The organism is Weizmannia sp. FSL W8-1119, assembly GCF_038008605.1.
GTDB lineage: Bacteria > Bacillota > Bacilli > Bacillales > Bacillaceae_C > Weizmannia > Weizmannia coagulans.
This window is the reverse complement of sequence record NZ_JBBOZL010000001.1, coordinates 1435645-1549042: the sequence shown is the minus strand read 5'-3', so window position 1 is coordinate 1549042 and position 113398 is coordinate 1435645. Positions and strand designations below refer to the sequence as shown.

General features: G+C 48.2%; 118 protein-coding genes, 1 other RNA gene, 2 pseudogenes and 1 riboswitch (2 of these 122 running past the window's edge). Of the genes and pseudogenes, 76 read left to right on the top strand and 45 right to left on the bottom strand.

Going from position 1 to position 113398, the window contains the following annotated elements; translation table 11 throughout:
* The 8 genes from NSQ19_RS07485 to NSQ19_RS07450 all read left to right on the top strand — a co-directional run.
* Nucleotides 1-178 carry the 3' portion of a CotD family spore coat protein gene (locus NSQ19_RS07485; RefSeq protein WP_017553027.1) on the top strand. Its footprint begins 74 nt before the window's first position, so only the last 178 of its 252 coding nucleotides appear in the window; the start codon falls outside the window, past its left edge; it ends in the stop codon at nt 176-178.
* Between the two features lie 65 nt (nt 179-243).
* Nucleotides 244-795, top strand: a complete 552-nt coding sequence (locus NSQ19_RS07480) for a DUF1273 domain-containing protein (RefSeq protein WP_013859463.1) — start codon at nt 244-246, stop codon at nt 793-795.
* A 79-nt stretch (nt 796-874) separates the two neighbouring features.
* Nucleotides 875-1177, top strand: a complete 303-nt coding sequence (gpsB, locus tag NSQ19_RS07475; protein ID WP_019720918.1) for a cell division regulator GpsB — start codon at nt 875-877, stop codon at nt 1175-1177.
* Between the two features lie 183 nt (nt 1178-1360).
* Nucleotides 1361-1751: RNase P RNA component class B (rnpB, locus tag NSQ19_RS07470), an RNA gene on the top strand.
* 155 nt (nt 1752-1906) lie between these two features.
* Nucleotides 1907-3052 (top strand): THUMP domain-containing class I SAM-dependent RNA methyltransferase, encoded by a 1146-nt coding sequence (locus NSQ19_RS07465; RefSeq protein ID WP_340702653.1) that lies wholly within the window; start codon nt 1907-1909, stop codon nt 3050-3052.
* An 81-nt stretch (nt 3053-3133) separates the two neighbouring features.
* Nucleotides 3134-4654, top strand: coding sequence for a carboxypeptidase M32 (locus NSQ19_RS07460; protein WP_340702652.1), 1521 nt, complete (start codon nt 3134-3136; stop codon nt 4652-4654).
* Between the two features lie 294 nt (nt 4655-4948).
* A riboswitch (purine riboswitch) is annotated at nt 4949-5050 on the top strand.
* A gap of 153 nt (nt 5051-5203) precedes the next feature.
* Nucleotides 5204-5791 (top strand): xanthine phosphoribosyltransferase, encoded by a 588-nt coding sequence (locus NSQ19_RS07455; protein WP_340702651.1) that lies wholly within the window; start codon nt 5204-5206, stop codon nt 5789-5791.
* The gene (locus tag NSQ19_RS07450) at nt 5788-7101 is read left to right on the top strand and encodes a nucleobase:cation symporter-2 family protein (protein ID WP_340702650.1); all 1314 of its coding nucleotides are present in this window, start codon (nt 5788-5790) and stop codon (nt 7099-7101) included. Before NSQ19_RS07455 ends, NSQ19_RS07450 begins: the two co-directional genes overlap by 4 nt.
* A gap of 46 nt (nt 7102-7147) precedes the next feature.
* On the opposite strand, the gene NSQ19_RS07445 is transcribed toward NSQ19_RS07450, so the two are convergent.
* Complete coding sequence (locus NSQ19_RS07445) at nt 7148-7987, bottom strand: SPFH domain-containing protein (RefSeq protein WP_029141304.1); 840 nt, start codon at nt 7985-7987, stop codon at nt 7148-7150.
* A 121-nt stretch (nt 7988-8108) separates the two neighbouring features.
* Nucleotides 8109-8312 (bottom strand): methionine aminopeptidase, encoded by a 204-nt coding sequence (locus NSQ19_RS07440; protein WP_340702649.1) that lies wholly within the window; start codon nt 8310-8312, stop codon nt 8109-8111.
* Between the two features lie 165 nt (nt 8313-8477).
* Between NSQ19_RS07440 and NSQ19_RS07435 the strand changes: the two genes are divergently transcribed.
* From NSQ19_RS07435 to glnA, 3 genes are all read left to right on the top strand, one after another.
* Nucleotides 8478-12077, top strand: coding sequence for a dynamin family protein (locus NSQ19_RS07435; protein ID WP_340702648.1), 3600 nt, complete (start codon nt 8478-8480; stop codon nt 12075-12077).
* 92 nt (nt 12078-12169) lie between these two features.
* Complete coding sequence (locus NSQ19_RS07430) at nt 12170-12559, top strand: MerR family transcriptional regulator (RefSeq protein WP_014098211.1); 390 nt, start codon at nt 12170-12172, stop codon at nt 12557-12559.
* A gap of 69 nt (nt 12560-12628) precedes the next feature.
* Nucleotides 12629-13966, top strand: a complete 1338-nt coding sequence (gene glnA, locus NSQ19_RS07425) for a type I glutamate--ammonia ligase (protein WP_340702647.1) — start codon at nt 12629-12631, stop codon at nt 13964-13966.
* 218 nt (nt 13967-14184) lie between these two features.
* Here the strand turns inward: glnA and lexA are convergent, their stop codons facing one another.
* A complete protein-coding gene (gene lexA, locus NSQ19_RS07420; protein WP_014098213.1) occupies nt 14185-14805 on the bottom strand; it encodes a transcriptional repressor LexA in 621 nt (206 codons plus the stop codon).
* Between the two features lie 206 nt (nt 14806-15011).
* Here lexA and yneA point away from each other — a divergent pair, with 206 nt between their 5' ends.
* The 9 genes from yneA (at nt 15012) to NSQ19_RS07375 (ending at nt 21393) form a co-directional block, all read left to right on the top strand.
* Entirely contained in the window at nt 15012-15350 is a 339-nt protein-coding gene (yneA, locus tag NSQ19_RS07415; RefSeq protein WP_029141483.1) for a cell division suppressor protein YneA, read from the top strand.
* Entirely contained in the window at nt 15347-16000 is a 654-nt protein-coding gene (locus tag NSQ19_RS07410; protein ID WP_013859450.1) for a YneB family resolvase-like protein, read from the top strand. Before yneA ends, NSQ19_RS07410 begins: the two co-directional genes overlap by 4 nt.
* 91 nt (nt 16001-16091) lie before the next feature.
* A complete protein-coding gene (locus NSQ19_RS07405) occupies nt 16092-16325 on the top strand; it encodes a DUF896 domain-containing protein (protein ID WP_013859449.1) in 234 nt (77 codons plus the stop codon).
* Nucleotides 16326-16442: 117 nt separating this feature from the next.
* Complete coding sequence (gene tkt / locus NSQ19_RS07400) at nt 16443-18449, top strand: transketolase (protein ID WP_118497690.1); 2007 nt, start codon at nt 16443-16445, stop codon at nt 18447-18449.
* Nucleotides 18450-18734: 285 nt separating this feature from the next.
* Nucleotides 18735-19172 (top strand): sporulation inhibitor of replication protein SirA, encoded by a 438-nt coding sequence (gene sirA / locus NSQ19_RS07395; protein WP_340702646.1) that lies wholly within the window; start codon nt 18735-18737, stop codon nt 19170-19172.
* Between the two features lie 67 nt (nt 19173-19239).
* On the top strand, nt 19240-19458 hold the full coding sequence (locus NSQ19_RS07390; RefSeq protein ID WP_013859446.1) for a YneF family protein: 219 nt from the start codon (nt 19240-19242) through the stop codon (nt 19456-19458).
* 199 nt (nt 19459-19657) lie between these two features.
* Nucleotides 19658-20365: a cytochrome c biogenesis CcdA family protein gene (locus NSQ19_RS07385; protein WP_118497688.1), complete on the top strand. Its 708-nt coding sequence runs from the start codon at nt 19658-19660 to the stop codon at nt 20363-20365.
* A gap of 46 nt (nt 20366-20411) precedes the next feature.
* Nucleotides 20412-20771, top strand: a complete 360-nt coding sequence (locus NSQ19_RS07380) for a response regulator (RefSeq protein WP_013859444.1) — start codon at nt 20412-20414, stop codon at nt 20769-20771.
* Between the two features lie 142 nt (nt 20772-20913).
* Nucleotides 20914-21393: a CcdC family protein gene (locus tag NSQ19_RS07375; RefSeq protein WP_013859443.1), complete on the top strand. Its 480-nt coding sequence runs from the start codon at nt 20914-20916 to the stop codon at nt 21391-21393.
* Nucleotides 21394-21431: 38 nt separating this feature from the next.
* On the opposite strand, the gene NSQ19_RS07370 is transcribed toward NSQ19_RS07375, so the two are convergent.
* Both NSQ19_RS07370 and NSQ19_RS07365 read right to left on the bottom strand, forming a co-directional pair.
* Nucleotides 21432-21884 carry a DUF2621 domain-containing protein gene (locus tag NSQ19_RS07370; RefSeq protein ID WP_013859442.1) on the bottom strand — a complete coding sequence of 151 codons (453 nt, stop codon included), beginning with the start codon at nt 21882-21884 and terminating at the stop codon, nt 21432-21434.
* A gap of 234 nt (nt 21885-22118) precedes the next feature.
* Nucleotides 22119-22703 carry a lysophospholipid acyltransferase family protein gene (locus NSQ19_RS07365; RefSeq protein WP_019720379.1) on the bottom strand — a complete coding sequence of 195 codons (585 nt, stop codon included), beginning with the start codon at nt 22701-22703 and terminating at the stop codon, nt 22119-22121.
* Between the two features lie 190 nt (nt 22704-22893).
* Here NSQ19_RS07365 and dacB point away from each other — a divergent pair, with 190 nt between their 5' ends.
* The 7 genes and pseudogenes from dacB to NSQ19_RS07330 form a co-directional block, all read left to right on the top strand.
* Nucleotides 22894-24381 (top strand): D-alanyl-D-alanine carboxypeptidase/D-alanyl-D-alanine endopeptidase, encoded by a 1488-nt coding sequence (gene dacB, locus NSQ19_RS07360; RefSeq protein ID WP_340702645.1) that lies wholly within the window; start codon nt 22894-22896, stop codon nt 24379-24381.
* On the top strand, nt 24378-25292 hold the full coding sequence (locus tag NSQ19_RS07355) for a S66 peptidase family protein (RefSeq protein ID WP_340702644.1): 915 nt from the start codon (nt 24378-24380) through the stop codon (nt 25290-25292). The genes dacB and NSQ19_RS07355 overlap by 4 nt, the downstream gene beginning before the upstream one ends.
* A gap of 216 nt (nt 25293-25508) precedes the next feature.
* A complete protein-coding gene (locus NSQ19_RS07350; RefSeq protein WP_235962324.1) occupies nt 25509-25844 on the top strand; it encodes a hypothetical protein in 336 nt (111 codons plus the stop codon).
* Between the two features lie 174 nt (nt 25845-26018).
* Nucleotides 26019-26219: a cold-shock protein gene (locus NSQ19_RS07345; protein WP_013859436.1), complete on the top strand. Its 201-nt coding sequence runs from the start codon at nt 26019-26021 to the stop codon at nt 26217-26219.
* Nucleotides 26220-26398: 179 nt separating this feature from the next.
* On the top strand, nt 26399-26866 hold the full coding sequence (locus tag NSQ19_RS07340; protein ID WP_019720375.1) for a hypothetical protein: 468 nt from the start codon (nt 26399-26401) through the stop codon (nt 26864-26866).
* Between the two features lie 202 nt (nt 26867-27068).
* Nucleotides 27069-27467: an IS200/IS605 family transposase gene (tnpA, locus tag NSQ19_RS07335; RefSeq protein ID WP_041818598.1), complete on the top strand. Its 399-nt coding sequence runs from the start codon at nt 27069-27071 to the stop codon at nt 27465-27467.
* Nucleotides 27468-27478: 11 nt separating this feature from the next.
* Nucleotides 27479-28396 (top strand): annotated as a pseudogene (locus NSQ19_RS07330) (RNA-guided endonuclease TnpB family protein); the annotation flags it as partial.
* Nucleotides 28397-28611: 215 nt separating this feature from the next.
* On the opposite strand, the gene NSQ19_RS07325 reads toward NSQ19_RS07330, so the two are convergent.
* Nucleotides 28612-29774, bottom strand: a protein-coding gene (locus NSQ19_RS07325; RefSeq protein ID WP_445684486.1) for an IS3 family transposase whose coding sequence is annotated in 2 segments (ribosomal slippage) — nt 28612-29531 and nt 29531-29774 — 1164 coding nt in all. Because the reading frame shifts where the segments join, the coding sequence is not laid out codon by codon here.
* A gap of 41 nt (nt 29775-29815) precedes the next feature.
* Between NSQ19_RS07325 and NSQ19_RS07320 the strand changes: the two are divergent.
* Nucleotides 29816-30046 (top strand): annotated as a pseudogene (locus NSQ19_RS07320) (zinc ribbon domain-containing protein); the annotation flags it as partial.
* Nucleotides 30047-30135: 89 nt separating this feature from the next.
* Here NSQ19_RS07320 and NSQ19_RS07315 read toward each other — a convergent pair.
* A complete protein-coding gene (locus NSQ19_RS07315; RefSeq protein ID WP_019721370.1) occupies nt 30136-30393 on the bottom strand; it encodes a manganese catalase family protein in 258 nt (85 codons plus the stop codon).
* A gap of 145 nt (nt 30394-30538) precedes the next feature.
* On the opposite strand from NSQ19_RS07315, the gene NSQ19_RS07310 reads away from it, so the two are divergent.
* The 16 genes from NSQ19_RS07310 to def all read left to right on the top strand — a co-directional run bounded on the left by NSQ19_RS07310 (nt 30539) and on the right by def (nt 48849).
* Nucleotides 30539-31000 (top strand): hypothetical protein, encoded by a 462-nt coding sequence (locus tag NSQ19_RS07310; RefSeq protein ID WP_133536348.1) that lies wholly within the window; start codon nt 30539-30541, stop codon nt 30998-31000.
* A gap of 15 nt (nt 31001-31015) precedes the next feature.
* A complete protein-coding gene (locus NSQ19_RS07305; RefSeq protein ID WP_019721368.1) occupies nt 31016-31342 on the top strand; it encodes a hypothetical protein in 327 nt (108 codons plus the stop codon).
* 165 nt (nt 31343-31507) lie between these two features.
* Nucleotides 31508-32545, top strand: coding sequence for an N-acetyl-gamma-glutamyl-phosphate reductase (argC, locus tag NSQ19_RS07300; RefSeq protein WP_133536350.1), 1038 nt, complete (start codon nt 31508-31510; stop codon nt 32543-32545).
* A gap of 39 nt (nt 32546-32584) precedes the next feature.
* Complete coding sequence (gene argJ, locus NSQ19_RS07295; RefSeq protein ID WP_019721366.1) at nt 32585-33826, top strand: bifunctional glutamate N-acetyltransferase/amino-acid acetyltransferase ArgJ; 1242 nt, start codon at nt 32585-32587, stop codon at nt 33824-33826.
* A 64-nt stretch (nt 33827-33890) separates the two neighbouring features.
* Nucleotides 33891-34679 (top strand): acetylglutamate kinase, encoded by a 789-nt coding sequence (gene argB / locus NSQ19_RS07290; RefSeq protein WP_019721365.1) that lies wholly within the window; start codon nt 33891-33893, stop codon nt 34677-34679.
* A complete protein-coding gene (locus NSQ19_RS07285; protein ID WP_340702642.1) occupies nt 34672-35868 on the top strand; it encodes an acetylornithine transaminase in 1197 nt (398 codons plus the stop codon). Before argB ends, NSQ19_RS07285 begins: the two co-directional genes overlap by 8 nt.
* Before the next feature lie 30 nt (nt 35869-35898).
* Nucleotides 35899-36975, top strand: a complete 1077-nt coding sequence (locus NSQ19_RS07280; protein WP_029141474.1) for a carbamoyl phosphate synthase small subunit — start codon at nt 35899-35901, stop codon at nt 36973-36975.
* A complete protein-coding gene (carB, locus tag NSQ19_RS07275) occupies nt 36962-40165 on the top strand; it encodes a carbamoyl-phosphate synthase (glutamine-hydrolyzing) large subunit (protein WP_285958142.1) in 3204 nt (1067 codons plus the stop codon). Before NSQ19_RS07280 ends, carB begins: the two co-directional genes overlap by 14 nt.
* A 17-nt stretch (nt 40166-40182) precedes the next feature.
* Complete coding sequence (gene argF / locus NSQ19_RS07270; protein ID WP_328014346.1) at nt 40183-41133, top strand: ornithine carbamoyltransferase; 951 nt, start codon at nt 40183-40185, stop codon at nt 41131-41133.
* Nucleotides 41134-41206: 73 nt separating this feature from the next.
* A complete protein-coding gene (locus tag NSQ19_RS07265) occupies nt 41207-42421 on the top strand; it encodes an argininosuccinate synthase (protein ID WP_014098237.1) in 1215 nt (404 codons plus the stop codon).
* 186 nt (nt 42422-42607) lie between these two features.
* Nucleotides 42608-43990 carry an argininosuccinate lyase gene (gene argH / locus NSQ19_RS07260; RefSeq protein WP_340702641.1) on the top strand — a complete coding sequence of 461 codons (1383 nt, stop codon included), beginning with the start codon at nt 42608-42610 and terminating at the stop codon, nt 43988-43990.
* Nucleotides 43991-44238: 248 nt separating this feature from the next.
* Entirely contained in the window at nt 44239-45423 is a 1185-nt protein-coding gene (locus NSQ19_RS07255; protein WP_340702640.1) for an LL-diaminopimelate aminotransferase, read from the top strand.
* A 207-nt stretch (nt 45424-45630) separates the two neighbouring features.
* Complete coding sequence (locus NSQ19_RS07250; protein ID WP_026104754.1) at nt 45631-45858, top strand: FeoA family protein; 228 nt, start codon at nt 45631-45633, stop codon at nt 45856-45858.
* Nucleotides 45858-47852, top strand: a complete 1995-nt coding sequence (gene feoB / locus NSQ19_RS07245) for a ferrous iron transport protein B (protein ID WP_328014125.1) — start codon at nt 45858-45860, stop codon at nt 47850-47852. The genes NSQ19_RS07250 and feoB overlap by 1 nt, the downstream gene beginning before the upstream one ends.
* 17 nt (nt 47853-47869) lie before the next feature.
* Entirely contained in the window at nt 47870-48049 is a 180-nt protein-coding gene (locus NSQ19_RS07240; RefSeq protein WP_340702639.1) for a FeoB-associated Cys-rich membrane protein, read from the top strand.
* Nucleotides 48050-48267: 218 nt separating this feature from the next.
* A complete protein-coding gene (def, locus tag NSQ19_RS07235) occupies nt 48268-48849 on the top strand; it encodes a peptide deformylase (protein WP_013859417.1) in 582 nt (193 codons plus the stop codon).
* Between the two features lie 44 nt (nt 48850-48893).
* Here def and NSQ19_RS07230 read toward each other — a convergent pair whose 3' ends face one another.
* Nucleotides 48894-49214: a MerR family transcriptional regulator gene (locus NSQ19_RS07230; RefSeq protein ID WP_041819081.1), complete on the bottom strand. Its 321-nt coding sequence runs from the start codon at nt 49212-49214 to the stop codon at nt 48894-48896.
* Nucleotides 49215-49575: 361 nt separating this feature from the next.
* Here NSQ19_RS07230 and NSQ19_RS07225 point away from each other — a divergent pair, with 361 nt between their 5' ends.
* The 3 genes from NSQ19_RS07225 to NSQ19_RS07215 all read left to right on the top strand — a co-directional run bounded on the left by NSQ19_RS07225 (nt 49576) and on the right by NSQ19_RS07215 (nt 52459).
* Nucleotides 49576-50271, top strand: a complete 696-nt coding sequence (locus tag NSQ19_RS07225) for a C39 family peptidase (protein WP_133536370.1) — start codon at nt 49576-49578, stop codon at nt 50269-50271.
* 261 nt (nt 50272-50532) lie between these two features.
* Nucleotides 50533-51219, top strand: a complete 687-nt coding sequence (gene rpiA, locus NSQ19_RS07220; RefSeq protein ID WP_019721356.1) for a ribose-5-phosphate isomerase RpiA — start codon at nt 50533-50535, stop codon at nt 51217-51219.
* Between the two features lie 52 nt (nt 51220-51271).
* Nucleotides 51272-52459, top strand: coding sequence for a DHH family phosphoesterase (locus NSQ19_RS07215; RefSeq protein ID WP_340702638.1), 1188 nt, complete (start codon nt 51272-51274; stop codon nt 52457-52459).
* Nucleotides 52460-52617: 158 nt separating this feature from the next.
* On the opposite strand, the gene NSQ19_RS07210 is transcribed toward NSQ19_RS07215, so the two are convergent.
* Both NSQ19_RS07210 and NSQ19_RS07205 read right to left on the bottom strand, forming a co-directional pair.
* Nucleotides 52618-53799 (bottom strand): NAD(P)/FAD-dependent oxidoreductase, encoded by a 1182-nt coding sequence (locus NSQ19_RS07210; protein WP_340702637.1) that lies wholly within the window; start codon nt 53797-53799, stop codon nt 52618-52620.
* Between the two features lie 34 nt (nt 53800-53833).
* Entirely contained in the window at nt 53834-54283 is a 450-nt protein-coding gene (locus NSQ19_RS07205; protein ID WP_013859411.1) for a DUF1641 domain-containing protein, read from the bottom strand.
* Between the two features lie 578 nt (nt 54284-54861).
* Between NSQ19_RS07205 and proB the strand changes: the two genes are divergently transcribed.
* Both proB and NSQ19_RS07195 read left to right on the top strand, forming a co-directional pair.
* On the top strand, nt 54862-55956 hold the full coding sequence (proB, locus tag NSQ19_RS07200) for a glutamate 5-kinase (protein WP_029142589.1): 1095 nt from the start codon (nt 54862-54864) through the stop codon (nt 55954-55956).
* Nucleotides 55957-57204, top strand: a complete 1248-nt coding sequence (locus NSQ19_RS07195; protein WP_029142588.1) for a glutamate-5-semialdehyde dehydrogenase — start codon at nt 55957-55959, stop codon at nt 57202-57204. It abuts the gene before it with no gap.
* Nucleotides 57205-57267: 63 nt separating this feature from the next.
* On the opposite strand, the gene NSQ19_RS07190 is transcribed toward NSQ19_RS07195, so the two are convergent.
* The 3 genes from NSQ19_RS07190 to NSQ19_RS07180 are packed head-to-tail and all read right to left on the bottom strand — an operon-like array spanning nt 57268 to nt 59256.
* Entirely contained in the window at nt 57268-58332 is a 1065-nt protein-coding gene (locus NSQ19_RS07190; protein ID WP_017550431.1) for a permease, read from the bottom strand.
* Nucleotides 58320-58544: a hypothetical protein gene (locus tag NSQ19_RS07185; protein ID WP_340702636.1), complete on the bottom strand. Its 225-nt coding sequence runs from the start codon at nt 58542-58544 to the stop codon at nt 58320-58322. Before NSQ19_RS07185 ends, NSQ19_RS07190 begins: the two co-directional genes overlap by 13 nt.
* On the bottom strand, nt 58537-59256 hold the full coding sequence (locus NSQ19_RS07180; protein WP_061566391.1) for a metallophosphoesterase family protein: 720 nt from the start codon (nt 59254-59256) through the stop codon (nt 58537-58539). Before NSQ19_RS07180 ends, NSQ19_RS07185 begins: the two co-directional genes overlap by 8 nt.
* A gap of 202 nt (nt 59257-59458) precedes the next feature.
* Between NSQ19_RS07180 and selD the strand changes: the two genes are divergently transcribed.
* Nucleotides 59459-60508, top strand: a complete 1050-nt coding sequence (selD, locus tag NSQ19_RS07175; RefSeq protein WP_017550428.1) for a selenide, water dikinase SelD — start codon at nt 59459-59461, stop codon at nt 60506-60508.
* Between the two features lie 34 nt (nt 60509-60542).
* The gene (gene mnmH / locus NSQ19_RS07170) at nt 60543-61589 is read left to right on the top strand and encodes a tRNA 2-selenouridine(34) synthase MnmH (protein ID WP_340702635.1); all 1047 of its coding nucleotides are present in this window, start codon (nt 60543-60545) and stop codon (nt 61587-61589) included.
* An 83-nt stretch (nt 61590-61672) separates the two neighbouring features.
* Here mnmH and NSQ19_RS07165 read toward each other — a convergent pair whose 3' ends face one another.
* Together NSQ19_RS07165 and NSQ19_RS07160 are read right to left on the bottom strand one after the other, a co-directional pair.
* A complete protein-coding gene (locus NSQ19_RS07165; RefSeq protein ID WP_258921549.1) occupies nt 61673-62083 on the bottom strand; it encodes a hypothetical protein in 411 nt (136 codons plus the stop codon).
* A 102-nt stretch (nt 62084-62185) separates the two neighbouring features.
* A complete protein-coding gene (locus tag NSQ19_RS07160; RefSeq protein ID WP_445684489.1) occupies nt 62186-62551 on the bottom strand; it encodes an FAD-binding oxidoreductase in 366 nt (121 codons plus the stop codon).
* 182 nt (nt 62552-62733) lie between these two features.
* Here NSQ19_RS07160 and fabG point away from each other — a divergent pair, with 182 nt between their 5' ends.
* Genes fabG through NSQ19_RS07145 form a run of 3 tightly spaced genes read left to right on the top strand, consistent with a single transcriptional unit; the run spans nt 62734 to nt 64361 of the window.
* Nucleotides 62734-63495, top strand: coding sequence for a 3-oxoacyl-ACP reductase FabG (fabG, locus tag NSQ19_RS07155; RefSeq protein ID WP_340702634.1), 762 nt, complete (start codon nt 62734-62736; stop codon nt 63493-63495).
* A 15-nt stretch (nt 63496-63510) separates the two neighbouring features.
* Nucleotides 63511-63960, top strand: a complete 450-nt coding sequence (locus NSQ19_RS07150) for a MaoC family dehydratase N-terminal domain-containing protein (protein WP_013859401.1) — start codon at nt 63511-63513, stop codon at nt 63958-63960.
* On the top strand, nt 63957-64361 hold the full coding sequence (locus NSQ19_RS07145) for a MaoC/PaaZ C-terminal domain-containing protein (RefSeq protein WP_340702633.1): 405 nt from the start codon (nt 63957-63959) through the stop codon (nt 64359-64361). The genes NSQ19_RS07150 and NSQ19_RS07145 overlap by 4 nt, the downstream gene beginning before the upstream one ends.
* 35 nt (nt 64362-64396) lie before the next feature.
* Here the strand turns inward: NSQ19_RS07145 and gndA are convergent, their stop codons facing one another.
* Complete coding sequence (gene gndA, locus NSQ19_RS07140) at nt 64397-65809, bottom strand: NADP-dependent phosphogluconate dehydrogenase (RefSeq protein WP_340702632.1); 1413 nt, start codon at nt 65807-65809, stop codon at nt 64397-64399.
* A gap of 288 nt (nt 65810-66097) precedes the next feature.
* Between gndA and NSQ19_RS07135 the strand changes: the two genes are divergently transcribed.
* From NSQ19_RS07135 to murB, 3 genes are all read left to right on the top strand, one after another.
* Nucleotides 66098-66343: a DUF1450 domain-containing protein gene (locus tag NSQ19_RS07135; RefSeq protein WP_013859398.1), complete on the top strand. Its 246-nt coding sequence runs from the start codon at nt 66098-66100 to the stop codon at nt 66341-66343.
* A gap of 71 nt (nt 66344-66414) precedes the next feature.
* The gene (locus NSQ19_RS07130) at nt 66415-66930 is read left to right on the top strand and encodes a DUF1189 family protein (RefSeq protein ID WP_061566394.1); all 516 of its coding nucleotides are present in this window, start codon (nt 66415-66417) and stop codon (nt 66928-66930) included.
* On the top strand, nt 66923-67834 hold the full coding sequence (gene murB / locus NSQ19_RS07125) for a UDP-N-acetylmuramate dehydrogenase (RefSeq protein WP_017554294.1): 912 nt from the start codon (nt 66923-66925) through the stop codon (nt 67832-67834). Before NSQ19_RS07130 ends, murB begins: the two co-directional genes overlap by 8 nt.
* A 44-nt stretch (nt 67835-67878) precedes the next feature.
* On the opposite strand, the gene NSQ19_RS07120 is transcribed toward murB, so the two are convergent.
* A complete protein-coding gene (locus NSQ19_RS07120) occupies nt 67879-68217 on the bottom strand; it encodes a hypothetical protein (RefSeq protein ID WP_013859395.1) in 339 nt (112 codons plus the stop codon).
* Nucleotides 68218-68385: 168 nt separating this feature from the next.
* On the opposite strand from NSQ19_RS07120, the gene NSQ19_RS07115 reads away from it, so the two are divergent.
* The 4 genes from NSQ19_RS07115 (at nt 68386) to NSQ19_RS07100 (ending at nt 71447) form a co-directional block, all read left to right on the top strand.
* A complete protein-coding gene (locus NSQ19_RS07115; protein ID WP_328014260.1) occupies nt 68386-69324 on the top strand; it encodes an ABC transporter ATP-binding protein in 939 nt (312 codons plus the stop codon).
* Nucleotides 69321-70268 carry an ABC transporter permease gene (locus NSQ19_RS07110; protein WP_315958382.1) on the top strand — a complete coding sequence of 316 codons (948 nt, stop codon included), beginning with the start codon at nt 69321-69323 and terminating at the stop codon, nt 70266-70268. Before NSQ19_RS07115 ends, NSQ19_RS07110 begins: the two co-directional genes overlap by 4 nt.
* A 184-nt stretch (nt 70269-70452) precedes the next feature.
* A complete protein-coding gene (locus NSQ19_RS07105) occupies nt 70453-70917 on the top strand; it encodes a VanZ family protein (RefSeq protein ID WP_013859392.1) in 465 nt (154 codons plus the stop codon).
* Between the two features lie 80 nt (nt 70918-70997).
* Entirely contained in the window at nt 70998-71447 is a 450-nt protein-coding gene (locus tag NSQ19_RS07100) for a Dps family protein (RefSeq protein WP_340702631.1), read from the top strand.
* Nucleotides 71448-71526: 79 nt separating this feature from the next.
* Here NSQ19_RS07100 and NSQ19_RS07095 read toward each other — a convergent pair whose 3' ends face one another.
* Nucleotides 71527-72819, bottom strand: a complete 1293-nt coding sequence (locus tag NSQ19_RS07095) for an Nramp family divalent metal transporter (protein ID WP_340702630.1) — start codon at nt 72817-72819, stop codon at nt 71527-71529.
* A gap of 312 nt (nt 72820-73131) precedes the next feature.
* Between NSQ19_RS07095 and NSQ19_RS07090 the strand changes: the two genes are divergently transcribed.
* The 3 genes from NSQ19_RS07090 to NSQ19_RS07080 all read left to right on the top strand — a co-directional run bounded on the left by NSQ19_RS07090 (nt 73132) and on the right by NSQ19_RS07080 (nt 75019).
* Nucleotides 73132-73758 (top strand): NUDIX hydrolase, encoded by a 627-nt coding sequence (locus tag NSQ19_RS07090; protein ID WP_061575454.1) that lies wholly within the window; start codon nt 73132-73134, stop codon nt 73756-73758.
* Between the two features lie 220 nt (nt 73759-73978).
* Nucleotides 73979-74479: a GNAT family N-acetyltransferase gene (locus NSQ19_RS07085; protein WP_081110485.1), complete on the top strand. Its 501-nt coding sequence runs from the start codon at nt 73979-73981 to the stop codon at nt 74477-74479.
* Nucleotides 74480-74512: 33 nt separating this feature from the next.
* Nucleotides 74513-75019 carry a DsbA family oxidoreductase gene (locus tag NSQ19_RS07080; RefSeq protein ID WP_265115297.1) on the top strand — a complete coding sequence of 169 codons (507 nt, stop codon included), beginning with the start codon at nt 74513-74515 and terminating at the stop codon, nt 75017-75019.
* 233 nt (nt 75020-75252) lie between these two features.
* Here NSQ19_RS07080 and NSQ19_RS07075 read toward each other — a convergent pair whose 3' ends face one another.
* Nucleotides 75253-75405 carry a YpzG family protein gene (locus NSQ19_RS07075; RefSeq protein ID WP_017554300.1) on the bottom strand — a complete coding sequence of 51 codons (153 nt, stop codon included), beginning with the start codon at nt 75403-75405 and terminating at the stop codon, nt 75253-75255.
* A 726-nt stretch (nt 75406-76131) separates the two neighbouring features.
* Between NSQ19_RS07075 and NSQ19_RS07070 the strand changes: the two genes are divergently transcribed.
* The 8 genes from NSQ19_RS07070 to NSQ19_RS07035 all read left to right on the top strand — a co-directional run bounded on the left by NSQ19_RS07070 (nt 76132) and on the right by NSQ19_RS07035 (nt 85025).
* On the top strand, nt 76132-77127 hold the full coding sequence (locus tag NSQ19_RS07070; protein ID WP_061575462.1) for a glycoside hydrolase family 15 protein: 996 nt from the start codon (nt 76132-76134) through the stop codon (nt 77125-77127).
* 232 nt (nt 77128-77359) lie between these two features.
* Nucleotides 77360-79300 carry a 1,4-alpha-glucan branching protein GlgB gene (glgB, locus tag NSQ19_RS07065; RefSeq protein WP_265115299.1) on the top strand — a complete coding sequence of 647 codons (1941 nt, stop codon included), beginning with the start codon at nt 77360-77362 and terminating at the stop codon, nt 79298-79300.
* Complete coding sequence (locus tag NSQ19_RS07060) at nt 79300-80457, top strand: glucose-1-phosphate adenylyltransferase (protein ID WP_340702629.1); 1158 nt, start codon at nt 79300-79302, stop codon at nt 80455-80457. The genes glgB and NSQ19_RS07060 overlap by 1 nt, the downstream gene beginning before the upstream one ends.
* Nucleotides 80458-80473: 16 nt before the next feature.
* Nucleotides 80474-81583 carry a glucose-1-phosphate adenylyltransferase subunit GlgD gene (gene glgD / locus NSQ19_RS07055; RefSeq protein ID WP_340702628.1) on the top strand — a complete coding sequence of 370 codons (1110 nt, stop codon included), beginning with the start codon at nt 80474-80476 and terminating at the stop codon, nt 81581-81583.
* 13 nt (nt 81584-81596) lie between these two features.
* On the top strand, nt 81597-83024 hold the full coding sequence (glgA, locus tag NSQ19_RS07050; RefSeq protein WP_340702627.1) for a glycogen synthase GlgA: 1428 nt from the start codon (nt 81597-81599) through the stop codon (nt 83022-83024).
* A gap of 362 nt (nt 83025-83386) precedes the next feature.
* Nucleotides 83387-83602 (top strand): NAD(P)-binding domain-containing protein, encoded by a 216-nt coding sequence (locus tag NSQ19_RS07045; RefSeq protein ID WP_019721326.1) that lies wholly within the window; start codon nt 83387-83389, stop codon nt 83600-83602.
* A gap of 23 nt (nt 83603-83625) precedes the next feature.
* Nucleotides 83626-84381: an exodeoxyribonuclease III gene (locus NSQ19_RS07040; protein WP_019721325.1), complete on the top strand. Its 756-nt coding sequence runs from the start codon at nt 83626-83628 to the stop codon at nt 84379-84381.
* 215 nt (nt 84382-84596) lie between these two features.
* Nucleotides 84597-85025 carry a cell wall hydrolase gene (locus NSQ19_RS07035; protein WP_237349297.1) on the top strand — a complete coding sequence of 143 codons (429 nt, stop codon included), beginning with the start codon at nt 84597-84599 and terminating at the stop codon, nt 85023-85025.
* Here NSQ19_RS07035 and NSQ19_RS07030 read toward each other — a convergent pair.
* The 3 genes from NSQ19_RS07030 to NSQ19_RS15765 all read right to left on the bottom strand — a co-directional run bounded on the left by NSQ19_RS07030 (nt 85022) and on the right by NSQ19_RS15765 (nt 88102).
* On the bottom strand, nt 85022-86212 hold the full coding sequence (locus NSQ19_RS07030) for an MFS transporter (protein ID WP_340702626.1): 1191 nt from the start codon (nt 86210-86212) through the stop codon (nt 85022-85024). The two genes, NSQ19_RS07035 and NSQ19_RS07030, sit on opposite strands and share 4 nt — an antisense overlap.
* A gap of 310 nt (nt 86213-86522) precedes the next feature.
* On the bottom strand, nt 86523-87269 hold the full coding sequence (locus tag NSQ19_RS07025) for an SDR family NAD(P)-dependent oxidoreductase (RefSeq protein ID WP_029143041.1): 747 nt from the start codon (nt 87267-87269) through the stop codon (nt 86523-86525).
* A gap of 677 nt (nt 87270-87946) precedes the next feature.
* Complete coding sequence (locus NSQ19_RS15765; protein ID WP_445684488.1) at nt 87947-88102, bottom strand: helix-turn-helix domain-containing protein; 156 nt, start codon at nt 88100-88102, stop codon at nt 87947-87949.
* A gap of 215 nt (nt 88103-88317) precedes the next feature.
* Between NSQ19_RS15765 and NSQ19_RS07015 the strand changes: the two genes are divergently transcribed.
* Complete coding sequence (locus NSQ19_RS07015; RefSeq protein ID WP_019721319.1) at nt 88318-88536, top strand: hypothetical protein; 219 nt, start codon at nt 88318-88320, stop codon at nt 88534-88536.
* Nucleotides 88537-88572: 36 nt separating this feature from the next.
* Here NSQ19_RS07015 and NSQ19_RS07010 read toward each other — a convergent pair whose 3' ends face one another.
* The 7 genes from NSQ19_RS07010 to NSQ19_RS06980 all read right to left on the bottom strand — a co-directional run bounded on the left by NSQ19_RS07010 (nt 88573) and on the right by NSQ19_RS06980 (nt 92518).
* Nucleotides 88573-88857 (bottom strand): cation:proton antiporter regulatory subunit, encoded by a 285-nt coding sequence (locus NSQ19_RS07010; RefSeq protein ID WP_340703175.1) that lies wholly within the window; start codon nt 88855-88857, stop codon nt 88573-88575.
* Nucleotides 88740-89264: a potassium channel family protein gene (locus NSQ19_RS07005; protein WP_340702624.1), complete on the bottom strand. Its 525-nt coding sequence runs from the start codon at nt 89262-89264 to the stop codon at nt 88740-88742. Before NSQ19_RS07005 ends, NSQ19_RS07010 begins: the two co-directional genes overlap by 118 nt.
* A gap of 38 nt (nt 89265-89302) precedes the next feature.
* Nucleotides 89303-89554 (bottom strand): ion channel, encoded by a 252-nt coding sequence (locus NSQ19_RS07000; RefSeq protein ID WP_340702623.1) that lies wholly within the window; start codon nt 89552-89554, stop codon nt 89303-89305.
* A 293-nt stretch (nt 89555-89847) separates the two neighbouring features.
* Nucleotides 89848-90831, bottom strand: a complete 984-nt coding sequence (locus NSQ19_RS06995) for an L-lactate dehydrogenase (protein WP_029143048.1) — start codon at nt 90829-90831, stop codon at nt 89848-89850.
* A 135-nt stretch (nt 90832-90966) separates the two neighbouring features.
* A complete protein-coding gene (locus tag NSQ19_RS06990; RefSeq protein ID WP_017550395.1) occupies nt 90967-91434 on the bottom strand; it encodes an aminodeoxychorismate lyase in 468 nt (155 codons plus the stop codon).
* A complete protein-coding gene (locus tag NSQ19_RS06985; RefSeq protein WP_340702622.1) occupies nt 91427-91810 on the bottom strand; it encodes a hypothetical protein in 384 nt (127 codons plus the stop codon). The genes NSQ19_RS06990 and NSQ19_RS06985 overlap by 8 nt, the downstream gene beginning before the upstream one ends.
* 147 nt (nt 91811-91957) lie before the next feature.
* A complete protein-coding gene (locus NSQ19_RS06980; protein WP_340703174.1) occupies nt 91958-92518 on the bottom strand; it encodes a DUF420 domain-containing protein in 561 nt (186 codons plus the stop codon).
* A 156-nt stretch (nt 92519-92674) separates the two neighbouring features.
* On the opposite strand from NSQ19_RS06980, the gene NSQ19_RS06975 reads away from it, so the two are divergent.
* Nucleotides 92675-93469, top strand: coding sequence for an HAD family hydrolase (locus NSQ19_RS06975; protein WP_340703173.1), 795 nt, complete (start codon nt 92675-92677; stop codon nt 93467-93469).
* A gap of 52 nt (nt 93470-93521) precedes the next feature.
* Here the strand turns inward: NSQ19_RS06975 and NSQ19_RS06970 are convergent, their stop codons facing one another.
* From NSQ19_RS06970 to NSQ19_RS06950, 5 genes are all read right to left on the bottom strand, one after another.
* Nucleotides 93522-93899 carry a helix-turn-helix transcriptional regulator gene (locus tag NSQ19_RS06970; RefSeq protein ID WP_017550391.1) on the bottom strand — a complete coding sequence of 126 codons (378 nt, stop codon included), beginning with the start codon at nt 93897-93899 and terminating at the stop codon, nt 93522-93524.
* Nucleotides 93900-94296: 397 nt separating this feature from the next.
* Nucleotides 94297-95805 (bottom strand): class I adenylate-forming enzyme family protein, encoded by a 1509-nt coding sequence (locus tag NSQ19_RS06965; protein WP_340702621.1) that lies wholly within the window; start codon nt 95803-95805, stop codon nt 94297-94299.
* 100 nt (nt 95806-95905) lie between these two features.
* Complete coding sequence (locus NSQ19_RS06960) at nt 95906-97057, bottom strand: thiolase family protein (RefSeq protein WP_029142634.1); 1152 nt, start codon at nt 97055-97057, stop codon at nt 95906-95908.
* 249 nt (nt 97058-97306) lie between these two features.
* On the bottom strand, nt 97307-98062 hold the full coding sequence (locus tag NSQ19_RS06955) for a 3-hydroxyacyl-CoA dehydrogenase (RefSeq protein WP_013859368.1): 756 nt from the start codon (nt 98060-98062) through the stop codon (nt 97307-97309).
* A 97-nt stretch (nt 98063-98159) separates the two neighbouring features.
* Entirely contained in the window at nt 98160-98339 is a 180-nt protein-coding gene (locus tag NSQ19_RS06950; protein WP_013859367.1) for an H-type small acid-soluble spore protein, read from the bottom strand.
* 126 nt (nt 98340-98465) lie between these two features.
* Between NSQ19_RS06950 and NSQ19_RS06945 the strand changes: the two genes are divergently transcribed.
* A complete protein-coding gene (locus NSQ19_RS06945; protein ID WP_029142635.1) occupies nt 98466-99032 on the top strand; it encodes an O-acetyl-ADP-ribose deacetylase in 567 nt (188 codons plus the stop codon).
* 152 nt (nt 99033-99184) lie between these two features.
* Here NSQ19_RS06945 and NSQ19_RS06940 read toward each other — a convergent pair whose 3' ends face one another.
* The 10 genes from NSQ19_RS06940 to NSQ19_RS06895 form a co-directional block, all read right to left on the bottom strand.
* Complete coding sequence (locus tag NSQ19_RS06940; protein WP_013859365.1) at nt 99185-99523, bottom strand: SCP2 sterol-binding domain-containing protein; 339 nt, start codon at nt 99521-99523, stop codon at nt 99185-99187.
* A 245-nt stretch (nt 99524-99768) separates the two neighbouring features.
* A complete protein-coding gene (locus NSQ19_RS06935; protein WP_340702620.1) occupies nt 99769-100746 on the bottom strand; it encodes an MBL fold metallo-hydrolase in 978 nt (325 codons plus the stop codon).
* A gap of 125 nt (nt 100747-100871) precedes the next feature.
* The gene (locus tag NSQ19_RS06930) at nt 100872-101927 is read right to left on the bottom strand and encodes a mechanosensitive ion channel family protein (protein WP_340702619.1); all 1056 of its coding nucleotides are present in this window, start codon (nt 101925-101927) and stop codon (nt 100872-100874) included.
* Nucleotides 101928-101987: 60 nt separating this feature from the next.
* On the bottom strand, nt 101988-103820 hold the full coding sequence (locus NSQ19_RS06925) for a sigma-54-dependent Fis family transcriptional regulator (protein ID WP_340702618.1): 1833 nt from the start codon (nt 103818-103820) through the stop codon (nt 101988-101990).
* A gap of 148 nt (nt 103821-103968) precedes the next feature.
* Entirely contained in the window at nt 103969-105348 is a 1380-nt protein-coding gene (gene lpdA / locus NSQ19_RS06920; RefSeq protein WP_340702617.1) for a dihydrolipoyl dehydrogenase, read from the bottom strand.
* 16 nt (nt 105349-105364) lie between these two features.
* Nucleotides 105365-106573 carry a dihydrolipoamide acetyltransferase family protein gene (locus tag NSQ19_RS06915; protein WP_029142641.1) on the bottom strand — a complete coding sequence of 403 codons (1209 nt, stop codon included), beginning with the start codon at nt 106571-106573 and terminating at the stop codon, nt 105365-105367.
* A gap of 26 nt (nt 106574-106599) precedes the next feature.
* Entirely contained in the window at nt 106600-107628 is a 1029-nt protein-coding gene (locus NSQ19_RS06910) for an alpha-ketoacid dehydrogenase subunit beta (protein WP_029142642.1), read from the bottom strand.
* A gap of 25 nt (nt 107629-107653) precedes the next feature.
* The gene (locus NSQ19_RS06905) at nt 107654-108646 is read right to left on the bottom strand and encodes a thiamine pyrophosphate-dependent dehydrogenase E1 component subunit alpha (protein ID WP_013859358.1); all 993 of its coding nucleotides are present in this window, start codon (nt 108644-108646) and stop codon (nt 107654-107656) included.
* Between the two features lie 159 nt (nt 108647-108805).
* Complete coding sequence (locus NSQ19_RS06900) at nt 108806-109792, bottom strand: DMT family transporter (RefSeq protein WP_013859357.1); 987 nt, start codon at nt 109790-109792, stop codon at nt 108806-108808.
* Nucleotides 109793-109853: 61 nt separating this feature from the next.
* Complete coding sequence (locus tag NSQ19_RS06895; RefSeq protein ID WP_258921570.1) at nt 109854-111233, bottom strand: dipeptidase; 1380 nt, start codon at nt 111231-111233, stop codon at nt 109854-109856.
* A gap of 411 nt (nt 111234-111644) precedes the next feature.
* Between NSQ19_RS06895 and NSQ19_RS06890 the strand changes: the two genes are divergently transcribed.
* Nucleotides 111645-112868: an IS110 family transposase gene (locus NSQ19_RS06890; RefSeq protein WP_237349286.1), complete on the top strand. Its 1224-nt coding sequence runs from the start codon at nt 111645-111647 to the stop codon at nt 112866-112868.
* Between the two features lie 272 nt (nt 112869-113140).
* Here the strand turns inward: NSQ19_RS06890 and NSQ19_RS06885 are convergent, their stop codons facing one another.
* On the bottom strand, nt 113141-113398 hold the 3' portion of the coding sequence (locus NSQ19_RS06885; RefSeq protein ID WP_019721303.1) for a MerR family transcriptional regulator. Its footprint extends 486 nt past the window's final position; 258 of the gene's 744 nt are visible here — the last part of the coding sequence; its start codon lies off the right edge, out of view; its stop codon occupies nt 113141-113143.

Genomic DNA, 113398 nt, shown 5'->3' with positions numbered 1-113398 from the left:
CGTCCAGGATGTCATCGTGCCGCATGTTTTCCCGACGCATACAACCCATGTGAATCACCATGTATTTCATCAGCAAAACTACTTTCCGCACACGGAATCGTATGTCAATCAAACCGATCCGGGAACGGTCTGCAACTTTTTTGATCCAGTCAGGCCGCACGGGCCGAAGTGCTGCTGACAAATGGACGGCAAGGGCAATCCTTGCCGTCCTGCTTTTAGGAAAACAAAAAGGAGCGTAAAGCATTGGGAAAAGTTGTCGCCATTACAGGCTATAAACCGTATGAACTGGGGATATTCGGGACGGACCACCCGGGTATTCGCTATATTCAAACGGCAATCAGAAGACGGTTGCTGGAATTGCTCGATGAAGGGTACGAATGGGTCCTTATTTCCGGGCAGCAGGGCACCGAACTTTGGGCCGCTGAAACCGTTTTTGATCTGCAAGCGGAATATCCGGAACTGAAACTCGCTGTGTTAATGCCTTTTGAAGGGCAGGAAGAAAAGTGGAAAGACGAACAAAAAGAATACTACGAAATGGTGCTTTCCCAAGCCGATTTTGTTGCCGCCATCTCGAAAAGGCCGTACGAAAGCCCGCAGCAGTTCCGCAATAAAAACCGGATTTTCTTACATAAAAGCGACTGCCTGATGATTGTGTATGATGAAGAACGCGAAGGGTCCCCGAAATATTTGTTCGAAGCTGCAAAAAAGTTCAGCGAATCGCATTCGTATGACATCCGCATCATTGACTTTTACGATTTACAGGCAATAATAGAAGAAGAACAGACAGATTTTTAGGCAGCTGTGGTACAGTTGACAAATAAAAAGGTTTTTGAAAAAATGAAATTATGTCTGGGAGATGTAAGGTGGTGCAAACATGTTATCGGATCAAATTAAATTGACGGCGAAAGACATTTTGGAAAAAGAGTTTAAAACGGCTGTCAGAGGCTACCGGCAGGAAGAAGTAGACAAATTTCTGGATCTGATCATAAAAGATTATGAAACGTTTAATCAGACGATTGAGGAGCTCCAGCAGGAAAACCTCCGGCTCAAAAAGCAGGCGGAAGAACTGACAAAACGGCAGCCTGTACAGCAAATGACCGGGACAACGAATTTCGATATTTTAAAACGGCTGTCCAATCTTGAAAAACATGTTTTCGGCAACAAATTAAATGAATAGCCAGCTCAAAAAATGTGTGAAATTTTTCTGCGGAAAGGGCCCGGGGAAGCGGCATAAATAAACAGACCATCGCTTGCCCGAACCCGGTATGGCAATACAGGGGGAAGAAATTGACACATCCGTTAAAAATTACAGCTTGCAAGTCCCGGTTTCTTTTTATATAATAGATAAGCGTTGTGAATAACGTTCGGGTAATCGCTGCAGCCTGGAAACGGCTGTTGAGGAAAGTCCATGCTCGCACGGTGCTGAGATGCCCGTAGTGTTTGTGCCTGGCGAATTCATAAGCCAGGGCAGCCTTGGTTCAAGGCTGACGGCAGGGAAAACGCCTAAACCTTCAGGCAATGGCGGAGTACCCTTGAAAGTGCCACAGTGACGGAGCTTTACGGGAAACCGTAAAGGTGGAACGAGGTAAACCCCGCAAGCGAGCAACTCAAATCATGGTAGAGGCACTCTTTCTGAGGAAATGAACGAGGAAAGAGACAAGCGTATTGCTTGTAGATAGATGATTACCGCCTTCGTACGAGATGGCGCCACATCGTTTGCAGTACAAAGGTACAGAACATGGCTTACAGAACGTTATTCTGGCTGAATCGAAAGAATCGGGCCGGCGCTGCGGTATTTAGATATACAGCAGGCGCCCGGCCTTTTTTATACATAATTTTTTAAAACGGGGTTATCCGGTACTGAATGCCGCACAATAAGAAATATAAGATGAGAGATGGTGGGAAAATGTCTGGCTTTCAATTGATCGCGACAAGCGCAATGGGGATTGAGGCGCTTGTTGCAAAAGAAGTGCGTGCACTCGGCTACGACTGTACGGTCGAAAACGGGAAAATTGAATTTGTCGGGGATGAATCGGCGATTGCCCGTGCCAATCTCTGGCTGAGATGCGCGGACCGCGTGAAAATCAAAGCTGCCGAATTTAAGGCGGAAACTTTCGACGAACTGTTTGAAGGGACAAAAGCGGTTCCCTGGGAGGATTATCTGCCGAGCGATGCCGAGTTTCCCGTCACCGGAAAATCGGTCAAGTCAAAGCTGTTCAGCGTCCCGGACTGCCAGGGAATTGTCAAAAAAGCAATCGTTGAACGGCTGAAGTCCCGTTATAAAGGAACGAGCTGGTTTGAGGAAAACGGCCCGCTTTTTAAAATAGAAGTGGCGTTATTGAAAGACGTGGCCACCATTACGATCGATACAAGCGGGGCCGGGCTGCATAAACGCGGCTACCGCGCGGCGCAAGGGCCGGCGCCGATCAAAGAAACGCTTGCCGCTGCGCTTATCCGGCTGACAAACTGGCATCCGGACCGGCCGTTTCGCGATCCGTTTTCCGGTTCCGGCACAATTCCGATCGAAGCTGCGCTCATCGGGCAAAATATTGCACCGGGTTTTAACCGCGATTTTCTATGCGAAACATGGCCGTGGATGAGTGAAGCCGTCTTTGAAAAAGCGCGCGAAGAAGCGGAAGATCTCGCCCGGTACGACCAGCCGCTTGACATCACCGGTTCGGATATCGACCCCGGGATGGTTGACATCGCCCGGCAAAACGCCAATGAGGCAGGGCTTGGCGGCATCGTCACGTTTAAACAGATGCAGGTGGCCGATTTTACGGCGCAGGAAGCATACGGCACGATTGTGGGCAATCCGCCGTACGGCGAGAGAATCGGCGAACGGGCGGAAGTGGAAAACATGTACAGGGAGATGGGCCGTGCATTTGCCAGGCTTGACACGTGGTCGGTTTATATTTTGACTGCAGACGAACAGTTTGAACGCGCATACGGCAAAAAAGCGACGAAAAAAAGAAAGCTTTACAACGGGCCGATCAAAACCGATCTGTATCAGTTTTGGGGGCCGCGCCCGCCGCGGAAAACGGAAACGTAAGCAAACGGAATGGTTATCGTTTGTGAGATGCGTGAAACATGGTAAGATGGACGTGCAAGTGATTTGACGGGAGGTATAGTGATGGGAACAGAGCCGATTGAAAAACTGGAGCAGGACTTTTTGGCGTATGTCAAAAAAATCAAAGCTTATGAAGAAGCACTTGCCCTTATATACTGGGATTTGCGGACCGGCGCGCCGAAAAAAGGCGTCGGGCAGCGTGCGGAAGTGATCGGCATTTTATCGGGCGAAGTCTTTGACATGCAAACTTCAAAAGAAATGGCTGAATTTTTGGAGAAGCTTTTGCCGCATCAGCAGCAATTGTCGGAACGGACAGCTGGTACATTGGAAGAATGCCGGAAAACATACGAACGAAGCAAAAAAATCCCGCCTAACGAATACCAGGCTTATACGGTGCTCGTCTCGAAAGCGGAGAATGTTTGGGAAGAAGCAAAGGAAAAGGCAGACTTTTCCTTGTTCCAGCCATATCTCGAACAAATCGTGGAATTTAAAAAGAAATTTGTCCGCTACTGGGGGTACGAAGGCCATCCGTATAATCCCCTGCTCGATCTGTATGAACCGGGCATGACAGTTGATGTGCTCGACCGTGTGTTCAAACAAGTGAAGGATGCGATTGTGCCGCTTGTCCAGAAAATCAGGATGTCGGAAGAAAAACCGGATACGGCATTCCTTTTTCACCCGTTCCCGAAAGAAAAGCAAAAAGCGTTTACGCTTGAAATACTCAAGCAGATGGGCTTTGACTTTGAGGCGGGGCGGCTGGATGAAACGGTGCATCCGTTTGCAACCGGCATCAACCAGGGGGATGTGCGGATAACGACACGTTATAATGAAAACGACTGGCGTGTCGATGTGTTCGGCGTCATGCATGAAGGCGGGCACGCTTTGTATGAGCAGCATATTTCAAAAGACCTGTCGGGTACACCGCTTGCAGAAGGCGCGTCAATGGGGATACACGAATCACAGTCCCTGTTTTTTGAAAACATCATCGGCCGTTCTTTTCCGTTCTGGAAGAAAAATTATTCGCTTTTGAAACAATTTGCATCCGGGCAGTTTGATGATGTGCCGCTTGAAACATTTTATCGTGCAGTGAACGAGGCGAAACCGTCCCTGATCCGAATTGAAGCCGATATGCTGACGTATCCGCTTCATATTATGGTGCGGTATGAAATTGAAAAAGCGCTTCTCAATGATGAAATCGAAGTCGGGGAACTCCCGGAAATCTGGAATGCGAAATATGAGGACTATCTTGGCATCCGGCCGGAACATGACGGGGAAGGCGTACTCCAGGATGTGCATTGGGCCGGCGGGGATTTCGGCTATTTTCCGTCTTATGCGCTCGGCCTGATGTACGCCGCCCAGTTCAAACATGCGATGTTAAAATCGCTGCCGGATTTTGACAAGCTTGTGGAATCGGGCAATCTGGAGCCAATCCGGAAATGGCTCTCGGCGCATGTCCACCGGTTCGGCAAATTGAAAAAACCTGCCGATATTTTGCGCGATGCCACCGGCGAAGCGCTCAACCCGAAATACTTGATTGATTACTTAACCGAAAAATATACCGATGTTTACCGGATCAAAGATTAAGATAAAACTTCCGGCTAACAAATAAAGTGCGCAAGCCGCCGGTTTCAGAAAGAATACCGGAAACTTGCGTATGCCGCTTATCCGGTGTTCGTACCCTAACAGGCAATTGATTGAACGATGAAAAAAACGGCGGATATTCCGGTTATTCTATCCGTGTTGCCTGCTGGCTTGCCTGTAAAATTCCCGCCGGACGTTGCCTGCATTTTGCCAAACGCGAACAAAAAGAAAGATGGAAAATCCGCCGTTCGGAAATTTCGTCTTTACATGACGGAAAGATACCATTATACTTTTATTATAAAACTGAACGCATTCACTCATATAATCGCGGGAATATGGCCCGCAAGTTTCTACCAGGCTGCCGTAAACGGCCTGACTATGGGTGGGCAATGGGAACGTGGCAGATGGTTCCTTTTCCTTTTTGCACATGAAAAAGCTCAAAGGCGTTGCTTACTCCATTTTTTGTGGGTGCAGCGGCCTTTGGGCTTTTTTTCTAAAGGCCGCATGTTTCAATCAAGACAAATGCAGCGAAGGCAAAGAGGAGGAAAAACATTGAAAGCTTTACAAGAAAAAATCAGAAAAGACGGCATCGTGCTTTCAGACCAGGTGCTGAAAGTGGACGCTTTTTTAAATCACCAGGTCGACCCTGTCCTCATGAAACAGATCGGGGAAACATTTGCCGGGCTGTTTAAGCAGGATGGCGTAACCAAAATTTTGACGCTCGAATCTTCCGGCATTTCGCCCGCATTAATGGCAGCACTGGAATTAAACGTTCCGATGATTTTTGCCCGGAAAAGAAAACCATTCACGCAGGACGCGGACGTATATGAAGCTTCCGTCCATTCATTTACAAAACAAACAACCCATACCATTTCCGTTTCGCGCGCTTTTTTAAATCAGGGTGACCGGGTGCTTGTCATTGATGATTTTCTCGCAAACGGCCAGGCGGCTGAAGGCCTGATTGATATTATCGACCAGGCAGGGGCGGAACTTTGCGGTATCGGCATTGTGATTGAAAAAGCATTCCAGCCGGGCGGAAAAAGGCTGCGCGAACGCGGAATCCGCGTGGAGTCGCTCGCATCGATCCGGTCGCTTGAAAACGGCACGGTCAGCTTTCAAGAGGAGGCGTATGCGAAATGAAACCGGGAAAAACCAAAATGACCGTACTGGCGATCCAGCACGTTTTGGCGATGTATGCGGGCGCAGTCATTGTGCCGATTATTACCGGCAGTTCCCTGGGGATGAACAGCAGGCAGCTGACGTACCTCGTTTCCATTGATATTTTCATGTCCGGCCTTGCGACACTGCTGCAAATTTGGAAAAACCGGTTTTTCGGTATCGGGCTTCCAATTATGCTCGGCTGCACATTTACCGCGGTCGGGCCGATGATCGCAATCGGCAAGCAGTACGGCGTTTCAGCTGTGTACGGCGCCATTCTCGTATCAGGGCTGTTTGTCATTTTGATCAGCAAATTTTTCAGCAAGCTGGCCCGCTTTTTCCCGCCGGTTGTGACCGGGTCGGTTGTCACGATTATCGGCGTGACGCTCATCCCGGTTGCCATGAAAGATATGGCGGGCGGAGACGGGAGCAAAGATTTCGGCTCCCTGGCCAATATCGCCCTTTCATTCGGCACTTTGCTCATCATTGTCCTCTTGCAGCGGTTTGCAAAAGGGTTTATCCGTTCGATCTCGATTTTAATCGGGCTGGCACTCGGCACCGTGGCGGCTGCACTGCTCGGAAAGGTCAGCTTTGCCCCGGTTGCGGAAGCCTCATGGGTGCATATCGTGCAGCCGTTTTATTTCGGCGCGCCGACTTTTGAGTGGAGCGCTTGTATCACGATGATCCTTGTGGCGCTCGTCAGTCTTGTGGAATCTTCCGGCGTCTACTTCGCTTTAAGCGGGATCACCAAACAGCCGCTCCATGAAGATGACCTTGCGAGGGGCTACCGGGCTGAAGGCCTTGCCGTCATGCTTGGCGGATTATTTAATGCTTTCCCGTACACCGCTTTTTCTCAAAACGTCGGCCTTATCCAGCTGTCTGGCGTGAAATCGAAAAACGTGATGGCGCTTGCCGGAACCTTTTTGCTCCTTTTCGGGCTGATTCCGAAATTAGGCGCCCTGACGACGATCATTCCGTCTTCCGTACTCGGCGGGGCGATGATTGCGATGTTCGGGATGGTCATTGCGTCAGGCATAAAAATGCTGAGCAAAGTCGATTTTGCCAATAACGAAAACTTGTTTATCATTGCCTGTTCAATCGGCATCGGCCTTGGCGTCACGGTGGTGCCGGATATTTTCAAGGGTTTGCCGCCGAATATCCAGCTTCTTACGCAAAGCGGCATTGTCGCAGGCAGTGTGACGGCCATTGTGCTCAATCTTTTTTTCCATATCCTTCCGAATAAACAGGAGGCAAAAGCAAAAGTAAAAAAAGTCGGGACACAGGCATCCTGACCGGATGAAAAAAGCTGGGCCGGATTCCGGTCCAGCTTTTTTCGGATTAATTTAAATTGCCGGTATTGATGACCGGCTGTGCGGCCCGGTCGGATACAATCGAAACCATCAGATTGTTGATCATAACCATCTTCCGCTCTTCATCCAGTTCAAAGCCGTCTTTTTCCAATTGCGCAATCGCCATCTGTGCCATGCCGACTGCCCCCTCCACGATTTTTTTCCGGGCGGCAAGAATGGCGGAAGCCTGCTGGCGCTGCAGCATGACGCTGGCAATTTCTGTAGAGTAGGCAAGGTGCGTGAGGCGCGCTTCCATAATTTCCACGCCGGCAACATCAAGGCGCGGCTGGAGTTCCTCTTTTAAATGCTTGGAAACTTCCTCCCCGTTTCCGCGCAGCGAAATCCCTTCTGCCTCCGCGCTGTCATAAGGGTATTTTGTGGCGACATGGCGGAGCGCCGTTTCGCTTTGGATCTCAACAAATTCCTCGTAGTCCTCCACATTAAACACGGCTTTCGCAGCATCGACCACACGGAATACGATCACTGCGGCAATTTCAATCGGATTTCCGTCCACGTCATTCACTTTTAATTTGGCGCTGTTAAAATTCCTTACCCGCAACGAAACGCGCCGCCTTACACTGAGCGGAACCGTTACGTAAAAGCCGCTTTCCCGGATGGCGCCTATATAGCGGCCGAAAAAAGTGACAACCAACGCCTGGTTCGGCTGGATTACACAAATTCCCGAGACAAGCAGGACGCTTATGGCAAGCAGGACAATACCGGCAAAAAAATTGACGGCAAAAAGGAAAAACAAACCTAGAACAGCGAAAACGGCAATCGCTAAAATACCGAGAAAACCGTTTATGTGCCAGGCTTTCTTTTCGGACATCTCTTCCCCACCTCTTTTATTTTCTCTTCACTTCATCATAACATGCCGGCATATTGCCGTCACGCTGAGGGAGAGAAATCCCGTGCATTTTAGCAAAGCAAAAGCCGCCAAAGTGTAGCGGCTACTGCCGGTTTGACTGCCATTCCTGAAAGGAGCCCGTTCCGTTGCATCCGGAACAGTCAAACGGATAAGCGTATTCGTATGCGGCCGGCATGATAAAACCGCGCCCGCCGCAATCCGGGCAATTGTTTTGTTCCTGCATCGCGGACAAGTATTTTTCGCGTCGTGCGGACTGCCAGGCAGAAGGGGAACGGAATAATCCCATCTGCTTTCACCTCCTGATACAGCCATATGATGGGTTTCTTTCCGGAAAATTATCCGCGGCCCGCGGTATTCGCCCGGGCAAGGAGAAAAATGAGTTTAATATAGTATGAATACGATGAAAAATTCGTTAAAATAGAGCTATCAACACACAATGGGGAGTAAAGTGATGGCCAAACTACAGGAAAAAAGCAAAAACACAACACAGATTTTAAGCTTAATTGAACATTTCCGGCAAAACGGGGATGAACAAAGGGTGGAAAAAGCGAAAAACCTGCTGAAAAAAGTCCGCCGCGAAGATTTCCATATCGCGTTTTGCGGGCATTTTTCAGCCGGCAAGTCCACCATGATTAACGCACTTCTAGGCAGCCGTGTCCTTCCGTCAAGCCCGATTCCGACGAGCGCCAATCTCGTCAAAATTGAAAAGGGGACGGAAGACTGCGCCATTGTTTATGAAAAAGGGGAAGCCCCTTTGATTTTTCACGCGCCGTATGATTTTGAAGTTGTCAAAGATTATTGTAAAAAGGGGCATGTCCAGGAAATTGAAATCACAAAGCCTGATTCCAATTTGCCGGCGGGATTGACGGTGATGGATACGCCGGGTGTCGATTCAACCGACGATGCGCACCGGATTGCCACGGAATCGGCGATTTATATGGCGGACCTTGTCTTTTATGTAATGGATTACAACCATGTCCAGTCGGAACTGAATTTTACCTTTACAAAAGAACTGCTCGATCACGGGCTTGAACTTTATTTAATTATTAACCAGATTGACAAGCACCGGAATGAAGAGCTGCCGTTTTCCGCATTCCGGCGGGGGGTTGAAAATGCATTTGCATCCTGGCATGTCCGGCCGGGTGGCATTTTTTACACCTCTTTAAAAGACCCGGATCATCCCGATAATGAATTCGGCCGGCTGAAAGCGCTCATTGACCGCGCCGTTTCCGAAAAATCCGCCCGGCTGGAACGGTCTGTTGAAGCATCCTTAAGCGTGCTGGAAAAAGAACATGCCGACTGGCTTGAAGCACAGTACGCGCCGCAAAAAGCAGCATATGGGGAAGTGCTTGCAAAATACCCAGGAACCGGGAAAGCGGAAGCATATGAAGAGGAACAAGAGTGGCTTGAAAAAGAACGGGTGCTTCTTGCCCGAATTGAAAATTGGGAGGAAGAAACGCGGCAAAAGCTTCAAACACTTCTGGACGGCGCCTATTTAATGCCGTTTGAAACGAGAGAGAAAGCAAAAGCGTATCTTGAAAGCATGCAAAAAGATTTCCAGGCCGGCGGTTTTTTTGCGAAGAAGAAAAAAACCGAAGAAGCAAGAAAACAGCGGCTCCATGATTTCTATGCCGCCCTGAAAGCCAATGTTGAGGCACAAATCGACTGGCATCTCCGCCCGCTGGCGCAAGAAGCTTTAAAAACGCTCCATCTCGCTGGCGCGCAAATGCTGGAACAACAGGCCGGCATGCTTAAAGCAGATTTCAGCGAAGCAATGCTTGCCGCCCAGGTAAAAGAGGGCGCCCGGCTGACAGGCGACTACATCCTCCATTATTGCGAAAATGTCTCGGACGAAATAAAACGTTCCGCCCGCCAGGCTTGGGACGATTGGAAAGCGCCCGTCCTGAAGCAGGCTGCCTTGGAAACGGAGGAACAGCTTAAAATGGCCCGGAAAAAGGCCGGGCAGGCAAAAGAACTGGCAGAGGCTTACAGGCATCTTGAAAAAATAGAAAGGCAGCTTGTCGAAAAACGGGCTGAACTGGAAGCACCTGCCGCACATCCGGAACAGCTGCTGGCTGGAATAGAGAAAGAATGGGCGGATGAAAAGGCGCATTACCGGGTGTACCGGGGGGAAAAGGATGCAAAACAGCCGGAAGAAACCGGCAAGGCTACAGAAACCTCCGCCCCGGCAGAAAAACAAGCCGGCACATTGCCGCTTGAAACCGCGCTTGCCAAAATGGAGCAGGCGATTACGCTGCTAAAAGATCAGCACGGTTTTAAACGGTATACCGAAACGCTCAGTACAAAAAGCAGGCGCCTGAAAAACCGCCGCTATACTGTTGCGCTGTTCGGCGCGTTTAGCGCGGGAAAATCGTCTTTTGCAAACGCGCTTGCCGGCGAAAAAGTGCTGCCGGTTTCACCGAATCCGACAACAGCGGCCATTTGCCGGATCTGCCCGCCTGATGCGGCACATCCGCATAAAACGGCAGCCGTCCAGCTGAAAACAGAGGCTCAGATGCTGGAAGACGTAAACAAGTCGCTCGCTGTTTTCGGGCTCAGCTGCCGTTCTTTCGGGGAAGCACTTGAAAAAATTGAAACGTTGCACGCGAAAGAAACGGGAAAAGCAAACGAAAAAGTCCATTTATCTTTTTTGCGTGCCTTTGCGAAAGGCTTCCCTGATTTCAACGGGCGGGCCGGACAGAAATTGAATGCCGGAATGGAAGCGTTCCGCCGGTTTGTTGCCGATGAAACCCAGTCTTGTTTTGTTGAATCCATTGATTTGTTTTATGATTGCCCGTTCACAAGGCTTGGCATTACGCTGGTCGATACGCCCGGAGCCGACTCGATCAATGCCCGTCATACCGGCGTGGCATTTGAATATATTAAAGACTCGGATGCGGTTTTCTTCGTCACATACTATAACCATGCCTTCGCGCGCGCAGACAGGGAATTTCTCATCCAGCTCGGGCGGGTAAAAGAAGCATTTGAACTGGATAAGATGTTTTTTATTGTCAATGCGATTGATCTTGCCTCGTCCGGTGAAGAATATAAAGAAGTGATGGACTATGTCAGGGGGCAGCTGCTCCATTTTGGCATCCGCAACCCGCGCCTGTATGGTGTATCAAGCCTGCTTGCGCTTTCAGGCAGGCGGAAGGAAGCGAAAATGGCCGAATTTGAAGCCGGGTTCCGCCAATTTCTCGACCATGATTTGCTGAATATGGTGCTTCAGTCCGCACAAAAAGAGCTGGAACGCGGCCTCGAAATGGTGGATGCCGTGATCCGCGATGCCAATGAATCAATTGAAACAAAGAAAGCGAAACGGGAACTCCTCCGGAAACGGCGGGAAGAGGCAGAAGCCATTTTGAAAAATACAAAGCTGGCGTTCTTCACAGACAGCGTTATGCAGGAGCAGAAGGAGCTGCTCTATTACGTGAAACAGCGTGTTTTTTACCGCTTCGCCGACTTTTTCAAGGAAGCTTTTAATCCGGCAACGGTAAAGGCAGCGAAAGATTTGCCGGGCGCCCTTCAGGAGCTTGCAGAACTCGTCGGTTATGATTTTGCGCAGGAGATGCGGGCGACAAATGTGAGGCTTGAAGCCCATTGCCGGAATTTATTCGCCTCCCAAAGCGCGGAATGGAACAGGGAGATAAAACGTTTGCTTCCTGATTTGTCCGTCAGTACGTTTGAAGCGGGCGCACACGCTACGCCTGATTTTCCTGCGGCTTTTTCGGAGACGGATTTGAAACCGTTCGAAAAGGCATTCCGCCATTTTAAAAATGCGCGCACTTTTTTTGAAAAAGGGGGAAAATCAGGCATGCAGGAAGAACTGCAGGCGATGTTTGAACCGCTTGCGCAGCAGTATCTTGACGTGCAGGGAGAAAAGCTTGCCGGTTCGTTCCGCTCATGGCTGGAGGAAGAGTTTACGAAAATGCAGTCGGAAGCTTTGCTCGATATTGCCGAACAGTTCGATGCCCGTCTTGAAGCCCTTAGAAAGAGCGTGGACGTGGCAGAATGGATGGAAATCCGCGAAAAACTCGTTTTGCCTTCCTGAGGATAAAAAATGATGTGAGAAAATATAACATTTTGTTGACAAAAAAACTCACATGGAATATAGTAAAAATATAAAGAAAAGGAGCGTATAACATGGGTCGAAAAGAAATCCGCCGTTCGATGCCGCTTTTGCCGATCGGAACCGTTATGAAGCTAACAGATTTATCGGCCCGGCAGATCCGCTATTATGAAGAACACGAGCTGATTACACCGGCAAGAACGGAAGGCAATCGCCGCCTTTATTCTTTAAATGATGTCGACCGGCTTCTTGATATTAAAGATTTGCTGGATCAGGGGATCAATATTGCAGGCATCAAAAAAATCTTATTGATGAACGACCGCCGCGGAACCGGGCCGGTACTCGTCAAAAATCATGTAACGGATGAAGAAATCCGCAAACGGCTTCGCCAGGAACTGCTGCAGGCCGGCCGTTTTCAAAGACCGAGCCAGCGGTTGTCCGATGCGCCCCGGTTTTTCCATTAACATTGTTGAAAAGCTAGTTTTATAGCTTAGATATATACTTTTTATTGCCTAAAGGGAGGAATACTGTTCATGCCTAAGTTTACACGTGAAGATATTTTGAAGAATGCCGAAGAACAAAATGTGAAATTCATCCGCTTGCAGTTCACGGATATTTTGGGGACGATTAAAAACGTGGAAATCCCGCTCAGCCAGCTTGAAAAAGCGCTCGACAATAAAATCATGTTCGACGGCTCTTCGATTGAAGGGTTTGTCCGGATTGAAGAATCGGATATGTATCTGTATCCGGACTATGATACATGGGTCATTTTCCCGTGGACCGCTGAGAAAGGGAAAGTCGCCCGTCTGATTTGCGATATTTATAATCCGGACGGCACCCCGTTTGAAGGTGATCCGCGGAATAATTTGAAACGGGTATTGAAAGAAATGGAAGAACTTGGCTTCACGAGTTTTAATCTTGGGCCTGAACCGGAATTCTTCCTCTTCAAGCTGAATGAAAAAAATGAACCGACACTGGAGCTGAACGACAACGGCGGCTATTTTGACCTGGCGCCGACGGACCTTGGCGAAAACTGCCGGCGCGACATCGTATTGGAACTCGAGGAAATGGGCTTTGAAATTGAAGCGTCCCACCATGAAGTTGCACCCGGCCAGCACGAAATTGATTTTAAATATGCGGATGCAGTCAGGGCATGCGACAATATCCAGACCTTTAAACTGGTGGTCAAGACAATTGCACGCAAACATGGCCTGCATGCGACGTTTATGCCGAAACCGTTGTTTGGCGTGAACGGTTCCGGGATGCACACCAATCTTTCGCTTTTTAAAGGAAAAGAAAATGCATTCTATGACCCGAACGATGCAGAACTGCAGCTGAGCGATACGGCATACCAGTTCATTGCCGGCATCATAAAGCATGCGCCGAACTTTACGGCTGTCACGAATCCGACGGTGAACTCCTATAAACGGCTTGTGCCGGGTTATGAAGCGCCTTGTTATGTTGCCTGGTCCGCTCGCAACCGCAGCCCGCTCATGCGGATTCCGGCTTCCCGCGGTTTAAGCACGCGCGTTGAGGTGCGCAGCGTTGACCCGTCTGCCAATCCGTATCTCGCGCTCGCCGTCCTGTTAAAAGCAGGGCTTGACGGCATCGCGAACAAATTGCAGGCGCCGGAACCGGTCGACCGCAACATCTATGTCATGACGAAAGAAGAAAGAGAAGAAGCCGGCATTGTCGACCTCCCGGGCACACTGCTGCAGGCGCTGGAAAACTTAAAATCGGATGATGTAATGGTAGACGCCCTTGGCGATCACATTCTCGAACACTTCCTTGAAGCTAAGGAAATTGAATGGGATATGTTCCGCACACAAGTCCACCAATGGGAACGCGACCAGTATATCGAAATGTATTAAGCAAGAAACCCCTTGAAGCGTAAGGCTTTGAGGGGTTTTTGTTTATCGGGCATTTTTGCGTCGAACGCCCAGAAAAACAAAATGCCCATTAATTGCCCCGATTTTTCCTTCGAAAATAGATTGGAAGCCCAGAAATCCTCAAGTGTCACAGGCATTTTTGCCATCAAACTCGCATATGCTCTATTAAAAAAGAAGCAGCCGAAACTGCTTCTTTTTGATCAGTGCACCATTTGCCTGTACAGCCCGATGACAACGCCGAGAATGGTGACGTTTTTCAATATGATCGGTTCCATTGTCTGGTTTTCAGGTTGCAGCCGGAAGTAGTCTTTTTCCTTGAAAAATCTTTTTACTGTCGCTTCATTTTCATCTGTCATAGCGACCACGATATCTCCGTTGTTTGCCGTCTGCTGGGAGCGGACAATCACATAATCGCCGTTTAAAATCCCGGCATCCACCATGCTGTCCCCTTCAATTTCCAGCATGTAGACGGACTCGTCAGACGGGACAAGATGTTCCGGAAGCGGAAAATACTCTTCAATATTTTCTACAGCGGTAATCGGTATGCCTGCTGTTACTTTTCCGACAACAGGCACATTGACAACATTTTGGGCCGGTATTTCTTCATCATGGTCCAAAATTTCAATCGCTCTCGGCTTTGTAGGGTCGCGCCTGATCAGCCCTTTGCTTTCAAGCCTTGCGAGATGGCCATGGACAGTTGAACTGGAAGCAAGCCCGACTGCCTGGCCGATTTCCCGCACGGAAGGGGGATAGCCTTTTGTTTTGACTTCATGCTTGATGAAATCAAGTATCGCCTGTTGCCGTTTTGATAGTTTTGCCATTATTTCCACCTCGTCGCAGTTTTGTTTGGCACCCGCGCTGCGTACGGGGACGCAAACGGGAGGAATGCCATTATTTGCTATTATTATATCACATTGCAGAAGATAAAACAAACGTAAGTTCGAAAAAATGTTGACGAAAAACAGGCGTTCGTTTTATAATAGAACTGGTGATTGGACGAACGAATATTCGCGGGAGGAAGATGGAGATGTCACGATTATGGAAAAAGTATAACTATGTTATGATTTTAGCAGGGGTTGCGCTTGTTTTCGGATTTTTCATGATTGGAAGTCTGCGGGATCCATCCCCACACTATATCAAAATCAGCGTTACAGAGGGCGAGACGCTTTGGAATATCGCCGGTCAGTATGCAGAACAGGGCAAAATGTCGAGGGAAGCATTTATCAGCTGGGTTGAGCGCCATAATGGGATTAACGGCAACATGATCAAAGCCGGCGAAAAAATTGTCATTCCGGTAGAAAAAAATGAAATCAGGGATGATAAAAGGGAACTTGCGATGAAATCACAATGGGAGACGAAAAAATGAAAGTTGTTTTATATTGCAGAGTAAGCACGGAAAAAGAAAGCCAGGAAACTTCTTTGGCGAGGCAGCGGGAAGAGCTGGAGAAGCTTTCGGATTCCCGCGGTTTTCAAGTGGCCGGGGTGATCTGCGACCGGGCAAGCGGCTACGACCTGGACAGGCCCGGCATCCTTGAACTTCTTGATATCATTGGAAATGAAAAGGTTGACGCCGTACTGGTGCAGGATGAAACACGGATTGGAAGAGGAAATGCAAAAATTGCACTGCTCCATTTTTTATATAAAAAAGGGGTCAAAGTATATTGTTATGCACAAAACGGTGAACTCGAACTTTCGGAATCCGATTCAATGGTGTTGAAAATTGTCAGCATGGTTGAAGAGTACCAGCGAAAGCTGCATAACTTAAAAATCAAAAGGGGGATGGAACGCGCTGTCAGAAACGGCTACCGCCCGGAGAAAAATTTAAAAGGAAAGCGGAATCCGGACGGCAGGGAGAGGAAGGAAGTGCCGGTTGAAGAAATTATCCGCCTGCGGGACAACGGCCTGACTTTTCAGGAGATTGCTGCGACAATGCGCGGTTTTGGCTATCAAGTTTCAAAAGCAACCGTCCACCGGCGTTACAGGGAATATATGGAGGAAACGGGGCATGATCAATAGTACAAAAACCGGTTTCGCCGGTGCGCTTTCTTTGCAGGCGGGCCTATATTTTAGTAAGATGGCATCAATCACGGATTAAAGGAGAGAAAATATGCTTTCAAAGGAAAAAATGGCAAGAATAAACGAATTGGCGAAAAAAGCGAAAACCGGCGGCCTGACAGGTGAGGAAGCAAAAGAACAGTCAAAGTTGCGAAGCGAGTATTTGCAGGCGTTCCGCTCTTCATTCAGAAAAACGATTGAAAATGTCCGTGTGCTTGACCCCGAAGGCCAGGACGTTACCCCGGAAAAAATAAAGCAAATCCAAACAAAAAGAAAGCTGCACTAAAGGGGCGCCATCCTGCTTCTTTCTTACAAAATCCATACAAAATGGTAAAAGAGTTGTGTTATGGGTTTCACTTGCCTTAATATAAAATTGTAACCCATGAAGAAAGGATGTTAGCAGATGTTTGATAAAACGGACGAACTGGCAGTCACAACAATCCGGACTTTGTCCATTGACGCCATTGAAAAAGCAAAATCCGGCCATCCGGGGCTTCCGATGGGGGCTGCGCCAATGGCATACACCCTCTGGACAAGATTTATGAACCAAAACCCGGAAAACCCGCACTGGTTTAACCGGGACCGTTTCGTATTATCCGCAGGGCATGGTTCCATGCTGCTTTATAGCCTGCTCCATTTATCCGGCTATGCATTAAGCATGGATGATATTAAAAATTTCCGGCAATACGGCAGCAAAACCCCGGGGCATCCGGAATACGGGCATACGGAAGGCGTGGAAGCAACGACCGGTCCGCTCGGGCAGGGGATTGCCATGTCAGTCGGGATGGCGATGGCAGAACGGCATCTGGCGGCTGTATACAACAAAGAAAATTTCCCCGTCATTGACCATTATACATATGCTTTATGCGGAGACGGCGACTTAATGGAAGGTGTATCTGCCGAAGCTGCTTCCTTGGCGGGACATTTAAAATTGGGACGCCTCATTGTATTGTACGATTCCAATGACATTTCCCTTGACGGCGAGTTAAACAAGGCCTTTTCCGAAAGTGTTGCCGACCGGTTTAAAGCATACGGCTGGCAGTATTTGCGGGTTGAAGACGGGAATGATATGGCACAGGTCGCAAAAGCGATCGAGGAAGCAAAGGCGGATACAAGCCGGCCGACACTCATCGAAGTGAAAACGATCATCGGTTACGGTTCCCCGAACAAATCCGGGAAATCGGCTGCCCACGGCGCCCCGCTCGGAGAAGATGAACTGAAACTGACGAAAGAAGCGTATAAATGGACGTTTGAAGAAGACTTCTATGTTCCGGATGAAGTTTACGCCCGGTTCCGTGAATTGGTTGTAGAAAACGGCGTGAAAAAGGAACAAGAGTGGGCGTCCCTGTTTGAGGCTTATGAAAAACAATACCCGCAGCTTGCGGCTGAACTAAAACAGGCGATAAAAGGCGGGCTTCCGGATGGATGGGACAAGGACATTCCGGTCTATGAAGAAGGCAAAACCCTTGCCAGCCGTGCGGCAAGCGGGGAAGTGCTAAATGCCATATCCAAACATTTGCCGTCTTTGTTCGGTGGATCTGCCGACCTTGCCGGATCCAACAATACGCGGTTGAAAGAAGACAAGGACTATATGCCGGATGCCTATGAAGGGCGCAATATCTGGTTTGGTGTCCGCGAATTTGCGATGGGCGCAGCCATGAACGGCATGGCGCTTCATGGCGGTGTGCATGTATACGGCGGCACGTTCTTTGTTTTCTCGGATTATTTGCGTCCTGCCATCCGCCTGGCCGCGCTTATGGGCCTCCCGGTAACATACGTCTTTACGCATGACAGTATCGCAGTCGGGGAAGACGGGCCGACGCATGAACCGGTTGAACAGCTTCCTTCTTTAAGAGCGATGCCGGGCTTGTCGGTCATCCGCCCCGCGGACGGCAATGAAACGGCGGCTGCCTGGCGGCTGGCCCTGTCATCTGAAAACCATCCGACTGCGCTTGTTTTGACGCGCCAAGGGCTGCCAACCTTGAAAGGGACGGCTGAAAAAGCGCTGGAAGGCGTTTCAAAAGGCGCCTATGTCGTGTCCCCTGCACAAAAGGAAATGGCTGACGTTCTCCTTCTTGCCAGCGGGTCGGAAGTCCATCTGGCTGTGCTCGCGCAGCAGCAATTGGCGGAACAAAAGATTGATGCTGCTGTTGTCAGCATGCCGTCATGGGACCGTTTTGAACAGCAAAGCAAAGAATACAAAGAATCCGTATTGCCGGCACAGGTGAAAAAACGCCTTTCCATTGAAATGGCTTCACCATTCGGCTGGGAAAGGTATACCGGCGATGAAGGCGATATTTTGTCGGTTGATACGTTTGGCGCAAGCGGAAACGGCAATACCGTTGTGGAAAAATACGGATTTACCGTTGAAAATGTTGTGGCACGTGTAAAAAAATTATTGGGCATGTAATCGTTCCGGGCCTGCTTTTGCGGTATTCGCAAAAGCAGGCTCATTTTTATGAAGGAAGGGTATAAGAATAGGGGGCTTGAAGTACCGGAGCTGAGTTGAATTAGCTTCTCCCTTGGACGCAACCGATTTTGCAGCAACGCTTTGATACATTTACGCTTATTTTCCTGTATGTACGTGTAATCGAATGTTCCACAGTAATTTTTTAAATTTTGTTACAACAAACGACAACTTTTTTGGGGCCCGTCCATTATAGTGAAGGTAACAAAGTTGCGGGAGTGAGATCATATGCGATCCTATTCTATCTACCTGATAAAAGAGGAGTTTGCACAATATTATTACGGCAGGGAACGAATGTTTTTTAACCTTTTTCACCAGTATGCGCACGTTTCCGGAAGTTTGAAAAATGTCCTCAGCAGACAGATCCATTATATTACAAAGCAGATTCCGCTCTTGCCTGTCCATCATGTCTTGCAGCCGTTATTTTCTGACACCATTAACATGACGAAAACCGGCGCTTGCCAACTTCTTTCAAAAAAAGAGGAGCAGGTGCTGGAAGTGACCATAGAAGAAAGAATGCTCCGCCTGAACGTATCCGGTAGTTATGATACAGAAACCGCCGTTTTTGAAATTCTGAGGAACTTCAAAGGAAATCTGCTTGCAATCGATTACGACCATAAACGATACGGCTGGATAAAACCGGTTAAAGAAAGAAAATTCGTGTGAGAAGAAAACAAGTATTGTATAATTCAAATGGATTTAGTACACTGTATGTGAGTGAAGGAGGTATATTATGATTTGGGTGTTCGTTCTTGTAGCCCTTATTGCTCTTTTGGCAGGCGCAGCAATCGGGTTTTTCATCGCCCGTAAATATATGATGAATTACCTGAAGAAAAATCCGCCGATTAATGAACAAATGCTGAGAATGATGATGATGCAAATGGGTATGAAGCCGTCTCAGAAGAAAATCAATCAAATGATGAATGCCATGAACAAACAAATGAAATCTTAAGCTGGATGACCGGCTTTTGTGGTATATCCATCACCATTGTTAAGCTTCTCACGATTCTGTAAACCACTTTTTCTGCCAATTTCCTGCACAGAAAAGGTGGTTTTTGATTTCATGTTCCATTTTTATGCTTTCGTGATGTTTTTTCTCTTTCAATCTGTTTATGTTAAAATGAAAATGAGCCGGGATGGGGAGTGAACCGATGGCTGATGTAACAGTATGGCTGTCTTTCGGGGCAGGTTTCATGAGCTTTATATCGCCTTGCTGTCTGCCGCTTTACCCTGCTTTTGTTTCTTATATAACAGGCGCTTCTGTTAGCCGGTTAAAAAGCGGGGGCGGCATGCGGGAGTGGAAAAGTATCCTGCATACCGTTTGGTTCCTCGCAGGATTTTCCACAGTTTTTATTGCATTGGGGTTTGGTGCTTCCTGGATCGGGAGTTTTTTTATCCGTTACCAGGATGCCATCCGGCAGCTCGGTGCAGTCGCGCTCATTTTTTTTGGGCTGCTTGCTGCGGGCATTTTTCAGCCGGGGATCTTTATGAAAGTGTACCGAATCGATGTAAAAAAGCAGCCGGTCGGATTCTTGGGTTCTTTTCTCGTCGGGCTTGTGTTTGCTGCCGGCTGGACGCCTTGCACCGGGCCGATTCTTGCCTCGGTATTGGCGATGGCAGTGGCCCATCCGGCTTCTGCGTCCGTCTATATGGCTGCATATGTGTTCGGCTTCTCCATCCCTTTTTTTGTCCTTGCTTTTTTTATCGGACGATTGGGGTGGATGCAAAAATATAGCGTGAAACTATTAAAATGGAGCGGTGTTGTGATGATATTCGCCGGAATCCTGTTCTTTTTTGACTGGATGCCTGTCATTTCCGGTTATATGAGTGCGCTGTTCGGGGGATTCCAGGGATTTTAATCCGGGTTGCATTTTAACGGATCAATGAGGAGGAGAAATTCGATCGATGGCAAATGTGTTGATTGTGGATGATGCAAAATTTATGAGGATGACTTTGGCGAAAATGCTGGAAAACGGCGGCCATACCGTTGTGGGCGAAGCGGAGAACGGGCAGCGGGCGATTGAATTATACCGTGAAGTCAGGCCGGATGTCGTTACGATGGACATTACCATGCCGGAGATGACCGGCATTGAAGCTGTGAAAAAGATCGTGCGCGAATTCCCGGACGCAAAAATTATTATTTGCTCCGCGCTTGGCCAGCAAAAACTGGTCGTCGAAGCAATAGAATCCGGCGCAAAGGATTTTATCGTCAAGCCTTTTGATGAAACGCGTGTTTTAGAAGCGGTTGAACGCGTTTTGAACTGACAGGCGCCGCAAAAAAAAGAGAGGCAGGCATTCCGGCTGGACATCAACCCCGCTTTTATGGTTGAATATTAGCATAGGAAACTTATATTTACCGTAGCTATATTTATTTTGTTAAAAATCTGTTACTAAAGAGGGTTGAGACATGGAAGGCATTGTCATCTCGTTCATTGTTGCGATTTTGATGGGGTCTTTGGTCATTTTTGTCCGTTTAAAAGGGCAGAACAAGCCCGTTTCCACAAAAAAAATATTGTTGCCGCCGGTCTTTATGAGTACCGGGGCATTGATGTTTGTCGTCCCGTATTTTCGCGTGACGCCTGCCGAAGTATTGGAAGCCTTTGTGGTCGGAATGTTTTTTTCCATATTTTTAATTAAAACTTCCCGTTTCGAAGTCCGTGACGGAAATGTATATTTAAAACGGTCGAAAGCTTTTCCGTTTATTCTGATCGGGCTCCTTCTCATCCGGTTGCTGATGAAGGTGGTACTCAGCTCCTCGATTCAAATCGGGCAGCTCAGCGGCATGTTTTTTCTGCTCGCATTCGGCATGATTCTGCCGTGGCGCGTCGCCATGTATATTCAGTACAGGCGGCTCATACAGGAACTGGATGAAGGGGTCCGTGCTTGAAAAACATCATTCGCTTTTACCGAATGATGTTTTTTCATTTACCGGGCCGATTTTGTTTTTTCCTGCGCAAACAAATGCTCGTAGCGGCTGTCATCGATGTCCAGCTGCTTTAATTTTTTTCGGAGGAATTTATGGTCCCTTCTTGGCGTGGCGAGGATATAGCCCTGAATGATATTGTCCAGTGTCATTTTCTTTGCATTTTTGGAAAGCGCCACATCCCCGATTTTTGCCGCGATTTTTTTCCTGGCCACATCGCGGAACAATTCCGGGACAGGGCTTACTAGTTCTTCAAGCAGTTCTCTGTACTCCGGCGTCCAGAGGTGCCGCGTTTTAAGGATTGTCTCTTCCTGCTGGTCAAGTATCGATTTTCCGTCTTCTTTCGGAAGCCTTTTCAAAAATTTTCGGAACATAAAATAGCCGCCAACTGAAAAGAGAAAAACCAGACAGAGGATCCATATTAAAATAAAAGCAGAAAACCAACCGCTTAGCATGACGCTCTCCTCCTTGGCAAGTACTTCCTTTTATTATAAGAAAAGATGGACTGTTTTTTCAATTAAAAAAGGAAAAACCCTTCCGCCGGCGGGCAGGGGCACTGAAAAAGTGATGTTTTATTTTTACGAGAGATCGGATGCAAAAAAACGGTGAGACACTTTGAATGTGGTGCCTCGCCGTTTTTTGTTTTCTTTTGGACTTTTTCATCTGCCTCCGGAAAGTGGAAAAGATTTTTACTGTTTTTTCAGCGTTTCAAAAGTGTCTTGCAGCAGAACAATCGTTTTTTCGATTTCTTCTTTTGTTCCTTTTTTTCCGTCTGCCAGCCTGATCGGGTCGCCAAAGCGCACACGTTTTGGCTTTCTCGCAATGACTTCTTTCAATGTTTTCGGCCCTTCGTAAATAGCCGGGACAAGCGGAACATTTGCTTTTAAAGCTATCGTCACGGCACCGCGTTTTAAAGAAACATGTTCGCTTTTGCGTGTTCCGGAAGGGAAAATGCCGACGACTTTCCCTTCTTTTAAAAGTTTCATTGGAATTTTAATCGAGCTCGGGCCCGGATTTTCACGATTGACTGGAAAAGCGTGCAACTTCGTGAACAGCCATTTTAGCCATTTTTTAGAAAAAAGTTCCTGTTTCGCCATATAATGAATTTGGACAGGCCAGATGGCAATCGCCAGGTAAATAATGTCCAGCCATGTTTGGTGGGTACAAACGACCACAAACGGAGCCGCAGGGATTTTCTCTTTGTTTTCTTTTTTGATTTTGCCGCCAAGCAGCCACAAAATGACGGTAACAACGTAATAGCCAAACCGGTACATGATTACACCCCCACAAGCATTTTATACTATACAGGCATGCTTGTTCTACTAATTTGGAAAAAAATATTTAAAAACGCGAAATGAATCATTGGAAAAAAGAAGATCGCAGCCAAAACAGCGTTTACGGAAAGATTAAAAAGAAGAAGGAATATGATAAAGCAAGGCAGAATTTCATACGGAGGGAAATGTATTGCATAAAAGATGGGTTGTGATATGGACGATGGCATTCCTATTTATTCAGGGAACCGGGCCCTGTGCAGCAGGGGACAGGGAAGGCCGCGGAAAAAAAGAAACAGACGCAAAAATTGCCGGCATTTTGCAGGCCGCCCCTTTAAAAGGCGGGATTGTTGCGATCAGCGTCCGTTCGGCTGATACCGGGGAACTGCTCTACGAACAAAATGGCAGCACGCTATTGCGCCCTGCGTCCAATATGAAACTGCTGACCGCGGCCGCCGCGCTTGAAACACTCGGGGGAAATGCCCGTTTTAAAACGGGCGTGTACCGCACGGGCGCGATCGAAAACGGTACGCTTTACGGTGATATATACATACAAGGGGGAGGAGATCCTGCTTTATTAAAATCCGATTTAGCGGACTGGGCGGCTGAATTAAAGAAACAGGGGATCCGGCGTATTCAGGGGGACCTGGTCGGGGATGATTCGCGCTATGACGATATTCGGTATTCACTTGACTTGCCGTGGAGCGATGAGCAGGAATATTACGGGGCACAAATTTCGGCTTTAACGTTATCGCCTGACCGCGATTATGATGCAGGGACGGCCATTTTTGAAGTCGCCCCGGCAAAAAAACCCGGCATGAAAGCGCGGATCAAAATGGTTCCGGAAAGCGGGATGGTTAAACTGGACAACCATGTCCGAACCGTGCCGGATGGCAAGCAGGGAGAGGACGATATCGTCATCAGCCGGGCACACGGCGGGAATACGTTTACGGCAAGCGGGACGATTACTGCCGATTCAGCCGCAGTCCGGCAATGGAAAGCGGTCTGGGACCCGGCGACATGGGTGCTGTCTGTTTTCAAAAAAACTTTAGAGGAAAACGGGATCACCGTGCAAGGTACGATCAAAACGGGCAGGGTGAAGGATGCGGCAGTTCCGGTTCTTTTTTCCCAATCGCCACCTTTATCAAGCATCATGGCGCCGTTTTTAAAATTCAGCAATAACACCATCGCCGAAATGCTTGTAAAAGAAATGGGGAAAACGGAAAAAGGGGAAGGAAGCTGGGAAAAAGGGCTTGAAGTAATCCGCGGCGTTGCAAGAAACTTTGGCGTCGATCCTGACCTGATGATGCTCCGCGACGGTTCGGGCATATCCCACGCCGATTTGGTCCGGGCAAATGATTTGACGGCGCTTTTATACCGGATACAGGAAAAAGACTGGTTTCCGTGCTTTTTCGATGCGCTGCCCGTTGCAGGGGCTGAAAACAGGCTGGAAGGCGGAACCCTCAGAAACCGGTTTAAGGGGACGGCCGCTGCAGGACGGGTTTTTGCCAAAACAGGGTCGATTACAGGCGTCAGCACACTTTCCGGCTATATGCAGGCAACATCCGGGAAAAAGCTGATTTTTTCTATTTTGATCAATAATGTACTGGATGAAGAAGCAGTACATCAAGCGGAAGAGCAAATCGTACTGCAATTCATCAACCAGGGGGGAGAAGGATGAGAAAAGGAAAACGGCTGCAGGCCGGGGATACGATCGGGCTGGTCGCGCCTGCAAGCCCGGTTTCAATCGAAAGGATTCAGACTGCAATTGCCATATTGCGGCGGCTCGGTTTCCGGGTAAAAACCGGAGAAAGTGCGGGAAAAGTTTATGGCGGGTATATGGCCGGCACGCCGCTTGAACGGGCGGCCGATCTTCATGCGATGTTTGCAGACGATGACGTGCGGGCGATTCTTTGTTTGCGTGGCGGATACGGGGCGACGCAAATTTTGCCGTATCTGGACCTTGAATGGATCCGGGAGAATCCAAAATTATTCATCGGTTACAGCGATATTACAGCCTTGCATATTGCTTTCCAGCAAAAATGCGGCCTCGCCACGATCCATGGCCCGATGGCGGCTGTCGAATTTATCAAAGAAGATGATCTTTCGGTACAATCATTGCTGCAGCTGGCGTCAACCGGTGTTCCTGCCGGCAGTTACACGGGGGAGGCGTGGAGTGAAGGGGCCGTGACAGCACCGCTTACAGGCGGGAATCTGTCATTGATTTGCGCACTGATGGGAACGCCGTTTGAAATTGATACAAGCGGGAAAATTCTTTTTCTTGAAGAAGTGCATGAAGAACCTTATGCGATCGACCGGATGCTGACCCAGCTTCAGCTTTCCGGAAAACTGGATGACGCCTCCGGGTTTGTGCTCGGCCAATGGACGGACTGTGAGCCGGAAGCATATGCGGATGGCTTTACGGCACAGGAAGTCCTGGAAAAATTTTTTTGCGGGATCGGCAAGCCGGTGCTTGCCGGCATACAATCCGGGCACGGCACTCCGAATCTGGCGCTTCCGCTCGGCATCTCGGTCACACTGGATACGGCCGGCCAACGCTTGCATTTTTGCGAAACCATTGTCGCTGAATAAGCTTATTGCATGATTGTTTCTCATATATATAACCGCATGTTTATTGCCCTTACGGTATGCCCGAAAGCAGGCCGACCTGGCAAGGGGTTTACAATGCAGACGCACATCCGGGCCGTTTAAACCGGCGCCTGTTTTCCCGCTTGCAGGCGGATGCACAAACGATGCGCTTCCAACTGCCATATTGTAAAAGCAGCAATGGATAAAGGAGTGACAAATTTGGCAGATTCCAGTCAGTATTATGGCGGCTATCCGTGCCGTATGGGCATCATCACCATTATGGCGGATACGGCGGTTATTCGTACGGCCATTCGCACGGTTACCCATACGGACATCACCACCATTACCATTCCGGGCATTACGGCCACGGCGGCTACGGGAATTTTCCGGGCCACGGATACAGGGAAGAAAAATAAAATGCTTGACCGGAAAAGATGCCTGCAAGCAGGCATCTTTTCCCCATTTTTGCAGCGTAATTTTTTCAGGCGGATGGATCCGGCAGCCATGAAGGTTTCAATCCGGAAAAAATCATGGCATTTAGTGGAGAAAAAATAAAATGAAGAAAAAAATAATCAATTCGTCTTGACTCCCCATACATAATCTGCTATTATAATAAAGAATTATTTTTGTTCGGTATGGTAAGGAAGGAAAAAGTTTTAAAACTGACCCCCTGAAATCACTTGAGCAAGGATAGTAATTTTGTGTTCAAACACATTAGGAGGAAACAAAATGGAACAAGGTAAAGTAAAATGGTTTAATTCGGAAAAAGGCTACGGTTTTATCGAACGCGAAGGCGGAAGCGATGTATTTGTTCACTTCTCAGCGATTCAGGGCGAAGGTTTTAAAACTTTGGAAGAAGGCCAATCCGTATCTTTTGATATTGAAGAAGGCAACCGCGGACCACAAGCTGCGAACGTTTCGAAATTATAAAAAACAGGCCTTTATGGCCTGTTTTTTTTTTTTTTTTTGTCCTGGGGATCCAGGTTTAGGCATCCCTTTGCCCGGAACGGATAAAAAGCCCTTTCATCCGGCCACTTCGGATGCCGGAAAAAATAGATACATATTGCAATCGCGATCTTTCATAAATATATGATAAGAGCAATGCCAATATGGATAAAGGAGACAGGGGAATTTTGCAAATCAGAGAAATGGCAACGGAATTACTAAAAAACGCCGGGTGCACCGCCCATTTGAAAATAAAGAAACAGTTCCCAGGCGGGCGTCTCGTTGGCGGCAAATATCATCCGCACACCCATACGATTACGCTGTATACAGAGACAATCCGGCGGCAATGCGAGCTATTGTTTGGGAGCTGCAAATGGTTTATGTCTTACACTACGATTGTGCTTGCACATGAAATCGGCCATGCGATGGATGAAAATCTGCCTGCATTGTCCGCCGCCTTTGAAGAGTCCGGGCGTTTGCCGGAAAAGCAAGCACTGGCGCTTACGATTGAACAAAATGCGTGGGATTTTGCCGGCCGGCTGGTTCCCGCGCATCTTAGGCCGCTTTTTCAAAAAATCATGGATGAGTCGCTATCTGCTTACCGCCAGCCGGTGATGGCGGGTGCGCATTAAGAAAAAGCAAAAAACCGGGAGAAGGCTTGCCTTCTCCCGGTTTTTTGCTTTATTTAACGGCTTTCCGAAAGAAGTCTCCCATCCTCAAGGAATGTGAAGGTGCGAATAGCACCAATGAGTAGGTGGGAGATGAATTTCGGTTGGCTTTAGCCAAAGGTTTTGATATAATCAGTCTTAGATGGAATAGAGGTTTGATATATCAATGAAATTAGATAGTAATAATCATTCAGTATTCTTACTGCATTATCACCTTGTATTGGTTGTAAAATACCGTAGACAAGTGTTCGATAGTGAAATATCTGATTTTGCAAAAGATATGTTCGCTGAGATTGGAAGTAAATACAATATTTCTTTAGTGGAATGGAATCATGATAAAGACCATATCCACATCTTATTCAAAGCAAATCCTAACTCTGAACTATCAAAGTTCATCAACGCCTATAAGAGTGCAAGTTCTCGACTGATAAAAAGAGACTTTCCACATATAAGAAAAAAACTATGGAAAGAAATGTTTTGGTCAAGAAGTTTCTGCCTACTTACAACAGGCGACGCTCCAATAGATACCATCAAAAAATATATTGAAAATCAAGGTCAAAAGTGAGGTGAATTGATATGGCCAAGCAAAACAAAGCTTTCAAGTTTCGTTTGTTACCAAACAAAGAACAATCCGCATTATTAGCTAAGACATTTGGTTGTGTTCGCTTTGTCTACAATAAGATGTTAGCTGAACGCAAAGAAACGTATGAAAAGTTCAAGGATGATAAAGAATTGCTTAAAAAGCAAAAGTTTCCGACCCCTGCAAAATATAAAAGTGAATTTCCATTCCTAAAAGAAGTGGATTCTTTAGCTTTGGCAAATGCACAAATGAACTTACAGACTGCTTATAAGAATTTCTTTGAAGGAAATGCGGATTTTCCAAAGTTCAAAAATCGTAAAGCAAAACAATCCTATACAACTAATATGGTCAACGGAAATATTAAGCTAGAAAATGGTCATATCAAACTGCCAAAAATCAAAAAGCCAATAAAAATGAAACAGCATAGAGAGATACCTGCTGATTATAAAATCAAATCTTGCACTATTTCTAAAACAAAGACAGGCAAGTACTACATTTCAATTTTGACAGAATATGAGAAAGATATTCGTCCAGTTAACATACAGAAAGTTGTTGGTTTGGATTTTGCTATGGATGGTCTATATGTCGAGAGTGAACAGGGTAAGAAAGCCAATTACCCACGTTACTATCGGCAAGCCTTAGATAAATTAGCAAAAGCACAACGAATTCTTTCTCGAAGAAAGAAAGGTTCTGCACGTTGGAACAAGCAACGACTAGTAGTGGCTAAGTTACATGAGAAAGTGGCGAACCAACGCATGAATTTTCTTCATCATAAGTCAAAAGAATTAGCTTCTAACTTTGATGCTGTCGTGATTGAGGACTTGAACATGAAAGGGATGTCTCAAGCCCTTCACTTTGGGAAAAGCGTTCATGATAACGGCTGGGGGATGTTCACTACTTTCTTAGCGTATAAGTGGATTTAAGTCAATATTTTGGACACCAATAAGTGAAATTTAATTTTGATCTCATGCCATATTTTTCATGACTGCTGGTCGCTTGACATGGAGCCTCTGCGGGCGTGGTGTTATGCGAAGGGCGAAAGGGGCAATGATTTCTTTCGCATGGCAAACAAGCCTACCACGCCCCGCCACTCCATGTAAAGCGGATGCTTGTAAAATTGTGAAGAGCACTACGCTGCCCCTTTGATACTGTCTTCTGTTTCTTGTGGCGTCATATAGCCCAGGCAGCTATGAATCCGTTTCCGATTGTACCAGCCTTCTATAAATTCGAATAAGGCTCTTCTGGCAGCTTGAAAGTTCAAATAGTTGATTCTATAGATCTCTTCCTTTTTCAGAATTGCATGGAAAGACTCAATGCAGGCGTTATCGTATGGGCAACCTTTTTTACTGAAGGAGTGTTTGAACTGCTTCTTTTCCATGTATTCTGCAAATTTCTCGCTTGTATACTGGGATCCCAAATCAGAATGCAAGATCAATCCCGGACCTGGACGTTGTGCCTGATAAGCGTTTTCTACTGCCTTTAAAGCCAGTTCAGTCGTCATGTGGCGGTCAAAAGCGTAACCGACAATCTTTCTGGAATGTAAATCCATTACGGAAGCCAGGTAGCACCAACCGTCTCTCAAAGTATGAATGTACGTAATATCCGTAACCCATTTCTCGTTGATGGTTGTCGTTGAGAAGTCCTGGTTCAGCAGGTTATCGTGTTCTTCCATCTTGCCCTTATTGGAATGGGGACGGTACTTTTTTCTGATAATGGAATAAATGCCTGCAGCCTTCATCAAACGCTGAACCCGTTTCAGGCTGACTTTGAGCCCTTCTTTTTCAAGCATATGGCGGATCTTCGGCGCTCCGTACCTCTGCTTGCTTTCCGTATGGATTTTTCGTATTCTGTCTGTCAACTCCCGGTTTTCCCGTTTTGTTTTTGACTCTTTTTTTTGTTTGGATTGATAGTAGGTACTTCTCGGCACGCCAAGGACCGTACACATGGTTTTAAGGTCATAATGGTGTTTGGCTCTTATCTCGTCAATCATGGATATAACAGTGGTTTGATCTACTTCTTTGCGAATATGGCCATAGCTTTTTTTAAGATTTCGTTTTCCTCTTTCAGCCGGTGCAATTCTTTTTGCAGGTTCAGAAATTCTTCCGGGGTAAAAGAGCTCCCGTCATCCAGCTTAACCGGTTTTTGTTTTCTGATCCATTTGTAGATTGTCGTTTCAGACAGGCCATATTCGCTGCAGATCTGTTTTACTGGTGTTCCAGTTTGATAAAGCTCAACCACCATTTCCTTAAATTCAGCATGATAACTTTTACGTTTTTCGCTTGTGTTACCCATATCAGGACACATCCCTTCGTTAATATTATATTTCACTAAAGGGTGTCCATGAAACTATACTAGCATCAAAGCTAAAAGAACAGGGGAAACAACTTGTGAAAATTGATAAGTGGTTTCCCTCCACTAAGAAGTGTTCTTGTTGTGGTGCAGAAAAACCTGTGAAACTATCTGAACGCACCTACCGTTGTTCGTGCGGTTATGTGGCAGATCGCGACTATAATTCAGCAATCAATATCAAAAATGAAGGTATACGCTTATTAGCGTTATCATAAGTAACAAAACTCTTGGAACAAGAGGGTTAGCTCGGTCAGTTTTCGTTGGCTAGTAAAAGCAACGATAAGTCGAGAAGCCCCCACTTCAATTAGACCGCAAGGTCAATAAGTGGTGGGTAGTTCACCGGTTGGCAGTGTCCCTTGCACATAGGGCGGTGCGGTTGTTGCCCGACACGGTCACTGGATGCAAAAGGTTCGACGAATTTAAATTCGCCTTTTCCATCCATGCTTTCGCTACTCGCCCATCTCCCTTTGGCACTTTCTTTGCCTTCCGAATGATTGATAAAAAGATGGCAAAATTCTTCGGGTTCCTGATCAGGCGGGTATGTGCTCGGTACGACAAACATCTGCTCCTACTCCCGTACCAGTTTTGCCTTGCAATTTTGTCTACCCGCGGGTTAACAGGTTAAACATTCCGGCTTCAGTGTTTAAGAACGGGGCAAAAAGGCAATATAAAAAGAAATCTGATTTACATACAAAGGGGAACTTACGATGCAAAATACCGTTGCGAAAACAGAAGACAATTATTTTGAAAAAAATAAATCGAAAGTGGACATTCACGTGTTCGACAAGGAAGGCTCCCGCCCGTTTGCAAACTTCCCTTTTTCCAGCCGGAAAGTGTATGAATTTTTCGATTATACGCTGCGTACACCGCTCGAAAAAACAGATGCTTTCTATGAAATCTTAAAAATGCCGTTTGCATGTGAGATTTGGATTTTGCCGGTAACCGAAAAATCCTCCAATTTTATGCGGGAAATTCAAGAACCGAAAACCGCTGCTTTGTTTTCCTTTTTGGCGAAAGTAAAAGACACCATTCAGCGCGACCGCACCTTTATTGTCACAGATCAAAGCCATGCAGCGGCATTGGCTGAAGAAATGGAAAAGCTCGGCTTTACGATGACGGAACCCGGCCCGGCGGAACTGGAAAAACTCGTCATTTCTTTCGGAAATTGACATGGGGACACGCGTATGCATTTAATTGGAATTTTTGCCGGACCCGGGGAAGCAGCAGAAGCCGTTTTACAGCATCATAGAGAAAATGGGCGCATTACTGTCATTGCCAACAATGATGCGGCCATCCGTGAAGTCGGCCGTGAAGCCGGAAAAGGCGTAAACGGAATATGCCTTCATACGGATGTGGATCTCATGGACGAACTGAAAGCACTGGTCAAAAGAGAAACATATCCGGAAAAAATATTGGAAAAGATCCTTGAACTCGGAATTCCGCTTGAAATTGCCACCCGGTATGTCGGTGCGGCGGCAAACGGAAAAATCGTCGTATTGGCAAACGAATAATCTTTCCTTGCGGACAAAAAAGATCAAGCCCTGCCAAATGCAGGCCTTGATCTTTTTTTGTTATTCGTGAAAATGAAAAGTTTCTATTTTTTTATATTTTTAGCCTTGTATAATCATGCATATTGAATTATAATAATGCACATACATAACAATAGGGAGATGAAAATGTTGAAAATAGGGATTGTCGGGGCAAACGGATACAGCGGCGTGGAACTTGTCAGACTTCTTGCCCGCCATCCCCGCGCACAACTGGAAATGTTGATATCGCATCGCACAAAAGGCACGATGCTGACCGCACACTACCCGCATTTCCAGCACATCACCGAAGCCGAACTGGAAGACATGGTTCCGGATGAAATCGCAGGCAGGGTGGAACTATTGTTTTTCGCAACGCCGTCCGGGGTAGCAAAAAACTGGGTACCGCGCTTTGTTGAAAAAGGTTTAAAGTGCATCGACCTGTCCGGGGATTTCAGACTGGGCGGGGAAGCGTACAGGCAATGGTATAAACGCGAACCCGCCCCGCAAAAAGAGCTGGACAAAGCAATCTACGGCCTTGCTGAAATGAATGCGGACAGGATAAAAGAAGCGCAATTGATCGCCAATCCCGGCTGCTTTCCGACCGCAGCGCTTTTAGGGCTTCTCCCGGCTGTTCAAGAGGAGCTTATTGACACTTCCTTTATTGTGATTGACGGCAAAACCGGTGTTTCCGGCGCGGGAAGAAACCCTTCCCTCAGCAACTTATTTACTGAAGTAAATGAAAATACCGGCGCGTACAAAGTCGGCAGCCACCAGCATACACCGGAAATCGAGCGGTTCATCAAGGAGTTTGCCGGAAGGGAAGCGAAAATTTCGTTTACGCCCCATCTCATTCCGATGACAAGGGGGATTCTTTGCACGATATACGCGCCTTTAACAAAAAAAGTCACCACTGAAGATGTCCGCCAATATTATAGGAAAGTGTATAAAGGCCGGAAATTTATCCGGATCAGGCCGGCCGGTTCTTTTCCATCTACAAAGGAAGTATACGCCTCAAATTACTGTGATATAGGCGTCCATGCGGATGAACGGACGGGAAGGCTCGTGGTCATTTCTGCCATTGACAATCTTGTAAAAGGTGCAAGCGGGCAGGCAGTCCAAAATATGAATCTGCTTTTCGGGCTGGAAGAAGATACAGGGCTCAAGTCTATTCCGGTTTATCCATAAGGCAATCTTAAACATACCGTTTATATATGGAGGATGGCAATGAATCAATTATATGAGAAAGAAAGTACTGCATTTTTTACCAAAACGGACGGAAACATCTCGAGCCCGGCTGGATTTTTTGCCGGCGGGCTCCATTGCGGCATTAAAAGAAAACGCCCGGACCTTGGGTGGCTTTACTCCGCTGTCCCGGCACAAGCGGCTGCGGTCTATACGACGAATCAGTTTCAGGCAGCGCCCATCCAGGTCACAAAGGAAAGCATTGTGGAAAGCGGGAAGCTGTCCGGCATCATTGTGAATTCGGGAAATGCAAACTCCTTTACAGGCAGTGAAGGCCTCCGCCACGCCCGCCTGATGCGGAAATGGTTCGCCGCCCAAATCGGCGTAAACGAAAACCAGGTCGGCGTTGCCTCAACAGGTGTCATTGGTGAGTTTTTGCCGGTTGAAAAAATTGAAACCGGCATCCGCCGTATCGATAAAGGAGAGGGGGCGTCCCATCCAGACCTTTTTGAAAAAGCGATACTCACGACGGACACCTTTCAAAAACGCGCCTGCGCAACACTTGAAATTGGCGGGAAAACGGTCACCGTTGCCGGCTGCGCCAAAGGATCGGGGATGATCCATCCAAACATGGCAACGATGCTCGCTTTTATGACGACAGATGCCAAAGTGGAGGCGGCTGCATTGCAAAACCTGCTGAAACAAACGGTCGATGAAACGTTCAATATGATCACGGTGGACGGCGACACAAGCACAAATGACATGGTGATTGTGATGGCAAACGGGCTGGCCGGAAATGATACGCTTTCATACGCACACCCGGATTGGAAAAAATTTGCAGAAAGCTTTGCCTATATTGCCCGGGAACTTGCCAAACAAATTGCAAGGGACGGGGAAGGCGCGACGAAACTGGTTGAAGTCTGTGTAACCGGGGCTGAAACGGAAAAAGAGGCGCAAGCAGCCGCAAAAACCGTTATCGGCTCAAATTTGGTAAAAGCCGCTATCTTTGGCGCCGATGCGAACTGGGGAAGGATTATCAATGCGATCGGATACAGCGGCGTCCAAGTGGATGAACAGGCGCTTTCTGTCCGTATCGGCGGGATTTCCGTAGTCGAAAAAGGCATGCCGGCTTCCTATTCCGAAGACGAGGCACATGCCTATTTAAAGGAAAATGACAAAATCTGTATGGCCATCGACCTCGGGGCCGGAACTTGCCAGGGTACGGCGTGGGGATGCGACCTGACCTATGATTATGTGAAAATCAATGCCACTTACCGTTCATAATGTTGGTGCACACATTTTTGCATAATTATACAAGATAATAACTATTTATAAGGGGTGGGCCAAATTGGCATACGTTGTCATCAAGTGCGGCGGCAGCATCCTCCATCAGCTGCCGGATGCATTTTTTGAAAATCTGGTGCAAATCAAAGCGCGATTCGGGCTTGATCCTGTTATCGTCCACGGCGGTGGGCCGGCGATCTCGGCCATGCTGGAAAAAATGCAGATCAAGTCGCAATTCAAAAACGGGATGCGTGTCACAACCGAGCCGGTGTTAAACGTCGTCGAGATGGTGCTTTCCGGTTCCATCAACAAATGGATTACGCGCCGGCTCTCACAGGCGGGGGCCAAAGCGGTCGGCATCAGCGGAACCGACTCAGGTCTTTTAACAGCCAGAAAGATTGAGGCACCTAATCTCGGGTATGTCGGGGAAATCGAATCGGTAAATGAACAGGTGCTGCATGCTTTATTGCGGCAGCAGTTTATCCCGGTCATTTCCCCGGTTGCGGCGGATAAAAACGGCCAGCGCTTGAATGTCAATGCTGATTTGGCGGCAGCCGCGGTTGCCCGAAAAATGAACGCGCGTGTTTGGATGGTGACGGATGTCCCCGGGGTCATGATGGAAGGGAAAGTGCTCCCTTATCTTACCCCCGGGCAGGTTGACGGGCTCATCCAAAAGCAAGTCATTACTGGCGGCATGATTCCAAAAGTCCGGGCAGCAGTGGAATGCATCCGGTCCGGCGTAAAAGAAGTGGTGATTGTGGACGGGACAGAAGAAGACAGCCTCCTGTTTTTGGCAGGCGGCGGAAAAACCGGGACGAAATTTACAGGGAACGGGGTTTTGATCGATGGATAAGATGGCGCAAACGGTACAGAAACAAGCACTTATGCAGACGTACAGCCGGACGCCGGTAAAGTTTGTAAAAGGAAAAGGCAGTTATGTATGGGATGAAAACGGAGAAAAATATTTGGATTTTACTTCGGGCATTGCCGTTTGCAATCTCGGCCATGTCCCCGAAAAAGTAAAAAACAAAGTGGCCGGCCAGCTAGACCGAATCTGGCATACTTCCAATCTGTTTGAGATCGGGCCGCAGGAAGAGCTGGCTGAAAAACTGGCAGCTTTAAGCGCATTTGACCAGGCGTTTTTTGCAAACAGCGGCGCGGAAGCCAATGAAGCGGCGATCAAACTGGCCCGCCTCGATGCAAAAAAACGCGGCAAATCGGGGCCCATCGTCACCTTTAAGCATTCGTTCCATGGTCGGACACTCGGGACATTGTCGGCAACGGCACAGGAAAAAATCCAGCATGGCTTTGAACCGCTTGTGCCGGGATTCATCTATTTGCCGTTTAACGACATTGCGGCACTCCGCGATCTCGCAAAAATAAAGCCCATTGCCGTCATGTTTGAACTGATTCAGGGGGAAGGCGGCGTCATTCCTGCAGAACAGGAATGGGTGGATGCCCTTGTCCGCGCGTGCAGGGAGAACGATTGTGCAATCATTGTGGATGAAGTGCAGACGGGCATGGGCCGGACCGGTACACTGTTTGCCTATGAACAGTACGGCTTCGAACCGGATATCATGACGCTTGCAAAAGGGCTGGGGTCTGGCATTCCGATTGGCGCCATGCTCGCGAAAGAAAAAATTGCGCAAAGCTTTACGCCCGGCACGCACGGCAGCACTTTTGGCGGCAACCCGCTATCCGCGACAGCCGGCCTGGCGACACTTGAAACGTTTGCGGAAGAGGATATCATCGAACATGTCCAAAAACAGAGCATCGATTTTTGGGCAAAACTGGAAGAGTTGAAAGCACAATTTCCTTTTATTAAAGAAATCCGCGGAAAAGGGCTGATGGCCGGCCTTGAAACGGAAATGGAAGCTGCGACAATCACCCGGGTGGCATTGACCGAGCATTTGCTTGTATTAACAGCAGGGCCGCATGTGGTCCGCCTGTTGCCGCCGCTTGTGATTACGGAAAAGGAAACGGCGCTTTTTGCCCAAAAAATGCAAACGGTTTTTGCCAAGGCAAACCAAAACGATCTTTAACCGGCAAAGAGACAAGGGAGGACAGAAAACGTGGCAAGAGGATATCTCATTCTTGAAACGGGAGAAATTTTTGAAGGCTTTTTTGCGGGAAATCCCGCTGAAACAACGGGAGAAGTGGTATTTAACACCGGCATGACGGGATATCAGGAAATGATGACCGACCCGTCGTACACCGGGCAGATCCTGGTGTTTTGTTACCCTTTAATCGGCAATTACGGCGTAAACGGCGATGATCACGAAAGCAAAAGCATCTCGGCGCGCGCGGTTGTGACCGGCGAAATATGCGCAAGCCCGAGTTTTTATAAAGTGGAAAAAACGGCCCTTTCCTTTTTGGAAAAGTCGGATGTCCCTTGCCTTTCAGGGGTGGACACGCGTGCGCTTGTAAAAACGATCCGCAAACGCGGCACTGTGCGCGGCCTTGTTTCAACGTCCCGCGATCAAAAAGTGCCATGCGGCGGCGATGAATTTTTCGTAGCCGAAGTTGCCATAAAACAACCGGAAACCTATGGAGACGGCCCTTTGCACATTGCTTTGATGGATTTCGGCTACAAAAAATCCATTCTGCAATACTTGCTTGACCGCAACTGCAAAGTGACCGTCGTACCCTTTGATTTTACGGCAAAACAAATGGCGGAACTTGCACCTGACGGCATTGTCATTTCAAACGGCCCCGGGGATCCTGCTAAACTGGCCGAGTGGCTGCCGGAAATCAAAAAAGTGAGCGCCGCTTACCCGGTGCTTGGCATTTGCCTCGGACACCAGCTATTGGCACTCGCTTACGGGGCAAAGACGAAAAAGCTGCCGTTCGGCCACAGGGGCGGCAACCACCCGGTTAAAGATTTAAAGACAGGCAAAGTGTTGATGACGGCCCAAAACCATGGCTATGTTGTCGATGAAGCATCACTTGCAGGGACGGAACTGGAACTTTCCTTTAAGAATGTGAATGACGGCACGGTTGAAGGCTGCATCCATCCGGACTTGCCGGTCTTCTCCGTCCAGTTCCACCCGGAAGCGCATCCGGGGCCGCGTGATTCCGAATACATTTTTGACCAGTTTTTACAACGAGTACAACAAAGAGCGGGAGTTTTGTCTTATGCCATTCAATAAATCGATCAAAAAAGTGCTTGTGATCGGCTCCGGCCCGATTGTCATCGGCCAGGCCGCCGAATTTGATTATGCGGGGACGCAGAGCTGCCTCGCCTTGAAAGAAGAAGGGATTGAGGTCGTGCTTGTCAACAGCAATCCGGCAACGATCATGACAGATGAAGAAATGGCCGACCGGATTTATTTTGACCCGCTGACGGTGGAGTCGATAGAACAGATTTTACAAAAAGAGCGTCCGGACGGCATTATCGGGACATTGGGCGGGCAGACCGGCCTGAATCTCGCCGTCCAGCTCTATGAAGCGGGGATTCTCGATAAGTACGGGGTACAATTGCTCGGGACGCCGGTGGAATCGATCCAGAAGGGGGAAGACCGCGAAAAATTCCGCCAGTTGATGCTTGATATCGGGGAACCGATCCCGCAGTCAAAAATTGTGGAAAATATGGAGGACGGGCTGGCGTTTGCGAAAAAAATCGGCTATCCCGTCATTATCCGCCCCGCCTATACGCTTGGCGGCTCCGGCGGGGGATTTGCGGCCAATGACAAGGAACTGCGGGAAGTGCTGCAGCGCGGCCTTGACCTGAGCCCGATCCACCAGGTGCTGCTTGAAAAAAGCATCAAAGGCTGGAAAGAAATTGAATACGAAGTCGTGCGCGATGCAAACGACACGTGCATCATTGTCTGCAATATGGAAAATATCGATCCCGTCGGGGTGCACACGGGCGACTCGATTGTGGTCGCGCCATCGCAGACTTTATCGGATGTGCAGTACCAGCTGCTCCGGGACGCTTCTTTAAAAGTGATCCGCGCGCTCGGGGTGATCGGCGGGTGCAACATCCAGTTCGCGCTCGATCCGTGTTCCGACCAGTACAATATTATTGAAGTCAATCCGCGCGTCAGCCGGTCATCCGCCCTGGCTTCGAAAGCAACCGGTTACCCGATCGCCCGCATTGCGACGAAATGCGCAATCGGCTATCATCTGGATGAAATTTTAAACCCGGTAACCGGCAACACGTTTGCCTCCTTCGAACCGGCCCTTGATTATGTTGTCGTAAAAATTCCGCGCTTTCCGTTTGACAAATTTACGGAAGCGGACCGGAAACTTGGCACGCAAATGAAGGCGACCGGCGAAGCGATGGCGATCGACCGCACATTTGAAGGGGCGCTTAACAAAGGGATCCGTTCGCTTGAACTCGGGCTTTCAGGCCTTTTCTATCCGGCGCTTGCCGAAAAACAGCCGGATGATTTGGTCCCGCTTTTGACGGAAGCGACCGATATCCGCCTGTTTGCGGTGGCGGAAGCGATGCGCAAAGGCATGGCGCTTTCTGACATTGAAAAATACACGGAAATCGACCGCTGGTTTCTTGAAAAAATAAAAAATATTGTGGATATGGAAGAAACATGCAAACAATATACGATCGATGCCATGCCGGATGCTTTGCTGCGCGCAGCTAAAAAAATGAACATCAGTGATGAGTGTCTTTCGGCATTATGCGGATGCAGCGAAAAAGCGGTGCGCGAAAAAAGAAAACAACTCGGGCTTGTGCCGGTTTATAAACTTGTCGACACCTGTGCCGCCGAGTTTGAGGCGCAAACGCCGTACTACTATTCCACCTGGGGCGGCCGGGATGAAGTGGAAGTGTCAAACCGCCCGAAAGTGCTGATCATCGGTTCCGGCCCGATCCGCATCGGGCAGGGGATTGAATTTGATTACTGCTCGGTCCATGCCGTTATGGCGCTCAAACAACTTGGCTATGAAACGATTGTCGTAAACAACAATCCGGAGACGGTCAGCACTGATTTTTCAATGGCGGATAAATTGTATTTTGACCCGCTGCGCCCGGAAGATTTGCTGCATATTATTGAAAAAGAGCAGGTGGCCGGCGTCTTCACGCAATTCGGCGGCCAGACCGCGATCAATGTCGCATCGAGCCTTGAAGCGGAAGGCGTGAAACTGTTCGGGACCACTGTGGAACAAATCGACCAGCTTGAGGATCGCAATCTTTTTTACAAGCTGCTGGATGAGCTCGGCATTCCGCATATTAAAGGGCACACCGCCTATGATGCAGAAGAACTGAAACGGGCGGCAAAAGACCTTTCGTTTCCGGTACTTGTCCGCCCGTCCTATGTTATTGGCGGGCAGTCGATGTTCATTTTTTACCATGAAGACGAACTCAACGCTTACGCCGATGCGTTGAAGTACGCAAGCGAAAAAAGCTGGCCGCTTATGATTGACCAGTATTTGCCGGGTACGGAATGCGAACTCGACTGCATTTGTGATGGGGAGAAGGTGCTCATCCCGGGCATTTTTGAACATATTGAAAAGGCGGGCGTCCACTCCGGCGACAGCATGGCCGTTTACCCGCCCCGGCACTTAGGCCCGTCTGTGCAGGAAACGCTTATCCGGTATGCTGAAAAAATCTGTTTAAAGGGCCAAATCAAAGGCATTGCCAATATCCAATTTTTAATTTATGAAGGGACCGTTTATGTGCTGGAAGTCAATCCGCGTGCTTCTAGAACCGTTCCGATTTTAAGCAAAGTCACCGGCATTCCGATGATTGATCTCGCCATTGCCGTACAACTCGGAAAAACGCTTGCGGAAAAGGGGCTCCTTGTACCGCCGGAACTTGTTGCCGTGAAGGCACCGGTATTTTCCTATACAAAGCTGAAAGATGTCGACCCTGTTTTAGGGCCTGAAATGAAATCAACCGGCGAGGTGCTCGGCCTTGCCCGGACATTCGGGGAGGCACTCGAAAAAACGCTTCTGTCCGTCCATGGCCCGGTGTTTGAGCCGCCGCTTGATGAACAATTTGTATTTTGCTCGGTGACGGATCGCGAAAAAGCAGCCGCTCTGCCGGTAATGAAAACACTGGCGGACAGAGGCTACCGGATTGCCGCAACGGAACATACGGCACGGTTCCTGGCCAAAAACGGCGTGGCTGCGGAAACAGTGGCCCTTGAGGGTGCCACCGCCTTTTTCGAACAGCAACCCGTAACCGCTGCGGTGGTCATCCCGACAAAAGGGCGGGACCAAAGAAGAGGCGGCAGCAAGCTGCGTGAAGCAGCAATGCGTTTCCATATTCCGCTGTTTACCTGTCTGGATACATTGGAAGCCATCACCCGCCACGCTACAGGGACAACGCCAAAAGTGGCTCCGCTTCACGATTTTAACCGCATAAAAGCAGAAGTTTAGCAGAAAGGAAGATACAGATGGCGACAATGGCCCGTACGAAAAAGAAAGATTTTTTAACAATCGGCGCGCTGCAGGAAGAGGAGCTGTACGATCTGCTCCAGGAAGCGGCCGTCTTAAAAAAAGCGCATAAAGAAGGGAAGGAGACCCCGTATTTAAAAGGGAAAGTGCTCGGGATGATTTTTGAAAAATCATCCACGCGCACCCGGGTTTCTTTTGAAGCCGGCATGCTCCAGCTCGGCGGCCACGCCCTTTTTCTGAGCTCGAGAGACATCCAGCTCGGGCGCGGCGAGACAATCCATGACACGGCAAAAGTGTTGTCCCGTTATGTCGACTGTCTGATGATCCGCACATTCGCGCACGAAACCATCGAATCTTTTGCGCGGCACGCAGATGTCCCCGTGATCAACGGGCTGACCGATCTGCATCATCCGACCCAGGTTTTGGCCGATTTGCTGACCATTCAGGAATATAAAGGGAAGCTTGTCGGGCTTAAAATCTGCTACCTCGGGGACGGCAATAACAATATGTGCCACTCATTGCTTGAGGGGGCGGCAAAGGCGGGCATGCATATGTCCGTCGCTGCCCCGGAAGGATATTTGCCGAATGCCGGCATTCTTGCTGGGGCTCAAAAAGAAGCTGCCCGAAAAGGGGTTTGTATTGAAATGGGCCAAAACCCGGAAGAAATGATCCGAAATGCCGATGTGGTCATCACCGATGTGTGGGCCAGCATGGGGCAGGAAGGCGAAACGAAGAAACGGCTCGAAGATTTGCAAGATTATCAGGTAAATGAATCATTATGCAAACTGGCAAAAAAAGATTTTCTTTTCCTCCACTGCCTGCCAGCCCACCGCGGCGAAGAAGTCACGGAGGCGGTCATTGACGGCCCGCATTCCGCGGTTTTTGACGAGGCGGAGAACCGGCTCCATGCCCATAAAGCCATTTTAAAAAAACTACTGGAAAATTTTTAATGAATCCGATATAATGGGTGTATAAAAATTCAACTTCAATATTATTTATACAAAGAGGCAGGGAGAGAGAAAAATGGCAAAGGAAAAAATTGTATTGGCCTACTCAGGCGGTTTGGATACATCCGTATCGATTAAATGGATTCAGGAAAAATACGGCTATGATGTCATTGCCCTTGGCATTGACGTCGGCGAAGGCAAAGATTTAAATGCGATCCGCCAGAAAGCGCTGAATGTCGGCGCAATCAAAGCGGTGATCATAGACGGGAAAGAAATGCTTGCAAAAGATTATATATTGCCGGCATTAAAGGCAAATGCGCTCTATGAAGGAAAATACCCGCTGTCTTCGGCGATCAGCCGCCCGCTTATTTCGAAGCTTTTGGTGGATGTCGCGGAACAGGAAGGCGCCGTTGCCGTGGCACACGGCTGTACCGGAAAAGGGAACGACCAGGTCCGTTTTGAAGTGTCCGTCCAGGCGCTCAACCCGAACTTGAAAGTCGTTGCGCCTGTCCGTGAATGGGGCATGACCCGCGATGAAGAAATTGCCTATGCGGAGAAAAACAATATTCCGATTCCGGTAGACTTAGATAACCCGTTTTCGATTGATGCCAATATATGGGGAAGAGCGTGCGAAGCCGGCGTCCTTGAAAATCCTTGGAACGAAGCGCCGGAAGCAGCATTCGACTGGACTGCGCCGATCGAAATGACGCCGGATGAGCCGGAATATATTGAAATTACGTTTGAAAAAGGCGTCCCGGTTGCCTTAAACGGCAAAGCGATGGGCCTCGTCCAAATGATCGAAGAGCTGAACCTGACAGCCGGCAAACATGGCATCGGCAGAATCGACCATATTGAAAACCGCCTTGTCGGGATCAAATCGCGCGAAGTATACGAAAACCCGGCTGCAGTCGTGCTGATCAATGCCCATAAAGAACTGGAATTTTTAACGCTGCCACGTGAAGTGACACAATTTAAAACAACGGTGGAACAGCAGTTGACCAAAATCATTTATGAAGGGCTCTGGTATTCGCCGTTAAAGGCCGCGCTCGATGCGTTTGTCGAGGAAACACAGAAAACGGTCACCGGCACGGTCCGCGTGAAACTGTTTAAAGGCACCCACACGGTAGTGGCAAGAAAATCCCCATACAGCCTGTATAATGAAGAACTGGCGACCTATTTGAAAGGCGATTCGTTTGACCATAATGCTGCAGTCGGCTTCATCAAACTGTGGGGGCTGCCGACAAAAGTATTTGCCGAAATCCAGGAAAACGGGAAAGTGTTAAATCAATAAGCAATTTGGCCGCTGTCTCTGATACTAAATCAGCAGCACGGCAAATTTCAAGGTTGGAACAGGCCCGTTCAAGTATTTTTCACTTGTTTGCCGAGGCGGGAGAAGTCGGAAAAATATCCGGAAGGCTGTGGCGGTTCGCCGTGCAGCCTTCATTTTTTAATCCTATTGCAGCAGGAGGAAATGACATTGTCAAAGCTATGGGGCGGACGTTTTACAAAGGAAACGAATCAGCTTGTTGAAACCTATACAGCGTCGATCGGATATGACCAGAGGCTTGCTTTTGAAGATATTGAAGGGAGCCTTGCCCATGTCCAAATGCTCGGCGAATGCGGCATTTTGCCTGAAAAAGATGTGGAACAAATCAAAGCAGGGCTTCATAAAATTGCCGAAAAAATCAAAAACGGAGAAGCGGCATTTACAGTTGAGAATGAAGATATCCATATGAATATCGAAAAAATGCTGATGGATGAAATCGGCCCTGCCGGCGGGAAGCTGCATACAGGGCGGAGCCGGAATGACCAGGTGGCGACCGATATGCACCTGTATGTCCGGAAAACGACAAAAGAAATGATTCGCCTGATTTCACTCGTCCAGGAAGCAATTGTGACGAAAGCAAAAGAAAACAAAGAAACGATGATGCCCGGTTACACCCATCTGCAACGGGCGCAGCCGGTGTTGTTTGCCCACCATCTTCTCGCTTATTTTTGGATGCTGGAGCGCGATAAAGAGAGATTTTCAGACAGCTTGAAGCGGACGGACTGGCTGCCGCTCGGTGCCGGGGCGCTCGCCGGGACGACTTTTCCGATTGACAGGGAACGGACGCGCGAACTGCTCGGATTTTCCCGCATTTACCCGAACAGCCTGGATGCTGTCAGCGACCGCGACTTTGTGCTTGAATTTTTGGCGAATGCCGCCATTCTGATGGCCCATATTTCCCGTTTGTCGGAGGAACTGGTGCTCTGGTCAAGCCAGGAATTCCAGTTTATCGAGCTCGATGATTCCTTTTGCACCGGGTCGAGCATCATGCCGCAAAAGAAAAATCCCGACGTGCCCGAACTTTTGCGCGGAAAAACGGGAAGGGTGTTTGGGAACCTCATCGGGCTTTTAACCGTTCTGAAAGGGTTGCCGCTTGCCTACAATAAAGACATGCAGGAAGATAAAGAAGGTATTTTTGATACGGCTGATACGCTTGAAGGAGCGCTTAAGCTGCTTGCGCCGATGATTGAAACGATGAAAGTGAACCGGGAGAAGATGTTCCGGGCTGTCTCGAACGATTACGCGAATGCAACCGATATTGCCGATTATTTGGCGAAAAAAGGGCTGCCGTTCCGTGAGGCGCATGCGGTGATCGGGCAGATTGTCCTCTATGGGATTCAGCACGGCAAATATTTGCTTGACTTGACACTGGATGAATATCAGTCGTTCAGCTCGCTTTTTGAAGCCGATATTTTTGAAGTGCTGAAACCGGAACATGTTGTCAAAATGCGGAACAGCGCCGGGGGAACAGGCCATGCACAAGTGGCGGCACAGCTTCAGATGGCGGAAAAACAACTCCGCACACCGGATTGAACAAGCGGCTCTTTGATACATGCAAGCGTGGCTGCGGGATCAAAAGCACAAGAAGCGGGCGTTCTTAAACAATCGCCCGGCTTTTTAACCGGGCCGGATCCTTCGCTTCCAACCTGTAACTGTATGATAACAGCTCCCGGGATGCCGGAAATTGTGGTATAATAAATGATTATAAACGAATCTTATGCTGATGCATCCTGGAACAGGCACACAAAGCCTTGAGGCCGGGAAATTGGGAGGAAAAGCTTTTGGTTGACACTGCAAGACGCATGAACCAGTTACCGACATTGATTTTTAATGAGCTTTTGGCGTACAAAAAGAAAAAAATAAAAGAAGGCAGCCGGATGATTGACTTAAGCATCGGAAGCCCGGATCAGGCGCCGCCTGCTTTTGTAATGGAAGAAATGGCCCGAAATGCAGCTGACCCGCGCCAATACGGGTATACAATTTCCGGGATCGGAGCTTTCTACGAGGCGGCGGCTCGTTATTACGAACAGTTCGGGGTGAAACTGGATCCTGAACACGAGATCATCCAGCTTGCGGGTTCCCAGGATGGCATTATCCATCTTCCACTCGTCTTTTGTAACCCCGGCGATATCATTCTCGTACCGGATCCCGGTTATACAGCCTATGAATCAGGGGTGAAACTGGCGGAAGCCGTGCCTTACCCGATGCCGCTTCTGGAAGAGAACGGTTTTATGCCGGATTTGTCAAAAATTCCGGAAGAGGTCGCGAAAAAAGCGAAAATGATGATGCTGAATTTTCCGGGCAACCCGATTCCGGTGCTTGCTGAGAAAAAATTTTTTGAAGAGGCCGTCCGGTTCGCAAAACAATATGATCTCGTCGTCGTCCACGATTTTGCCTATTGCGAACTCGTCTTTAACGGGAAAAAGCCGGTCAGTTTCCTGTCCGTCGCCGGGGCAAAAGATGTGGGGGTTGAATTTAATTCCTTATCGAAAAGCTTTAACTTGGCTGGGGCACGGATCGGTTTTCTGGCAGGGAACCGGGAAGTGATCCGGCTGTTTGCCCAAATGAAATCGCATATGGATTACGGCATTTTTGAACCGGTCCAAAGGGCGGCTGCCGCTGCTTTGGCAAACGGCAGGGAATTCGCACGCCGGAATGCTGCGCTGTATGAGAAAAGAAGGGATTTGTTTGTTTCCGGATTATCCCGGATCGGCTGGGAAATCCGCCCGTCTGATGCCACGATGTTTTTGTGGGCCAAAATCCCGGAAGGCAAAAAGTCCCTCGCTTTTACATATGAACTGATGGACAAAGCCGGCGTTGTGGTCACGCCAGGCAACGCCTTTGGCCCCCACGGCGAAGGATATGTCAGAATCGCGCTTGTACAGGATGAAGAAAGGCTCATGGAAGCTGTCCGCCGCATTGAAAAAAGCGGCGTGCATATGCCGCAAAAAGCGGGACTCCTTTAAGGGGCCCGCTTTTTGCATGTGGTGGCGGACAAGCCGGCTGTCAATGAATATTATGTGAAAAGTTTCACATAAATGTATGAAAATTTTCCGGGTTCCCTGAAAATGAGGTAGACGCCCGCGAATAAATGCGGTATGATAGGAATATAGAATGATAATCATTATCAATGAACAGACTCTATTTCTCGATCTGTCTAGGAGGGGCATACCATGGTCTTGACCGAACTGAAACCCGGAAGCAAAGGCATTATTACAGATTTATCAAGCATTGATCAAAGTATTCAAAGGCGCCTTCTTGATTTGGGTGTGCTTGAAGGCCGGGAAGTTTGTTATAAATGCGGATTGCCTTTCGGCGGGCCTTGCATGCTTGAAGTCAGCGGGCAGTGCATCGGCATCCGCAAAAAAGAAGCGATGCGGATCCACGTGGAGTGTTTATAATGCAGGTCGCTTTATTTGGAAACCCCAATACAGGAAAAACATCACTCTTTAATGAGCTTACCGGATCTTATGAATATGTTGGAAACTGGACAGGTGTCACCGTTGAAAAAAAGGTGGGCCAGCTGAAGGAAAATGCCGGGATGCTGATTGATTTGCCCGGTATTTATGCTTTGAACCCGCTTTCCAAAGATGAAGCGGTGGCATCGAGATTCTTAATTGAGGAAGACTTCACATCTGTTTTGAATATCGTGGATGCTTCCCAGCTCGCACGGAACCTGCATTTGACCATCCAATTGATGGAGTACGGAAAGCCGGTTCTGATCGGGCTGAATATGATAGATGTTGCAAAATCGCGCGGCATGAAAGTGAACGACCATTCGCTTGCAGAAGGCCTGGGCATTCCGGTCGTGCCGATTATTGCAAGGACAGGAAAAGGATGCAGGGCCATATCGGAACAGATGCAGGAAAAGGCGGTTGCACCGGATTTCCGTATTGATTACGGCGATGATTTGGAGCATGCGGCGGCCTATCTTATGGACCGGCTGCCGGATTTCCGGTCATTGGACAAACGCTGGCTAGCGCTCCAGTTTTTGGAAGGAAATGAAGTGATCCGCCAAATTCCGGCGTTTGCCAATGTAAGGGCGGAACTCGAAGATTTTTGCGCGGGCGTGGAGCGCAGGCTCCGTGCCGCCAACCCGCATACCTCCATTAAACAGGAAATGTTTAAAAAGCGGCAGCAATTTATTGACCGGCTGATTGAAACCGCTGTTGAAAAAACGGCGGCAGAAAAGAAAACGCTGACGGAGAAAATAGATGCGGTCGTCACGAATAAATACCTTGGCGTGCCGATCTTTCTCGTGATGATGTATTTGGTATTTTGCATTACATTCAACTGGCTCGGCACCCCTTTGTCGGATTGGCTTGACAAGTTTTTTTCAGGCCCGCTGACAGCCTGGATTGAAGCGGGGCTGAAAGAAGCGGGGGCAACGCCGTTTATCCGTGATCTGGTGTTAAACGGGATTGTGGCAGGGGTTGGCGGCGTTCTCGTTTTTGTGCCGCAAATTTTTGTTTTGTTTTTCTTTATCTCGGTGATTGAAGATTCCGGGTATATGGCGCGGGTAGCCATGGTCATGGACAGGGTGATGGAATCAGTCGGCCTGAACGGAAAAGCGTTTATTCCGCTGATTATCGGTTTCGGCTGCAATGTGCCCGGCGTCATGGCGGCAAGGACGATTGAACAGCCGAAAGAGCGGCTGTTAACGACGCTGTTGACCCCGCTCATGTCCTGTTCTGCCCGGCTTTCGGTCTACAGTTTGTTTGTCGCGGCTTTTTTCCGCCACCATCAGGCACTTATTGTCCTGTCGCTGTATGTGCTCGGCATTGTCGTTGCGCTTTTGCTTGCGAAAGTATTTTCGATGGTGGTGAAAACGGAAGGCTCTGTTTTTGTCATTGAACTGCCGCCGTACCGCGTGCCGAATGTGCGGAACTTGTACAGAAGCACATGGGATAAAGGGAAAGGTTTCGTCCGGAAAGCAGGGACCTTGATTTTCGGCGGCACGGTTGCAATTTGGCTCCTTTCGAATGCGGGGCCGGGCGGATTCAATGTGCCTGTCGATAAAAGTTTTATGGCGATCCTGTGCGGATGGATTGCGCCCGTCTTCAAGCCGCTCGGTTTTGGAACATGGCAGGCGGCGGCTGCACTTCTGACCGGTTTTATGGCAAAGGAAGTGGTCGTTTCAACGATGAACGTCCTCTATTTTGTTCCGGACGGCGCATCCCTGGCAGGCGTTATTTCCCATGCCTTTACGCCGCTTTCGGCCTATAGTTTTATGGTATTCATTCTTTTATACATTCCATGCCTTTCGACCGTGGCCATTATCCATAAAGAAACCGGCTCGGGGAAAGTGACGCTTTTTTCGATCGTTTATGCGCTTGTGATTGCTTATTTGATTGCTTTTCTGATTTACAATATTGGGCGGTTCATCGCTTTTTAAAACGGGGGAATGTTCCGATGTTATTCAGTATTTTGATTGGCGTTGTGATTTTTGCTTATGCGGCGTTTACGCTCATCCGTTTTGTCAAAAAAAGCAGGGAAGGGCAGTGCGCTTCCTGTGCACTGAAAGACAACTGCAATACAGCCAGCTGTTGTGCGCCGGACGCCCCATCCCGGGCCAAGGCGGCAAAAAGCTGAAAATACCGGGCCGCCCTTTAAAAGGCGTGCCCGGTTTATTTATAGGCAGGGGTTTCGTTTTGGCGGAAATCCGGCCCGGCGTTCCGTCTGTTTAGATTTTTTTGCTCCGGTATGGTAAGATTAACAATGTCCAAACAGGTATAATGGCAGCCGGCTCCGGGGCCGTCCCGTGCCGGGTAAAAAGAATTTCAGGAAAAAGGCAGATGAGGGTTCAAGCGATGAGCAAATTTAATGATGATTATATGATTACAATGGATGATATCGTCAGGGAAGGCGACCCGATTTTAAGAAAAGTGCTGGATGAAGTGAACATGCCGCCAACTGAGGAAGACAAAGCAGAACTGCGCTGCATGCTCCAGTTTTTAAAAAACAGCCAGGATCCGGAGATTGCCAGCAAATGCAATTTGCGTGCAGGCGTCGGATTGTCCGCAAATCAGATCGGCCTCAATAAAAGGATGTTTGCCGTTTATATTGCGGATGAAGACGGGGAAAAGGCGTACACGGTTTTTAATCCAAAACTGGTCAGCCATTCGGTATCGATGATCTACCTTCCGCAAGGGGAAGGCTGCCTGTCGGTTGACCGGAAAGTGGACGGTTTTGTGCCGCGTTATGAACGGATTAAAGTCAGGGCATACGATTTGGACGGGAATGAAGTGCTCATTAAATTAAAGGGCTATCCCGCGATTGTGTTTCAGCATGAGATGGACCACTTGAACGGGATTATGTTCTATGACCATATTAACAAGGACAATCCGTTCGTGCTTCCTGCAAACACGGATATCCGGAGCTTGTATGAATAAACAGCTTGCGCAAACGGCAGCCTGCACGGCTGCCGTTTGATGCATTATTCTCTTGTGCGGAAATAAGCATTCAGCTGGCCGCGAATGACTTGTTCGCGCATCGTACGTTCATTGTATTTTTTCTCTTTAATATATTCTTTGCGGATTTCCGCAGTCTGGATGCCTTCTTCGCGTTTATTGGCGATGTCCATCAGGCGTTCGACATCGGTAAACGAATATTTCCGGATGCCTCTGTTTGTCCGTTCCGGGAAAATCAATTTTCTTTCTTCATAGTAGCGGATTCTTCTTTCACTTAAGCCGGTTAGTTCACATACCGTTCCGATCGAGATGACTTTCTTTTCCAAGTATGATTCATTCGTTGCCACCTGTGCATCCTCCCTTTGTAAGGTGTTTTTATTAATATATACCAAAAAAGCCGTTAAGACCATATTTCTGTAAGAAATCCTGACAAGTATTTGCGCATTTTTCGCTGGCACGTGAGATTACATAACAGAAGTCCTTTGATGTCCATTGGGTTGTCCCAAAGCGGAGTTGAGTTCTCTCCAATTTAACCATATAATAATTCAAGACTGGTTTCTCTGCAGGAATGGCGGCTGCCCGCGGCCGGCTTTAAAGCGGGACCGGCATTTTCCCGTGCACTTACCCCGGCCGGCGGGGGTAAGTGCATACAGGAAAGAACGGAAGGCGGTGAATGATGCCGCTGTAACCGAAAGGGGAGTAGCACAGATGAAATCATCCCGGCTCATTTTTGCAGCAATCGTATTGATTGTTATGTTGCTCGCCTTAAATGAGTATCTGACCCATAAAGAATTGGCAAAAAAATCCGCGCAAAACAACGCTGCTGCCAAAAAACTGCTCGATGTGCCGCTTATCAGGCAAATGGATGCGCCCCGCCTTTACAACGGCTGCGAAGTGACAAGCCTCGCGATGCTGCTTGTCGATAACGGCTTTCATGTGACCAAAAATCAACTGGCGGAAGAAATCAAATATGTGCCGTTTACCTATAAAAACGGGCAGCACGGCAATCCGAATGCGGGTTTTGTCGGGAACATGGAGGACGGTCCCGGGTATGGCGTATACCACGGCCCTGTTTTTGAACTGGCCAAAAAATATGCCGGCACAAGAGCGGCGGATTTAACGGGGCAGCCTTTTTCAAAAATCCTGGAAAATGTCGGGGAAGGGCATGCTGTCTGGGTGGTTACTACAGCCCGGTTTCAGCCGGTTTCTGATTTCAAAACATGGGACACGCCCCAGGGCAAAATAAACATCACATACAGCGAACACAGCGTTGTCATCACGGGGTACGATACTGGCCATATTTATGTGAATGACCCGTATGGAACAAAAAATAAGCCGCTTAGCCGTAAAGTATTTGAGAAAGCGTGGAAGCAGATGGGCAGCCAGGCCATTGTGATCCGGTGAACAAAAACCTGGCGGAAAACGAGTTTCAAGAATTGTTGGATTGCCCTGTAAAGCGCTGCAGCATGCCGCCCGTGAATGCATGTTTGTATAGGGCTTGGCACTTCCGGTTATATTATCCAAAAATGGCCTTTGTACGTGCGTGTTGCGTTCAAACATTGGAAGGAAAGGCGATTTTCTTTATTTTAATTCCATGGCTGTCTGCGCTTTCCTTTATAATTCTTTAAGACTGTAATAAAATCAAAGTAAAGGCAGGTGCAGAGTATGGACGGGAAAAAGATGGCCGGGGAGAAAGCGGCAGAACTCATAGAAGATGGAATGATTGTCGGGCTTGGGACCGGCTCAACCGTTTATTACACGATAAAAAAATTAGGGGAACGGGTGCAAAGCGGCCTGCACATCACCGGGGTGCCCACCTCGCATGCGACGGCAAAACTTGCGCGCGAATGCGGCATTCCAATAGCAGACTTGAACGACACGGCGCAAATGGATGTGACCATTGACGGTGCCGACGAGGTGGACCCTTCCTTAGACGGAATTAAAGGCGGCGGCGGGGCGTTGTTGTTTGAAAAGCTGGTGGCAAAGGCGTCAAAAAGAAATATCTGGGTGGTGGATTCCCGGAAAATGGTTCAAAAACTTGGCGCTTTTCCGCTGCCGGTGGAAGTGGTCCCGTTCGGATACAAGCATTTGGTGAAAACGTTTGAGCGGGAAGGATTAAACCCTGTCCTCCGGATGAAAGAAGGCCGGCCGTATGTAACAGACGGCGGCCACTATATCGTGGATATCCGTCTCCAAACGCCTGATATCGGCGCGTTTGGAGCCTGGCTGGACAGCATAACAGGCGTTGTAGAGCACGGGCTTTTTCTCGGCATTTGCGATCTTGTTGTCATCGGGAAAGGCGGCAAGGTATATACCCGGAACCGGGCGGAGGCAAAGAACGTTACTTTGTGAAAAACATCCGTATGGGAGACCATACAGAAAATTGAATTTCGGAGGAAGATTGATGTATCGTTTATTAACGCATAATGACCTGGACGGGCTTGGCTGCGGGATTCTTGCCAGGCTTGCATTCGGCAAAGACATTGAAATCCAGTATAATTCCATATCCGGTTTAAATCCCCAGGTGGAAGCTTTTTTAAAAAAAGAACATAAAGAAGACATGCTGTGGATTACCGATTTATCGGTCAATGAAAAAAATGCGGAGCTCCTCGATGCCTATGCCGCACAGGGCGGAAAAGTGAAACTGATTGACCACCATAAAAGCGCGCTTCACTTAAATGAGCATGAATGGGCTTCTGTCCAGGTGGAGGAAGACGGCAAACAGACAAGCGCTACTTCTTTGTTTTACCGGTATCTGCAAGCGGAAGGAAAAATCAGCCCGACCGGCGCCATTGACGCGTTTGTCGAACTTGTCCGGCAAATGGATACATGGGAATGGGAACGCAACGGGAATATGCAGGCCAAAAAATTAAATGATCTTTTTTACCTGTATCCGATCGAAGAGTTTGAAGAGATTTTGCTACATAAACTTAGCGGCAGTGAAACTTTTTCATTTGATGATCTGGAAGAAAAGATCCTCGATCTGGAAGAGAAAAAAATCGAAAGGTATATCAATGGAAAGAAGCGGGAAGTCTACCAGGCCGTGATTGACGGTTATTATGCAGGTGTTATCCATGCCGAGTCGCACCATTCCGAATTGGGGAATGCCATTGCAAAAGAATACCCGCATCTCGATTATATCGCCATTTGCATGGTCGGAAAGAAACGGATCAGTTTCAGGACGATTCATGACCATATTGACGTATCGGAAATTGCCAAAAAATACGACGGGGGCGGGCATAAAAAGGCATCGGGGGCTGTGCTGACGGAAGAGGCGTTCCGGCAGTTTGTCATCGAAACGTTTAAAACGGAACCGCTTAAACGCGATTTTGCCCATAATCAGTCCAATATCAAAGGGCAGGAAGCGGGATGTTTATACCAAAACCGCAGTGGGGAACCGATCTTTATTTATAAAGACGCCCAAAAAGGCTGGGAGATCGAAGCAAGAGGCTTAAAGCAGTCTCCTTCTTTTTCCGCCTTTGAAGAAGCGGAAAAATTTGTAAAGCGCCAGTTCCAGGCGTGGCTTGCCCACGATGATGCGTATTTGGAATATATGGACAAAAAGAAAAAAAGAAGCGAAAGCGGTTTGTAAAGCTGCCCGGGTGATGCCGGGCTTTTTTTTTTCGTGCTGGGAGAGCCGGTTGCATGCAAATTTGCACGCAGGATGAAGCGCGTCCTGCACTTAGCAAGTTTGCCGGGGAAGAAAGGGGCTTAAAAAAGGCACATCCGCGTTTGGATGCGCCTTTTTCCTTAATATACAAGTGAGAACAACCCGTTGATATGGGCCAGGTAACGGATATTGCTTGCTTCCTTCATGACGGAAGCCGGGAAGCCTTTTAATTGCGTTTGGTTTTCCCCGATAAACGCAATGGCATCTTTTCTGCCGAGGCTTGCAAGCGTACCGGAGTTGACCGGCTGGAATGTTTGCATTTTCCCGCCTTTTAAATAAGCATAAAGATTATAGCCGATCAATTCGCCCATTTGCCATGACATTTGTGCTGTTGGCGGATAAGGGCGTGCGCCTTCTGATGGGAAGACAACCGCGCTGTCGCCTGCAACAAACACATCCGGGTGGGAAGTGGATTGCAAATAGGCGTTTACCGTTGCACGCCCGCGGTTTACTTCAATCCCGGAATTTGCAACGACACGGTTTCCTTGCACGCCGCCCGTCCAGATAAGCGTCTTCGTTTCGATTTTCTGGCCGTCTTTTAATTCCACGACATTGTCCTGGAATTTCGTAACAGGGATGCCTGTGAAAAATTGCACGCCGCGCGATTCCAGGCTCTTCGTTGCCCGTTCAATCAGATTTGGCGCGAAGTTCGGCAAAATGGAAGGCGCCGCTTCGACACAAATAAGCGAGATTTCGGAAGGGTCGATCGCAAATTTTTTCGACCACCCCGGAACCTTGTCCGCCAGCTCGCCAACCAGTTCAATCCCGGTCAGGCCGCCGCCGCCGACAACAAATGTGGCATCCGCTTTGTTTTTCGTTTTGGCATACTGCTCAAGGCAGGACTCGATATGGGCATGAATGCGTTTCGCATCGTCCACTGATTTTAACAGAAAGCTGTTTTCTTCAAGGCCCGGAATACCGAAGAAAGCTGTTTCGCTGCCGAGCGCCACAACGAGCACATCGTAATTCAGCTTAAAGCCGCTTCCAAGTGATACTTCTTTCGAATCAGGCGAGATTTTTGTGACTTCATCCACCTGAACGTCGACATCTTTGCCTTTAAACAGTTTTCTGAGCGGAAGCGACACACGTTTTTCAGAAACGCCGCCCGCCGCCAGACGGTGCAGTTCCGTAATAATTTGATGGTCCGGCACACGGTTTACGACTGTGATCGCTGCATCGTCTTTTGACAAATATTCACGCGCTGATAACGCAGATAACAGGCCGCCGTAACCGGCCCCTAAAATGACAATTTTTTTACTCATATGGATCCCCCGTTTTCATTAGTTCTCATTCACCTTACTGCTGTTTGCTGCGTTCTTCCGCGACTGCAAGATAAGACTGCAGAAAACGGAACAGCTTCTGGGCTTGCGGATCTTTCAGCAATCTTAACAGGCCGAACAATCCGATCGTGTCTGTGGACGTCTCGGCACGGTCCTTTGCTTCAATCGCGGTTTGGGCAAGCCCCTTTGCTTTCTCGGCAACGGGATCCAGAAAACCTTGAAATCCGCCTTTAAAATCATTGATCAGCACTTTATCTGTCATTATGGATTGCGCAAAATCATAGGTTTTGTTTAAAATTGTGACCAGTTCGGCCATTTTCGGCAGGCTTTCAACCAACACCGTCAAAGATTGCTGGATTTCCGGATCCAATAATTGATCCAGCAAATCTTTCTGTGCGACTGCCGTTTCCGGGGTTACTTCTGGTTTTTCTTCAGGATTGCCTTTTTGAGCTGAAGTTTCTGCCATCTCCTATTTCTCCTTTTCTGATGGAATTCCCACACATATGTAGATACAAAAAATATACAGGTTCCCTGATTCCCTCCCTCCTGTTTGTGAATTTCCTCCCATAATTACGCATACTAAGATTCACAAAGAAAGGTGATGAAACCTCATATATGATTAGTATATCAAATTTTCACTGTATAGGAAGTAATTTTCTTTCCAATTTCGGGGAAAATCCGCATGCAAGCTTATTTTTTGTCCCGGCTTCTCGGGTTATGCATAGCAAAATATTTTGCTTGCATTTCTTCCGGTGCTGTTGTAAGATAATTAAAAATACTGAACGTGAACGAAGGAATAGTAGGCGGATTACCCCTGCGCAAGAGAGCGGCGCCCACAGGCTGAAAGGTGCTGCAGCAGGCGGCCTGCCAAACCTGCCTTCCGGGTCCCGGAAAACCGGGCGCAAAGCTTTGCGTTATCAAAAAAGAGCGGGGCGCAAGTGTGTCGCCCAAAAAAGGTGGTACCGCGAAAAGCAAGGCCTTTTCGTCCTTTTTACAGGGACGGGAAGGCCTTTTTGTTTACCCTTTTAGAAGGAGAGAAATGCCATGGAGAAAAACAGAGTCGTAGTAAAAATCGGAAGCAGTTCTTTAACAAATGACGCGGGGGAAATTGATGAACAGAAGTTTGCCGACCATATCGGCGCCCTTGCGGCATTGCGCAGAGCCGGGCATGAGGTGGTCGTCGTTTCATCCGGCGCTGTCGCGTGCGGGTTCCGGCTGCTCGGTTACCCGGCGCGGCCCGTCACGTTAAAAGGGAAGCAGGCTGCTGCTGCCATCGGCCAGAGTGTGCTCATCCAGCGGTACAGGGAAGCGCTTGGTGGTTACGGCTTAATACCGGCGCAAATTTTGTTAACCCGGAAAGACTTTTCCACAAAAGACCGGTACCATAACGCTTATTCAACGATAACAGAGCTTTTGCGCCGCGGCGTCATCCCGGTTATCAATGAAAATGATTCCGTATCGGTCTCAGAACTCACTTTCGGCGACAATGACATGCTGTCTGCGCTCGTCAGCGGGCTTGTCCACGCCGGGTACCTCATTATTTTAACGGATGTAAACGGGCTGTACAGTACAAATCCAAAATACGACCGTTGTGCACGGCGCATTGATTTTATCGATAACATCACGCCCGAGATGATGAAAATGGCTGGAGGCGCCGGTTCGAAAGCGGGAACCGGCGGCATGCTGTCAAAGTTGAAAGCCGCAAATACAGCGGTATCCCTCGGCGTCCGGGTGTTTATCGGTACGGGAAAAGGGCGCGGTAAACTCGTCAAGATACTCGAAGGAAAAGGGGACGGCACGTATATCGGAGCCGCCCGCCCGGCTGTAAAGAGCCGGAAACAATGGATCGCGCTGTTTTCGGAAAGTGCCGGAAAAATATACATTGACCGCGGCGCGGAACAGGCTTTGCTGCAAAAAGGGAGCAGCCTGCTTCCGGCAGGCATTCAAAAAATTTCCGGAACATTCCAAAAAGGCGATGTCGTGGACGTCTACGGCGCAAAAGGGCTGCTTGGAAAAGGGGAAGTGCTTTACGGTGCGGATGAGTTGTTGCACGTGCTCATGAAGCCTGGCGGGCGGGCAGCAGAAGAAGTCATCCACCGCGATCACTGGGTGCCTTTAAACAGAAAGGGGCTGGGTTAAATGTCTGAAGCCGCAGAAAAAGGAAAAAAAGCGAAGAATATCAGCATGGCGCTTGCCAAAAAGACAACGGAAGAAAAAAACAAAGCGCTTTTGGCGGTTGCCCGTGTTTTGCTTGAGGACCGGGAAACGATCATTTCCGAAAACAAAAAAGACCTCAGGAGCGGGAGCCGGGCGGGCCTTCCGGAAAATATACTTGACAGGATGATGCTTAACGAGAAGCGGATCCATGATATGTCAGAAGCGGTCCGGCTGCTTGTGAAGTTAAAAGATCCGGTCGGGGAAACAGTCGAAGAAATCAAGAAAGAAAACGGGTTGCTGATCCTCAAAAAGAAAGTGCCGGTCGGTGTCATCGGCATGATTTACGAAGCGCGCCCGAATGTTACGGCCGATGCTGCCACGCTTGCGATCAAAACGGGCAATGCAGTCATTTTAAGGGGCAGCTCGTCTTCCATCTGCTCAAATCAGGCGCTCGTCTCTTCCATTCACCGCGCATTGGCGGAGACAGGCTTTCCTGAAGATGCCGTTCAGCTCATCGAAGATACAGGCAGGGAGGCGGCAACAGAAATGTTCCACCTGCGCGATTATCTCGATGTGCTGATCCCGAGAGGAGGGAAAAAGCTGATTGATACCGTTGTCCGCGAAGCTTCCGTGCCGGTGATTGAAACCGGGGCAGGCAATTGCCATTTATATATAGACGAAACAGCACAGCCGGAAATGGCCGTCCGGATTGCAGTCAATGCAAAAACGCAGCGCCCATCCGTCTGCAATGCCATCGAAACGCTTTTAATCCATGCGCAGTGGCTCGCCCGACACGGCGAAAAGCTGCTTAGCGCACTGGCGGAAAAAGGGGTGGAGATTTACGGGGATGAGCCGGTGCAGAAAATTTTTCCGGCTGCAAAAAAGGCGGCGGAAGAGGATTGGTATTGCGAATACCTCGCGCTTAAAATCAGCGTCAAAACGGTCGAAGATACAGATGAAGCGATCCGGCACATCAACCGTTACGGCACAAAACATTCAGAGGCGATTGTAACAGAAGACGGGGCCCGGGCGGAACATTTCATGTCCATGGTGGATGCCGCCTGTGTGTACCATAATGCGTCCACCCGTTTTACAGACGGTTTTGAGTTTGGATACGGGGCGGAAATCGGCATCAGCACCCAGAAACTGCATGCCCGCGGTCCGATGGGGCTGGATGCCTTAACCTCCACAAAATATTGGATTTACGGGAGCGGGCAAATCAGGGAATGAATACAAAACGGCGCGGACAAATGGCCGCGCCGTTTTGTTCAAATGCTCCGGGCAATCGTTTGGTTAAAAAAACATTCCACATAACCCTGCCGCAATGCCGACCACAACACAGGAGGCGGCAACAAACAGAAGGATTTGTTTTGAAAACGACCGGCCAACCATGATTAAGGAAGGAAGGCTGACGGCCGGAAGCGTCACAAGCAGTGCGCTGGCCGGGCCTGTCCCGAGCCCGAAAGCCATCATCGTCTGGACAATCGGAATTTCAGCCGCTGTCGGGATGACAAACAGCATGCCGGCAAATGCAAGCAGGATCACCGCCGTGATGCTGTTTCCGGCATGCTGGCCGAATGCCGGAAACAGCCAGAAACGGGCCGCGCTTAACACAACAACCGAGAGCAAATAAGCCGGAACAAGATACAGGATCATATTTCCGGCGGCCTTTCCCCATCTCAGGAAAAAGGACCCGTTGTTTTCTCCGGCATCCGGCCCGAACTGGCGGATGTCCACCGGTTGTTCATTTTTCACGAGCCGGCCCGCCAGCCAGCTGACCCCGAACGTCATGATAAGCCCCGCCACGATGCGGAGAAGGGTAAATTTCCATGACAAGACAAAAGCCATGAAAATCAGCGTTGCCGGATTCAACATCGGGTTGCCAATCCAAAAGGCGAGTGCCGCAGGTGTGGACGCTTGTTTTTTGCGCAGCCCGACTGCAATCGGCGCAGCACAGCATGTGCACATCATGCCGGGAATGGCGCTCGCACCGGCAATAACCGTACTTCCAAATGACGTTTTGCCGAGCACTTTAAGTAGCCACGCAGAAGGCAGGAGCACCTGCACGAGCGAACCGAGCAAAATGCCGAGCACGGCCGCTTTCCAAACAGCCTGAAAATACGCGGTCACATATTGGAAAGTGCCATCCCATGAAAATGATGCCGATTTGCCCGGATCCCCGAGAATCGATGTACCGATGGAGTGCGTATGGGCGGCAAGCAAAGATTTCTCATAGTACGGCCACCATTTTACATAAAAAAGGCCTAATCCGGCAATAACGAGAAACAAAACGGCAAGCCAGGCCGCCTTTTTTCCGGATTGCTGTTCAGGTTTTGCTGTATGATTTACAACAGCCACGGCAACAACATCTCCATTTCTATGACAGTAAAATTTATACCAATTGTTAATGATAACATAATAAGGTGAAAAAATAAATGGCGAGTGATGCCAATGGCTGTCTCTTTTTTGGCATGGGGCTGCTGCGCTTTTTTATGCTCTCCCGTGAAAAATTTCACAAAAACTTCTGCCGAAAAAAACCCCCGGTTAAAACCGGGGGCGGGTTCAATCATTTTTTGCCCGGGTTAAAATGTCGATCAGCTTGTCTTTGTTCGGGTAATCAGAAGCTTCAAATAGCCCGATCGTCTTTCGCACATCGTAGGAAACGCGGACATTGGAAACCTGGTAATCGTGATCGCCAATTTCCACCATCGCATAAGAGGCTTTGGCGATCCCGTCAAACGGCAGGCCGACACTGCCGAGATTGACAAACGTTTTGCCATCAAACGTGCGGATAAACGGCAGGTGGATGTGCGCATATAAATAAATATCCGCGTCTTCCTGCATTAACTTCTCTTTCAACTTGCTGTTTTCGCTATCCGGTGGCACATTTTCAAACAAACTGTACGGGGTGGCGTGAAATCCGTGAATTTTAATGCCGCCGTATTCGTATTTTACCTCTTCGGGAAGCTGGTGCAGCGACTCCACTGCATTTTGTTCCATCCGGGAAACCGTCCAGTCCCGCTCCCGGTTCATCATTTCATAAGCCTTTTCCGGTACTTCGTTCATGCTGACGCCCCTGTACACCCATTCATCGGCATTCCCTTTAATCACTTTCGTTTTTAAAGCCATCACCATCTCATATGCCCGTTGCGGTTCAGGACCGCGAAAGCAAAGATCACCAAGGACAAAAATTTTATCGGCCCGCTTTTGTTCAATATCTTCCAGCACGGCTTCAAGCGCATGCGCATTGCCGTGGATATCGGATATAAATGCCAGTTTCAATGCGATCACCTCAAAAATTGGTTTCCTTTATTATACCATAACGGGTTGCGGGTTTATCCCGGCCTGCCTGGTTTCACCACTGAGGCCCGTTTTCAGCGCCCTCTGCAAGCGGGCGGAGCGGAAGAAAATGCAATTTGCCGCGAAGTGGTCTATAATGGTACAAGGATCAGACATGCTTTAAGAAAGGTCAGGTTGATGCAATATGGCACAATCAGAAAAAATAAAATTGACTTCACTGACGACAAAGGGCGGATGCGGATGCAAAATCGGCCCGGCGGATTTGCAGCAGGTGATGCGGACACTGCCACCGAGAGTCCAGGATCCGAATTTGCTGGTCGGGCTCGATACGAACGATGATGCTGGCGTTTACAAGCTGACGGATGATTTGGCGATCGTGCAGACAGTCGACTTTTTTACACCGATTGTCGATGACCCTTATGCATTCGGCCAGGTGGCGGCGGCAAACGCGGTCAGTGATATTTATGCAATGGGCGGCACGCCGCTGACTGCGCTGAATATCGTTGCTTTTCCGATCCATACCCTCGACAAAGCCATTCTTGCCGATATATTAAAAGGCGCCGGTGACAAGTGCAAAGAAGCGGGGGTAACTTTAGCCGGCGGGCATTCGATTGATGACCAGGAACCCAAATTCGGGATGGCGGTGACCGGCACGATCCACCCGGCAAATATCCGCACAAATGCAGGGGCAAAGCCGGGGGACAAGCTAATTTTGACGAAACCGATCGGGGTCGGGATTTTGACCACTTCCATTAAACGGGATTTGTTAACAGAAGAAGAAATCACACGCGTGACCAATGTCATGGCTACCTTAAATAAGAAAGCGGCTGAAATTTCCCGGGATTACACCATCCATGCTTCGACCGATGTGACCGGGTTCGGGCTTTTGGGCCATGCATCCGAAATGGCGCAGGGAAGCAAGGCAGGGCTCCGTATTTACAAAGACAAAGTGCCGGTGCTGCCGCGCGTGCGTGAACTGGCGGAAGCGGGCGCTGTTCCGGGCGGCACAAAAAATAATTTTGCCCATATTGAAAATGTCGTCGACTTCCCTGAAGGTATGGACCAAATAGATAAATGGATTTTAAGTGATGCGGTCACATCAGGCGGCCTTTTGCTTTCCGTTGCCGGCGATGAAGCGGAACAGCTGCTTGAAGAACTTGTAAAATCAGGGGTGGAAGCCAGCCTGATCGGCGAGGTTGTCCCGGAACATCCCGGCCGTATCAAAGTGCAATAGTCCCATCAGGAACCATTAGAAAGGCGGGAAATATTTGTTTCAAGACATTACCATTGAAGAAGCAAGAAAACGGATGGAGAAAAAGCAGCTCACATGGGTGGATGTCCGTTCCCCTTCCGAATACCGGAACGCAACGATTCCGGGGAGCGTGAATATTCCTTTATTTAATGATGAAGAACGGGCGGAAGTGGGGACAATTTATGCCCAAGCCGGCAACCGCGCTGCGAAAGAACGCGGGCTTGAAATTTTTTCGAAAAAGTTGCCCGGTTTTATCGAGGCTTTCCGTGAAATAGAAGGGGAAAAGGCGGTATTTTGCTGGCGCGGCGGTATGCGGAGCAAAACAGCGGCAACCGTTTTGGATCTGATGGATATTCATGCCTACCGGCTCCAGGGGGGCTACCGCGCCTACCGGAAATGGGTGACAGGCCTGCTTGAAAATATGGACTTTCATCCGGTTACGTATGTGCTGGGCGGCTATACAGGCACCGGCAAAACGTATATGCTCCGGGCGCTTGCTTCGGAAGGCTATCCGGTCCTTGACCTGGAAGGCATGGCCAATCACCGCGGCAGCATTTTCGGGGATATCGGCCTCAGCTCTCATAACCAGAAAACGTTCGATGCTTTGCTGGCAGAGCGCATTTTACAATTGAAAAATGCGCCGTATGTGCTGATGGAAGCGGAAAGCAAAAGAATCGGAAAAGTAGTGGTGCCGGAATTTTTGATGGAAAACAAAGCGCGCGGTATGAAGATTATGATTGAATTGCCGGTGGAAGAACGGGTCCGCAATATTTTGGATGATTACCGGCCGTGGGAGAACAAAGAAGCGTGCATCCGTGCCTTTCAAAGCATCAAAGAACGGATTCACACGCCGGTTGCAAAAGAAATCGAGAAAGATTTACAGAAGGAACGGTACCATGAGGCCGTAAAATGGCTGCTCGAATATTATTATGATCCAAGATATGACCATTCGCTCGGAATAGAGGAGACAGAAAGGGTGAAAACGATCCGCGCCGGACATACCGATGAAGCGCTCGGCCAATTAAAAGAAATGTTAAAAACAGCCGGCCTTCCGTTGCACTGAGCAATGGCAGGCCGGCCGTTTACATGTATCGCGGCGGATTTATTTGGATAGCCTTTTGGTTTTGGCTCGCGGGCATGCCCCGGTCAGCAATGACAATCTCTGCCTGCCATGCCCGGATAATAGCCGTGCATCATTCCCGGGGCCATGCCCATTCCCGTACCCGCATACCCGGGATAACCCGGCATTTGTCCATATCCGTAACCGGTGCCTGGGTAACCCGGCCCCATCGGCATCCCCATGTGCTGGCCGTACCCCGGCATGCCGTACATGCCCGGATACATCGAAGTTGCGGGATGCTGCCCCGGATACATTTGCCCAGCCGTCGGATATTGCCCTGCCAAACCGCCTGATGCTCCCATCTGGCCCATTTGCCCCATTGAACCGTAATGCATCATATCCATATCATCATCATAATAAGGCTGGCTTCCCCCTGTAAAGCTTCCAAAATGCCCTAACCCCTGAGATTGCGGATAATTTCCATATGTTTGTTCCATCTCAACCCACTCCTTTTCGGTGTTCAACATTAGAGTATGTAGATCAGGGCGCATGGTTATAGACATTTGCCCCAAAAGGTGAAAAAAATGCGGGCAGAAGCCTTATATAAAGATTTTACCGGGGTTTAAAATATGGTTTGGGTCAAACAGGTCCTTGATTTTCTTCATTGTGCCATAAGCGGGTCCGTGTTCTTCACGCTGATATTTTGCCTTTCCAATCCCGACGCCGTGTTCGCCCGTGCAGGTGCCGCCCTTTGAAAGCGCAAATGACACAATATGTTCATTTAACGACCGGGCCTGCCGGATTTCATTTTCATTTGCCATATCGATCATTAAAATGACATGATAATTGCCGTCGCCGACATGGCCGACAATCGCTCCGTCCATGCCCATTCTGTCAAGCGTTTTGCGCGTATCTTCAATGGCTTCGGGGAGGAAATGAATATTTCTACTTCTTATAATATACAAAAAATAAAGTGTTGGCAAAACCATTGGTCAAAAAGGGGGCAAAACTTTCGGCAGCGGAAAAAAGGCAGGTGCTTGGAAGAAATGCACAAATATTTACAAAAGTAAGCGTTTGCTTTAAACTGTATACTGTGTATATGTTTAAAACAGGCGGAAAAATATAGAAAAATAAGAGGGGAGCGGTTTTGAAAAGGTTTGAAAACAGGGTTGCGATTGTTACGGGTGCAAGCAGAGGGATCGGCAAAGCGGTTGCAGCCGCCTTTGCCAAAGAAGGGGCAAAAGTCTGTCTCGTTGACATTCATGAAAAGGCATTAGAAGAAACTGTAAAGGCTTTCAAAGAAACCGGTTACGATGTATTCGGGCAGCCGGTGGATGTGGCAAACCGCACGCAGGTGGAAGCGGCGGTTTCAGCTGTGCTTGGCAGGTATGGAAAGATTGATATTCTTGTCAACAATGCTGGCGTGATCCGCGATAATCTGCTGTTTAAAATGACGGACGAAGACTGGGATACCGTCATGAATGTCCATTTGAAAGGAGCGTTCCTCTTTTCAAGGGCCGTCCAGCAAAGCATGGTCGAAAACAAATACGGAAGAATCATTAATACCTCTTCCACATCCGCGCTCGGCAACCGCGGCCAGGCAAACTATGCGGCGGCAAAAGCGGGCCTTCAGGGCTTTACAAAAACGCTGGCCATTGAACTCGGAAAGTTTGGCATTACCGCCAATGCGGTTGCGCCCGGCTTTATTGAAACCGACATGACAAAAGCGACGGCTGAGCGGCTCGGCGTTAAATTCGACGACTTTATCGCATTTAACCAATCGATGATTCCTGCCGGCCGGACAGGAAAGCCGGAAGATATTGCAAACGCGGTCCTTTTTTTTGCGATGGAAGAATCATCATTCGTAAACGGCCAGGTGCTCTATGTTGCCGGCGGGCCGAAAGCATAAAGGAGGGGCGGGCGGATGTTTGAAGAACTGATTGGAAAACGGTCAAACCCGGTCCGGAATACGATCGAAAGGGGCGCTGTCAGAAAGTTTGCCGAAGCCATCGGTGATCCGCACCCTGTTTTTACAGATCCTGCTTTTGCGGCTGAAAAAGGGCTTAAAGCCAATATCGCCCCGCCGACATTCCCGGTCACGTTTGACTACGGAAAAATAGAAGGACTGGACCTCCCGAAAGCGGGCCTGATCCACGGGGAACAAAGTTTCGAATATAAACGGCCGCTTTATGTCGGAGAAGAATTGCGCTGCTATAGGGAAATTGAAAAATACCAGGAAAGAAAAGGAAAGCTCGGGCAGATGGGTTTCCTGTTTATCAAAAGCACGGCGGAAGACAGGAATGGGGAACTCGTAATGACCGCGACGCAAACGATTATTCTCTCTGAAACGGTCCGGAAGGGGATGAAAGGATGAGCCTCCGCGCGAAAAAACCCGGGGACAGACTGGAAAGCATTACACTGCCGCCGGTTTCAAGGCTGGACTTAATCAAGTACGCCGGTGCTTCCGGCGACTTTAACCCGATCCATACGATCGATGAAGCAGCAGAAAAAGCCGGTCTGCCCGGCATGATCGCCCATGGGATGTGGACAATGGGAAGTCTTGGAAAGCTGTTCACACCGTATGTTGGCGAAGGGTTCATCGAAAAATTCAGCGTGCGTTTTGCGGGCATGGTTTTTCCAGGCGACCGCTTGACACTGTCGGCAACGCTGAAAGAAGCACAAGGCGCCCAGCAAACGTATGAAGCAGTGGCGGCCAATCAGGATGGGGCAAAAGTAATCAAGGGCGAAATTGTATGGAGATTGTACGGGGAATAAAAAAATCCCGCCAGGTGCGGCGGGATTCCCCTGAATTATAATTCAAGCCATTCCGTATGGAAGATGCCTTCTTTGTCAACACGCTGGTACGTGTGGGCACCGAAGTAGTCGCGCTGGGCCTGTATGAGATTGGCAGGCAGCACTTCCGAACGGTATGAATCATAGTAGGCAAGCGCTGCGGACAAAGCCGGCACAGGCACGCCGAAGCGGACAGCTGTCGCGATGACCTCGCGCAGCGCATCCTGGTAGCTTTCAACGATTTCCTTGAAATACGGGTCAAGGAGCAGGTTTTTCAGATTGCGGTCGCGGTCGTACGCATCTTTGATTTTTTGCAAAAATTGCGCCCGGATGATGCAGCCCCCGCGGAAAATCATCGCGATTTCGCCGTAATTCAAATCCCAGTTATATTCTTCCGAAGCGGCCCGCATTTGCGCAAATCCCTGGGCGTAAGAACAGATCTTGCTCATGTACAACGCTTTTCTGACCGCTTCAATGAACGCTTTTTTGTCTCCTGAAAAAGCGGGTTTTTCAGGCCCTTTTAGCAATTTGCTTGCCGCTTTCCGTTCTTCTTTCATGGCCGAGATAAAGCGGGCGAATACGGACTCCGTAATCAATGGCAGCGGAACGCCGAGGTCAAGCGCGCTCTGGCTCGTCCATTTGCCTGTCCCTTTTTGGCCGGCCGTGTCCAAAATGACGTCGACAAGCGGTTTGCCGGTTTCTGGGTCTTTTTTTGTAAAAATATCAGCGGTAATTTCGATTAAATAGCTGTCGAGCTCGCCTTTGTTCCAGTCGGCAAAAACTTCATGCAGTTCATTCGCGCCAAGGCCGAGGATATTTTTGAGCAGATTGTAGGACTCTGAGATGAGCTCCATATCGCCGTATTCGATGCCGTTATGAACCATTTTCACATAATGGCCGGCACCATCCGGACCGATATAGGTTGTGCACGGTTCGCCATTTACTTTAGCAGCAATGTCTTTTAAAATCGGTGCAACAAGGTCGTATGCTTCTTTTTGCCCGCCAGGCATGATCGAAGGGCCTTTCAGCGCGCCTTCTTCGCCGCCTGAGACACCGGTGCCGATAAAGTGGATGCCGAGTGCGCTTAATTCCTTGTTGCGGCGCTGTGTATCTTTAAAGAAGGTGTTGCCGCCGTCAATCAAGATATCGCCTTTGTCGAGAAACGGTTTTAACTGCTCGATCGTGGCGTCTGTTGCTTCGCCCGCTTTGACCATCAGCAGGATTTTTCGCGGTTTTTCAAGCGAATGGACGAATTCTTCCATTGTAAAATAACCGAAAATATTTTTTCCTTCCGATTCTTTTAACATTTGCTCGGTTTTTGAACGGGAACGGTTGAAGACCGAAACGGTGTAACCTTTGCTTTCGATATTCCACGCAAGGTTTTTCCCCATGACGGCCAAACCGATGACGCCGATTTGCTGTTTTTCCAATGTAGACACCTCAACATGATTAGATTGTAAAGTCTTTCCTTTGCGCGCAGGTGGCTGCAAGCAAAATGGAAGTCTTACATTATTGTACCAAATATCCCCTGTTATTATAAAGAAAAAGACAGCCCGGCCGGAAAATATTTATATTTTCCGGGAAAGAAGTGTCCGTGTATACGATTTCCGATGAACCGGGACCTCCGGGAAAGCGCGCCTGTTGGGATTTTTTAAAGCTTACAGTATAATGGATAAAGATGCCGTTTGGCGGTTTTTAAGCAAAAGGAGGAAACGGGATTGGGCATTATTTTAGTCGAAATATGTGAAGGCAGCCTGATCAACACGATTGATGTGGAAGCAGAACTTGAATCCCGGTATCCTGAAGTTGCGGTGATTTCAAATGAATGCTTAATGGCGTGCGGCTTATGCACCTACAGCCCGTTTGCGATGGTGAACGGAAAAAGGATCTTTGCCAAAACGCCTGCGGCTTGCCTTGAAAAAATCAAAGCAGCAATTGAAACGGAATTAAAGAATCTGCCGTAAATGGTTCTCGTTTCAATTTGTTTTTTATATTATAATGTGGGATGGAGCATTCGGGATAGGGGGATAGCAGGATGGAAATTTGGACTGCGTTCAAATACAGCTGTTTATTGCCGGGAAAAAGGGCTGCTTTCCGCTTGAACAGGCTTCCGATGGACAAGGCGGTTTTGTATATGGTTCTGCTTGTTCTTGCGGTTTCCTGTCTGCATATCCCTGCGCTTTTAACCAGCGGATCCGTTAGCGGCCTGAATGCCATCCAATTTGTTTTTTATTTTCTGTTCGCTTATGTGCTCATTGTCCTGTGCGGCGTATTGGCGGGCATTTCCCTGCTCGCTTGCGCCGGATACGGGCTCAGGAAGCTGTGGAAAAGAAAACTGGCCTACCAGCATTTATGGAAAATGTCATGCTTTGCCATGACGGTCCCGTTTATTTTACATACAATCATTCATGAATGGGTTACGAAAAACGGCTTTGTTTCGGCTGTATTGCTGATCGGGTATCCGCTTATTTGTTTGGCGGCGATGATCCTCCACTATCCGGAAACAAAGAGTCGGCATGTAAGCAGCAAAGAAGGAGAAGAACATGGCTGAAAAGACAATTTTACAAGACTTGCGTTCACTCATTTACCCGCGTGAAATTCTGGAAGATGAACCGTTAAGCAAATATACGTTTACAAAAACGGGGGGGAAAGCGGATATTTTGATTTTTCCCGAGACATATGAGGAAGTGCAGAAGACGGTCCGTTTTGCTTCTCTGAACGGCGTGCCGTATACGATCCTCGGCAACGGCTCCAACCTGATCATCAAAGACGGCGGCATCAGGGGGATTGTGCTGATTCTGACCAAATTAGCGAAAATATCACATACAGGCAATGACATTACAGCCCAGTGTGGTGCAGCCATTATCGATGTATCGCGCTATGCTTTAAAGCAAAATCTGACAGGGCTTGAGTTCGCCTGCGGGATACCGGGATCTGTCGGCGGTGCGCTGTATATGAATGCGGGGGCGTATGGCGGGGAGATCAAAGACGTTCTGAAAAGCGCGCTTGTCCTGACCAAAACAGGCAAGATGAAAAGGCTTGAAAAAAGCGATTTGTCCTTCCAGTACAGGAAAAGTTCCATTGCGGAGAACGGGGAGATTGCGCTTGAAGGGACGTTCAGCCTGAAGCCGGGCGACGCACAGGAGATCAAAGCCAAAATGGATGAGCTGACTTATCTCAGGGAATCCAAGCAGCCGCTTGAATATCCGTCGTGCGGCAGCGTGTTTAAAAGGCCGCCCGGCTATTTTGCAGGGAAACTGATCCAGGACAGCGGGCTCCAGGGGAAACGCATCGGCGGCGTCGAGGTTTCGACCAAGCATGCAGGATTTATGGTGAATGTTGGCGGCGGAACGGCAACGGATTATATGAATTTGATCAAGTTTGTCCAAAAAACGGTAAAGGAAAAATTCGGGGTGGACCTCGAGACAGAAGTGAAAATTATTGGGGAAGATTAAAAAACATCCCGGTTCTTTTGCGTATAAAAGAACCGGGATGTTTTTCAGCCCTTCCGGCGGATATCGGTTAACCGGTTCCCGCGGTATTTGATGTACACTTGGTCGCCAATGTTAAAATTTAAATACGTATCGCAGTCAGCCGTCAGCGTTTTGCCGTTATTAAAGGCGATCGCGCAATACGGTTTCGTTGTTGTTGGTGCCACTTTTATTTTCCGCTTCGTTTTCACACCGGTTGCAACCGGCACTTCTTTCCGGTTGGGCGTATAAAATTTATCAGTAATCTTTACGCGCTGATAGCTTACCGGGCGCTGAAAAAAGAGCAACCCTACAAGCACGGCCAGGCAGATGATGAATAAAACCAGTTTCCATTTCAGTTTTTCCATTTGTCATCCCTCTACTCCCAAAACGTCTCTATGAATATATTTATGGGGCCATTCATTAAAATATGTATATACCACAACCAAATGCTTTTTTAACCGAATCTTTCTTGAAACTTTTTAAGGCCGGTTTCGTATATTGATTAGACTAGTCTAGCAGAAAGCAGGGATGTTATGAGTGAAATTGCGCTCTCGGTCAAAGGGATTACAAAACAAATCCGCTCGCGCAAAATTGTGGACCAGGTCAGTTTTGAAGTGAAAAAAGGCGAGGTTTTCGGCCTTCTCGGTCCGAACGGCGCCGGTAAAACAACGATTATCCGGATGATTGTTTCATTGATGAAACGCACAAGCGGAGAAATCTATATTAACGGCAAAAGCCTTGATGAAGATTACAAAGGCGCTTTGAACGAAATCGGCGCGATCGTTGAAAATCCGGAGTTTTATCCCTATATGACCGGCTATCAAAATCTCGTCCACTATAAGAGAATGTCAAGGAAACCCATTTCTGAAGAGAGATTATGGGAAGTCGCAAAGCTTGTCAAACTGGAAGATGCCCTTAAACAAAAAGTCAAAACGTATTCGTTGGGAATGCGGCAGCGGCTCGGGGTCGCCCAGGCGATTTTGCACCGGCCTTCGTTATTGATCCTTGATGAGCCGACAAACGGCCTTGACCCGCAAGGCATCCGCGAATTCAGGGGCTATTTGCGGGATCTGGCGGGAAGCGGGGTATCTGTCCTCGTTTCCTCACACCTTCTTGCGGAAATGGAATTGATGTGCGACCGGTATGCCATTATCGAAAAAGGAAAACTGATCCATATTGAAACGATGGCAGAAACGACAACGGTGAAACAGGATGACCGCCGCGATATCCTGTTTGCAACGGATGACAGCGAAAGCGCGAAGCAGGCGGTAGAAAAACAGCTCCATTTTCCGGTTTCCATTGTCGATGATACGCACATTTTGGTTTCGGCAGCTTACAAAGACGCAGCCGTTATCAACGCAACATTGGTAGGAAACGGCTGCAACGTCTATGAAATTCATTTTGAAAAGAAAACGCTGGAAGACCGTTTCCTTGAACTCACGAATCATACAGCAGGGGAGGAAAATCAATGACCGCTTTAATTCGAAATGAATGGATGAAAATATTTGCCCGGAAAAGCGCATGGGTCTATATGCTCCTGATTGTAGCGTTCGTGCTGATTGCTGCACTGTTTTACAATAAGGTTTACGGCAAAGACGATCCAAACTGGCGCACGAAAATCGAGAAAGAAATCAAAGCGGATGAGGCACTCATGAAAAAGGATCCTGAACAATACGCGGACCTTGCGCCAACCATCCAAAGAAAGCAAGATTATTTGAAATACAATATCAATCCGGATGCCCATTCAAACTGGCATTTCATGAACAATGTGGTCATTCCGCTTGGTTCATTTGTCACCTTGTTCAGTGTAATCGTCGGGAGCGCCAATGTCTCATCGGAATTTGCATCCGGAACGATTAAGCAACTGATGATCCGCCCGCATGAGAGATGGAAAATTTTGCTGTCCAAATACATTGCTGTAACAGCCTACGCGGTATTACTGCTTGCTGTCCTGCTTTTAGCCGGCTATTTGATCGGCATCATTTTTCAGGGATCCGGCAGTTTCCATATGAAAATGGTCGAAAATACTTTGGATTCCAGCCAATATAAAATTAAAGAAATCGGTCCGCAGTTTTTCCTGAAATTTGCCCTTTATCTGCCGAGCCTTGTCATGGTAAGCGCGATTGCGTTCATGCTTTCGACCCTGTTCAAGAGCCAGGCGCTGGCTGTCGGGATCGGCATTTTTGCCCTGTTTATCACAAACACACTGGGCGGGATTTTTCTGTTTCTGATGGACCGGTACCATTGGCTCAAATTCCTGATCTTCCCGCATTTGGACTTGTCCGTCTATGCGTATCAGGATAAACTTACAGATGGCGTCACCTTGCCGTTTTCATTAATCACGCTGGCTGTTTATTATGCCGTTTTTATGGCCTTGACCTTTTGGTATTTTCAAAAACGCGATATTGCGTTTTGATACAGCGGGCAAATTCGGGTAAAATGGCGGCAAAGGGCCGGGTGAAGGAGGGATCTGCCAGAGCAGGTCTCTTCTTTGCTTTTTTTGGGACGGCGCACGCATCAGGCTGTACAGGCGGCGCATAGCGTGCGCACCCGCCGAATAGGATAATAATGGGGGCTTGCCCGGACCGCTGGAGGATGATATGGGAAAAAACAACCGGAAAAAAATCAATGCGGCCGTTTTGTTCGTTTTCATTGTGTATGCTGCTTATTTAATGGAACTTTTGTTTTTTATCCCGTACCGCCATGCGCCCAATTCTGCCAGCCAAAATGTTATCCCGTTTAAAACGATCCGGATGTATATCCTTTATTACCGTTACTTTCAATTTGAAGTCTGGTTTTCCAATCTGTTTGGGAATATTTTCATGTTTATGCCGTTCGGGTTTTTCCTGCCTATTCTTTTTAGGCGGCTGAGAAAGGCCTGGATAATGGGATTGCTGTCTTGCCTGGCATCGGCTTTGGCGGAAATCATTCAAGGATATTTCCATGTCGGGGGTTTTGATGTGGATGACATTTTGCTGAATACAACGGGCGGATTGTGCGGTTACGGCATATTTTTACTGGTCCGCAAGCTTGTGAAAAAAATAAAAATTGAGATTTGGCGTTAAATATGCATAAGAAAAGCCCTACGGAGATAATCTAACGGGGACCCATCAATGGCCGGCCTAAAAAAGGGGGGAAGTGTGGATTGGATGAAGAAAAACTGGTCCGGTTTTTAAACCAGGAACTTTCAAATTTTACAGTGCTTTATATCAAACTGCACCGTTACCACTGGTATATTCAGGGGAAAAACTTTTTTACGCTCCATGCTTATTTTGAAGATTTGTACCAGGCGTTTTCAAAACAAATGGATGTGCTTGCCGAAAGGATTTTGGCAATCGGGGGACGGCCGCTTGCAACCATGTCGAAATTCCTGGACCGGAAGACGCTTGTTGAAGCGAGCGCGGATAATGAAGAAGGCGAACTGCTGCAGCAATTAAGGGAGGATTTGGCACAGCTGGCAAAGGAGATCCTGGAAACGGGGATTCCGCTGGCGGAAGAAAGAAAGGACGACGCCACCGTCAATCTGCTCACCCGGTTTTTGGCCCGGTTTGACAAGGATATCTGGATGCTGGATGCGATGGCGGACAAACGGTAAATGCCCTTGTTTTCCTCAACCGGGAAGCAGCGGCAAATAAAAAAACAGCCTTTCCATTTGATGGAAGGGCTGTTTCACTTTATATAAACGTATCAATCAAAAGGAACAGGTTCAGGCATACGACGAATCCTGCCACGATCCAGGAGATGATGCTCGTTATCCGGTGGTTCACCAGTTCACCCATGATCTGTCTGTTACTCGTGAACAGAATCAGCGGGACAAGGGCAAAGATGATCCCGAATGAGAGAATGACCTGGCTTATGACAAGCGCGCTTGTCGGGTTGGTGCCCAGCATGATAATGAGAAGCGGCGGGATCATTGTGATCGCACGGCGCAAATAAAGATTGATCCGTTTGTTGATAAATCCTTGCATGACGACATCACCGGATAATGTGCCAACAGAGGAGCTGGAAAGCCCTGCAATCAAAAGGCCGAGGCCGAAAGAGATAGCCGCTGCCGGACCGATATGGGTGTAAAACTCGCGAAACGCGACATCCAGATCTTCCACGACAAGGCCGTGTTTATAAAATACACTGGACGCAATCACAAGCATGCTCATATTGATGGCCCCGGCAATCACCATGGCGATGATGATGTCGATCAATTCAAATTTGAAAATTTTTCTTTTTTCCAGCTCATTTTTCCCGACGATTCTGTTTTGCGTCAATGAAGAGTGCAAATAAATGGCATGGGGCATGACGGTGGCGCCAAGAATGCCGGCAGCCAGGACAACGCTTTGGATGCCATCGAATTTTGGCGTGACAAGCCCGCCGAGCACTTTCACCCATTCCGGTTTTGCCAGAAACGTTTGCAAAGCAAAAGCGAGCACAACAATCATCACAAGGGCGGCAATTACTGCCTCAAATGACCGGTAGCCGCGGCGTTGCAATTCGAGAATGGCAAACGATCCGGCTGCTGTAATCAATGCGGCCGGAAGCAGCGGAAGGCCGAAAATTAAATACAGGCCCAAAGACGCGCCGATAAATTCTGCCAAATCTGTTGCAATAATGACAAGCTCGCTTTGGATCCATAAAAATATCGACACCGGTTTTGAAAAACGGTCATGCGCAACTTCCGGCAGATTTTTCCCGGTTGCAATGCCGAGCTTTGCGGAAAGGGACTGGATTAAAACGGCCATTAAGTTTGAAAAGGCAATGACCCAAAGCAGCATATAGCCGTATTTCGATCCTGCCGTAATATTGGTGGCAAAATTGCCGGGATCGATATAAGCAACGCCTGCAATGAAGGCCGGGCCAAGGAAAGGTAAAATCCGTTTTAACCCTTTTACATCCCCTCGGAGCACGGCTTGTGCGCTCGTTGTATTATGGGACGTGCGGCCTGGCATTTTTTGGCTCATCGTTTTTTCACTCATTAGATGTTTCCCCCTTCTTTAACTTTAACCCCGAAACAAAAAAGTTTCCTTAGGGAAAACTTTATCTGGTACTATTATATTCAATGTTTGCGAAAAAGTAAACCTTTTGCATGCATTTTCCCCTGTATTTTTTGTGGAAAACATGCTTTTTGATCATTATGCCCGATTTATGTGCGGTTATGGCTTCTGCTCCGGGAGAGAAAGCAGGAGGGGAGAAAAATGCATCCTTTTCTTGAAAACTGTGGTATATATTAGGTATAGGGAAAACTGTTTTCACATCATGGAAACGCTAATAAAAAAGGGGGGAATCGATTGAACGAGACATTCATTATCGAAAAGTTAAAAAAGCGGGAACCGTCCGTTTTTGGGATGGACCGTTTGTCCCAGTTTGCGGTCCTGTTGCCGCTCGTTCAAAAAGGCGATGGCCTTCACGTTTTATTTGAAGTCCGGTCCCGGCAGTTAAGAAAACAGCCGGGGGAAATTTGTTTTCCGGGCGGCAGAATTGAGACGACGGATAAAAACCCGATGGAAGCCGCGATTCGGGAAACAACCGAGGAATTGGGCATTGACGCGTCTGTCATCCGGGACGTGTTCCCGCTTGACTATGTCGTTTCATCATACGGAAGGCGTGCGATCTTTCCGTTTGCAGGTTTTTTGCCGGATGCGCCTTTTCATCCGAATCCGGGCGAAGTGGAAGAAGTCTTTACGGTCCCGCTTTCACATTTCGCCAAAATAGCGCCGGAATGTTACCGGATCGAATTTAAGGTGGAGCCTGACCAGGATTTTCCTTTCCATTTAATTCAGGGCGGCAAATCATATAAATGGAATAGCCAGCAAATGGACGAGTATTTTTATTACTACGGGGAGTATGTCATTTGGGGATTAACCGCCGGTATTTTGAAAAATTTTATGGATATTTTGGGCGCAGACAAGGCTTGAACGGTGCCCGCGGCGGCTGTCCTGCTGCTCTTTTGAAAACCGGAAATGCCGACAGGATCCGGAAGCCGGGCGCCTGAATACCGGGTGTTTCCATCATGGCCTGGTGTGTAAGGCATAAAAAGCTGTTCAATTGCGGGAAATTATTATAAAATGTTGTTTATAATACAAAGCTTCCGTTGCGGAAACGGAGGTCATTTTTACAATCGAGGGAAAATGAGCGATGATACAGCATGGTCTGGTCAGAGATGCCACAGAAGAAGATCTGCAGGAGATCCTGGACATTTATAATGCCTGCATTGGCAACGGGATTATAACGGCTGACACGGTTCCGGTCACCGTAGAAGAAAGGCTGCCGTGGTTTAAAGCCCATCAGCCGGAAAGCCGGCCACTTTGGGTGTTGGAAGCAGACGGGGAGATTGCTGCCTGGATCAGTTTAAGCGATTTTTACGGAAGGCCTGCTTACCAGCCTACAGCCGAGGTAAGCATTTATGTCAGCGGAAAATGGAGAGGAAAAGGGGCCGGGAAGTACCTGCTCAGGAAAATGTTGGAAGCCTGCCCGAAGCTTGGGGTGGAAACACTGCTCGGCTTTATTTTCAGCGAAAACAAGGCCAGTTTAAAGTTATTTGCATCCTTCGGGTTTGAAACCTGGGGGCATTTGAAAGAAGTGGCTGTGCTTGACGGGCGCATGCACGATTTAATGATCACCGGCAAAAAAATTTAAAGGATTTTGAAAGGCTTAAGGAGCTATAAAGTTATGAAAATAGAATTATGGTCGGATTTTTCATCGGCGGATTCTTATCTTGCCTTTGTTAGGCTTGGCGAGGCACTGGAACAATTTGGCCACAGGGAAAGCATTCAACTGGAATTTCGCAGTTTCATGAAAAACCCCGAAAAAGAAGTACATATTGAAGGGAGCCATAAACTGCTGCACTTTGCAAAACAACACGGGAAGCAGTCGTTTATTGCCAAGGCCCTGTTTGAAACGTATGCCAGGCAGCCCTCACCAGGCAAAGGAGATTTATTACAGGCTGCCCAAATGGCCGGGCTGGATAAAGGCAAGGCTGAACAGGCCATTGTAACGGATGTTTACTTGGAGCATATCAAAAAAGACCAGGCAGAGGCAGATCTGTTGGGTGCGGATTTTGCCCCCTTTATGGTCATCAACCGGAAATATGCGATTTCGGGAGCCCGCCCGGTCGATTTCATTGTCCGGTCCATGCATGAAGCATGGCGGGAAGAAACCTATGTGGCGGCCATATAAACATGAAAAAAGCGCCCGGTCCGGGGCGCTTTTTTCCGATCTTGTGTTACGGCGGCTAAGGCTTGCACTCCACATTGTGCATTCCAAAAAGGTTGCCTTGCCGGCTTACGCAATTCAGCTCATCGCTATATCAATATAGCATGATTTTAAACGAAAAACAAGCGTTTCAGCGAATTTCCGTTTATTGCCACACCCAAAAAAGGCCGGTAATTATCCCGGCCTTTTTAGTATCCTCACCAGCGATGCGCTTTTGCATTGCTCCTCAAGATGATGGTGTTTTGTGTGACTTCCGTCTCGCCATTGACCTGGGAATTTGTATGTTTCCGCCGCGTCCAGTTGTGATGGAACAACCCCGAATGCGGATCCAGCTGGTCTTTGTAGCTCATACGATCACCTCTTGGAAGGATTTGGATACCGCTGATATTCATACCGAATATCAATTCTAGCTTGTGCAGAAAGGGCAAAATTACACATCCTGCATATTTGCATCGTCTCAAATAAAAACCAGTATCTGTAAGAAATGGAAGTTGAACAAGAAAATCCGGCTGAAAAGCAGAACGAATAAAAAGTAAAGACACAATGTGCTAAAAACACATAATCATTAGCCTATTTTTCAATCACCCCATAATTTAAATGATCCTGTTGTACATTGTGCTAATAACAAAAAATAAATAAGAATCAAGGGCACTGCAACGCCAAACCGGGGAACATGCCGCATCTAAATAATCAAATTACACTATGTGCTGATAACACAATAAAAATAAAACCAAAACAAACATTTAAGGGAATGGAACGGAAAAAACTCCGGGATGCCAGAATTTAAGCGGGCAGAAACGGGCAAAAAAATCGGGATTGATTAGGCTTTCTAAATAATCATCCAACAAATGCAGACATAATATATAAAAAACAACCGTCCAGGAAAAGAAACGGCCGGCAAATGGCAGCATCGCCGTTTGCCAAACCAGGGCTTTTCCCGCTTGAATGCATCTGCAAAAAGCAAAGATCTTCATGAAAGCGCTTTAAAACAGGGGAGTTATGTTGGAATGGTTATAAAAGGATCAGCGTCTTGCCAACACTAATGGTATGGATCAACTTTTTGGAGGTGAAGAATGATGAACATCGAGAAAGCTGTTGAGGTCATTGACCGGATGCGCCTGCCAAACGGTGCTTATACCGCCAGTTTGTCTTCCGACTACCATTATGTTTGGATCAGAGATGTCGTATATACCGTTTTGCCCTTTTTAGCCACGCCGTCCCCGTACTATGAAAAAGCATACCACGCATTGCTTGATCTGTTTATCCGTTATGAGTGGAAAATTGACATTCATACGAAGAAAAGGCCTCGGTATTTATACGAATATATTCACGCCCGCTATTCCACTGACCTCAAGGAACTCCCGCAAGAATGGGGCCATGCCCAAAATGATGCTATTGGGGCTTTTCTTTGGGGAGTAGGGGAAGGCATCCACCACGGCCAGAAAATCATCCGCAGCCAAAAAGATTTGGAGATTATCCAAAAACTGGTTGACTATCTCGAGTGCCTGGAGTATTGGCAGGCCGAAGATAACGGCATGTGGGAAGAGAATATGGAGGTGCATGCTTCAAGTGTCGGGGCATGCGTTGCCGGCTTAAAAGCAGTCAGGATGCTCGTGCATGTGAAGGATGGGCTGATTGAAAAAGGGGAAGAAACACTTTATAAACTGCTGCCGCGGGAGAGCGCAGGCAAACCGACCGACCTTGCCTTACTGTCGCTCATTTACCCTTACCGGATTGTCAGCCGCGGCATGGCGCTTCAAATACTGGAAGATGTCACCACTACGCTTGAACGGAAATATGGCGTGATCCGCTATGTCAACGACCAATACTATAACGAAGGCGCAGAAGCCGAATGGTGCTTTGGTTTTCCGTGGCTTGGTTTATGTTTCTATGAACTGGGTATGTATGATAAGGCAAATGGATATGTGGAAAAAACCAAGCGCATTATTACGGAAAATTGGGAAATCCCGGAACTTTATATCGGCGGCAAGTACGTGCCAAATGGAAATAAGCCGCTTGCCTGGTCTGTTTCTTTGGCATACCAGTTTTTCAAAACAATGGACGTCCGTTAAACAATTGAACAGTCAATTTTAAGCTGTTTTAAATCCGCAGCCCGCATATTCATTGCATGTCAAACCAATGCGGCACATTTAAAACAGCTTTTTTCTATTGGTAAACGGAATGGCGGATTTGAAAATAAAATCATTTTGTCTCCATTTCGACAAAATTAGACGGCTTTTTTTGCAGGATTCGTAAAATTCATAACGAATAGTAAAAGTATGATGAAATAGCGGAGGTGCGACATTGGAAAATTCAGTAAAAAATTCGCAACAAGTCCTGCCCACTGATTTCGAGCTTTATTTATTCCACGAAGGCACCCTTTACGAGAGCTATACTTTGTTCGGAGCACATGCCATGGAGTATGAAGGAAAAAAGGGCGTGCGGTTTGCAGTTTGGGCGCCGAATGCGCAAGCCGTTGCCGTAGCCGGCGATTTTAACGGCTGGGATGGCAGCAAACACCAAATGAAACGGCTCAAAGATTCCGGCATCTGGGTATTATTTATTCCGGATCTCGCGCCTGGTGAACTGTATAAATATGAAATTACAGGACCTTCAGGCAATACTTTTTTTAAAGCGGATCCATATGCGTTCTATTCGGAAGTACGCCCGAAAACGGCATCTGTCATTTATGATCCCGGCATGTATCAGTGGCATGATAGAAAGTGGATGAGCCATAAAGCAAAATCCGACCCATACCACGAGCCGATGCTGATTTATGAAATGCATTTCGGTTCATGGAAGAAAAAAGCCAATGGTGATTTTTACACCTACCGTGAAATGGCAGACGAACTGGTCCCATACGTTGCCGGCCATGGCTATACGCATATCGAGCTTATGCCGATGATGGAACATCCGTTTGACCGGTCATGGGGCTACCAGATTACCGGTTTCTATGCACCGACGAGCCGGTACGGGAAGCCGGAAGATTTCATGTATTTTATCGACAAATGCCATCAGAACGGCCTTGGGGTGATTTTAGACTGGGTTCCCGTCCATTTCTGCAAAGACGCCCACGGCCTTGGCCGGTTTGACGGAACACCGCTGTTCGAGCCTGCAGATCCTGACATGGCGGAACGGCCGATTTGGGGTACATACAATTTTGACTTTCAGAAACCTGAAATTTTCAGTTTTCTTATTTCCAATGCCCTTTTTTGGATGGACGTTTATCATATTGACGGCTTCCGGGTTGATGCAGTTTCTTCTCTTATTTATTTGAACCATGACAGGGGAGACGAAAAGAAATTGGCAAACCAATATGGCGGTGACGTCAATTTGGAAGCTGTCGAGTTTATCAAAAAGCTGAATGAAGCCGTTTTTAAAAAGTTTCCGCATGCCTTAATGATTGCAGAAGAAGCAACATCGTGGCCACTCGTGACAGCGCCGGTTTACGCGGGCGGGCTCGGCTTTAATTATAAATGGAACATGGGCTGGGTGCATGATGTGCTCACCTATATGCAGACACCGGAGGAAAAAAGGCCTGATGCCCACGATCTCCTCACCTTTTCCATGCACTATGCTTTTTCGGAAAACTATGTACTTCCTTTTTCGCATGATGAACTGGTTTACGGAAAAAAATCGCTGCTCAATAAAATGCCCGGGGATTTTCCACAAAAGTTTGCAAATTTACGCCTTCTTTATGCTTATTTTATGACCCATCCGGGTAAAAAATTATTATTCATGGGAAGCGAATTCGGACAGTTTGACGAGTGGAAAGACCTGACGCAGCTGGATTGGATGCTGCTGGATTTTGAAACGCACCGGACCTTCTTTCAGTTTACAAAAGCCATGAACACATTCTATCAAAACACAAGAAGCTTGTGGCGGCAGGACCATGACCCTGAAGGCTTTGAATGGATTGATCCGAATAATCGCAGGCAGAGCATCATAATTTTTATGAGAAGAGGAAAGCGGAAAGGGGATTATTGCATCGTCCTCTGCAATTTTTCAAAAAACAAATATGACAAATTCAGAATTGGCGTGCCTTCATTCGGAAAATATATTGAAATTTTCAATACGGATGATGAACAGTTCGGCGGCAGCGGTTTGTTGAACAAAAAAGCAATCCAAGTGGATAAGGAGCCTTTTCATAACCAGCCATACAGTATGGAAATCAGCATTCCCCCACTCAGTGCATTGATCTTTAAAAAGCAATCAACAAAACGGCAAAGGGGTGGCAAAAAATAATGGCAGAAAAGAAATGGATGGCAATGCTCTTAGCAGGCGGACAGGGAACAAGGCTCGGGGATTTGACATCCCAGCTGGCAAAACCGGCAGTGCCTTTTGGCGGCAAGTACAGAATTATTGATTTCTCGCTAAGCAACTGCATGCACTCGGGCATTGATACCGTCGGCGTGCTGACGCAATATGAACCCCATCTCTTAAATTCGTATGTCGGAAACGGGAAAGCGTGGGACCTGGATAAAAATTTCGGCGGTACAACCGTACTGCCGCCGTATGTAGGGAAAGACGGCGGCGAATGGTATAAGGGGACGGCCAATGCGGTTTACCAAAATATCCAGTATATTGACCACTACAATCCGGAATATGTTGTGATTCTTTCAGGCGATCATATTTATAAAATGGATTACCGGAAACTGTTAAAATCGCATGTGGAAGCAGGGGCGCAGGCGAGCATTGCCGTCATTGAAGTCCCGTGGCAGGAAGCAGGCCGCTTCGGCATTATGGTAACAAACGCGGAAGGAAGCATTGTTGAATTTGAAGAAAAACCGAAATTCCCAAAGAGCAATCTTGCCTCCATGGGCGTATATCTGTTTAATTGGAAGCATTTGCGCGAATATTTAATACAGGACGAGAAAAACAGCGCTTCCTCGCATGACTTCGGGAAAGACATTATTCCGAAAATGCTGAAGGATAAAAAGAAAATGTATGCTTATAAATTCCAAGGTTATTGGAAAGATGTCGGCACGGTCCAAAGCTTCTGGGAAGCACATATGGACCTGCTGGAAGAAAAACCGGCATTTGATCTGGATGACCCGGACTGGCGCATTTTCACCGGAGATGCGAACCATCCTCCGCAATACATTGCGCCCCAATCCAATATTAAAAACGCGCTCATCAACGAAGGCAGCTGGATTTATGGGGATGTTTTCCATTCCGTCATCTCGGATCATGTCTATATTGGCAAAAACAGCACGATCCGGGATTCCGTCATCATGCCGAGTGTCACGATCGGCAGCAATGTGACGATCGAACGCGCCATTATTGCGAGCGGCACCGTCATTGAAAACGGCAAAAAAATCACGCCTTCAAAGCCAAATGATATTCAGTTGTACAGCTGTCCGCAAAACGGAGAAGAAGCGGAAATAAAAGAAGTTTTATAAAAGGGACGGGTGAAACATGACGAACGTATTAGGAGTTATCAATTTGATCAACGAAAAGCCGATTTTAAAGGAGCTAACGAAACACCGCTGCCTTGCTTCCGTTCCGTTCGGCGCCAGATACCGCTTCATTGATTTTGCGCTTTCCAATCTCATTCATGCTGAAATTACCCAGGTTGCCGTTTTTACGAAAGACAACGGCAGATCGATCATAGACCATATTGGTTCAGGAAAGGAATGGGATTTGGACCGGTACGACGGCGGGCTGTTTATTCTGCCGCCGGTTGCCGATAATGCAAAATTGAAGGGGGATATCCAGGGCTTTTATGATCATCGCGAATTCTTTGAACGCGCCTCGGCAGACCTTGTCATCATCTCGCCGGGAAGCAACGTCAGCAAACTCGATATTTGCGAGCTGGTCGCATTCCATGAGAAAAGCCAGGCAGATATCACGGTTGTATACAGGAAATATGACGGGGAGCCGATCCAAAAACCGAACTATCATCAAGTGGTGGTAGATAAAGAGGACAACGTGCGGGACATCGAATTGTTTACCACTCCGCAAAAGGGCGACTTCGTCTGCCTGGAAACCTATGTGCTGTCAAAACTGTTGCTGATGGATCTCATCCAAACCTGTTCTGAAAACGGAGAATATGACTTTTTGCGGGATGCGATCAAAGCGAATGTCCATAAATTTAAAGTTAAGGGGTATCACCACCGCGGCAATATGATCTTTATCCACTCCATGGACAGTTACCACGCGGCAAACATGGCCATGCTCGACCCGGATACGATCCGCGCTTTCTTTTACAGCGACTGGGAAATTCTGACCAAGATCAAACATGAGCCGCCGGCAAAATACGGACAAACAGCGGACGTAAAAAATTCATTTATTGCAAACGGCTGTTTAATTGAAGGGACAGTGGAAAACAGTATTATTTTCCGCGGCGTGAAAATCAAAAAAGGGGCAGTCGTGAAAAACAGCATCATCATGCAAAAAACAGAAGTGGAAGAAGATGCGGTATTGGAAAATGTCATCGCAGACAAGCAGGTGGTCGTTACCCAGCATAAGGTGGTTGTCGGGACTCCGTCGCATCCAAAAGTATTATGCAAAAAAGAGATCATTTGATGGAGGGGACAAGATGAACGTATTATTCGCTGCTTCAGAATGCGCGCCATTTATTAAAACAGGGGGGCTGGGCGATGTTATCCAGGCATTGCCCAAAGCTTTGAAAAAAGCGGGGATCCATCCGGCAGTCATCCTGCCGAAATATGAAGATTTAAAACCCGAAGTAAAAGCGCGCCTCTCCTTTATGGGAAGCCTGACCGTGCCGGTTGGGTGGCGGAAGCAGTATTGCGGGATTGAAACATTGGAGGAAGGGGGGATCCGCTATTATTTTTTGGACAACGAGTATTATTTTAAACGGCACGGGAGTTACGGCTATTTCGATGATGGCGAACGGTTCTCCTTTTTTTCGCGTGCAGTGCTTGAATCTCTTCCTTATTTGAACGAGAAACCGGATGTCATCCATTGCCATGACTGGCAAACCGGGCCGATTCCCGTGCTGTTAAAAGCGCATTTTTCCAGCCATCCTTTCTACCAGGGCATCAAAACGATGTTTACGATTCATAATTTGCGCTACCAGGGCGTATTTCCAAAAAGTGTTCTGTCTGATCTTCTCGATTTAAGCGAATTGTATTTCCATGTGGATGGCCTTGAGTTTTATGGGAATGTCAGCTACTTAAAGGCGGGGATTGCTTATGCAGATGCCATTACAACCGTCAGCCCGACATACGCCCGGGAAATCCAGACGCCGTATTACGGGGAAAATCTTGACGGCTTTTTGCGGATGAAAAGCAACCGTTTCGAAGGCATTGTCAACGGGATTGATACGGATGCTTATAATCCCAAAACAGACGACGCGCTGTTTTTTACATATGAGGACTATCCGGGAAAATTAAAGAATAAAAAAGCCTTGCAGGAAGCTTTCCATTTGCAGCCGGATTCCGGCATTCCCGTTATATCGATGGTGACAAGGCTGGTGGAACAAAAAGGCATCGATCTGGTGCTACATGTAATACATGAGATGTTAAGTTTAAATGTCCAGTTTGTCCTTCTTGGCACAGGCGAGCATCAGTACGAGGAAGCATTCCGGCATCTTGAAAACCAGTATCCGGGCCGGGTATCCGTACATATTTATTTCGATGAAGCCCTTTCACATAAAATTTATGCGGGCAGTGACTTATTTTTAATGCCATCCAAATTTGAACCGTGCGGCATCGGGCAACTGATCGCCATGCGGTATGGCACATTGCCGCTTGTGCGTGAAACCGGCGGGCTGAAAGATACCGTAAAGCCATACAATGAATTCACAGGCGAAGGCAACGGTTTTTCGTTCGCAAACTATAACGCGCACGATATGCTTTACACAGTTGAAAGGGCCGTTTGGTTTTTCCGCTACCAGCCGAAAACATGGCAGTCGTTGTCTGAACGGGTGATGGGGCTTGATTTCAGCTGGGAGAATTCTGCAAAAGCATATATCCGGCTGTATGAAGGGATATGGCCGTAAAGAATAGGGAGCACTTATACAGAGTGGAAAAAGGCGCCTGCTTCGTACCGGCGCCTTTTTACTGATGCCCACGTTTGTTTCGCCGGCTGATGGCTTTTAAAATCGATAACTTGTCTTGGAGCGTTAACATATTCCAACTTCCGACTTTGATTTTCACTTTTCCCACCCCCCCGCATAAGGATTGGCGAACATCAATTATACTTGTATAATACCGCTTTTTTCTTCAATACAAACGCCAAATATTTATACAAAAATTGCGTATTTCTTGCCGCATTTTTTCTTTAACATTAGAATAAGAACAGAATATCCCTTTAAAGCTGATGGCTTTTAGGTGAATTTGTCTAAACATGGAGGCTTTTGTCATGAAGATAGGTTGGATTGGTTTAGGGCATATGGGATCTCCGATGGCCTGCCGCCTTTTAGATGCGCATTTCGATTTGTTTGTGTATAATCGCACAATTAAGAAAACGGAAAAACTGGCTGAAGCCGGCGCCGCCGTTTGCAAAACGCCGAAAGAAATCGCTGAAAATGCGGACGTCGCTGCGGTTTATAAAGCATTAAAACACCTGAACTTTTAAATGCAATGGAGGAGAAACCGGGGATGAAATTTGTTTCTTGGAATGTGAACGGGCTCCGCGCCTGTGTAAAAAAAGGGTTTCTTGCATTTTTTGCAGAAACCGGCGCCGACATTTTTTGCGTGCAGGAGACGAAACTGCAGGAAGGCCAGATCGCCCTTGATTTGGACGGCTATTATCAATATTGGAACTATGCCGAGCGGAAAGGGTATTCGGGCACGGCCGTTTTTACAAAAAAAGAACCGCTTTCCGTGCGCTACGGCGTCGGGGAAAATCGGACAGAACCGGAAGGCCGGATTTTGACACTCGAATATGAAGATTTTTATTTGGTCAATGTTTATACGCCGAATTCCCAGCGCGATCTTGCCCGCCTCGGTTACCGCCTCGAATGGGAAAACCGGATGCGGGCCTATTTAACGGATCTTGATAAAAAGAAGCCGGTCATTGTATGCGGCGATATGAACGTTGCCCATCAGGAAATTGATTTAAAAAATGCAAAAAGCAACATCGGCAATTCAGGGTTTACAGCGGAAGAGCGCGATAAAATGACCGGGCTGCTGAACAGCGGATTTATTGATTCGTTCCGATATTTTTATCCTGAGCGGGAAGGCGCATATACATGGTGGTCTTATATGAATAAAGTAAGGGAAAGGAATATCGGCTGGCGGATTGACTATTTTCTCGTATCCAAAAGACTTGCCGGCCGTTTAAAAGGTGCCGGCATGTATCCGGAAATAATGGGCAGTGACCACTGTCCGGTATTTTTAGAAACCAATTTTTAATTGGCAGGATCCGTTTCTGCCGATTGCCCTTTTGTGCTGTGCGCCGAAACTTAAAGCCCGGTACTCTTTCGGATTTAACAAACATCAAGCATCCGGTTTTTTCCGCCCGGGTGCTTGATTTATTTCAGGCACAGGTGGGGTTCTCTTTTGGTGTTTTGCAGCATAAGATAAAAAGCGGAACTTGTGCGCAATTTGCAAATCCAGGGAGGCTTAAAATGGCAGTCGTAAGGGCATCAAGTGCAGACATCGATTTACTGGCACGGCTTTTAAGGGCGGAAGCAGAAGGGGAGGGGCAGCTTGGCATGCTGCTTGTCGGCAATGTAGGCATAAACCGGATCAGGGCGAATTGTTCGGATTTTATCGGGATCCGGACCATTCCGCAAATGGTTTATCAGCCGCATGCTTTTGAAGCAGTGATACACGGGTATTTTTACCAGCGGGCACGGGAAAGCGAACGGCGGTTGGCCAGACGTGTGATTAACGGCGAAAGGCATTGGCCTGCCAAATACAGTTTATGGTATTTCAGGCCGCAAGGGGACTGCCCGCCCACATGGTATGACCAGCCGTTCGTTGCCCGGTATAAATTGCATTGTTTTTACGAACCGACAGCTGAAACATGCGAAAATGTATACACCACTTTTTAATTTGCGATCCTTTTTTCATTTGGCAAAAAGCAGGATATGACAGCGCCGATCATGGGCAAGAAAGATAAAATGGTAAATACTGTAGCAACCCCGAACATATCGGAAACGCCGCCCATGAAAACGGAACCGATTCCGCCGGCGCCGACCCCGAAACCAATTGACAGGCCGGAAGCAAGCGCGATATTTTTGGGCAACAGCTTTTGCATATAGATGACGCCGACAGAAAAGCTTGAAAGGACGCTGAAACCGAAACAGAGCAGATCGAGTACGGCCAGCCAGCCGCTTAAATGCGGCAACACAAGCGCAAAAGGCGTGGCAAGGAACATGGACACGACAAGCAGCCGTTTCATGCCGGCCCGGTCTGAAATAATGCCGCCAAAAAGCGTGCCCAGTGCCCCGGCGCCGACAAAGACAAAGTTCAACAGTTCGCTTGTTTCCAAACTTGCATGTTTCATGTAAAACGGAAGAAAAATAACAACCCCGACCTGGCACCAGGAACGCAAAATAATGACCAGAACAAGCAGGATGACGCCGGGAATATGGTTTTTTCCGGCGATTTCTTTTTTCCGGCGCTGGATATTTTGCACTTTGCTGTTCATCCAGCCAAGCAGGGGGGCTGTTAAAATAAGGGATAAAAGAGCAACCGGCAGCAGCCAGATCAGGCCGTGTATGCCGGTATGCACCAAAAAGAGCGGGATCATAAGCGGCCCGAAAGCCTGCCCGGCATTTCCGCCAACCTGGAATATTGCCTGTGCCAATCCTTTTTTATACCCGGACGCAAAATGGGTGCCGCGTGATGCTTCCGGATGAAAGACGCCCGACCCGAATCCGGAAAGCGCAATAAAAACCAAAAGCCATGGGAGAGATGGCGCAATGGCGGTTAGGCTCAGGCCGGCAATCGATAAGAAGACACCGAGCGAAAAAAGCCAGACCCGCGGTTTCCGGTCCGTCAGCATGCCAAAAACCGGCTGTGTTACCGATGAAGTAAAATAAGAAACCAGTACAATTAAAGTGGATTGCGTATAATTCAAATGGAGCGCATGCTTGTACATGACAACAAGGGCAGGAACCATGCCGGTTGTCACCAGGTCATTTAAAAAATGCGCACCGCTGAACGTAAACAGCGCACGGCGAAAAAAAGGGTTTTCTGCCTCTAACGGCGCTGATGTAAATGATTGACTTCCCATACATACTCCCACTTTCTCGTAATTTCTTTCAAACCGCCCCGGACAGGGACAAAGACAGACGGATCAAAAACGAGAGCTGTATGAATATTGTAACATAATTTTCCACAAAAATGACAAAATGAACCTTTTGTGTAAAGTCTATTTGCATAGCGTTTTGGATTGCCACTTTTTTCGTGCGGGCAGAGATGAAATGAACAAGAATACTCCGGTTCAAAAGGGCCTCCCCCTTTTGAACCGGAAAGGGGGGAGAAGGGGTGTACGGAAATTTTTCCAACACTTCAAGAGCAGCAAGTTTGAGCATCCAAGAAAGTTATTTGAAAGAAGCATAGCCGTCATCAAGCATGACAACGCTTCCGTTAATAGCATCTGCTTCTTCAAGCGTTAACAGATAAACCGCATTTGCGATCGTTTCCGGGCGGATCAGTTTTTTGCGCATTTGCTGTTCTGTCATTTTTTGCGTCATTCCGGCATCTTTATAAGCTTGTATAATCGGGGTATCCACACAACCCGGCGCAATGCCGACGACGCGAATGCCGTATTGTGCCAGTTCGAGCGCGGCATTTTGCGTCATCATCCGGACAGCGCCTTTTGCAGCCTGATATGGGAAAGTACCGAAATTTGCCAAATAACCGAATACGGAAGCCGTGTTGATAATGACGCCTTTTACATCCAGCTCGCGCATTTTTCTGCCTGCAGCAATGATCCCGTATGCCACGCCGTGCTGATTGATATCAATGACACGCAAGTAATCTTCTATTTTCATACTCAGGATATGCCCGAGCGTTCCGATTCCGGCGTTGTTGAACATCACGTCAATCGTCCCGTATATTTCAACTGCCTGATTGACAAGTGATTCGACTTCTTCAAATTTGGAAACATCCGTCTTGGCAAAAACAGCATCTCCGCCTTCTTGTTTGATCAATTCCACCGTTTCAAGCCCTTTTTCTTCATCAATATCGGCAACCACAACGGAATCGCCTTTACGTGCAAAAGTTAAACTTGTTTCCCGGCCAATCCCGCTGCCGGCCCCTGTAATCACTGCAACTCTGCCTGACATGATGCATGCCTCCTGATGGATATATTCATAGAAAAAGTAAGCGTTTACTTTTCTTTACAATTTTTAGTGTATCACCGCAAGAAAAGGTTTACAATAAAAGGAAAGAACAGTTCGAAAAATTGACTTACCTCAATAGACAGTTTTAAAACCATCAAAAAAGTATAAACGTTTGCAGTTACTTTGAAGAAAAAGCAGGCGTAAAATCAAACCGATGCGGAATGCTCATTAAAGCACAAAAACAGGGAAATCAGCCAGAAGAAAAATTTTAAAGCAAAAAGAGTGTGCTGGTATTGTAAGTAAAAGAATAAGCCAAAATTTAGGGCGATTCAATGAAAGAATGTGAAAAAATGTAGATGAAAATGCAATAACGCTGAGTGATGGAATAAACCCGGAACGATCAATGACCGCGACCGCATACGGATAAACCGAAATCCCGTCCTGATGAGATGAAAAGATGCAATAAAGGATTGTATTTCACAAAAAATCGTTTTTGTCTCAATGTTTAAAGTAATCTTCTTTTTTGAGATAAAATTTCATTTTACTCCTCAACTAGTTATAATATATATTATGTTAACTAACTTATTTTTTTCGTATGGGGCTTTATCCCCCTCTTATGTTAACAAATGCCGAATAGTGATGAGAGGTTCACTATCCGGCATTCATCTAATTAAAACATTCTACCTCGATACAATCCTCAACATAAATCCATTCACATCATTCTCCAGCTCTTCAAAAACAATATCTGCATGGATGGCTTCAAAAAAATGGTTGAAAACGAAACGGCTGCATCCGATTGTTTTGGCAATAGGATTTCCTGTTTTTTTGTTGGGCATATGCGGAATTTGTAGGCTTTGTTGATCAGCACGGTTTCCACCTCTTTCAGGAGGTAGAAGCGGCCAACAGTTCCTTTGGCTTGAAGAATGACGGCCATTCCCCCTCCCTTCTCTTGGCCGTCCTTCTCTGAAAAACGGTTCCCCCAACCAATCAGAACGAATGAAATCACAGTGCAATTCATATGTTTAGAAAAACGGGTTAAGGGGGGGTTCAGATGAAAACCGTACATTACTATGAAAATCAGCAACATATACTGAGCCAGCTGGTGAACAGGGTTCCAGTTTGCGGCCAGGATATCAGAATCAAAGGCAGAAATGGAAAAATAAAAGATATATTGGAAATCACAGAAAACGTTTATCGTGTGCAAGTTCAGTTCGAACCGGCTGCCAAAAAGCGGACCATTACAGTTGACAACAAAAAGAAAAGGCGCTGATGCAAAAAACTTTTCATGCAGAAGGAAGGTTCTTTTTTATCCTAACACTTTTTCAAATTTTCTTAGCTTCTCGTCCGGGCCGAAAACAATGACAATATCATTTGCCAATAATGGCTCAAAAGGTTCAGGATTGTTGATAATTTTCTCGCCCCGTTTTAACGCCAGAACCGTCACCCCGTACATTTCACGGATCCGAGAATGTTTCAGGGACCGGCCGGATAACGGTGATTGCCCGCCGACAATGATTTCTTCAACACTGTAAAAGGCGTCCTCATTTTGCAGTACATTTTCAACCAGTTCAACGCTGACCGGACGGAGCACTGACACGCAATACGATGGCCGCCAATGCTTGCCGTATTAATCACTTTATCGGCGCCCGCACTGTATAGTTTTCTCTCTGACTCGTGTTTTTCCGCGCGCGTAACGATCCATATATCCGGGTTCATTCCTTTTACCGTCAGCGTAATAAATACATTGTCCGAATCTTTTGGGAGCGCCAGCACAAGGCAGTCAGCCCGTTTGATGCCGGCAGAAATCAGGACATCGTCATCTGTTGCATCCTCGGTAATATATAATAAATTTGAAGTGTTTTCCAGTTCCTGACTGTTTTTTTCAATGACGACGAGGGGCTTCCCTTCTTTTTCCAGCTGGCTGATCACTTGTTTTCCGACCCTGCTGTATCCGCATACAATGATATGTGGATGGAGCCTATTGATTTTTGCATTCATCTTTCTCCTTTTCACCTCGCTCGTAAATTTCCCTTCAATTAAAGCGGCAGCAAATTGTGCCAGTATGTATGTAACCAGCCCGATCGCGATTGGGATAAGAATAAGCGTGAAAATTTTTCCTGTAAACGTAACCGGATACATATCCCGTACCCAATTGTTAAGATGGACACAACTGTCAGCCAAAGCGCATTAAAAAAAGACAGGTGCTCCGTCCACTCGTAACCGGCAGTGCCGATGATGATCATCAAAATAAACATCAAACCGGCAATGAGAATTTTACGGATATTCATCCTTGTTCCTCCCGTTTGGATTTCCCTATTATTGTACACGATGTATCCATAAGCACGCAGTAAAATCATTTTTTGCTGAAGGATGGGGATGCCCTCATTTTTGTTCTTTTCAGCGTTGTGGAGACAATGAAAAAGCCGCCTCGTCCATTGTTGGCCGGGCAGCTTTTTTGCTATTTTTAAAGATCGTTGAAATCACTTTATTGTAACGCATTATGCTGTCCGCGACGTAAGTGCCCGGGCGGAGACGATGCTCAACACCCTTCTTTTCTTCATGCCCTTTTACACCTTTCAGGTCAAGCCCGAATATACGATTTTCCGGTTTTTACCGATGCCATTGTATGCTGGATCGATTTTGCCGATTCGTGCAGCCAGGATGTTTCCTGTTCGTCGAGTTCAATTTCAAGCTGTTGTTCGATCCCGCCCCGGCCGATGACACTTGGTATGCTTAAAGCGACATCACCGTTATATCCGTACTGACCGTGCAAAGTGGCGGAAACCGGATAAATGCTTTTTTCATCCAGCATTACTGCTTTTGCCAATGTGACTGCAGCCTCAGCGACACCGGCATTGGTCCATCCTTTCCCATTCAGGACATCAAAAGCGGTTTTCACCACCTTTTGTCTGAACGTTTCTCTGTCCAACGGTTCTTTTCCTTTAAACACGCTATCCAGTTCTTTTTCGCGGAATCCCTGTACATTTAAACGGCTGAAAACCGGAAATGCGGTAAACCCATGCTCGCCCATCATATACCCCGTTACACTTTTCGGATCAATGCCGTAATTTTCGGCAACAATCTGGCGGAGGCGGGCCGAGTCAAGCATGGTGCCTGTTCCGAATATCCGCCCTTTCGGATAGCCAAATTCATTTTCAGCAATATAGACAATCGTATCAAGCGGATTTGTAATAAAAATGATGACAGCTTCTTTTGTATATTTCGTAATCCCTGCCATGACTTCCCGAACCACGGCGGCATTCGTCCTGGCAAGCCCTGACCGGTCCGGCATTTCGTCTTTTTCCGATGGAATTACGCTTGGCCCTGCTGCACAAATAATGACGTCCGCATCGGCGCATTCCGAGTAATCCCCTGCTTTCACGCTTGTGTTTGGCATATATGTAAGTGCTGTGGCATGCCTCCAATCGAGCGCTTCCCCGAATGCGACCCCTTCCTTTTTATCCAGTACAGCAATTTCCGAAAAAAGGCCCAGTTTCATCGCATTTGCAAGCACATACGAACCGACATGCCCGACGCCTGCAACCACCAATTTCGTCTTTCTCACTGTTGTCTCCCCTCCTTGTTTTCTTTATTTTAACATTTAAAATCATACTATTGAAGAGAAAATTTCGTAAACCGGAAATACTGCATAAAAAAAGCTGCCCGGTCCGCAGTACGGTAGGCAGCTTAAGATGCATGATTATTTTTTAAAAATGGTTGAAATCACTTTATCGTAACTCATCGTGCTGTCCACGACATAAGTGCCCGGGCGGAGATGGTTCTCAATGCCCTTCTTTTCGACGTCTTTACTGAATTTAAATGCATCATCCACGATATTTGCTTTCTCAAGCAATCTGCCGACATCAATGCTGGTCATCCCATCCGTTACCTGGAATACAACCCGGTTGACGGTTTTGGTATTTGCAGATTTTTCGGCGGATGACTTCGCATCGGCCAGATCTTTGTCATATGCAGCCTTGGTTTGAACGACATATCCTGCTTGCTCCAGTTTGTCCTTCATCTGGCTGTTGGAGAGCTTTGCAGTTTCAGCCGTATTGGTTTTTTTCGCCGTATTGTCCGCTGCTTTGCCTGTTCCGGAAAAATAAACGGCGCCTGTTACAGCCGTGGCGAGCAAAATCCCTGCGGCAAAGCTGCTCAATTTATTCATTCCCACCGGCAACCTTGCTCCTTTCGTTTTTCGCCGCCATAAACGGGGCCAAGATTTCCTCAATTTCGGCTTGCGTCACTTGTTTTTTTCCTGCAATGCTTTCAATAGAGTAGTTGCGTTTATATAAATCCAGCACTTCAAGCCTGAACTGTTTATCAAAGGCAGAAAGCTGGATACCGGCTTCTTTTTCAAGAATTTCCATTTCCAGTTCAAGCGTCTGGATGCCGTCTTTCAGATGATTGATTTCATCCATAAGTGCCAAATGCACCGTTTCCAATTCCTGCTGTTCCTCTTTCGCAAGGTTCCGCGTTTTAAAGATGGAAATGATCAGCAACACAACGGATACCGCAAATAAAATTGCTAATGTCCAGACCATCAAATATGTATCCCTCCTTCAAAAACTCTTCTTCCTGTTCTCTATTATTATACATGTCCGGCCCTTTATTTTCGATAAAAAACAAGAATTTATGACAAAAGTTACATTGAAAAACACCAACCGGGCCGGCGGTTGGTGCAGTGTTGTTTAATAATACGGCGCCATCATCAAGTAAACGATAACGCCGGTGAGGCTGACATAAAGCCAGATTGGCATCGCCCAGCGGACAATTTTTTTATGCTTTTTCACCTGCATCGTCCATCCCCACACAAGCGCGAACAAGGCAAGCGGAACAATGATGGCCGCGAGAAAACTGTGGGTAATGAGGATAAAGAAATAGATGGCCCGGATTGCCCCTTCCCCGCCGTATCTTGCCGTTTCAGGCGAAAGATAATGGAACGTCAAGTAAGAAAGCAAAAACAAAAACGTTGACGCGAAAGCAGCCAGAACAAATCCTCTGTGCACATTGATATTTTTCCGTTTAATGGCAATGAGCGCGCAGACCAGAAAAATAAACGTAAAGCTGTTAAAAACGGCGTTCAGCCTCGGCAAAATATAAATATCAAATCCTACTTTTCCCTTGTAACCGATGTTCGTAAAAAAGAGCAGTAAAATGATGATATTTACTATAAGGGAAACGGTGATAATCAGCGCCGTAAAATTCTTATCACTTTTCGGTTGGTAAGATGGACTGTTCCCTTTATTCATGTTTTCAAGCACCCCGTCATTTTTATATTCTGTAACCATATGCTTCCATGATAGCATGAAGATTGGCAGACAAACAACAATAGCGAAGTTTTTTTCACATTCATTTTTATTTGTGGTAGAGTAAAAGTGAAAAATCATACATACTGGAGCGAAATGATGGGACACTATGAAGCACTTTTTTTAGATGTGGACGGAACGATTTTGACACCGGAAGATACGATCCAGCCTTCAACAAAGCAGGCTGTGGCCAAGGCAAAAAGGTACGGAATGGAAGTCTTTCTGGCAACCGGGAGGCCGCTTCATGAAATTTCGTGGCTGATGGACGAACTGGATATTCAATCCGCAATCGGCTATAATGGCACGCTTGCTGTTTATAAAGGAAAAAACCTTTTTAAAACGGTAATGGATCCAAAAATTGTGGACAAATTTATTGCCATTGCTGAAAAGCACGGCCATGAAGTCGTTTTGTATACGGACCGGCAAAACTTTATCACTTCTTTTGATGTGCCTGAAGTGGAAAGTTTTATAAAAAAAATCCACCTTCGCCAAAACGCCCCTTTTACACCGGAAGCACATGATCAAATATTGGGCATTACGCTTGTAAATGTCCGGGGAAACGGCGCGGCATTGTATGCGGATTTGGCCGGCCTGCATTTATCCCAGGTCAACATTGACGGATTCAGGCATTGTTACGACGTCATTCTTGATAAAGTGAATAAAGGAATGGCTGTAGCCAAAACTCTTGATATCCTTGGCATTCCAAAAGAAAAAGCCGTTGCGTTCGGGGACGGCATGAACGATAAAGAAATGCTGCAGGTGGTCGGCGAAAGTTTTGCGATGGCAAACAGCAACCCCGGACTGTTTGCTTATGCAAAACACCGGACGACAAGCGTTACCGAATCCGGCATTTACCATGGTTTGGAAATGCTCGGGGTGATCGATCAAGTATAAGGGGCGTCCGTTTTAACAGTGAATTAAAAAAGCCGGAACACCCGGCTTTTTTTTATGAAAAATTATCCCGGAGCGCTTTTTGCAAAAGCTGCTCGCACCGTTCCAAATCAGCCTTGACAAGTTTTTTGTACGCTTTTGCTTTTTCCATGTCTTTAATTTTGTATACAACAACCTCTTTTCTTTTTGCTCCGTCCGGTTTTACTTTTATTTTGGTTAAAATTTGCTCCTCATCTTCCAGTTCATGAAGCGCCCGGTAGATTTCGGAATGCTGCGGCTCGAAACCGAGCGGCTTAAATTCTTTTTTCAGTTCATCCAAAAGCTGCAGCCCGTACCAGCGCCCGTTTTCAATATTGGTGATCATATAAAGTTTCAAAAAGGCGCGCTGTTTGATTAAAAAGCCGGTACTCTCCCTTTGCCGCTTTTCCGCCATGCTGCTCACCCCTTTTTCTTTCATTATAGTAAAATGTGCCGGCAGCACACAAAAAATAACGCTCGAACGTATGTTATTTTAATTGCAGGTTTTTTGTTTTATTGTGTTTTTAGCACACTGTGTATTTTGATTTGTCCCAAAACACTTTCATTTTCTATAAAATGGAAATGCGTTTTATATCCATCCGCGTATCCGGCTATTTTTTTACAGCTGGCAATAGAATGGTGAACATTTAAACAATTGGTTGAAATGAAAAATTTATTTATCTTTTAGCACATAGTGTTATTAAAACAAATTACGCAAAAAAATACCGGCGAATTGCCAGCATTCCGCTTTTCCCAAACGGCATGGGCGCCTTTTCTCAAAATGGGGATTTTTTGCTGCCGTACTGTTTGCCTTATACCCCGGAGATTTGTTTTCGCAAAACGTGTTTTAAAACTTTTCCGCTCGCATTTCGTGGAAGTGCTTGTAAAAATTCCATTTCGGCCGGCCATTTATATTTTGCAAGTTTCCCCGAACAATGGGCGAGCACTTTTTCTTCTGTCAGTGTTTCGCCTTTTTTCACGACAATATAGGCTTTTGGCACTTCCCCGTATATTTCATGCGGAATGCCGACCACTGCCGCTTCCAAAATTTCCGGCATTTCATATAGCACTTCCTCCACTTCCACCGGATAAACATTTTCTCCCCCGCGGATTAACATATCTTTTTTACGGTCAACTAAATAGAGAAAACCGGCTTCATCGAAACGGCCCAAATCCCCGCTGTAAAGCCAGCCGTTTTGCAATACCCTCCGCGTTTCTTCTTCATTTTTCAAATATCCTTTCATGACTTGCGGCCCTTTAACAATGATTTCGCCTACTTCCCCGGCGGGAACAGGTGAACCGCCCGCATCTACCACTTGAATTTCCGTTTGCGGCAATGCTTTGCCAACCGAACCGGCCTTTTCCAAAGCAAAACGGTCAATTAATGTTGAAGCGGCCGGTGCATTTTCGGTCTGCCCGTATAAATTTTGCACTTTTACTTTCGGAAAACGCGTTTTTAACTGGCGCACACGTTCATACGGCATCGGAGACGCGCCATAACAGAACAATCGCAAATAAGAAAGGTCAACTTGAGCCATTTTCGGCGTATTGAGAAGGATACTGTACATTGCCGGCACCCCGAAGAAAACAGTAACTTTTTCTTTTTCCATTGTTTCAAGCGTTTTCTCAGGGGAAAATTGTTCTTCTATGATCATGGTGCCGCCACGGTAGATGGATGGAATGCTAAAGACATGGCATGCCGCGCAATGGAATAACGGAGTTACAATATGCACGCGGTCTTCCCTGTTTAAATCCATTGCCTCAGACCAGATTTGCGCCGCTGCCCGGACATTTGCGGCAGACAGCATGACGCCTTTTGGCCTGCCGGTTGTGCCGGATGTATAAAAAACGACAGCAGTATCATCTGCCTCTATTTGGGGAGTCATAAAAGCATCAGTATTTTCTCCGGCAACAGCCCGGAATATGTCTTCCCCGCCAACCACCAGGCGGTATTGGAACTGATGGAACTCGCGCGGAATTTCATGCAGTATATGAAGCAAGCGGGAATCATAGATGAGGGCTTTTGCTTCTGAGTGCTGAAAAATATACTGCACTTCGGGCGGCGCCAATTTTGTATTGACAGGCATGGCTGTAAAACCACCCAGTTGGCAGGCATAATAGGCAATGAGCAGCGCATCGGAATTATGGAGAAAAAGGGCAATCATGTCCCCTTTGTTGTATCCCTTTTTTTGGAAAAAAGCGGCGACATTTACCGACTGCCAGTAAAATTGGGCATAAGTCGTTTTCTTTCCCCGGTAAGACGTGATGATATGGTCCGGTTGATGAATGGCATGCCATTTAAGCTGTTGCCCTACAAACATTTTTACTCCTCCTGTTCGAAAAACCCGGTTTTTCCGTTTGCCGCAGTAAAGCGCCGGCTGCGGCGGTCCTTTCCTGCCTGCAGCCGGAGACAACATGTTTTTAATCCAATCGCTCAATAATCGTCGCGTTTGCCATCCCATAACCTTCGCACATGGTTTGCAAGCCGTAACGATCGTTTGTTCGTTCCAGTTCGTGCACCATCGTTGTCATAAGCCGCGCCCCGCTTGCGCCAAGCGGATGGCCAAGCGCAATCGCACCGCCGTTCGGGTTCAGTTTTTCCGGACTGGCGCCGGTTTCTAAAAGCCAGGCAAGCGGTACGGAAGCAAATGCCTCGTTCACTTCAAATACATCTATATCATCAATCGAAAGGCCCGCCTGGTGCAGCACTTTTTCCGTAGCCGGGATCACCCCCGTCAGCATCAGTGTCGGATCGGACCCGACAACGGCCCGGGCGAGAATACGGAATCGCGGCTTCAGGCCGAGTGACTCTGCTTTTGTGCGGGACATGATTAAAACGGCAGCTGCCCCGTCGCTAATCTGGCTCGCATTGCCTGCCGTGATACGCCCGTCTTCCTGAAAAGCCGGTTTCAGCGCGGCCAATTTTTGAACCGATGTATCTGCACGCGGGCCTTCGTCTTTCACAACCGATACGGCTATGCCATCCGGCTGTTCCGCTTCAACCGGCATGATCTCCCTGTCAAAACGCCCTTCTTTTTGCGCTTGCAATGCACGCCTATGGCTTTCCAACGCATAATGGTCCATCTTTTCACGGCTGATGCCCCACTTTTCCGCAATCAAATCCGCGGACAGCCCTTGATGGATCATGTTGTATTTTGCTGTGAGTACCTTGCTAAATTGTACGCCGCTCCTGTTGGACCCGATCGGAACGCGTGACATGCTCTCAACCCCGCCTGCAATCACCACATCCATATCGCCGGAAAGAACCGCCTGGGCTGCAAAATGCACCGCCTGCTGGCTGGATCCGCACTGGCGGTCAATAGTAACACCGGGCACTTCAATCGGAAATCCGGCGATCAGCGCTGCCTGCCGCGCAATATCAGACGCCTGTTCCCCGACCTGGGAAACGCAGCCCATGATCACATCTTCCACCAAATCCGGGGATATCCCCGTTCGTTTAACCACTTCCTGCAAAACTTTCGCCGCCAGTTCTTCCGCCCGGATCCCGCTTAATAATCCGTTCCGCTTTCCAACGGGTGTCCGAACCGCCTCTACAATGACCGCTTCCCGCATCCGAATTCCCCTCACCATAAAAATTTTCCACTCCGCTTACACCCTGCGTTTTCCAAACCTGCGATTCCGTTTGTAAACCCGCATTTGCACGGGCCTTTTTGAAAAATGGTGCCCGGCCCGGACGAATGCTTTGAAAATCTTATTTATCGGCACGTTAAGCAAACGTCCAATCCGCCGGGCACGTGCGGTTTCAGATATGTTTCCCGCATCTGCCTACCGGCGGATTTTTCCAGCGCCAGCTCACACCCATTACTTCGGCTGCATCCGGATCGCACCGTCAAGGCGGATCGTTTCCCCGTTCAGCATCGGGTTCAGGACAATGCTTTGGACAAGCTGCGCATACTCCGCCGGCCGTCCGAGACGGGGAGGAAACGGCGTCATTTTGCCAAGCGCATCCCTTGCTTTTTCCGGCAAAGAAGCAAAAAGCGGCGTTTCAAATACACCCGGTGCAATCGTGACAACACGGATGCCAAGCCCGGCAAGATCCCTGGCAACCGGAAGTGTCATCCCGACAATGCCGCCTTTTGACGCGCTGTACGCCGCCTGCCCGATCTGCCCTTCAAAAGCGGCAACCGAGGCTGTATTGATGATCAGCCCTCTTTCCCCTTCCTCGTTCGGGCTGTTCTGTGCCATTTTTTCAGCGGCAAGCCGGATCACATTAAAAGTGCCAATCAGGTTCACCTCAATCACTTTCCGGAAAGAGGCAAGATCATGGGCGCCGCTTTTGCCGTATGTTTTTTTCGCCGCTCCGATGCCGGCACAATTCACCAGAATGTTAACGCTTTCAATTTGTTCCAGGGCATATTGGACACTTTTCTCGTCGGTTACATCCGTTTGGAAAAAGCGGACACGGCCTTTTAGTTCCTGCTCCAATTTTGCCCCTTTTTTCTGCTGAAGGTCAAAAACAACCGCCTCTGCGCCGCTTTCCACCAATTTTCTCACCGTTGCTTCCCCGAGTCCTGATGCCCCGCCGGTTACAATGGCTGTGCTGTTTTCCAGATTCATTTGGCCAAACCCCTCTCCCGTGAAAATCCGTTCATATCTAAAATTCTAAATGTTTGTATTTTCGCTGTCAACCGAAAAAAACCGCTCAAAAGCGGTTTTAATGTTCCAGCAAAAAGTTGACGGGAACGCTCATTTTTTTATCCGGATGGTCAAGGGTATGCACCGTTGCCGTTTCTTCCTGCCGGTCAACGTGCTCGATGTAAATCCTTTCCCCGTTCAAGGTGACCGTCACCATTTCCGGCACGTTCATAATTTCCTGCGCACGTCTTGCATCCATATCAAAACCTCCGTTTCTTTTTATAATTAAAGTATGGATAGGGGGGTATGAAACTATACCGGCATTTAAACATCCGCCTCTTCCTGTGCTAAAATAAAACAAAGAACAGAAACGGAGATGATGGGGATGAAGTCTTTTAAAATCGTGCTTGGCGATATTACAAAAGCCAAAACGGACGCCATCGTGAATGCGGCGAATACAACACTGCTTGGCGGCGGCGGAGTGGACGGGGCCATCCACAAGGCAGCAGGGCCCGGGCTCCTGGAGGAATGCCGGAAATTGAACGGATGCCCGACCGGCGAAGCAAAGATAACGAAAGGATACCGGCTCCCGGCAAAATACGTCATTCATACGCCCGGCCCCGTCTGGCAGGGAGGCGGCCATCATGAAGCCGAATTATTGGAAAACAGTTACCAAAACAGCCTGCGCCTCGCTGAATCGAAAGGGCTGCGGACGGTTGCCTTTCCTTCCATCAGCACCGGCGTTTACCATTACCCGGTGGATGCGGCTGCCCGGATCGCTGTCCGCACCATTTGCACATTCCTTGAAACTTCCGGCTCCGTCCAGGAAGTTTGGATGGTTTGCTTTGACGAACGGACAAAACAAGCGTATGAAAAAGCAGCAACAGAATGGGAAAGGATTTCACATAATGGCGAAAAATCCGGCAAAACTGTGGCGATCCTGGTGAATTGAGTCAATCAATTGCTTTTGCCAGCATGCCAGCTTTTTTTGCCCGGGCCGGCACGTGCCGGAAAAGCGGAAAAGAAGACATTTTCACAGGTGTTTCGCAGCTGCCGCCGTTTGTATGAAATCATTTTGCCCTCCTTTCGCTTCTTTTGCTTCCATCACGAAGCGTTATATGCCAACAAAACGTCCTGCAGCCGCAAAGCCAGCCCCATATCCCCTTTCAGCCGGAGTTTGCCGGTTAAAAAAGCCGTCGTGCCGTTCATTTTGCCTTGCACCAGTTTTTTAAAGTCAGCGGATGACAGAGAGAGCGTACAATTCGGATCCTCCGCTTCCCCCGCCCCGGCGTAACTGCCTTCCGGGCGCATAACGACATGGTAAGCCCCTTCTTCTTCCCCGCTTAAGTTAAACTGGTATACCGCGTTCATTCCTTGTGACCGGGAAGGATCTTTCTTCAAGGCAGCATCAATGGTTTGAAAAATTTCGTCAACGGTTTCCATGCGGTTCCTCCTTTTTGTAAAGATAGCTTTCACAACTGATTATATATTCCGAACCTTCCAAGGCCAATTCCTATATATGTAGGGAAAACGTCAGCCCGGTTTGCCGCTTGCCCTATATTTATCGCCCGCCTAAAGCCTTGCCGATACGCAAATCCGCGCATCCGGTTTCGGTTTGCCTGCTGCACGCCTGTTCCTTCGTCGCAAAAAAATCATCTGCTTCTTAAACTGAAGCAGATGCGGGCATATCAGGGTAAAAAATATAAAATTTTACCATTCTCCAGCCGGCTCGAAATTTTCCCGGCGGATTCCAGATAAAGGCATCTTGTAATCGTTGCCATAAACGGCGCAAAAAATTGCTTTAATGCGACATCGCCGTATGTATCCCGGCAGATTTGCGCCGCTGTTTTCTCCCCTTCCTGAAGCGACATGGTCATTTGCTTGAGCCTGTGCTCATGGCGCATCCGGATGCTTTCCGCCCGCGCCTTTACATCGCCGATCAGCCCGCCGTGCCCCGGAAGCGCCACTTTGGCAGGGAGGTCTTTAATCCGGTCGAGCGAATCAAAATAATCCCCAAGCGGGTTTTTGTCGTTTTCAGACCAGGCGGCAACAATGGGGGACAAGTCTTTTAACACATGGTCTCCGAGCACCAGTATTTGCTCTTTGCGATTGTAAAAACAAAAATGGTCCGGCGCATGGCCCGGCGTCCGGATCGCTTCGTAAGGATCATCCCCGAGCAGGACCTGTTCGCCATTTTTAAAAAGCCCGTCCGGTTCAAAATCATATTTCGGGATCTCCCGAGCAAAATTCCGTTTCGGCAAAGCCGGCCCGCCATGTTTTTGCAAAACCGCTTCGTATTTATCATGTGAAGCGGCAAAACGGGCCTTTGTTTCCTGCATGGCCTGAAAGCTTGCATCGGACATGAAAACAGGCACGCTGTATTTTTCTTTCAGCCATTTCGCAAGCCCGAGATGGTCGGGATGCGAATGTGTCAGCACAATTTTTTCAATGGGAAAAACCGATGCCAGCACTTTTTTCCATGTTTCCTTCGCCGTTTCATGGCAGTCCCCTGTGTCCACAATGGTGTACCCTTTTTCCCCTTTAAAAAGATAGCAATTGACCTCCCGCATGCCAAACGGAAAACGGACGACCAGTTTCCACACATTTTCCGCCACTTTCGTGAAGTCGCACGAATCCTTTTTTTCTGTAAAACTTGCCAAATCCATCCCCTCCTTCTATAAGGATAACTTTTCGGAGGGGCGGGGGCAAATTTTTTCACTTTTTTAATCATACGTATAATGCCGCCAATAAGGCAGATGACGCAAAAAGTGCCTGCTTTTTTGGGTTGGCCTCAGCTGTCCCGCAAAATCACCTGTTCGATCGGTTCTTTTGCAAATTCAATGCCGTTTTCGCGGAACAGCCGGACGATCACATGGCGCATTTCATTTTCAATCCCATCTTTCTGGCTGCCCGGCAAAAGCGGGATCTCTACAAGAAAATCAAAGCTATGGTTCCGCAGCCGGATCAGCTTTACAGATGCAGTCGTATCCGGCGCCTGACTGTGATCTGCTTCTTTCACTGTTTCAAAAGCCTGGTGCAGCAGCTTTTCCACCTTTTTTGTATCCATTCCGGAACTGACGCTGACCTGGATAGAGGCAGAGGGCTTTTCCGTCGTCCGGTTTTTAATGACCTGTTCAATAAAATATTGATTCGGGACAATCAGCGTGCCGCTTTTATCGAGCCGGACCGTCGTGGCACGGAGATTGATTTTTTCCACTCTGCCGGTTTCCTCATTGATTTCAACCGTTTCCCCGATTTCAATCGGGCGTTCAAATAAAATGATGATCCCGGATACGAAGTTTGAAGCGATGTTGCGCATGCCGAAGCCGAGCCCGATCCCGATTACGCCTAAAACCGCCCCGAGCGCGGACAGGTCAAGGCCGACCGTTGTAAAGCTGATACAAAGTGCAGCAATCATGACAGTATAATAAATGAGGCGGTTAAATGTATACCCGAGCCCGCGGTCAACGTGGTAATGGTCATAAACGGTTGAAAGCACATATTTTGTCAGAAGCTTCACAAGCCGGTGCGCGAGTGTGACAATCATTAAAGCGACAATCAGCAAAAACGGCGTGACATCAAGCCCGCCTTTGGAATAAAGCGGGTAAAACAACCACCTGTTATTGGAGAAATCAAACAGGAAAATCATCAGCACACCGTATAAACAAGCCCAGTTTGTAATCGAATAAACCGCCGGCACTACCGTTTTTTGCAGCCGGCGGTTCCTTTTGGCTGCAACCAATACCGTCCACTTCAGCAGCTTGCCGGCAACAAGCAGCACTGCCGTACCCAGCGCAAAACGAAAAAGATGAATGTCCGAGAATGCTTTCCATACTGTATCCAACAACATAACCACCCGGTTCCAAGATGATATTTTTTCTATACCCTGAAACCTAGCATTCAATCGTTACAAGCCGTATTTCCGCAGTTTCCTGTAAAATGTGCTGCGCGGAATATCCAGCATTTTCGCCGCTGCCGCCGCATTTCCTTTCGTATGTTTCAAAGCTTCCAGGATCATATCGCGCTCAATCGCTTCCCGCGGGGTCAGCGGCGCGTCCTGTTTTTCTTTGCCGCAAAGTCCGGTCTGCCCGGAAACATATTCGTCCACATACCGTTCCGCTTCTTCTTCACCGGCCAGTGCAAGCAGCCGCAAATTTTCGATCACATTCATCAGTTCGCGGATATTGCCGGGCCAATGATAATCCTGCATTTTTTTCAAAACCGCCACCGGGATTTCGAAGTCTTGATTTTTTTTCCTGCCGATATACTGAATCAAAGCAGGCAAGTCTTCTTTTCTTTCGCACAAGGCAGGAAGGCGGACGGGAAAAACATACAGGCGGTAAAACAAATCTTCACGGAACTTCCCTTCTTTCACGAGCTTCGGCAAATCCTTGTGGGTCGCGGCAATGATCCGGACGTCCACAGCCACTTCTTTTGTGGCACCGACCGGCACAACTTTTCTATCCTGCAGGACGCGGAGCAGCGCCGTTTGCATGGCAGGCGGCAGCTCGGCCACTTCGTCAAGAAATAAGGTGCCGCCATGGGCCTGCTCGAATTTTCCTTTATGGCCGCCCCGTTTTGCGCCGGTAAAAGCCCCGTCGGCATAACCGAAAAACTCGCTTTCCATTAATTCTTTCGGCACAGCCCCGCAATTGACGGCAATAAACGGGCCGTTTTTCCGGCTGCTGTTTTCATGGATGGCCCGTGCGACCAGCTCCTTTCCAGTTCCGGTCTCACCCGTGATAAAACAAGTGGTATCGGAAAGGGAAGCAATCCGGGCTTTGCGCAACGTTTCCTGAAAACTTCTGCTTATGCCGGTGACGCCGCGGAAGACGAACCTTTCTTTTGGAAGAAGGGTGACGGAAAGATTTTTATTTTCAGATAAAAGGAAACAGGTGCCGATTTTTTCCCGGCTGGAAGGCAATGGAATGGATTGGTTCACAATGGTATCCGTTTGGGAGGTCATTTCTTCAATCGTTCTGCCAAAATAATCCGGCATTTTCTTCCGAAGCGGTCGGCTTGCCGCAACGGCTTTTCCTTCTTCATCCGTAATGACGAGTAACCGGTCCCCGTACTGGTCCGAAAGTTCAACAGCTTTTTGGATGAAACGTTCATGCCGGCTTTTTGCCATGCGTACGATTTCCTGCTCTACTGTATAAGCCAGCGATGAAACCATGGCGAGCATGAAAGGGTGGGATTCGGTATACGGACATGTTAAGTCCATGACGCCAACAAGATTCCTTTGGCTGTCGTAAACCGGCGCGGCTGCACAGCTCCACTGGTGGGAGGCAACCGAAAAATGCTCAGGGCCGTTCACCATCACAGCTTCCCCCGTCTCAAGCGCAGTGCCGATCGCATTCGTGCCGACCCGCTCTTCTGTCCAGCAAACCCCTTCGACAAAATTAATTTTTTGCGCTTCAAAAATGGTTTTCCGGTTTCCTGATACGGACAGCACATGCCCGCAAGGATCAATCAGGAGCGCCATCATGCCGGCTTCCTGAAACACAGGCTCCATCTTTTTCACATGGCGTTCGGCAATATTCAAAAAATCTTTATGCCTTTCCCGGTGTGCCAATAGTTTTTCAACCGGCAGGATATGCTGCCCTTTCCGCAAATAGGGGTTCACATCCCGTTTTTTACAGCGGTACCACGATTCAGCGATTCGGTTGTTGATTCTCTCGGGATCCAATGTCCCTTCCTGCACAAACTTTTTCCACGTATTCCAATAACATACAGCCATCTTTCATCCCTCCGACTCATCATAGAAAATTGCGCATCAGGAAGAAAGTCGTGATGTTCTTTTCTATTATAATCGAATGTGGAAAGCGTTTTCAATACGTAGACAGGGCTTATGAATATTCCCGGCAGTCTGAAACTGCCGGGAATGATTATACGTGCACCGGATGGCCCTGTGCGTTTAAAACGGCTTCGTGGATGGCTTCCGAGACGGTCGGATGAGCGGCAATCAAGCGCTCAAGCAGATCAGCCGTCATTTCCCCGTTCAGCATCAATACCCCCTGCCCGACCAGTTCTGTTGCATGCGGGCCGCAAATGGACAAGCCGACTACCTCTTCGTATTCCGGTTCGATGATGACTTTTACTTTCCCGACCTGTTCCCCACTGATCATCGCTTTTCCGTTTGCCGAAAACGGAAATTCGCCGATCCGGACATCACCGTACATTTCTTTCGCCTGCTTTTCGGTAAGGCCGGTGCCGGCAATTTCCGGAAACGTATAAATGCAGCGGGGAACGGCTTTGTAATCCGCACTTGCCTCCATTCCGCATGCATTGAGCGCCGCCACTTTTCCTTCATGAAAAGCGACATGTGCAAGCTGAATGCCGCCAATACAATCGCCGCAGGCATAAATATGGGGGATGTTCGTCTGCATCTTTTCATTGACTTTTATGCCCGATTTTTCATACGCCACCCCGGCATTTTCGAGGCCGATCCCGTTGACAGACGGTTTCCGGCCGATCGAAACAAGCACGTATTCCCCGTAAATCTCGCGCGTTTCCCCTCCCTGCTCAATCAGCGCGCATTTCTTATCACGGTCCAGTTTTTTTACGGCAGCAGATGTATAAATGTCCACCCCGTCTTTTTCAAGCTGCTCTTTTAAAATATTCGCGATATCTGCATCTTCCCCCGGCAAAATATGTGCGGCCATCTCTATGATCGATACTTTTGCCCCAAGTCGGCTGTAAATGCTCGCAAACTCACATCCGATTACCCCACCGCCAATGATCACGAGCGATGGGGGCAGGCCGGGAAGAGACATGGCCTGCGTGCTGTCGATGATCCAGTTTCCGTCAAACGGCGCAAACGGGAGGGCTGCCGGTTCAGACCCTGTTGCGATGATGAACTGGTCCGCTTTTATATCAACCGTGCCGTCCAGCGTTTCTGCAAGGACAACATGGGGTGACTGGAATGCCGCTTTTCCCTGCACGATTTTGATTTTGTTTTTTTTCATTAAGTAATGGATGCCCTGCACAAGCCGGGAAACGATTTCATTTTTCCTTTCAAGCAGGGCGGGCCAGTCAATGGACACCGCTTCCTTGTTCACCCGGATCCCGAATTTGTCCGCTTCCCGGATGTCCCGGTAGCGCCCTGCACTTTCCAAAAGTGTCTTGGTCGGCATGCACCCTTCATTTAAGCATGTGCCGCCTAAGTTTGCCTGTTCAAATAAAATGACATCCGCACCCTGCTGTGCTGCTGTAATGGCAGCGACGTAGCCCGCAGGCCCGCCGCCTAAAATCCCGATGGTTTCCATCCTGATCCCTTCTTTCCTACAAAAGCATCGTAACCGGTTCTTCCAAATATTGCTTGACCGTTTGCAGGAAGGCTGCTGCCGGCGCCCCGTCGAGCACGCGGTGGTCAAACGTCAGGCTGAGCGGCAGCCGGCTCCGTTTTTCAATTTTGTCCCCGATAAAAACAGCTTCATCCGAAACGGCACCGACACCCAATATCCCGGCTTCCGGCGGGTTCAAAATAGGCGTGAAAAATTCGACGCCGCTTGCACCCAGGCTTGAAATGGTGAAAGTGGACCCTTGCATCTCATCTGCCGGAAGTTTCCCGGCTCTTGCTGCCGCTGCTTTTTCTTTGATTTCTTTTGCCAGATCGATCAGCGATTTGCTTTCGGCATGGCGGATGACCGGGACAACAAGCCCTTTTTCAACCGCCGTTGCAATGCCCAAATGGATTTCCAGGTAAGTGACGATGGTGTTATCCATAAACGCACTGTTCATTTCCGGATGGTTTTCGAGAGCAAGGATGGCAGCCCTTGCTGCAAAATCCGTGATCGTCAGTTTGCTGCCGTACCGTTTTGCAATTGTCTCTTTCACTTGCGTTTGCAGCGCCAATAGTTCCGTGACATCCGCTTTCATCGTGATCGTCAGCTGTGCAGCCGATTGCAGGCTTAAATGCATGCGTTCTGCGATCACTTTGCGCATGCCGGATACCGGTATGCGCTGCGGTTCTTCTGCCACCGCCTGGACGGGGATGTCCTGTTTGCGGCTTTCTTTTGCCGACGCAATGGCCTGTTCCACATCTTCTTTTGTAATCCTGCCCCCCGGGCCGGTCCCTATTATATCTTCCGGTTTGATGCCTGATGCTTCCGCCATTTTCCGCGCGACCGGGGAAATTTTCACGCGCGCTTTTCCCGGCTTTTTCGGGGGCGGTGCGGGATGTGCCGCCTGTATTTCTTCTTTTTGGCCTTTTTCTTCCTGCACCGGGGCTGCTGTTGCCGCCACTTCTTCATCCGGATTTCCGATATAGCAAATCACCGTTCCCGGCGGCACTCCCTTTCCTTCCGGCACATTGATTTTTAATACACTGCCGTCCGCAGGGGACTCGATTTCCATTTCTATTTTTTCTGAACTGATGCTGGCGATCGGGTCGCCTTTTTTAACGGCTTCTCCTTCTGTTTTATTCCACTGTGAAACGGTTCCTTCTTTCATTGCCATCCCAAGTTTGGGCATAATGACTTCAACCGGCATGCCAACCACTCCTTTCTATCTGTCTGTTATTGCCCGACCGGTTCTCCCAAGAGCTCTGATACCGCCTGCACAATTTTCCCGGCGGACGGCAAATACAAATCTTCAAGCGGCGGCGAGAACGGAACCGGCGTGTGCGGTGCCGTGATCCGTTTGATCGGGGCATCCAGATCATCAAATCCTTTATCGGCAACAAGCGCCGCAATATCGGTTGCCACATTGCACCGCGGGTTCGCTTCATCGACGACAACGAGCCGGTTTGTTTTTGCGACCGACTGGAGAATCGCCCCTTCATCGAGCGGCGATAAACTGCGCGGATCAATCACTTCCGCTTCAATGCCATCTTTGGCAAGCCGGTCTGCCGCTTCAAGTGCGGTCTGTACCTGTTTGCCGACCGCAACAATGGTGATGTCGCTTCCTTCACGTTTCGTGTCCGCCTTGCCGAGCGGAATCGTATAGTAATCTTCGGGCACTTCCCCTTTTATGTTGTAAAGCGTTTTATCTTCAAAAAAGATAACCGGGTCATTGTCTTCGATCGCAGCCAAAAGCAGCCCTTTCGCATCATATGGCGTTGACGGCACGGCGACTTTTAATCCCGGAATCGATGTAAACAGCGCATATAGGCTTTGCGAGTGCTGGGCCGCCGCCCGGAAACCGGCGCCGTGCATCGTCCGGACCGTCACCGGCACTTGCGCCTTTCCGCCAAACATGTACCGGAATTTCGCGCCCTGGTTAAGCACTTCGTCCAGACAGCTGCCGATAAAATCGTTGAACATGAGCTCTGCAATCGGCCGCAATCCTGTTGAAGCGGCAGCCATCGCAGCCCCCATATAGCCCGCTTCCGTAATCGGCGTATCAAGAATCCGCCCGCGGCCGAATTCCTGGACAAGGCCTTTCGTCACGCCAAGCACGCCGCCCCATGCTTCTTCATCCTGCAGATGGTCGACTTCCGCGCCGCCGGCAACGTCTTCCCCCATCAAAATCACGTTTTCATCTCTTCTCATCGCCAGTTTCATCGCTTCGTTAATGGCCTGCGAAAAAGAAATTTGTCTTCCCATTGGAAAAGCCTCCTTTTTTCATGGATTAGTAGGATACATAAACATCCTTCAAAAGTTCGGTAGGGTCCGGATACGGGCTGTCTTCGCCGAATTTCACGGCTTCTTCGATCTCCTGTTCCACTTTTTGTTCCAGGCTGTTGATGTCTGCTTCGCTGAGCAGGTTTTGTTCAAGCACAAATTTTTTAAATTGGACGATCGCATCTTTTTCATTCAGCTGCTTCGCCTTTTCTGCTTCCGCTTTATAAGTCTGGGCATCCCCTTCAAAATGTCCGTAGTTCCGGTACGTCACGCATTCGATCAGCGACGGGCCTTCCCCGTTGCGGGCGCGTTCCACCGCTTCTTTTGCCGCCTGGTACACCGCAACAATATCTTTCCCGTCGACACGGACACCCGGAATATCGTAAGCAACGGCGCGGTCGGCAATCGTTTTGCAGCTTGATGCATAATGGAATGGCGTCGCTTCCCCGTAGCCGTTATTTTCCGCCACAAAGATGACCGGAAGTTTCCATACGGCTGCCAGATTGATGCCTTCGTGAAACGTACCGTGGTTATTTGCGCCGTCCCCAAAGAAGCAAACGCTTACATTATTTGTCTTTTTATATTTCGCTGTCAATGCCGCGCCGCAAGCCAGCGGGAACCCGCCGCCGACAATCCCGTTTGCGCCGAGCATGCCTTTGTCGAGGTCGGCAATATGCATGGAACCGCCTTTTCCTTTGCACAGGCCTGTCGCTTTCCCGTAAATTTCCGCCATCATCCCTTTTAAATCGCAGCCTTTCGCGATACAGTGGCCGTGGCCGCGGTGTGTGCTTGTGATCATATCCTGGTCATCTAAGTGGGCGCAAACGCCGACCGCAACCGCTTCCTCGCCGGCATACAAGTGGACAAAACCCGGTAAAATGCCGGTCGCAAACACTTCATGCACTTTGTCTTCAAACTTGCGGATTTCAAACATTTTTTGCAACATCCACTGCGCTTTTTCCTTCGTGATCTGCAGTTCGCCCGCTTTTACTGTTTCCATTTATCCATCCTCCTTATCGTCACCTTTCACTTTGTAAATAAGCAAGAAGTGTGCCAACTGAAAACCCCGCTTTCATCCCGTTTCTTCCAGGCGGCACATAAAAAAATGAGACAAACCGGGACAGCTGTCTCATTTTGTCTCATTTTTTCCCATATTTTCTTATCCGCTGATTTCTGACTTTTTCATCCTCCATGCAGCCGGCGCAACCGTTTTTCGTGACATCAGGCTGTGCAGCACCATGCCGGCAGCAACCGTGAGGATGCCGAACCGGGACAACAGCGATGGCGCCGCAACCGGTAAAATGGCCATCTCCCCGAACAGCGCAAACAGCACTTCCAATGACTGGGTCGCTTCCACAAGCGATAATTTTTGCATGTCACCGCGGACAAGATCGGTTGCCCGGAAAAACAATACCGTGGCAATCACCCCGGAAAAGACCGCAACCACGCCTGATTGCACGATTTGGTTTCCGGACGGCGGGCCGGACGCCTTTAAACCGTACAATGACAGGATAAACCAGAACGGCAGGCTGGCAAGCGTCATGCCGAGCACACGCTGGAATGTATCGAGCCGGCCTTCGCACAATTCCATCATTTTCCGGTTGCCCAAAGGATAAGCAAAAGTCGCCACAATGACTGGAAGGACACCCAGTATCATTTCCCGGAAGCTGATCCGGCCGGCCTGCTCAAGCTGCATCATCAAAACGCCGAGCAAAATCACAAGCGACCAGCGCAAGCCGCGGAACGGGATGGGCTCCCGGATTTTTAGCAGGCCCTTTGGCGTCTCCACCGTTTTAAAAAAGAACGGGGCAAGCAGCGAACCGGATAAAATCGTGATCTGCCAGGTGGCGGCCACGAGCCATCCGGGCGCATAAGCTGCCGAAAAACATAACGGCGCATAAAAAAGAACAAAACCGGTAAAGCTCCACAATAACCACCCGGCCGGATGCTTTTTCATTTCCGCCCATAAGGCTTTAAAATTTTTCCTGGCAAGCACGATCACAAGCAAAAACGGAACCATCAAAATGTACCGGAGGGAGGCGCTCCAAATCCAGCTGCCGCCCGACAGTTCCATCGACCGGTTTAAAACAAATGTCACCGCGAAAAAGAAGGCGGCACATACCCCCAATAAGACCGGACGCAACATCTCCCACATCCTTTTTAAAGCGTTTTAAAGAAATCCCGCATGCGGGGCATTCCTCCATATCTTATGAAAGCGGCCATGTTTTGAGCTCGTTCCAATACGTGCAAATGGTCTGGATGCCTTTATCAAAATTTTCAAGATGGAAATGTTCGTTCGGCGCATGGGCATTTTCCGACGAAAGGGCAAATCCCATCAGTACGACCGGAATTTTTAAAATGCGATCAAATTCTGCGACAATCGGGATCGACCCGCCGCCCCTTGTATAAGTAACCGGCACGCCGTACACTTTTTCATACGCTTTTCCGCAAAGCTGGATGGCAGGATGCTTGCGCGGCGTGACATACGGGTAACCTTTGTCAAATTCGGTTACAGAAATGGTTACGCCTTTTGGGGCATGGGCTTCAATATGTTTTTTCACTAACGACAGAATTTCGTACGGATCCTGGTTTGGCACAAGGCGGCAGGTCACTTTCGCAAAGGCTTCAGACGGCAAAACGGTTTTCAGGCCTTCCCCGGTAAAACCGCTTTGTAAGCCGTTGATCTCAAGCGTCGGCCGGACGGATGTTCTTTCTGCGTACGAGTAGCCTTTTTCCCCGAACAATACAGGCACGCCAAGCTGCGCCTGTATTTGGCTTTCATATGCCGCCTGTTTTGCGAACGCTTCTTTTTCTTCCGGCGTGCTTGCTTCCACTTTGTCATAAAAGCCTTCCACCAAAACCCTGCCGTCCTGGCCATGGAAGGATGCCAGCAATTCAACCAGCGCAGTGGCAGCATTTTGCACCCCGCCGCCGTATTCGCCGGAATGAAGATCGCTTGATGCGCCTTTTACATAGATTTCAAGGCCGCATAAGCCGCGCAGCCCGTAGCAGATCGTCGGTTTTCCCAATTCCGGCATGCCGGTATCGGAAACGACGATCAAATCCGCTTTTAAAAGTTCCTGATGCGCTTCTGCAAATGGCGCAAGATTCGGGCTGCCGATTTCCTCTTCCCCTTCAAACAACACTTTGATATTGACAGGCAGTTCCCCTTCCGTTTCCATCAGCGCCTCGATCGCTTTGATATGCATAAACACCTGCCCTTTATCATCGCTCACGCCGCGGGCAAAAATTTTGCCATCGCGGATCTCCGGTTTGAACGGATCGCTTTTCCAGAGGTTCAGCGGGTCAACCGGCTGGACGTCGTAATGCCCGTAAATCAGGACGGTCGGCCTCCCGTCTGCGTGAAGCCAGTCGCCGTATACAACCGGGTTTCCTTTCGTTTCCATCACTGCGGTATGTTCGAGGCCTGTTTTCCCAAGCTCCGCTTTCAGCCATTCCGCTGCTTTTCTCACATCTGTTTGATGTTCGGATAAGGAACTGACACTCGGGATTTGGAGAAAATCAAACAGTTCTTTTAAATGCTGCTCATGGTGTTCCTTTAAATATTGCTGATAGGTTTGTGGCATTCCTATACCTCCTCGTATAATAAGTTTAAATCCAAAGTGGATGTCAATTTCCAGTTCATTCTGCTGCTCATTGACAAGTGAATATAAGATTTTGTATTCCGGGCGAGCCCGGAATACAAGTTCGGACTTGGACGCTTCGCGATGTTCCCGGATAATGGTCTTAGGATCGTTTGGGTCAATGCTTCCCCTCCTTGTAGCCTGACTACTCGAAAAGTCTGCATCCCCAGGTTCTTGCTTGAACGTCTAACCCGTAGGCCGTTCCTCCGGATCTCCGTGCTGGAAATGAGCAGTTCCAGGCAGCCCACGGCCCGGATGAGTTCTCATACGCGAGGCTGACAGATCGGCAAGCCATCTGGGGATATCCCGAAGCGTCCGATTCCATCGATCCCAATACAGAGAGGAGGAAATCATATGCCCTTATTTGTCGGTATTGACGTGAGCTCCAAAAACCTCGATGCCTGCCTGATGGATGGAATGGGGGAAACGTTGGCCACCCAAACGGTGACAAACAATCTTCCCGGTGCCTCTGAGTTAAGAGACACCATCCTCCAACATGCGGAGGCGGATGACACCATCCAGATCGCCATGGAGGCCACATCTGTGTATAGTTGGCACCCGGCAATGTTTTTCCATGAAGATCCCGAGCTGAAACAGCGTCGTACAAAGGTGTTTACCCTGAATCCGAAGCTGGTGAGAAATTTCAAAAAGGCTTATGCCGAGATGGACAAGACCGATCCCAAAGATGCCTGGGTAATTGCGGACCGCTTGCGTTTCGGGAGATTGCCGAAATCCGTGATTCAGTCAGAACAATACCTTGCCCTTCAACGGTTAACACGGATGCGCTATCACCTGATTCAAAGTTTAACCCGGGAACAACAGGTATTTTTGAATCATCTGTTTTTCAAATTCAGTGCCTTTAACCTTGAAGTGGATACATCGGTCTTCGGCCATGCCATAACGGAATTTTTGCTTGAGGCCTATAGCCTCGATGAAATTGCCCAAATGCCTCTGGAGGACTTAGCGATGTATCTCCAGACCAAAGGCCATGGCCGCTTTAGCGATCCCGAGGATTTGGCCGCATCCATCCAAAAAGCTGCCCGGTCCTCTTACCGGCTTTCTAAATGTGTGGAGGATTCGATTGACTTGGTCCTGGGCAGTTCTATTGAGATCATCCGGCATCTTAAACGCCAAATCAAGGATTTGGATAAGGCGATTGCCCGCGTTCTTGATGGAATCCCGAATACCCTCCAGACCATTCCGGGAATAGGCCCGGTGAGCTGTGCTGGGATTCTCGCTGAAATCGGCGACATTGAGCGCTTTGACGACCAAGCCGCGATCGCAAAATTTGCCGGATTGTTCTGGCCCCGCCACCAATCGGGTGATTTTGAGGCTGATGACAAAATGCTTGCGCGTACAGGCAATCGTTATCTCCGGTATTACCTGGTTGAGGCTGCCAATCTGGTCCGGCGACACGAACCTGAGTACCGCGCCTTTTACCAAAAGAAATATCGTGAGGTGCATAAGCACTCACACAAACGCGCCCTCGTCTTAACGGCAAGAAAACTGGTGCGCCTGATCGATGCGCTGCTCCGCAACGATCAAATTTATGCGCCGAAAAAGAAGGTGACGCGATGAGGTAACCAGGTAACCATCATCGATAGCCTGAACTTGAAAACTTCCAGATTATTCCAATTATCTGGAGGCTTAGTTCAGTATTGCCATTTTTATGACATAGAGCCAACAAAATTTCCAATTCACTTGTTTTTAACCCTTGACATCACACCGTAGGACTTGTCATGCTTTCTCTTTATTGTAAGACAAGTTTCATTAATTTTCCAATTTATTTTGAAAGGCGGCAAACGAAAAAAAGAAAGCAGGAGCCCCTTTTTTGGCAGCTCCTGCTTTTTTTATTCCTCCGTTTGATTCGCAAATTTCGCCATGGCTGCGGCCATAAACGTTGCAAGCCCTTCGCCAAATTGATCAATGTTTTTTGTAAACCGGCTGTCTTCTATATACATTTGGCCAAGCCCTTTAAAGGCTTCCGGCGTATAATTCCCGAAATGGCGGTTTAAAAAATCAAACCATTTCCGGATCGCTGTCTGCGCTCCTTGTGCGCGCGGGTCCGTATGGCGGATGGCGGCAAGCTCACGGTAAATTTCGTTCAT

What these genes read in the sequence shown, in the direction of transcription:
- NSQ19_RS07080 (WP_265115297.1), top strand. Translation starts at nt 74,513, where the DNA reads ATGAAAATAGAATTATGGTCGGATTTTTCATCGGCGGATTCTTATCTT.
- NSQ19_RS07440 (WP_340702649.1), bottom strand. Translation starts at nt 8,312, where the DNA reads ATGGGATTATTCCGTTCCCCTTCTGCCTGGCAGTCCGCACGACGCGAA.
- NSQ19_RS07015 (WP_019721319.1), top strand. Translation starts at nt 88,318, where the DNA reads ATGAAAACCGTACATTACTATGAAAATCAGCAACATATACTGAGCCAG.
- NSQ19_RS07210 (WP_340702637.1), bottom strand. Translation starts at nt 53,799, where the DNA reads ATGAGTAAAAAAATTGTCATTTTAGGGGCCGGTTACGGCGGCCTGTTA.
- glnA (WP_340702647.1), top strand. Translation starts at nt 12,629, where the DNA reads ATGCCTAAGTTTACACGTGAAGATATTTTGAAGAATGCCGAAGAACAA.
- NSQ19_RS07340 (WP_019720375.1), top strand. Translation starts at nt 26,399, where the DNA reads ATGGATAAAGGAGACAGGGGAATTTTGCAAATCAGAGAAATGGCAACG.
- NSQ19_RS07105 (WP_013859392.1), top strand. Translation starts at nt 70,453, where the DNA reads ATGGGAAAAAACAACCGGAAAAAAATCAATGCGGCCGTTTTGTTCGTT.
- glgD (WP_340702628.1), top strand. Translation starts at nt 80,474, where the DNA reads ATGACGAACGTATTAGGAGTTATCAATTTGATCAACGAAAAGCCGATT.
- NSQ19_RS06965 (WP_340702621.1), bottom strand. Translation starts at nt 95,805, where the DNA reads ATGTTTGTAGGGCAACAGCTTAAATGGCATGCCATTCATCAACCGGAC.
- NSQ19_RS07205 (WP_013859411.1), bottom strand. Translation starts at nt 54,283, where the DNA reads ATGGCAGAAACTTCAGCTCAAAAAGGCAATCCTGAAGAAAAACCAGAA.
- NSQ19_RS07195 (WP_029142588.1), top strand. Translation starts at nt 55,957, where the DNA reads ATGTCTGAAGCCGCAGAAAAAGGAAAAAAAGCGAAGAATATCAGCATG.
- NSQ19_RS06945 (WP_029142635.1), top strand. Translation starts at nt 98,466, where the DNA reads ATGAAGTCTTTTAAAATCGTGCTTGGCGATATTACAAAAGCCAAAACG.
- NSQ19_RS07430 (WP_014098211.1), top strand. Translation starts at nt 12,170, where the DNA reads ATGGGTCGAAAAGAAATCCGCCGTTCGATGCCGCTTTTGCCGATCGGA.
- NSQ19_RS07465 (WP_340702653.1), top strand. Translation starts at nt 1,907, where the DNA reads ATGTCTGGCTTTCAATTGATCGCGACAAGCGCAATGGGGATTGAGGCG.
- NSQ19_RS07040 (WP_019721325.1), top strand. Translation starts at nt 83,626, where the DNA reads ATGAAATTTGTTTCTTGGAATGTGAACGGGCTCCGCGCCTGTGTAAAA.
- NSQ19_RS07345 (WP_013859436.1), top strand. Translation starts at nt 26,019, where the DNA reads ATGGAACAAGGTAAAGTAAAATGGTTTAATTCGGAAAAAGGCTACGGT.
- NSQ19_RS07435 (WP_340702648.1), top strand. Translation starts at nt 8,478, where the DNA reads ATGGCCAAACTACAGGAAAAAAGCAAAAACACAACACAGATTTTAAGC.
- NSQ19_RS06970 (WP_017550391.1), bottom strand. Translation starts at nt 93,899, where the DNA reads ATGGCGGAAAAGCGGCAAAGGGAGAGTACCGGCTTTTTAATCAAACAG.
- lexA (WP_014098213.1), bottom strand. Translation starts at nt 14,805, where the DNA reads ATGGCAAAACTATCAAAACGGCAACAGGCGATACTTGATTTCATCAAG.
- NSQ19_RS07095 (WP_340702630.1), bottom strand. Translation starts at nt 72,819, where the DNA reads ATGAGTGAAAAAACGATGAGCCAAAAAATGCCAGGCCGCACGTCCCAT.
- yneA (WP_029141483.1), top strand. Translation starts at nt 15,012, where the DNA reads ATGTCACGATTATGGAAAAAGTATAACTATGTTATGATTTTAGCAGGG.
- NSQ19_RS15765 (WP_445684488.1), bottom strand. Translation starts at nt 88,102, where the DNA reads ATGCCCAACAAAAAAACAGGAAATCCTATTGCCAAAACAATCGGATGC.
- NSQ19_RS06895 (WP_258921570.1), bottom strand. Translation starts at nt 111,233, where the DNA reads ATGCCACAAACCTATCAGCAATATTTAAAGGAACACCATGAGCAGCAT.
- NSQ19_RS06925 (WP_340702618.1), bottom strand. Translation starts at nt 103,820, where the DNA reads ATGGCTGTATGTTATTGGAATACGTGGAAAAAGTTTGTGCAGGAAGGG.
- proB (WP_029142589.1), top strand. Translation starts at nt 54,862, where the DNA reads ATGGAGAAAAACAGAGTCGTAGTAAAAATCGGAAGCAGTTCTTTAACA.
- rpiA (WP_019721356.1), top strand. Translation starts at nt 50,533, where the DNA reads ATGGACGGGAAAAAGATGGCCGGGGAGAAAGCGGCAGAACTCATAGAA.
- NSQ19_RS07380 (WP_013859444.1), top strand. Translation starts at nt 20,412, where the DNA reads ATGGCAAATGTGTTGATTGTGGATGATGCAAAATTTATGAGGATGACT.
- NSQ19_RS07305 (WP_019721368.1), top strand. Translation starts at nt 31,016, where the DNA reads ATGCATTTAATTGGAATTTTTGCCGGACCCGGGGAAGCAGCAGAAGCC.
- NSQ19_RS06890 (WP_237349286.1), top strand. Translation starts at nt 111,645, where the DNA reads ATGCCCTTATTTGTCGGTATTGACGTGAGCTCCAAAAACCTCGATGCC.
- NSQ19_RS06985 (WP_340702622.1), bottom strand. Translation starts at nt 91,810, where the DNA reads ATGGTCTGGACATTAGCAATTTTATTTGCGGTATCCGTTGTGTTGCTG.
- NSQ19_RS07375 (WP_013859443.1), top strand. Translation starts at nt 20,914, where the DNA reads ATGGAAGGCATTGTCATCTCGTTCATTGTTGCGATTTTGATGGGGTCT.
- NSQ19_RS07310 (WP_133536348.1), top strand. Translation starts at nt 30,539, where the DNA reads ATGCAAAATACCGTTGCGAAAACAGAAGACAATTATTTTGAAAAAAAT.
- NSQ19_RS07030 (WP_340702626.1), bottom strand. Translation starts at nt 86,212, where the DNA reads ATGGGAAGTCAATCATTTACATCAGCGCCGTTAGAGGCAGAAAACCCT.
- NSQ19_RS07265 (WP_014098237.1), top strand. Translation starts at nt 41,207, where the DNA reads ATGGCAAAGGAAAAAATTGTATTGGCCTACTCAGGCGGTTTGGATACA.
- feoB (WP_328014125.1), top strand. Translation starts at nt 45,858, where the DNA reads ATGCAGGTCGCTTTATTTGGAAACCCCAATACAGGAAAAACATCACTC.
- NSQ19_RS06940 (WP_013859365.1), bottom strand. Translation starts at nt 99,523, where the DNA reads ATGGAAACCGTTGACGAAATTTTTCAAACCATTGATGCTGCCTTGAAG.
- NSQ19_RS07075 (WP_017554300.1), bottom strand. Translation starts at nt 75,405, where the DNA reads ATGAGCTACAAAGACCAGCTGGATCCGCATTCGGGGTTGTTCCATCAC.
- NSQ19_RS07115 (WP_328014260.1), top strand. Translation starts at nt 68,386, where the DNA reads ATGAGTGAAATTGCGCTCTCGGTCAAAGGGATTACAAAACAAATCCGC.
- murB (WP_017554294.1), top strand. Translation starts at nt 66,923, where the DNA reads ATGGCTGAAAAGACAATTTTACAAGACTTGCGTTCACTCATTTACCCG.
- NSQ19_RS07450 (WP_340702650.1), top strand. Translation starts at nt 5,788, where the DNA reads ATGAAACCGGGAAAAACCAAAATGACCGTACTGGCGATCCAGCACGTT.
- NSQ19_RS06955 (WP_013859368.1), bottom strand. Translation starts at nt 98,062, where the DNA reads ATGAATCTGGAAAACAGCACAGCCATTGTAACCGGCGGGGCATCAGGA.
- NSQ19_RS06935 (WP_340702620.1), bottom strand. Translation starts at nt 100,746, where the DNA reads ATGGATTTGGCAAGTTTTACAGAAAAAAAGGATTCGTGCGACTTCACG.
- NSQ19_RS07285 (WP_340702642.1), top strand. Translation starts at nt 34,672, where the DNA reads ATGGATAAGATGGCGCAAACGGTACAGAAACAAGCACTTATGCAGACG.
- NSQ19_RS06900 (WP_013859357.1), bottom strand. Translation starts at nt 109,792, where the DNA reads ATGTTGCGTCCGGTCTTATTGGGGGTATGTGCCGCCTTCTTTTTCGCG.
- NSQ19_RS07150 (WP_013859401.1), top strand. Translation starts at nt 63,511, where the DNA reads ATGTTTGAAGAACTGATTGGAAAACGGTCAAACCCGGTCCGGAATACG.
- NSQ19_RS06910 (WP_029142642.1), bottom strand. Translation starts at nt 107,628, where the DNA reads ATGGGAAGACAAATTTCTTTTTCGCAGGCCATTAACGAAGCGATGAAA.
- argF (WP_328014346.1), top strand. Translation starts at nt 40,183, where the DNA reads ATGGCGACAATGGCCCGTACGAAAAAGAAAGATTTTTTAACAATCGGC.
- NSQ19_RS07145 (WP_340702633.1), top strand. Translation starts at nt 63,957, where the DNA reads ATGAGCCTCCGCGCGAAAAAACCCGGGGACAGACTGGAAAGCATTACA.
- NSQ19_RS07025 (WP_029143041.1), bottom strand. Translation starts at nt 87,269, where the DNA reads ATGTCAGGCAGAGTTGCAGTGATTACAGGGGCCGGCAGCGGGATTGGC.
- NSQ19_RS07130 (WP_061566394.1), top strand. Translation starts at nt 66,415, where the DNA reads ATGGAAATTTGGACTGCGTTCAAATACAGCTGTTTATTGCCGGGAAAA.
- glgA (WP_340702627.1), top strand. Translation starts at nt 81,597, where the DNA reads ATGAACGTATTATTCGCTGCTTCAGAATGCGCGCCATTTATTAAAACA.
- NSQ19_RS07000 (WP_340702623.1), bottom strand. Translation starts at nt 89,554, where the DNA reads ATGAATATCCGTAAAATTCTCATTGCCGGTTTGATGTTTATTTTGATG.
- NSQ19_RS07085 (WP_081110485.1), top strand. Translation starts at nt 73,979, where the DNA reads ATGATACAGCATGGTCTGGTCAGAGATGCCACAGAAGAAGATCTGCAG.
- NSQ19_RS07460 (WP_340702652.1), top strand. Translation starts at nt 3,134, where the DNA reads ATGGGAACAGAGCCGATTGAAAAACTGGAGCAGGACTTTTTGGCGTAT.
- NSQ19_RS07250 (WP_026104754.1), top strand. Translation starts at nt 45,631, where the DNA reads ATGGTCTTGACCGAACTGAAACCCGGAAGCAAAGGCATTATTACAGAT.
- NSQ19_RS07240 (WP_340702639.1), top strand. Translation starts at nt 47,870, where the DNA reads ATGTTATTCAGTATTTTGATTGGCGTTGTGATTTTTGCTTATGCGGCG.
- NSQ19_RS07315 (WP_019721370.1), bottom strand. Translation starts at nt 30,393, where the DNA reads ATGTTTGTCGTACCGAGCACATACCCGCCTGATCAGGAACCCGAAGAA.
- NSQ19_RS06960 (WP_029142634.1), bottom strand. Translation starts at nt 97,057, where the DNA reads ATGCGGGAAGCGGTCATTGTAGAGGCGGTTCGGACACCCGTTGGAAAG.
- carB (WP_285958142.1), top strand. Translation starts at nt 36,962, where the DNA reads ATGCCATTCAATAAATCGATCAAAAAAGTGCTTGTGATCGGCTCCGGC.
- sirA (WP_340702646.1), top strand. Translation starts at nt 18,735, where the DNA reads ATGCGATCCTATTCTATCTACCTGATAAAAGAGGAGTTTGCACAATAT.
- NSQ19_RS07225 (WP_133536370.1), top strand. Translation starts at nt 49,576, where the DNA reads ATGAAATCATCCCGGCTCATTTTTGCAGCAATCGTATTGATTGTTATG.
- NSQ19_RS07445 (WP_029141304.1), bottom strand. Translation starts at nt 7,987, where the DNA reads ATGTCCGAAAAGAAAGCCTGGCACATAAACGGTTTTCTCGGTATTTTA.
- NSQ19_RS07110 (WP_315958382.1), top strand. Translation starts at nt 69,321, where the DNA reads ATGACCGCTTTAATTCGAAATGAATGGATGAAAATATTTGCCCGGAAA.
- NSQ19_RS07060 (WP_340702629.1), top strand. Translation starts at nt 79,300, where the DNA reads ATGGCAGAAAAGAAATGGATGGCAATGCTCTTAGCAGGCGGACAGGGA.
- NSQ19_RS07045 (WP_019721326.1), top strand. Translation starts at nt 83,387, where the DNA reads ATGAAGATAGGTTGGATTGGTTTAGGGCATATGGGATCTCCGATGGCC.
- lpdA (WP_340702617.1), bottom strand. Translation starts at nt 105,348, where the DNA reads ATGGAAACCATCGGGATTTTAGGCGGCGGGCCTGCGGGCTACGTCGCT.
- NSQ19_RS06980 (WP_340703174.1), bottom strand. Translation starts at nt 92,518, where the DNA reads ATGAATAAAGGGAACAGTCCATCTTACCAACCGAAAAGTGATAAGAAT.
- NSQ19_RS07370 (WP_013859442.1), bottom strand. Translation starts at nt 21,884, where the DNA reads ATGCTAAGCGGTTGGTTTTCTGCTTTTATTTTAATATGGATCCTCTGT.
- NSQ19_RS07365 (WP_019720379.1), bottom strand. Translation starts at nt 22,703, where the DNA reads ATGTACCGGTTTGGCTATTACGTTGTTACCGTCATTTTGTGGCTGCTT.
- tkt (WP_118497690.1), top strand. Translation starts at nt 16,443, where the DNA reads ATGTTTGATAAAACGGACGAACTGGCAGTCACAACAATCCGGACTTTG.
- def (WP_013859417.1), top strand. Translation starts at nt 48,268, where the DNA reads ATGAGCAAATTTAATGATGATTATATGATTACAATGGATGATATCGTC.
- NSQ19_RS07355 (WP_340702644.1), top strand. Translation starts at nt 24,378, where the DNA reads ATGAGAAAAGGAAAACGGCTGCAGGCCGGGGATACGATCGGGCTGGTC.
- argJ (WP_019721366.1), top strand. Translation starts at nt 32,585, where the DNA reads ATGAATCAATTATATGAGAAAGAAAGTACTGCATTTTTTACCAAAACG.
- NSQ19_RS07185 (WP_340702636.1), bottom strand. Translation starts at nt 58,544, where the DNA reads ATGATTGAACCCGCCCCCGGTTTTAACCGGGGGTTTTTTTCGGCAGAA.
- argC (WP_133536350.1), top strand. Translation starts at nt 31,508, where the DNA reads ATGTTGAAAATAGGGATTGTCGGGGCAAACGGATACAGCGGCGTGGAA.
- NSQ19_RS06950 (WP_013859367.1), bottom strand. Translation starts at nt 98,339, where the DNA reads ATGGATGCAAGACGTGCGCAGGAAATTATGAACGTGCCGGAAATGGTG.
- NSQ19_RS07120 (WP_013859395.1), bottom strand. Translation starts at nt 68,217, where the DNA reads ATGGAAAAACTGAAATGGAAACTGGTTTTATTCATCATCTGCCTGGCC.
- NSQ19_RS07385 (WP_118497688.1), top strand. Translation starts at nt 19,658, where the DNA reads ATGGCTGATGTAACAGTATGGCTGTCTTTCGGGGCAGGTTTCATGAGC.
- NSQ19_RS07070 (WP_061575462.1), top strand. Translation starts at nt 76,132, where the DNA reads ATGAACATCGAGAAAGCTGTTGAGGTCATTGACCGGATGCGCCTGCCA.
- NSQ19_RS06915 (WP_029142641.1), bottom strand. Translation starts at nt 106,573, where the DNA reads ATGCCGGTTGAAGTCATTATGCCCAAACTTGGGATGGCAATGAAAGAA.
- NSQ19_RS07410 (WP_013859450.1), top strand. Translation starts at nt 15,347, where the DNA reads ATGAAAGTTGTTTTATATTGCAGAGTAAGCACGGAAAAAGAAAGCCAG.
- NSQ19_RS06990 (WP_017550395.1), bottom strand. Translation starts at nt 91,434, where the DNA reads ATGAATAAATTGAGCAGCTTTGCCGCAGGGATTTTGCTCGCCACGGCT.
- NSQ19_RS07215 (WP_340702638.1), top strand. Translation starts at nt 51,272, where the DNA reads ATGTATCGTTTATTAACGCATAATGACCTGGACGGGCTTGGCTGCGGG.
- selD (WP_017550428.1), top strand. Translation starts at nt 59,459, where the DNA reads ATGGCACAATCAGAAAAAATAAAATTGACTTCACTGACGACAAAGGGC.
- NSQ19_RS07405 (WP_013859449.1), top strand. Translation starts at nt 16,092, where the DNA reads ATGCTTTCAAAGGAAAAAATGGCAAGAATAAACGAATTGGCGAAAAAA.
- NSQ19_RS07035 (WP_237349297.1), top strand. Translation starts at nt 84,597, where the DNA reads ATGGCAGTCGTAAGGGCATCAAGTGCAGACATCGATTTACTGGCACGG.
- NSQ19_RS06905 (WP_013859358.1), bottom strand. Translation starts at nt 108,646, where the DNA reads ATGGAAACAGTAAAAGCGGGCGAACTGCAGATCACGAAGGAAAAAGCG.
- NSQ19_RS07005 (WP_340702624.1), bottom strand. Translation starts at nt 89,264, where the DNA reads ATGAATGCAAAAATCAATAGGCTCCATCCACATATCATTGTATGCGGA.
- NSQ19_RS07165 (WP_258921549.1), bottom strand. Translation starts at nt 62,083, where the DNA reads ATGGAACAAACATATGGAAATTATCCGCAATCTCAGGGGTTAGGGCAT.
- NSQ19_RS06975 (WP_340703173.1), top strand. Translation starts at nt 92,675, where the DNA reads ATGGGACACTATGAAGCACTTTTTTTAGATGTGGACGGAACGATTTTG.
- tnpA (WP_041818598.1), top strand. Translation starts at nt 27,069, where the DNA reads ATGAAATTAGATAGTAATAATCATTCAGTATTCTTACTGCATTATCAC.
- NSQ19_RS07390 (WP_013859446.1), top strand. Translation starts at nt 19,240, where the DNA reads ATGATTTGGGTGTTCGTTCTTGTAGCCCTTATTGCTCTTTTGGCAGGC.
- gpsB (WP_019720918.1), top strand. Translation starts at nt 875, where the DNA reads ATGTTATCGGATCAAATTAAATTGACGGCGAAAGACATTTTGGAAAAA.